Origin of the sequence: Aeromicrobium sp. UBA7512, assembly GCF_002476985.1 — a bacterium.
GTDB lineage: Bacteria > Actinomycetota > Actinomycetes > Propionibacteriales > Nocardioidaceae > Aeromicrobium > Aeromicrobium phoceense.
Genome location: NZ_DLNK01000002.1, coordinates 65272 through 180614, shown reverse-complemented (window position 1 = coordinate 180614; position 115343 = coordinate 65272). Strand labels below are relative to the sequence as shown.

Sequence of the window (115343 nt, the reverse complement as noted above, 5' to 3'; positions counted from 1 at the left end):
TCCAGGTCATCCGCACCGCCTTGAAGGACGCAGGTCTGCTCGCATGAGCCATATGCACACCGAACTTCCCACCCCGCCCCCTCTCGAGCCCGGCGCGATGCGGGTCGTCCCGCTCGGCGGCCTCGGCGAGATCGGTCGCAACATGACCGTCTTCGAGTTCGACGGCAAGCTGCTGATCGTCGACTGCGGCGTGCTCTTCCCCGAGGAGCACCACCCCGGCGTCGACCTGATCCTGCCGGACTTCGGACCGATCCGCGATCGCCTCGACGACATCGTCGGCCTGGTCCTGACGCACGGCCACGAGGACCACATCGGTGGCGTGCCGTACCTGCTGCGCGAGCGTGGCAACATCCCCGTGATCGGCTCGAAGCTGACGCTGGCCCTGCTGGCGCCGAAGCTCAAGGAGCACCGCCTGAAGGACGTGCCGACGTACACCGTCTCGGAGAACGACGTCCAGTCGTTCGGCCCGTTCGAGTGCGAGTTCGTCGCGGTCAACCACTCGATCCCCGACGCCCTGGCGGTCGCGATCAAGACCGCGGCCGGCGTCGCCCTTCACACCGGCGACTTCAAGATGGACCAGCTGCCGCTCGACGGCCGCATCACCGACCTGCGCGCCTTCGCACGGCTCGGCGAGGCCGGCGTCGACCTGTTCCTGACCGACTCCACCAACTCCGAGGTGCCCGGCTTCACCACGGCCGAGAAGCAGATCACGCCGGCGATCGACGCCGTCTTCGCGCGCAGCAAGAAGCGCATCATCGTCGCGTCGTTCGCCTCCCACATCCACCGCGTCCAGCAGGTCCTCGACGCCGCCGTGAAGCACAACCGCAAGGTGGCCTACGTCGGCCGCTCGATGGTGCGCAACATGCAGATCGCCCGCGAGCTGGGCTACCTCAACGTGCCCGACGGCGTGGTCGTCGACAAGATCGACGCCGCCCCGCCCGAGCAGATGGTGCTCATGTCCACCGGCTCGCAGGGTGAGCCGATGGCCGCCCTGTCGCGCATCGCGAACCGGACGCACCCCCAGGTGCACCTCGAGCCCGGCGACACCGTCCTGCTCGCGTCGTCGCTGATCCCGGGCAACGAGAACGCGATCTACCGCGTGATCGACGGGCTCACCAAGATCGGCGCCAACGTCGTGCACAAGGGCAACGCCCTCGTCCACGTCTCGGGCCACGCCTCGGCCGGCGAGCTGCTCTACTGCTACAACATCGTGCAGCCGTCCAACGTGATGCCGGTGCACGGCGAGATCCGCCACCTGCACGCGAACGCGGTGCTCGCGCAGCAGACCGGCGTGCCCAACACGATCATCGCCGAGGACGGCTACGCCGTGGACCTCGTCGACGGTCACGCCAGGATCGCCGGGGCGTACGACGTGGGCTACGTCTACGTCGACGGCTCCTCGATCGGCGACGTCACCGACTCCGACCTCAAGGACCGGCGCACGCTGGCCGCCGAGGGCTTCATCTCGGTCATCGCCGTGATCGACTCCACCACCGGCAAGATCGTCACGGGTCCCGAGATCCACGCCCGCGGCCTGGCCGAGGACGACTCGGTCTTCGACGCGATCCAGCCGAAGGTGGTCGCCGCCCTCGAGGAGGCGCTCGCCGACGGCGCGCGCGACACCGCAGCGCTCCAGCAGGTCATGCGCCGGGTCCTGGGCTCGTTCGCGGGCCGTCGCCTGCGCCGCCGCCCGCTCATCATCCCCATCGTCCTGGAGGCGTGAGAGCCGCCTGCGGCAGCCGTTACGCAACCTCGCCAGCGGCGTAACCCGGGTGAAACAGTCCCTCTCCACGCTGGGGGTGTGAGCACTCGGATCATCGTCTGCGGGCACGGGACGACGTCGCACCTCGGCCGTTCGGCCCTCGCGTCGCTCGTCAACGCGGTCCGCCGCCATGCCCCGGGCTGCGAGGTGATCGACGCCTTCGTCGACGTGCAGCAGCCATTGCTCGCCGACGTGGTGGCCGAGACCTCCGGTCCTCGCGTCATCGTGCCGCTGCTGCTCAACCACGACTGCGCCACCGCGCAGCTGATGAACGAGGTGGCCGCGGACGATCCCCTCGTGCGCATCGCCCCGGCGATGGGCCCGGACTGGGTGCTGGCCGAGATCGGTGTGCGCCGCCTGATCGAGGCGGGTGCCAAGCCGTCGGACACGATCGTGATGGTGGCGCCCCAGGCCGACGGGTCGAAGGCGCTCGCCGACGTCTCGAAGGCCGCCCGGCTGCTCAGCGCGGTGTGGGGAGGACCGGTGCACGTGGGCGTCGTCGACGGCGTCGGCACCCCGGTGGAGGACGCGCTCGACGTGGCCCGGGCCCACAGCCACCGGGTCGTCGTCTCGATGTACGCGCTGGCGTCGGGGGAGGGCGCGTCGGCGATCGGACGGCTCGGCGCCGACGTCGTCACCGCCCCGCTGCTGGGCGCCGGAGCGCCGGATCCCCGTCTCGTCTCGCTGGCCCTGGAGCGCGCGCGGGTGCTGGAGGCACCCGGTCAGGTCGGCTCGGCCATCTGAGGACCGGGCCTGCGCCCGCGGCGTGGGTCCGTGAGAAGTCTCAGGTTCTGGTTTAGCCTTGCGATCATGGCGACCCGAACGTCTTCCCCGCCGCGCAAGCGGCCGTCCGGCAGCCAGGCCCGCAAGAAGCCCGCGGCGCGCAAGGCAGCACCTGCGCGCAAGCCGGCCCCCCGCACGGGTCCTGGTCCACTCAGTGCTGCCCTGCACGGCATCATGCGCGCGTCCACCGCCTTCTGGCTGGGACTCGCCGGTGTCGTGGGCGCGATCGCCCGCAGCATCGGCCACGGTGCGAAGGAGCTCGACGCCGAGCAGCGTCGCGACGGGGTCGGCCTCGCACTGGTCGCGCTCGCCCTGGTCACGGCCGCCGCGGTCTGGTGGGACGTCACCGGCGGCCTCGGTGCCGGCGTGCGCCGTGTCACCACGGGCTCGGTGGGCGTGCTGGCCTGGGCCGTCCCGATCCTGCTGGCCGTCGTCGCCTGGCGCACCCTGCGCCACCCCGACCGCAACGGTCCGGCCGGTCGCCAGGCGATCGGCTGGGGAGCCATCGTCGGCGGCGTCCTCGGCCTCGTGCACCTCGCGCACGGCACCCCGCGCCCCAGCGACCCCGACATGTCCGAGGCCGGGGGAGCGGTCGGCTTCCTCTTCTCGGCGATCCTCGTCGACCTGCTCAAGACCGGGTGGGTCGTCGCCCCGATCCTGGTGCTCGTCGTCGTCTTCGGCGTCCTCGTCGTCACGGCGACCCCGCTGTACGCCGTCCCCGATCGCGTGCGCTCCGTCCTGAACCGTGCCCTCGGCCGTGACAAGCAGCCCGAGGCCGAGGCCACTCCCGAGCCGGTCAAGAAGCGCCACCCGCGCACGATGCCGCTGGTCGACGAGCCGTTCGAGAACCCGCTCGTGGACGGCCCCGACGACGACCGGCAGGTGCCCGTCACCGTCCCGCCGCCCGTCCCGGTGCTCTCCGAGCCCGAGCCGCAGCCCGATCCGCGTCCGCTCGAGCCGCTGCCCGTCCGCGCCGAGCAGCTCGCGCTGTCGGGCGACATCGTCTACACGCTCCCCGAGCCGAGCGCCCTGAAGGAGGGCACCCCGCCCAAGGCGCGCTCCGCCGCGTCGGACGAGGTCGTCGGCCGCCTCACCGAGGTGCTCGAGCAGTTCCAGATCGACGCCACCGTCACCGGGTACACGCGTGGCCCGACGGTCACCCGCTACGAGGTCGAGCTCGGCCCGGCGGTGAAGGTGGAGAAGGTCACGGCGCTGAGCAAGAACATCGCCTACGCCGTGGCCTCCAACGAGGTGCGGATCCTGTCGCCGATCCCGGGCAAGAGCGCGATCGGCGTCGAGATCCCGAACGTCGACAAGGAGATGGTCTCCCTCGGCGACGTCCTGCGGTCGAACAAGGCCCGCAGCGACCACCACCCGATGGTGATCGGCCTGGGCAAGGACGTCGAGGGCGGCTACGTCGTCGCGAACCTCGCGAAGATGCCCCACCTGCTCGTCGCCGGCGCCACCGGCTCGGGCAAGTCGAGCTTCGTGAACTCGATGATCTCCTCGATCCTCATGCGGTCCACGCCCGACGAGGTGCGCATGATCCTGGTCGACCCCAAGCGGGTCGAGCTGAACGCCTACGAGGGCATCCCGCACCTCATCACGCCGATCATCACCAACCCGAAGAAGGCCGCCGAGGCGCTGGCCTGGGTCGTGCGCGAGATGGACCTGCGCTACGACGACCTCGCCAACTTCGGCTACCGCCACATCGACGACTTCAACAAGGCCGTCGTCTCGGGCAAGGTGCAGGCGCCTCCCGGCAGCGAGCGGGTTCTCACGCCGTACCCGTACCTGCTGGTCGTCGTCGACGAGCTCGCCGACCTCATGATGGTTGCCCCGCGCGACGTCGAGGACTCGATCGTGCGCATCACGCAGCTGGCCCGCGCGGCGGGCATCCACCTGGTGCTCGCTACCCAGCGACCGAGCGTCGACGTCGTGACGGGCCTGATCAAGGCCAACGTGCCGAGCCGCCTGGCGTTCGCCACCAGCTCGCTGGCCGACAGCCGCGTCATCCTCGACCAGCCAGGCGCCGAGAAGCTCGTGGGCCAGGGCGACGGGCTGTTCCTGCCCATGGGCGCGAACAAGACGATGCGCATGCAGGGCGCCTGGATCACCGAGGCCGAGATCGAGACGATCGTCACCCACTGCAAGGAGCAGCTGCAGCCGTCGTACCGCGACGACGTCACCGCTCCCCAGCAGGCCAAGCGCGAGCTGGACGACGACATCGGCGACGACATGGACCTCGTGCTCCAGGCCGTCGAGCTCGTCGTGAACACGCAGTTCGGCTCGACCTCGATGCTGCAGCGCAAGCTGCGGGTCGGCTTCGCCAAGGCGGGCCGGCTCATGGACATCCTGGAGAGCCGCGGCGTGGTCGGTCCGAGCGAGGGCTCCAAGGCCCGCGACGTCCTCGTCAAGCCGGACGACCTCGCCGACGTGTTGGCCAGCATCCAGGTCGGCTGAGCCACTAGGCTCGCCGGAACACCCAACTCATGTCACCGAACGTGTTCGCCCTCGGGGTGAACGCGAACGCGAAAGGAATCGCATGACCTACAACGCTCCGCCGCCGCCCTCGGGACCGGTCGGGGGGACGCCGCCGCCGAACAACCTCGTGTGGGCCATCCTCACGACGATCTTCTGCTGCCTGCCGCTCGGCGTCGTCTCGATCGTGTACGCGGCCCAGGTCAACGGCAAGTTCGCCGCTGGTGACCTCGCCGGTGCGCAGGAGTCCTCGCGGAAGGCGAAGCAGTGGGCCATCTGGTCCGTCATCGCCTTCTTCGTGGCTCTCGTCATTTACTTGATCGTGATCTTCCTCGTGGTCGCCAACGGCGACACCACGTCGACGTCGAGCCTCTGATCTCGATCGACAGCCACCAGCGCCCCGCGCCCGCCGGATCCGTCCGGCGGCGCGGGGCTCTGACGTTCGCGGGGGTGACCGTCGCCGGGCTGGCCGCCACGGCCGTGCTCGCGGCCGTCTCGCCCGAGGAGCCCGGGCACTACCCGACGTGTCCATTCCTGGCCGTCTCGGGCCTCTACTGTCCCGGCTGCGGCAGCCTGCGCGCCGTCCACGCGCTCACCCGCGGGGACCTGACCACGGCGTGGGACCGCAACCCGCTGGCCGTGCTGCTGCTCCCGGCGGTGCTGGTCGCCTGGGTTGCGTGGGGCCTGCGCCTGCTGGGCCGCCGTGCGTGGCACCCCAGCCGCATCCCGGCCGCCTGGATCTGGGCGCTGCTGGGCGTCGTGCTGGCCTACTGGGTGGCGCGGAACGTGCCCGGCTGGACCTGGCTCTCACCTGCCTGAGCCATACTGAGCCCCATGGACTCGTCTCGCCCGGCCGACAAGCCGAGCAACCTGAACGTCCCGAACGTCCTCACGGTCATCCGCATCCTGGGTGTCCCGGTCTTCGGCTGGCTGCTGCTCCACGACGGGGGCGAGTCCATCGGCTACCGGATCGCCGCGTGGGCCGCGTTCGTCGTGCTCATGGCCACCGACAAGATCGACGGCGACATCGCCCGCAAGCACAACCTGATCACCGACTTCGGCAAGATGGCCGACCCGATCGCCGACAAGGCGCTGACAGGGATGGCGTTCATCGGACTGGCGATCATCTTCACCGACCAGCCGTGGGGCACGGTCTTCTGGATCGCGGTCGTCCTCATGCTCGTGCGCGAGTGGGGCATCACGGTGATGCGCGTGGTCATGGTCCGTCGCGGGTTCGTCATGCCGGCCGGACGCGGCGGCAAGCTCAAGACCGTCCTGCAGTCCGTGGCGATCGCGGGCTACTGCCTGCCGTTCGAGATCTGGGACGGCCCGGTTCCCACCGTGATGCTCGCGCTGACCCACGTCGTGATGGCCGCCGCGCTGGTCCTCGCCCTCGTGACAGGCGTGCAGTACGTCCTCGACGCCCGCCGGCTGGCGGCGCAGACTCCCGCAGGCGGCGCCTCGCGGTGAGCGAGCGGGTCGACGTCGCGGCACTCGTGGCCGACCTGCGCTCGGCAGGGCACACGGTGGCCACCGCCGAGTCGCTCACGGGCGGCCTGGTGTGCGCCACGCTCGTCGACGTCCCGGGTGCCTCGTGGGTCGTCCGCGGTGGCGTCGTGGCCTACCAGCCCGACGTGAAGTCCGGCCTGCTCGGCGTGGCTCCCGACCTGATCGCCGAGCACGGCACCGTGAACGCGCCGGTCGCGGAGCAGCTGGCCGCCGGTGCCCGTGCTCGCCTCGACGCCACGTGGGGTCTCGGCACCACCGGGGTCGCCGGGCCCGGCCCCGCCGAGGACCGGCCCGCGGGCACGGTCTTCGTCGCCGTCGCGGGCCCCGACGGCGTCACGTCGCGGCGACTCGACCTCTCCGGCGATCGTGACGATGTCCGACGTTCGGCGGTCCACGCCGTCCTGGCGGACCTGCACTATAGGCTGGGGAAGAACAACGGCTCCACGAACGTTGATGCAGGCAAGGGAAGGTGATGGCGATGTCCGCGATGCGTGAACTCATCGGTGACGTGCTCCGGGCACGTCGTCTCGCCGAGGGCCTGACCCTGCGCGACGTCTCCGAGCGGGCCCGCATCAGCCTCGGCTACATCTCCGAGGTCGAGCGCGGCCAGAAGGAGGCCAGCTCCGAGCTGCTCGCCGCCCTGGCGCAGGCGCTCGAGGTCCCGCTGAGCAAGGTGCTGCTCGACGTCAGCTCGCTCCTCGAGCTCGAGGAGGCCGCCGACCTGGCCACGGTCTCGTCCATCGCACGCGACGAGGCCCGGGCCTCCGCGGCGTGAGGCACAGCGAGTTCTGGCAGCGCATGGAGGCTGCCCTGGGGGCGTCCTATGCCGCCTCGTGGGCCCGCCAGCAGGCCATCACCGCGCTCGACGGCCGCACCCCGGTCGAGGCGCTCGACGCCGGCGTCGATCCCCAGCGGGTCTGGCGCGCCGTGCACGCCACGCTCGAACTGCCGGCCCGCGAACGTTGAGTTAGCGTCGTGGGATGAGCAATCTTCCCGACCTGACAGGCAAGCGTGTCGCGATCATTGCGACCGACCACTTCGAGGAATCCGAACTCACGACGCCGCGTGACGAGCTGGAGGCGGCCGGGGCGGACGTGCGGGTCTTCGCGCCCCACGAGGGCTCGCTGCAGGCGATGCAGGGGGACACCGAGCAGACGATCTCCGTGCGCGTGGACGGCACCCTCGACAGCTTCGACCAGCAGTGGCCCGACGCGATCGTGCTGCCCGGCGGCACGGTCAACGCCGACCACCTGCGCACCGACGCGAAGGCCCAGGGCATCGTCTCCTCGGCCCTGGAGTCCGGGCTCCCGGTGGCGGCGATCTGCCACGCGCCGTGGCTGCTCGTGTCCGCCGGACTCGTCGAGGGCCGGCGGCTCACCAGCTTCCCGAGCCTCTCGGTCGACGTCAGCAACGCCGGCGGCGACTGGGTGGACGAGACGGTGGTGGTCGACCGGAACCTGATCACGAGCCGCAAGCCCGACGACCTGCCCGCCTTCGTCGACGCGATCGGCAAGGCCCTGACCGCGTAAGGACCCCGCCCGTCCCGAGATGTGCTCCGCATCCCACCTTCGAGCCCTGTTCGAACGTGGAATGTGGAGCACATCTCGTTGGGGCGGGTCCGTGGGCGCTGTTCGGCGTGTCGCGCTTCCGTCGAACAGGTGTTCGGCCTAGGCTCGTTCCACAGGCCGACGGTCAGGTCGGGCGTTCATCCACAGGCGAGTCGACGAGGCTCATTCATGTCAGTGGGTCCGCCTACCGTCGAAGATGGCCCGCCACCCCGACCAGAGCGGTCGACGACACGAAGGACGCAGCATGGCTTCCAAGAGCAGCACCACCCCCTCGAACAGGGACATCGCCAAGGAGCGAGCCAACAAGGACAAGGCGATCGAGAACGCCCTGGCCCAGATCGACCGCTCGTACGGCAAGGGGGCCGTGATGCGCCTGGGCGACCAGGCCCGCGCCCCGATCGAGGTCATCCCCACCGGCGCCGTCTCGCTCGACGTCGCGCTGGGCATCGGCGGACTGCCGCGCGGCCGCGTGGTCGAGATCTACGGGCCGGAGTCCTCGGGCAAGACCACGGTCGCCCTGCACGCGGTGGCCAACGCCCAGAAGGCCGGCGGAGTGGCGGCGTTCATCGACGCCGAGCACGCGCTGGACCCCGAGTACGCCCGCAAGCTGGGTGTCGACACCGACGCGCTGCTGGTGTCCCAGCCCGACTCCGGTGAGCAGGCCCTCGAGATCGCCGACATGCTGATCCGCTCCGGCGCGCTCGACATCATCGTGATCGACTCGGTCGCCGCCCTCGTGCCCCGCGCCGAGATCGACGGCGAGATGGGCGACAGCCACGTCGGCCTGCAGGCTCGCCTGATGAGCCAGGCGCTGCGCAAGATGACCGGCGCCATCAACGGCTCGGGCACCACCGCGATCTTCATCAACCAGCTGCGCGAGAAGATCGGCGTGATGTTCGGCAGCCCCGAGACCACCACGGGCGGCAAGGCGCTGAAGTTCTACGCCTCCGTGCGCCTCGACGTGCGCCGGATCGAGACGCTCAAGGACGGCACCGACATGGTCGGCAACCGCACCCGCGTCAAGGTCGTCAAGAACAAGGTCGCGCCGCCGTTCAAGCAGGCCGAGTTCGACATCATGTACGGCCAGGGGATCAGCCGCGAGGGCAGCCTGATCGACCTCGGCGTCGACGCGGGCTTCGTCCGCAAGGCCGGCGCCTGGTACACCTACGAGGGCGACCAGCTCGGCCAGGGCAAGGAGAACGCCCGCAACTTCCTGCGCGACAACCCCGACCTCGCCGACGAGATCGAGAAGCGCATCAAGGAGCACCTCGGTGTCGGGGCGAAGGTCGACGAGCCGGCCGCGGATCCCGCGGCCGTGGTCGACGATCTGGCGGGCGACCTCTCGGCCGCTGACTTCTGATGATCGACCCCACGGATCCGGACACGGATCCGCGGGCGGTCATCGTCGCGGGCCGGACGATCGCGATGGATCGTCTGGCCGCGCGCGACCGCAGCCGCGGTGAGTTGCTCGACGCGCTCGCGCGTCGCAGGTTCCCCGAGGACGTGGCCATCGTCGTGGTCGACCAGCTCGAGTCCGAGGGGCTGGTCGACGACGAGCGGTTCGCCCGCACGTGGGTCGAGCAGCGCAGTCGCGCCAAGGGGCTGGCCCGCTCCGTCCTGCGGATGGAGCTGCAGCGCAAGGGCGTGGCCTCCGAGGTCATCGACCTGGTCCTGGACGACGTCGACCCCGATGCCGAGCGCCGGGCCGCGCACCTGCTGGTCCAGCGCAAGCTGCGATCCGTGCAGGGGCTCGACCAGTCCGTCCAGGTCCGTCGTCTCACCGCGATGCTCGCCCGCAAGGGCTACGCGCCGCAGGTGGCCTTCGACGTGGTCCGCGCCGAGCTCGACGCCGATCACGTGGCGATCGAGTCCACGTAGTTCGGCCGCGCCCTAGTCTGTCAGCGTGTTCGCGTTCCGCCCCCTGGTCGAGGCCGACCTGGGGGCGGTCGTGTCATGGCGCAACGAGCCGCACGTCCTGACCTGGTTCCCCGAGGCGCTTGTCGACGTCGAGCACGCGCGTCGACGCCTCGTCCCTCGGCCGACCGGTGAGGACCCGGTGCGCAGGTGGATCGCCGAGCTCGGGGGAGTGCCGGTCGGCTACCTGCAGAGCTTCGTCGTCGCGTCCGACGACGACCTCACGGTGCGCTGCCAGGACCCCGAGGCGGTCGCATTCGACTACCTGGTCGGAGATCCGGACCTCGTCGACCGAGGACTGGGGACCGAGATGATCCGGAGCTTCTGTCGCGACGTGCTGGTGCCCGAGTATCCCGACGCACCGCGCTTCCTCGCCGCTCCCGACGCTCGCAACCACCGCTCGATCCGGGTGCTGGCCAAGTGCGGCTTCGTGGCCGGGCTGTGGATCCAACCCGAGGGCGCGCCGTGGGCCGACGTCGTGTGCACGGCCCAGCGTCGTCTCTTCGAGTCTACTGTCGAGTAACATGATCGCCATGCCCTCGACCTACGCGGTGTACCGCCAGCTCTCGGCCCTCCCGAAGGGTCGCGCCGTGTTCGGCGCCTTCTTCACCCGCGCCGCGCCATACTTCGCCAGTGCCCACCTGCGCGTCGTCGAGATGGCGCCCCACCACGGCGAGGTCGTCGTGCCCCTGCGGCGCTCCACGAAGAACCACATCGGCACGGTCCACGCGATCGCGGCGTGCAACGGCCTCGAGGCGGCGATGGGGCTGCTCGCCGAGGCGACCTGCCCGCCGGACCACCGGTGGCTGCCGAAGGGCATGGAGGTCCGGTACCTCGCCAAGTCCGACTCGGATCTCGTCTGCACCGCCGACAGCGACCCGGCCGACTGGTCGGGCGGTCCGGAGGTGCCCATCTCCGTCCGGGCCACGCGCGCCGACGGCACGGTCACGGTCGAGGGCACGATTCACCTGTGGGTGACGCCCCGGAAGTGATCCAGGGCTCGAGGCTCGCCGAGGCGTGCGTGAACCGCCCCGCCCGCACCGTGGCCTCGACCTGCACGGATCGCAGGTGGGCTGCGACGGCGGCCGAGTCGCCGCGGGCCTCGAGCGGGTCGCGGTCCAGCAGGACGAGGTCGGCCCGCTGACCCACGGCCAGCGTGTCGGCACCGTCCACGCTGGCGGCGAGCGCCTCGGCGGCAGTGATGGCCTCGGCCGGGTTCCACGGGGAGCGCTCGTCCGCCGAGCGGTGCACGGCCGCGGCCATGGCGATCCACGGGTCGAGGGGAGCGACGGGCGCGTCGGAGCCGAAGACGAGGTCGACGCCCGCGTCGAGCAGGCCCCGCCACGGGAAGCAGCGATCCGCGCGATCGGCCCAGAGTCGTTCGGTGACGTCACGGTCGTCGAGCAGGTGGGCGGGCTGGACGCTCGCGCGGACGCCGAGCTCGGCCAGCTGCTCGATGTCGTGCCGGGTCAGCAGCTGGGCGTGCTCGATGCTGCCGCCGACCCCGGTCGCGCGGAACGCCGCCAGCGCCTCGTGGGCGGCGGCGTCACCGATCGCGTGCACCGCGGCGCGGAAGCCGGCCGACCGGGCGCGAGTGAGCAGCTCGATGAGGTCGGCCCGGTCGTGGTTCTGGACACCGCGGTCGGACCCGCCCCCGTAGGGCTCGTGGCAGTACGCCGTGCGGGTGTTCAGGGAGCCGTCGGAGATGATCTTCAGCGGCCCGACGGTGACGGGTCCGTCCGGCGTCACGGACGACCCGGTGCGCAGGCCCACAGCGATCATGTCGTCGAGGTACTCGGGATAGACCGCCGAGCGCACCCAGAGAGCGTCGAGGCCCTGCGACAGCCGCTCGCGCCACGTGGACAGCGGCTCAGCCCACTCGAAGTCCACGACGCCCACGACGCCGCGCGACGCCGCGGCCGCCATCGCGTCGGCGACGGACTGGCCGCCGTCCTGGGCGGCATTGCGCTGCACGACGTCGGCCATCAGCGCGAACCACGGCGCCTCCGTGAGCGGCCCGTCGGTGAGCGGTGCGCCGAGTGCCGTGAGCGCGGCCGAGTTCAGCCAGCCCGTGTGGGCGTCGCCGCTCGTGACGACGACGGGCCGGTCGCCCGTGACGGCGTCGAGCTCGGCGACGGTCGGCTCCCGCGTCCAGTCGGCCAGCCGGAACCCGAAGGCGAAGAGCCAGTCGCCGTCGGGCACCGAGGGCAGGTGCCTGCGGATGATCTTCACCGCCTCGGAGGGGTCCTCGGCCGAGGAGACGTCGAGGCGTGTCCGGGTCTGCGCCCACTGGGTGAAGTGGACGTGCTGGTCCCACAGCCCGGGGATCGCCCAGCGCCCGCCGGCCTCCACGACCCGGTCGCCGGGCTCGGGGCTCAGCCCGGTTCCCACGGCCACGATCGTGCCTTCGGCGATCCGCAGGGAGACGGGTTCGCCGGGCGCCGCCGAGCGCACCGGGACGAGGCGCACGTCGCGCAGAAACACAGGTGTCACGGCAGCATTCTGACCCGGGGCCCCGGTGAGGTGAGCCCCGGGTCAGCGCGAAGCCAGCACGGCGCTGTCCTCGGCCGCGTGGGCGTCCACGGTGCGCGACTCGGTGAGACGTCGCTGGGCAAACCGACCGAGCTGCTCGAGGCCCAGGTTGAGCACGATGTAGATGGCGCCGAGCACCAGCGCGACCTGGAGGTGGTTGTCGAACTCACGCCAGATCTGGCGGCCGGCGTACGTGAGACCGGGGGCGACGATGATGTAGCCGAGCGACGTGTCCTTCAGTGCCACGATGCACTGGCTGATGATCGCCGGCGTCATGATCTTGATCGCCTGGGGCAGCTGGACGATGCGCATCACGGCGTTCTTGCGCATGCCCAGGGCGTACGCGGCCTCGACCTGGCCCTTCGGCACGGCATTGATGCCGGCTCGGACCGTCTCGGCGAGGACCGAGCCGTTGTAGAGGATCAGGCCGATCACGAGCGGTGCGAGCAGCTCGATCTGGAACCGGTAGAGCGCCCACAGATAGGTGATGAGGATGACCAGTGGGACCGCGCGGAAGAACTCCACCACGACCCAGCACGGCACCCGGACCCACGCATGGTCCGACAGCTTGCCGATGCCGAACAGTACGCCGAACAGGAGGGCGCCGGCGATCGCCATCACGGCTGCCAGGAGCGTGTAGTAGAGGCCCTCGAGGATGAACTCCACGTAGGCCGGGGTGACGAAGACCTCCCACAGATCGGCCGCGAACTGGCCCGTGGACGCGAAGCGCCACAGGACGAAGCCGAGGAAGGCCGCGACCACGACGACCGTCACCACCGAGAGGATCCGGTTGCGTCGACGGGCGCGGGGTCCGGGAACGTCGAACAGCAGGGTGCTCATCGGGCGACCACCTTCCAGCGTCGCTCGGCCCAGGAGGCGAGCAGGGAGATCGCCGCGACGATGCTGATGTACATCGCCGCGATCGTGAGGAACGCCGCGGTCCGCGAGCTCGGGTAGTCGCGCAGGAGACCCTGGAGGCGGAACGCGACGTCCGCCAGGCCGAGTGCGGCGACGAGCGAGGTGTTCTTGACCAGCGCGATGAAGACGCTGGCCATCGGCGGGACGACCAGGCGGAACGCCTGGGGGAGGATCACCTGGGTCATCGTCAGCGTGAAGGGCATGCCCACCGCTCGCGCGGCCTCGGCCTGGCCCATCGGGACGCCGTTGATGCCCGATCGCAGCGCCTCACAGACGAACGCGGCGGTGTAGATCCCGGCCGCCAGCGAGACGTTCCAGAAGAAGCCGAAGTCGATCCCCATCGCCGGCAGGCCGTAGTAGGTGATGAACAGCAGCAGGAGCAGGGGAGTGTTGCGGAACAGCGTGACGTACGCGGTTCCGACGACGCGCATCGCCGGGACCGGGCTGACCCGGGCCACGGCGATGATCGTGCCGAGGACGAGGGCGATGAGACCGCTGGCCACGAAGACCCGCAGCGTGACCCAGAAGCCCTTGAGGAGCAGCTCCCAGCTGTCCTGCAAGAACGAGAAGTCCACGTCTCACCACCCTCGTCGTCGGTCGGTCACGTCAGGCGCACTCGTCCAGCGCCGGCGGGTCACCCGCGTCGGCACCGCCCTTGCCCAGGGTCGCGTCGAACGCATCGGCCCACGTGCCGTCCTCGAAGGCGGACGTCAGGCTCTCGTTGATGAACTCGCACAGCTCGGGGCTGTCCTTGCTGTAGCCGATGCCGTAGCGCTCCTCGGAGAACGGCTCGCCGACGACCTTCAGCTTGTCGGGGTTCTCCGCGGCGTAGCCCAGCAGGATCGCGGCGTCGGTGGTGACGGCGTCGACCGAGCCGTTCTCGAGCTGCGTGACGCACTCGGAGTAGGTGTCGAAGCCGGCCGGCGTGGCGCCGTACTCCTCCTCGACCGTCTTGATCGACGTGGAGCCGGTGACCGAGCAGACCTTCTTGCCCTTCAGGTCGTCCGGGCCGTTGATCGAGTCGTCGTCCTTGGCGACCAGCAGGCTCTGGCCGGTGACGTAGTACGGGCCGGCCTGGCCCACGACCTTGCGGCGGTCGTCGGTGATCGAGTACGAGGCGATGACGAAGTCGACCGTGCCGTTCTGCAGGAACGGCTCGCGGTTGGCCGAGACGGACTCGACCCACTCGATGTCGTCGGCGTCGATGCCGAGCTTCGCCGCGAGGATCTTGCCGATCTCGGGGTCGAAGCCGCTCGGCGTGTCCGCGGTGGCCGTCTTGAATCCCACACCGGGCTGGTCGTACTTGACGCCGATCTTGACGGTGCCGGACTCCTGGAGCTCGGCCATGCGGGTGCCGGCCTCGAACTCCTGGTCCTCGACCTCGACGTCCGGGCCCGAGCCCTCGTCATCGCTGTTGCCGGCGTCGCCGCAGGCGCTCAGTGCCAACAGGCCGGCGGCCAGGACGGCCGCGAACCGTGTCCTTCGTGCTTTCATGTTTCGTCCTCCCCCTTCGGGATCATGCGTGGTGAAATCAGTGCTTGAGGATCTTGCCGAGGAAGTCCTTGGCGCGATCGCTCTGCGGGTTGGTGAAGAACTCGTCGGGAGTGTTCTCCTCGACGATGCGCCCGTCGGCCATGAAGACGACGCGGTCGGCGGCGGTGCGCGCGAACCCCATCTCGTGGGTGACCACGACCATCGTCATCCCGCCCCTGGCGAGGTCGACCATCGTGTCGAGCACCTCCTTGATCATCTCGGGATCGAGTGCGGAGGTGGGCTCGTCGAACAGCATGACCTTGGGATCCATCGCCAGCGCCCGGGCGATCGCGACGCGCTGCTGCTGGCCGCCCGACAGCTGGGCCGGCAGCTTGCCGGCCTGCGAGCCGACCCCGACGCGGTCGAGGAGCTCACGGGCGCGCTGCTCGGCCTCGGCCTTGGGCTTGCGCAGCACCTTGATCGGGCCCAGCGTGACGTTCTCGAGCACGGTCTTGTGGCTGAACAGGTTGAACGACTGGAACACCATGCCGACCTCGGCACGCAGCCGGGCGAGCGCCTTGCCCTCCTCGGGCAGCGGGACGCCGTCGATCGAGATGTCGCCCTCGTTGATCGGCTCGAGACGGTTGATGGCGCGGCACAGGGTCGACTTGCCCGAGCCTGACGGTCCGATCACCACGACGACCTCGCCCGGGGCGACGTCGAAGTCGATGTCCTGCAGCACGTGCAGGTCGCCGAACCACTTCTGGACGCCGGTCATGTGGACCATCGGCTCCGTGCTGACTCCCATGTCGCCTTACCCAACCGCAGCGCCACCGCGCGCGCAAGCGTTGAACTCGCGCCATGGGTCACCGCAACCGGATCGCAACCGACGTCGCCTCCGGGCGGTGAGGGCGCAGCGCCGATTTTCTCTGGAATCCGCTCTGAAATGAAGTTTGGCCGTCCCCCCGTAGCAACGGGCCAACAAAACTCTTCTAACATCAGCCCCAACGGGCGTACGAGACGTACGTCACGTTCGATCCCTGTCGTGAGGACTTCCCTTGAGATCCGTACACCTTCGCCGCACCCTCAGCGCGGCAGCCCTCGTCGCGCTGGGCCTCGGTGCCCTCGCGGCGCCGGCCGTCGCCGCCGACCCACTCGTTCCCGAAACGCGCGAGCAGGCTCGCATCCTTGGTGACGGCAGCGCCAGCGCCGACGTCACCGCCGAGGACGAGAGCAACGGCTCCATCGCTCCCGGCGGCGTGCCGTTCGTCCCGATGGACTTCTCCCGGGCCCCGCTCGCTTCCGGTGAGGAGGAGTCCACCGAGAACGTCGAGAAGGTCGCCTCCGTCCCGCTGCAGGAGGGCCAGGCGACGATGTCGAACCTGGCGTTCAAGGGCGACTACGTCTACCAGGGCAGCTACAACGGCTTCGTGGCGTACGACATCAGCGATCCCGAGTCCCCGCAGGTCGTGTCGAACACCATCTGCCCCGGCTACCAGGGCGACCTCTCGATCGCCGGCGACCTGCTGTTCTTCTCGGTCGACCAGCCGCGCAACGGCTCGGAGTGCGGCGCGGCCGCCGTCGCGTCCTCGAACGCCGCCGCGTGGGAGGGCATCCGCATCTTCGACATCAGCAACCCGGCCTCGCCGCAGTACGTGGGCAACGTGAAGACCCGCTGCGGCTCGCACACGCACACGCTCGTCCCCAAGCCGGGCGACGACGGCAGCGTGTACCTGTACAACGCCGCGTACGACGTCTCGACCACGGCCTACTACTGCAAGCCTCCTCACCAGCAGCTCGAGATCATCGAGGTCGACCTCGACGATCCGGCCGGCGCGCACATCGCCAAGGAGGTCTCGCTGTGGGATGCGGAGAACCCCGCATTCACCGCGGCCGACCGCGTCGATGGCGGCGCCAACACCTCGGTCACCAACGGCTGCCACGACCTGACCGCCTACCCGGCGAAGGATCTGCTGGCCGCGGCGTGCATGGGTGACGGCGTCATGGTCGACATCTCTGACCCGCTGAACCCCGCGGTCACCGAGCGCGTCCGTGACGAGAACTACGCCTTCTGGCACACGGCCCAGTTCAGCGACAACGCGAGCAAGGTCGTCTTCCAGGACGAGCTCGGCGGCGGCTCCTCGGCCACCTGCGTGCCCGGCACCCCGCAGTACCGCGGCGCCAACGCGATCTACACCCGCGAGGGTGACGAGCTGACGCTGCGCAGCTACTTCAAGATCCCGCGCCGTCAGTCGATTCGCGAGAACTGCGTGGGCCACGAGGGCAACCTCGTCCAGCTCCCGGACCGTGACGTCATGATCCAGGGCTGGTACCAGGGCGGCGCCTCGCTGATCGACTTCACCGAGGCCACCAAGCCCAAGGAGATCGGCTACTTCGATCGTGGCCAGCTCGGCGAGAGCGGCCCGATCTCCCTCAGCGGCTACTGGGCCGTCTACAGCCACAACGGCTACCTGTACGGCTCGGAGATCGGTCGCGGCTTCGACGTGCTGAAGCTCAAGGGCGACGAGTTCGCCGACGCCGTCCGTCACCGCCAGGACGTCCGCAACCCCGCGACGCAGGAGCCCATCACCTGGGACTGGAAGACCGCCCCGGTCGTCCCGTCGTTCGGTGACCTCCCGGCCGCGACGGTCACGCCGGAGAGCGCTCGCGCCGGCACCGACCGGGACTTCACGGTCTCGGTTCCCGCCGGCACGTTCGACGAGGGCGAGTACGTGGACGTGTGGAGCACGGGCGCCGTCGCGAAGGTCGTGGCCTCGGGTCGCGCCGAGGCTGACGGCTCCATCGCGCTGACGGTGTCGGTCAAGGCCTCCGAGCCCGCCGGTGCGAAGCGGTTCGTCGTCCGCGGCGACGCCGAGCTCGACGATGCGCTGTACGCCGCGTCGGTGGAACTGACCGCCGTCAGCACCACGACGGCCCTGTCGGTCAGCCCGTCCTCGCAGGTGTTCGGTTCGACCCCCGCCACCCTGACCGCCACGGTCACGGGTGAGGGCGCCGAGGGCACGGTGACGTTCACCCGCGGTGGCACGGTCATCGCCAAGGGCGTCAAGGTGTCCGGGGGCAAGGCCAGCGTCAAGCTGCCCCGTGACCTCCCGGTCGCCACGCACGCGCTGCGTGCGGCGTTCGTGCCGGCGTCCACCGGCACCGAGGCGTCGACGTCCCCGGTCGTCACCTTCCGCGTGGTGAAGGCCACGGCGAAGGTCAAGGCGGCCTCGGTCACGAAGGTCAAGGCGCTCAAGGGCGGCAAGCTCACCGTGAAGGTCACCGCCACCGGCACCACGCCGACCGGCAAGATCACCGTCACCGTGGGTGGCAAGAAGGCCGGCGCCATGCTGAAGAACGGCAAGGCGACCGTCAGCCTGCCGCGGCTGAAGGCCGGGACCTACCGGGCCAACGTCGCCTACGGCGGCAGTGCCTCGGTGGCCTCCGAGAGCATCAAGGTGACGGTCAAGGTCACCAGGTGACCTTGGTCCGTCGAGCCGTGGCCACGGTGGGCGTCGTCCTGACGCTCACCGTGGCCGCGGCGTGCTCGGGGGAGGAGAAGAAGGACGGCCCGGTCGTCAACGTGCCCGGCAAGGTGGGGGAGTCGAGCAAGACCGTCGACCCGGACGACCTCACGACGCCGCAGGACGAGTACAACGAGGTCGACCGCGAGTTCGTCGAGATGATGGTGCCGCACCACCAGCAGGCCGTGGAGATGTCGGCCCTGGCGGCCAAGCACGCGAAGGATCCCGCGGTCGCCGGCTTCGCGCAGCGGATCGGCGACACCCAGGAGGGCGAGATCGAGGTCCTCCAGGGCTGGCTCGAGACCCGAGACCTGCCGAAGGCGTCACTGACGGCGACGGGCGATCACGCCACCCACATGGAGGGCATGCTCACGCCCGAGCAGATGGACGAGCTGGCCGCCGCCCGCGGCGCCGCGTTCGACCGGCTCTTCGTCCGCCGCATGATCGCCCACCACGAGGGCGCGCTCGCGATGGCGGACCAGGCGCTGAGCGACGGCATCGACACGACGAACCGGGGCTTCGCCGCGGACGTCGCCGCGTCGCAGTCCGCCGAGATCACCCGGCTCCAGCAGATCCAGCAGACGCTCTGAGCCGGCCGGCCGCACGAGCGGCCGGCCCGGTCGGGCGCCGCGGCCCACGTACCATGGGACGGTCATGACGAAGACCTATGAAGTCCGTACGTACGGCTGCCAGATGAACGTGCACGACAGCGAGCGGCTGTCGGGCCTGCTCGAGACCGCCGGCTACGCCGCGGCGCCGTCGGGGGAGACCCCGGACCTCGTGGTCTTCAACACCTGCGCGGTGCGCGAGAACGCCGACAACAAGCTGTACGGCAACCTCGGCCACGTCGCGAGCCTCAAGGCGAAGAAGCCGGGCATGCAGGTGGCCGTGGGCGGCTGCCTGGCGCAGAAGGACAAGGACACCATCACCACGCGGGCGCCGTGGGTCGACGTCGTCTTCGGCACCCACAACATCGGCTCGCTGCCGGTGCTGCTGGAGCGCGCCCGCATCGCCGAGGAGTCCCAGGTCGAGATCCTCGAGTCGCTCGAGGTCTTCCCGTCGACCCTGCCCACGAAGCGTGACTCCGTGTTCGCCGCGTGGGTCTCGATCAGCGTCGGCTGCAACAACACGTGCACGTTCTGCATCGTCCCGGCCCTGCGCGGCAAGGAGCGCGACCGCCGCCCGGGCGACATCCTCGCCGAGATCGAGGCGCTCGTCGCCGAGGGCGTCGTCGAGGTCACGCTGCTGGGCCAGAACGTCAACAGCTACGGCGTCGAGTTCGGCGACCGCGAGGCCTTCTCCAAGCTGCTGCGCGCCTGCGGCCAGATCGAGGGACTGGAGCGGGTGCGCTTCACCTCGCCGCACCCGGCCGCGTTCTCCGACGACGTCATCGCCGCCATGGCCGAGACGCCCAACGTCATGCCGCAGCTGCACATGCCGCTGCAGTCGGGCTCCGACCGCATCCTCAAGGCGATGCGCCGCTCGTACCGCAAGGAGCGCTTCCTGGGCATCCTCGACCGCGTCCGCGCGGCGATGCCCGAGGCCTCCATCACCACCGACATCATCGTGGGCTTCCCGGGCGAGACCGAGGAGGACTTCCTCGAGACGATGGACGTCGTCCGCAAGGCGCGGTTCTCCAGCGCGTTCACGTTCCAGTACTCGCAGCGTCCGGGGACGCCCGCGGCCGACCTGCCCGACCAGCTGCCGAAGGCGGTCGTCCAGGAGCGCTACGAGCGCCTCGCCGCGCTGGTGTCGGAGGTCGCCTGGTCGGAGAACCAGCGCCTCGAGGGACGCGTCGTCGAGCTGCTGGTGTCCGACCAGTCCCAGGCGGGCGGTCGCAAGGACGCCGAGACCCACCGCATGAGCGGTCGCGCCCGAGACAACCGGCTCGTGCACTTCGCCCCGGGCGGCCACGCCGTGCGCCCCGGCGACCTGGTCGTGACCACGGTGACGAAGGCGTCGCCGCACCACCTCGTCGCCGACGGCGAGCCGATCGAGGTCCGCCGGACCCGCGCGGGCGACGCCTGGGAGGCACGGCAGGGCCGCACCTCCGTCTCGCCCGGCTCGGTGGGTCTGGGGATGCCGTCGGTCGGGGTGCCCGCGCCGCTGCCGCCGGCCCCCGCCTGCGCTCCCGCCTGAGGCGCGGGGCCCGGTGTTCGGGTCGCGCGAAATCTTGAGGTAATCTGAATCCGCTGATGAGGCCAATGTCGTCCTCGCCCAGTTTCCTTCCGCATGGCATCGACGACAGGTTCTCTCCATGGATCGTCCTCTCTTCTCGGCCGCGCCCCCGGCGCAAGGCCTCTACGACCCCGCCAACGAGCACGACAACTGCGGCGTCGCCTTCGTGGCCACCCTCACCGGCGTCCCCAGCCACGAGATGGTCCAGCACGGTCTGACCGCGCTGCGCAACCTCGACCACCGTGGTGCCGTCGGCGGCGAGCCGAACACCGGTGACGGCGCCGGCATCCTCATGCAGGTCCCCGACCGGTTCCTGCGCGGTGTCGCCCCCGTCGAGCTCCCCGAGCTCGGCCGCTACGCCGCCGGCATGGCGTTCCTGCCGCGCGACCGGGTCACCGCGGCCAAGGCCGACGTCGAGGCCATCGCCGCGGAGGAGGGCCTCGAGGTCCTGGGCTGGCGCGACGTCCCGGTCGAGCCCTCGATCCTGGGTTCGATGGCCTACGCCGCGATGCCCGCGTTCCAGCTCTTCTTCGTCACCACCCCCGACCGCTCGGCCGCGGGCATCGAGCTCGACCGCCTGACCTTCGCGGTCAACAAGCGCGCGCACCACGAGGTGGGCGTCTACTTCCCGTCGCTGTCCTCGCGCACTCTCGTCTACAAGGGCATGCTCACGACCGAGCAGCTCGACGTGTTCTTCCCCGACCTGCTCGACGAGCGCATGGAGTCGGCGCTGGCGATCGTCCACAGCCGCTTCTCGACCAACACGTTCCCGAGCTGGCCGCTGGCCCACCCGTTCCGCTACCTGGCGCACAACGGCGAGATCAACACCGCCCGCGGCAACCGCAACTGGATGCGGGCGCGCGAGGCGCTCCTCGAGAGCGACCTCATCCCCGGCGACCTGACGCGCCTGTTCCCGATCTGCAGCCCTGACGGCTCCGACACGGCCTCGCTCGACGAGGTGCTGGAGCTGCTGCACCTGGGCGGCCGCTCGCTGCCGCACGCGGTGATGATGATGATCCCCGAGGCGTGGGAGAACAACGCCGAGATGGATCCCGCGCGCCGCGCGTTCTACGAGTTCCACTCCACCGTCATGGAGGCCTGGGACGGCCCCGCGGCCGTCTGCTTCACCGACGGCACCCAGATCGGCGCGGTGCTGGACCGCAACGGCCTGCGCCCCGGCCGCTACGTCATCACCGAGGACGGCCTCGTCGTGCTCGCCTCCGAGGCGGGCGTGCTGGACATCGACCCCAAGACGATCACCCGCAAGGGCCGTGTCGAGCCGGGCAAGATGTTCCTGCTCGACCTCGCCGAGCACCGCGTCGTCGAGGACCACGAGATCAAGGGCTCGCTCGCGAGCGAGCAGCCCTACGAGGAGTGGCTGTACTCGGGCCTCGTCCGCTTCGAGGACCTGCCCGACCTCGAGCACATCGTGCACACGCACGCCTCCGTCGCCCGCCGCCAGCAGGTGTTCGGCTACACCGAGGAGGAGGTGCGCAAGCTCGTCGCGCCGATCGCGCGCACGGGCGCCGAGACGATCGGCTCGATGGGCACCGACACGCCGATCGCGGCGCTGTCCGAGCGTCCTCGCCTGCTGTTCGACTACTTCAGCCAGCTGTTCGCGCAGGTGACCAACCCGCCGCTGGACGCGATCCGCGAGGAGGTCGTCACCTCGCTCGCCGGCACGATCGGCCCGGAGAAGAACCTGCTCGACCCGAGCCCGGCCTCGTGCCGCATGCTCCAGCTGCCGTTCCCCGTGATCGACAGCGACGAGCTGGCCAAGATCCGCCACATGAACCGCGACGGCGACATGCCCGGCTTCAGCGTGCACGTCGTCCGCGGCCTCTACGACGTCCTGGGCGGGGGAGAGGCGCTCGCGAAGCGTCTCGACGAGATCTGCGCCGAGGTGTCGGAGGCGATCGTCGAGCGTGGCGCGCGCATCATCGTGCTGTCGGACCGTCACTCCAACGTCGACCTGGCCCCGATCCCGTCGCTCCTGCTGACGGGCGCGGTGCACCACCACATGGTGCGCGAGCGGCTGCGCACGCAAGCCGGCCTGCTGATCGAGGCCGGCGACGTCCGCGAGGTCCACCACGTGGCCCTGCTCATCGGCTTCGGCGCCACCGCGGTCAACCCCTACCTCGCGCTGGAGACGGCGGAGGACCTCGCCCGTGAGGGCGTCTACGTCGAGGGCGTCGACCCCACCAAGGCGGCGCGCAACGTGGCCTACGGGCTCGGCAAGGGCGTCCTCAAGGTGATGAGCAAGATCGGCGTCTCGACCGTCTCGTCCTACACCGGCGCGCAGATCTTCGAGTGCGTCGGCCTGGCGAGCGACGTCATCGACCGGTACTTCACCGGCACGTCGAGCAAGCTCGGCGGCGTCGGCCTCGACGTCATCGCCGAGGAGGTGCACGCGCGCCACCTCAAGGCCTACCCCACCAAGGGCATCGCCGGGACGCGCCGCCAGCTCGAGATCGGCGGCGAGTACCAGTGGCGCCGTCAGGGTCCCGAGCACCTCTTCGACCCGGACACCGTCTTCCGCCTCCAGCACTCCACGCGCACGGGCCGGTACGACATCTTCAAGCAGTACACCGAGAAGATCGACGACCAGGCGAGCCGTCTGATGACGCTCCGCGGCCTGATGAAGTTCAAGGCCGAGCGCCAGCCCATCTCGATCGACGAGGTCGAGCCGATCTCCGAGATCGTGAAGCGGTTCTCCACCGGCGCGATGTCCTACGGCTCGATCAGCCAGGAGGCGCACGAGACCCTCGCCATCGCGATGAACCGCCTCGGCGGCAAGTCCAACACCGGTGAGGGCGGCGAGGACCCCGAGCGTCTCTACGACCCCGAGCGCCGCTCGGCGATCAAGCAGGTCGCGTCGGGCCGCTTCGGCGTCACGAGCGAGTACCTCACGAACGCCGACGACATCCAGATCAAGATGGCCCAGGGCGCCAAGCCGGGCGAGGGCGGTCAGCTGCCCGGCCCGAAGGTGTACCCGTGGGTGGCCAAGACGCGTCACTCGACGCCGGGCGTGGGCCTCATCAGCCCGCCGCCGCACCATGACATCTACTCGATCGAGGATCTCAAGCAGCTGATCCACGACCTGAAGAACGCCAACCCGTCGGCCCGCGTCCACGTGAAGCTGGTCTCCGAGGTCGGCGTCGGCACGGTCGCGGCCGGTGTCTCGAAGGCCAAGGCCGACGTGGTGCTGATCTCGGGTCACGACGGTGGCACCGGCGCGTCGCCGCTGACGAGCCTCAAGCACGCCGGCGGACCGTGGGAGCTCGGCCTGGCCGAGACCCAGCAGACGCTGCTGCTCAACGGGCTGCGCGACCGCATCGTCGTGCAGGTCGACGGCCAGCTCAAGACCGGGCGCGACGTGGTCATCGCGGCGCTGCTCGGCGGCGAGGAGTTCGGCTTCGCGACCGCGCCCCTGGTCGTCTCGGGCTGCATCATGATGCGCGTCTGCCACCTCGACACCTGCCCCGTGGGCGTCGCCACGCAGAACCGCTCGCTGCGCGAGAAGTACTCCGGCAAGGCCGAGTACGTCGTGAACTTCTTCGAGTTCATCGCGCAGGAGGTCCGCGAGATCCTCGCCGAGCTCGGGTTCCGCAGCATCGACGAGGCCGTCGGCCATGCCGAGGTCCTCGACGTGCGCGAGGCGATCGACCACTGGAAGGCCAGCTCGCTGGACCTGTCGCCGGTGCTGTACGTGCCCGAGCTGCCCGAGGGCGCCTCGCTGCGGCGCACCACCTCGCAGGACCACGGGCTCGAGCGGGCGCTCGACAACGAGCTCATCGCGCTGGCCGGGGACGCGCTGGAGAAGGGCGAGCCCGTCCGGGCCCAGCTCGAGATCCGCAACGTCAACCGCACCGTCGGCACGATGCTCGGCCACGAGGTCACGAAGCGCTACCGCGGCGCGGGCCTGCCCGACGACACGATCGACATCACGTTCCTCGGGTCGGCGGGTCAGTCGTTCGGCGCGTTCGTGCCGCGCGGCATCACGCTGCGCCTCGAGGGTGACGGCAACGACTACGTCGGCAAGGGCCTGTCGGGCGGCCGCATCGTGGTCCGCCCGCCCCGTGAGTCCCAGTTCGCCGCCGAGGCCCAGATCCTCGCCGGCAACGTGATCGGCTTCGGCGCCACCGGCGGCGAGATCTTCCTGCGCGGCAAGGTGGGCGAGCGCTTCTGCGTCCGCAACTCCGGTGCCACGGCGGTCGTCGAGGGCGTGGGCGACCATGCGCTCGAGTACATGACCGGTGGCCGCGTCGTGATCCTCGGCCCCACGGGACGCAACGTCGCCGCGGGCATGAGCGGCGGGTCGGCCTACGTGCTCGACCTCGACCCCGACGTGGTCAACCCCGAGATGGTCGAGCTGCGCCCTGTGCCGGAGGCCACCGGCGTCGAGGTGGAGGCCATCGTGCGCCGCCACTTCGAGGAGACGGGCTCGGTCGTGGCCGAGCAGCTGCTCCGCGACTGGACGGCCAGCCTGGCCCGCATCACCGAGATCATGCCGGTCAACTACCGGCGGGTCCTGGAAGCAAAGGCCTCGGCGGAGTCCGAAGGACTCTCCGAGGACGAGACGACTGCACGCATGATGGAGGTGGCAGCCCGTGGCTGATCCCCGAGGTTTCATGACCACGCCCCGCCAGGTGGCCGAGCGCCGCCCGGTCGAGGAGCGGGTGAACGACTGGAACGAGGTGTACCCCGGCGGTGCGGGCCGAGCCCTGCTGCCGATCATCTCGGAGCAGGCCGGACGCTGCATGGACTGCGGCATCCCGTTCTGCCACCAGGGCTGCCCGCTGGGCAACCTGATCCCCGAGTGGAACGACCTGGTCTGGCGCGACGACTGGGAGGACGCGATCGATCGCCTGCACGCGACGAACAACTTCCCCGAGTTCACCGGGCGCCTGTGCCCGGCGCCGTGCGAGACCGCCTGCGTGGTGGGGATCAACCGCGATCCCGTCACGATCAAGAACGTCGAGGTCTCGATCATCGACAAGGCCTGGGACATGCACAACGTCAAGCCCGAGACGCCCGAGTGGCTGACCGGCAAGACGGTGGCGGTCGTGGGCTCCGGTCCCGCGGGCCTGGCGGTCGCGCAGCAGCTGACGCGCGCCGGCCACACCGTGGCGGTCTACGAGCGCGACGACAAGGCCGGCGGTCTGCTGCGCTACGGCATCCCCGAGTTCAAGATGGAGAAGTCGCACGTCGACCGCCGCATCAACCAGATGCAGCGCGAGGGCACGGTCTTCCGCACCGGCGTCGCGGTGGGCGAGGCGATCACGGGACAGCAGCTGCGTGAGCGCTACGACGCCGTCGTGCTCGCGATCGGCTCCACCGTCCGTCGCGACCTGCCCGCGCCCGGCCGCGAGTTCGCCGGCATCCACCAGGCGATGGACTACCTGCCGCAGGCCAACCGCGTCGCGGTGGGCGAGACGGTGGAGGACCAGATTCTCGCCACCGGCAAGGACGTCGTCATCATCGGCGGCGGCGACACCGGCGCCGACTGCCTCGGCACCGCGATCCGCCAGGGCGCGCGCTCGGTCACCAGCCTGGAGATCATGCCGCGTCCCAGCGAGGAGCGCGCCGACGCCCACCCGTGGCCGACGTACCCGATGATCTACCGGGTCGCGTCCGCCCACGAGGAGGGTGGCGAGCGGGTCTACGCCGTCTCCACCAAGGAGTTCGAGGGCGACGAGGACGGCAACGTCAGCGGCCTGCGGATCACCGAGGTCGAGCTCGTCGACGGCCGCTTCCAGGAGGTGCCGGGCAGCGAGAAGGTGCTTCCGGCCCAGCTCGTGCTGTTCGCCATGGGCTTCACCGGTCCCGAGACCGGCGGCGTCGTCGAGCAGCTCGGCGTCGACCTGGACGAGCGCGGCAACATCAAGCGCGACCTGGACTACATGTCCAGCGTCGAGGGCGTCTTCGTGGCCGGCGACGCCGGTCGCGGACAGTCGCTGATCGTGTGGGCCATCGCGGAAGGGCGCGGCGCGGCCGCCGGCGTGGATGCCTGGCTCACCGGCTCGACCACGCTCCCGACGCCGATTCCGCCCACGGCCCGACCGCTCATGGTGTGATCCCGACCGAACCGCGGGTCAGGTGACTCGCGGTTCGGTTCGGGACAGGACTAGGGTGGTCGATGTGCGTAGAGCCAAGATCGTCTGCACCCTGGGACCCGCGACCGACACTGCTGAACGCATCCTCGAGCTGGCGATAGCCGGCATGGACGTGGCTCGGCTCAACATGAGCCACGGAGAGCAGAGCGAACAGCTCCGCCGGCTCGAACGCGTCCGCCAGGCGGCCGACGCCACCGGCAAGGCGATCGCCGTGCTGGCCGACCTCCAGGGCCCCAAGATCCGCCTCGGGCGCTTCTCCGACGGACCTCACGAGCTGAACTTCGGCGACCGCTTCACGATCACCACGCGCGACGTCGAGGGCGTCCGTGACGAGTGCTCGACGACGTACTCAGGCCTGCCCGGCGACGTCCAGGCCGGCGACGAGATCCTCATCGACGACGGCAAGGTTCGCCTGCGTGCCACCGAGGTCACCGAGACCGACGTCGTCACCACGGTCGAGGTTCCCGGTGAGGTCAGCAACAACAAGGGCATCAACCTGCCCGGCGTGAACGTCAGCGTGCCCGCGATGAGCGAGAAGGACATCGACGACCTGCGCTGGGCGCTGCGTGCGGGCGTGGACTTCATCGCGCTGTCGTTCGTACGCAGCGCCGAGGACGCCGACGACGTGCGCGCGATCATGGACGAGGAGGGCATCCACCGCCCGATCATCGCCAAGATCGAGAAGCCGCAGGCGGTGGCGAACCTCGACGAGATCGTCGATGCGTTCGACGGCTTCATGGTCGCCCGCGGCGACCTCGGCGTCGAGCTGCCGCTCGAGGACGTGCCGATCGTGCAGAAGCTCATCATCGAGAAGGCACGCCGCAACGCCAAGCCGGTCATCGTGGCCACCCAGATGCTCGAGTCGATGATCTCGGCACCGCGGCCCACCCGCGCCGAGGCCAGCGACGTCGCCAACGCGGTGCTCGACGGCGCCGACGCGGTGATGCTCTCGGGCGAGACCAGCGTGGGGCGCTTCCCGATCCAGACCGTGCGCATCATGGCGCGGATCATCGCGTCCACCGAGGACCACGGCCTGCCGCGCATGGCCGCCTTCACGTGGGAGCCCAAGACCACGACCGGCATCATCTGCCGGGCCGCCTCGCAGGTCGCGGCGTCGGTCGAGGCCGACCTGATGATCGCCTTCACCACCACGGGCGACTCCGCCCGCCGCATGGCGCGCTACCGCTCGTCGATCCCGGTCCTGGCCTTCACGCCGCACACGCTCGTGAGGAGCCAGCTGGCGCTCACGTGGGGCGTCGAGACGTTCCTGACGCCCGAGATCAGCCACACGGACCAGATCGCACTGCAGGTCGACCGCGAGCTGCTGGGCCAGCAGCGCTGCGAGCAGGGCCGCCGCGTCGTCATCGTGGCCGGTGCCCCTCCGGGAATCCCCGGCTCCACCAACGCGCTGCGCGTGCACAAAATGGGCGACGCGATCAACCGGGTCGTCGCGGCCTATGACCCCGACGAGGCCCCGCCCACCATCGGCTGACGGGACGGATCCTTCGGCCTTCGGCATGCCCGGAGGGACGGAACTTTCTACCTTCGGGTCGTCACAGCGACATCTTGGTACCAAGTTCCGTCGTCACCGGCCGCTAGCACGCCGCAGCTGGTCGATGACGAGATCCCGTTGGTGCCGGATGGCGAACGACGAGAACACGAGCACGCGCCGGCCGTCGATCACCAGCTCGTTGGTGCGGTGCAGATCGTCGCTCCACTGCTCCACCGCCAGATGTGGGATGCCGTGAATCTCCACGGCGAGGCGGAACTCCTCCCACCACACGTCCAGGTAGTACCTGCGGTGCCGTCCTTCGGTCCTGGTCTGACGGCTGGGCCGCGGGAGTCCCGCGAGGATGCGGATCGCCTCGAAGTCGCGTTCCGGCAGTGACTGGATGCCGCCGGCGGCGTCGAGGATCGACTGGACGATGACCGCCCGATGACGGCACGGGCCCCTTCGGCTCAGCGCGTCGCGCATGCGACGGACGTTGGTCAACCGCTGCTGGAATGCGGCGATGACCAGCATCCGCGCCGCCTGCTTCGTGGCGGCCCAGCTCGCCGCGTCGATGACACTGCGCTCGAGGCTCGTCGTGCGAGGAAGGCGGTGGTCGGGAACGTCCTCCCGGCCCAGCATGGTGCTCCAGTGCACCACCGCATCGGCGGACGGCCGCTTGGCTCCCGCGGGCAGGACCACATGGACCTCGGTCGGCTCGAAGCCCCGGAGTCCGAGGCGGGTGGCGGCGGTCAGCCCTGCGAGCGCCGAGCTCGTGGGACAGGCAGCCAGCACCGCCCGCTCGCGTTGTTCCGCCGTGAGCGGGCCGCTGTGGGTGACGACCACGCCGCGGATCGGACGTTGCCATCGTCCGGTCGCGATTCGGTGGCGGACGGCGGACCGTCCGTGGAGTGCGATGGCCTGTGCTGTCGTGAGGACGTCTTCCATGCCGACGACCGTGGCGTGCAGAGGTCGTCCGGGGGAGTGCTGCGGCCTAGCCTGTGGACGGCCGAGTCGGGCGAGGTCGCCCTGTGGACACGCATCTTGGTACCAAGATGTCGTTGGAGCGACCCGAAGGTCGAAGGATCCGTCACTACAGGGTGCGGAAAGCAGAAAGATCAGTCTCAGGGTGCCGAGAGCGGGACTCGAACCCGCACGCCCTTTCGGACAATGGTTTTTGAGACCATCGCGTCTACCATTCCGCCATCTCGGCGCACCGTCGTGCCCGATAACCTTACGGGGTGACCGACCCAGAACGCTCGACCGCCCCCGCGCCTCGTGTGGTGATCGCCGAGGACGAAGCCCTCATCCGGATGGACCTCGCCGAGATGCTCGTCGAGCAGGGCTACGAGGTCGTCGGTGAGGCCGCCGACGGGCAGGTCGCCGTCGATCTCGCCCGCGAGCACCGTCCCGACCTGGTGATGATGGACGTCCAGATGCCCGGCGTCGACGGCATCACCGCCGCGTCGCAGATCGCGGCCGAGCGCATCGCGCCGGTCGTCATGCTCACCGCGTTCAGCCAGCGCGAGCTGGTCGACCGGGCTCGCGAGGCCGGAGCGATGGCGTATCTCGTGAAGCCGTTCACCGCGTCCGACCTGGTCCCGGCGATCGAGATGGCCCGCAGCCGCTACGCGGAGCTGCGCGCCCTCGAGGCCGAGGTCGGCGACCTCAACGAGCAGCTCGCCACGCGCAAGGTGGTCGAACGGGCCAAGTCCGTGCTCCAGGAGAGCCTCGGACTGACCGAGCCGGAGGCGTTCCGCTGGATCCAGAAGACGGCCATGGACGTGAGGCTCTCGATGCGGCAGGTGGCCGAGGCCGTCATCGAGAACGGGCCGTCGTTGCAGGGCTGAGCATCCTCGCGAGGCAACGGTTACAAGTTGACTACGAAACCTCTCAATCACGCAGCATGCGAGATTTGGAAACTTCTGAGGACTAGGTTGTGGGTCACATCGTGCCGGGCGAACCGTCCCGCGCTCGGATTAACTCACACGGAGGATTGATGAAGCGCTCCACCACGACGCTCCGTCTGGCCGCTCTGGCCAGTGCCAGCGCACTCGTCCTCGCTGCCTGTGGCGGCGGCGACGACAGCTCTGACGACAAAGACAAGTCCGTAGCGAAGGGTGACGGCGAGTTCGTCGTCGGTTCGCTGCTCCCGCAGACCGGCAGCCTGGCCTTCCTCGGCCCGCCGGAGTTCGCGGGTGTGGACCTCGCCGTCCAGGAGATCAACGAGGCCGGTGGCGTCCTGGGCAAGGACGCGCGCCACGTCAAGGGCGACTCGGGCGACACCGACTCGGGCATCGCTCCGACCGAGACCGACAAGCTGATCAAGGCCAAGTCCGACGTCATCGTCGGTGCCGCCTCGTCGGGCGTCTCGATGACGGTCATCGACAAGATCCTCGCCGCCGGCGTGGTGCAGTACTCGCCCGCCAACACGTCGACCGACTTCGACAACGGCAAGTACGGCGAGCCCGACCTCTACTTCCGCACGGCTCCGTCCGACGTCCTGCAGGGTGCCGTCATGGCCAACCTGCTGGTCGAGGACGGTCGCCAGAACGTCGCGATCCTCGCGCGTCAGGACTCCTACGGTGAGACCCTGGCCGAGCAGGTCAAGAAGGGCCTCGAGGCCGCCGGCTCCAAGGTCGCCGTCACGTCGTTCTACGGCGAGAAGGCTCCTTCGTACGACTCGCAGGTCGACGACGTCGCCGCGGCCAAGCCCGACGCCGTCGTGCTGATCGCGTTCGACGAGACGAAGAAGATCGTCCCGCAGCTGGTCAGCAAGGGTGTCGGCCCGCAGGATGTCGCCACGTACTTCGTCGACGGCAACGTCGCGGACTACTCGGACCAGTCCTTCGCTCCGGAGCTCAAGGGCGTCAAGGGCACGGTCCCCGGCGCCGAGGCGGCGGACGACTTCAAGAAGCGCCTGCTGGGCGTCGACCCGAAGCTGAAGGACTACTCCTACTCGGCGGAGTCCTACGACGCCGTGATCACGTCGGCCCTCGCGGCCGTCGCGGCCGGCACCGAGTCGGGCGAGGCCATCGCCTCCGAGCTCGTCGAGATCACCAAGGGTGGCGAGAAGTGCACGACGTACAAGGACTGCGTCGCGCTGCTCGAGGATGACAAGGACATCGACTACGACGGTGTCTCCGGTCCCATCGAGTTCGGTGAGACGGGCAGCCCGACGTCCGCCTCGATCGGCATCTACGAGTACGACGCCAAGGGCGGCTACAAGGCCGTCAACTACATCGCGGGCGACATCTGAGTCGACTGACTCACTCTCCGCACACAGGAGGGCCCGGGGCGAACGCCCCGGGCCCTTCGCCTTTCCCGAACCGGGGGAGAGGTTCACACACGAGAGCGCCGCCTCCCCGAGGGGAGGCGGCGCTCTCGTCGTGCGTGAGGCGTGCGGTGTCAGCCCGCCTGGCGCCCCAGGGTGCCGAGGTAGAGCTCGATCACCTTCGGGTCGTTCGCCAACTCGCGGCCGGTGCCGCTGTAGGCCGTGGTGCCCTGGTCCAGGACGTAGCCGCGGTCGCAGATCTGCAGGCAGCGACGAGCGTTCTGCTCGACCATGATGATCGAGACGCCGGCCTGGTTGATCTTGCGGGTCTGCACGAAGACCTCGTCCTGCATGACGGGGGACAGGCCCGCGGAGGGCTCGTCCAGCAGCAGCACGGAGGGCTCCATCATGAGCGCGCGGCCCATGGCCACCATCTGGCGCTCGCCACCGGACAGCGAGCCGGCCCGCTGCTTGGCGCGCTGGCCGAGCGTGGGGAACAGGTCGGTGACGAAGGCGAACCGGTCCTTGAACTTCGAGGGGGCCTGGTAGCAGCCCATCTCGAGGTTCTCCTCGATCGTGAGGCTCGGGAACACGTTGTTCGTCTGCGGGACGAACCCGATGCCCTGGCTGACCAGGACGTCGGCGCGCTTGTTCGTGATCTCCTCGCCGCCGAGCAGCACGGTGCCGGAGTGGATCTTCACGAGTCCGAACAGGGCCTTGAGCAAGGTGGACTTGCCGGCGCCGTTCGGCCCGATGATGCCGACCAGCTCGCCGGGCTGGCAGTACAGGTCGGCACCGTTGAGGATGTTCACGCCCGGCAGGTAGCCGGCGATGAGGTTGTCCGCGCGCACGACGGCGCCGTCGGCGCCCTCGATGTGCTTGCGGCGCTCGGCCTCCGGCGTCTGGGGAGTGGGGATCGCGTCGCTCATTTGTCGGACTCCTCGGCTTCGATCTCGGCCTCGACCTGCTGTGCGAGCTGATCCTCGTCCAGCTCGGTGAGGTCCTCGTCGTGGTGGGCGCCCAGGTACGCGTCGATGACGCGCTGGTCGGCCATCACGGCCTCCGGCGTGCCCTCGGCGACGATCTGCCCCTGGGCCATGACGATGACCCAGTCGGAGATGTCGCGGACCATGTCCATGTCGTGCTCGACGAACAGGACCGTGCGGCCCTCGTCGCGCAGCGACTTCACGTGCCCCAGCAGGGACTGCTTGAGCGCCGGGTTCACGCCGGCCATCGGCTCGTCGAGCATGATCAGCTCGGGGTCGACCATGAGCGCGCGCGCCATCTCGAGCAGCTTGCGCTGGCCGCCGGACAGGGAGCCGGCGAAGTCCTCACGCTTGGCATCGAGCTTGAAGCGAGCGAGGAGGTCGTCCGCGCGAGCGGTGATCTCGTCCTCCTGGCCGCGCCACAGCGTCTTGAGGATCGACGGGAAGAACTTCTCGCCGCGCTGGCCGGTAGCGCCGAGGCGCATGTTCTCGATGACCGTGAGCTTCGAGAGCACCTTGGTCAGCTGGAACGTGCGCACCATGCCCAGGCGCGCCACCTTGTAGGCGGGAACCTTGGCCAACGAGTTGTCGTTGAACGCCCACGAGCCGCTGTCGGGGATGTCGAACCCGGTGAGCAGGTTGAACAGCGTGGTCTTGCCGGCGCCGTTCGGGCCGATCAGTGCGGTGATGACACCACGCTGGATCTCGACGTGCTGGACGTCGACGGCCTTGAGTCCGCCGAACGTGCGGGTGATGTCGTCGCCCACCACGATCGGGTCGGGCTTGCGCACGCCCGGATCGTTGGGCAGGGCGGCGAGTGCCTCGCGGGCACCTGTGATGTCAACGGTCATCGAGCGCGATCTCCCTTCGGTCGCCGAAGATCCCCTGGGGTCGGAAGATCATCAGCAGCATGAGGCCGAGGCCCATGAGGATGTAGCGGATCAGGCTGGCCTGCGTGTCGGTCATGACCGAGGCCGGGATCAGCGGGTCGACGCCACTGGTGGCCTGGCTGAAGAACTCGCCGAGGCCACTGATGAGGAACCAGAAGATCATCGAGCCGACGACGGGGCCGAGCACACGGGCCGCGCCACCGATGAGCAGTGCCGTGTAGGCGAAGAACGTCAGGTTGGTGCTGTAGTCCGACGGGACGACCGAGGCCTGCTTGAGCGCGTAGAAGATGCCGCCCAGGCCGCCGATCATGCCGCCGAGCATGAGCGCCTGCATCTTGTAGAGGAAGACGTTCTTGCCCAGCGAGCGCACGGCGTCCTCGTCCTCGCGGATCGAGCGGAGCACGCGGCCCCACGGGCTGCGCATGAGCGCCCAGGTGAGGAGGCAGCACAGCGCGACGACGGCCCAGCCGACCGTCATGGCCCACAGGTCGTTGGGACCCCAGGACGCGAAGCCCACGTCGATGCCGCCCGAGTAGGGGTTGAGGCTGTTCCACGTGTCGGTGAAGCCGTTGAGGCCGTTCGAGCCGCCGAAGACGGCCTTGGTCTCGACGGCACCGAACACGAGGCGCAGGATCTCCGCCGCCGCGATGGTGACGATCGCCAGGTAGTCGGCCCGGAGCCTCAGCGTGGGTACACCGAGCACCAGGGCCAGCAGGAGCGACGCGAACAGGCCGGCCGCGATGCCCACGAACAGCGGCAGGTCGAGCCGGACCATCGTGACCGCGAGGCCGTAGGCGCCGACCGCCATGAAGCCGGCCTGGCCGAAGTTCAGCAGGCCGGTGTAGCCGAAGTGGATGTTGAGGCCGATCGCGGCGAGCGCGAACACGATCGCCTGCGGGCCGAAGGCGTTGGAGAACGCCGCATCGATGATGTTGCCGAGGTCCATGTCAGCCGATCCTCTCCGCGCGGCCCAGGATGCCCTGAGGCCTGATGAGCAGGATGAGGATGAGCACGATCAGCGCGCCCACCTCCTTGATGGAGCTGGGAACGCCCAGCAGCGGTCCGACCTCGGTGATGATGCCGATGATCAGCGAGCCGAGGACCGCGCCCCAGACGGTGCCGAGGCCACCGAGGACGGTGGCGGCGAACACCATGAGCAGCAACTGGTAGCCCATCATGAAGTTGACCTGGCTGTTGAGGCCCAGCAGGACGCCCGAGAGCGCCGAGAGCGCCGCGCCCATGATCCAGACCGACGAGATCACGCCGTCGACGCGCATGCCGGACGAGGCCGAGAGGGCCGGGTTGTCCGAGACGGCGCGCATGGCCTTGCCCAGGCGGGTGCGGGTCATGATCGTGGCGACGATGCCGATGGCCACGATCGCGATGCCCATGATCGCGATCTCCTTGTTCGACAGGTCGAACAGGCCGTAGTCACGCGCCCGCTGCGACGTGTAGTCGGTGTAGGAGCGCGTCGCCGCGCCGAAGAAGAACTGGTACAGGTTGCGCAGCAGCAGTCCGAGGCCGATCGAGACGATCATCATCGCGATGATGCCGGTGCCCCGGCTGCGCAGTGGTCGCCACAGCACCCGGTCCTGGCCCCAGCCGAAGATGCCGCCGATCACGATGGTCAGCAGGCCCGCGACGATCACCGGCAACCCGAGCGTGGAGTTGAGGAAGTAGGCCGTGATCGCGCCGAAGGTGATCAGCTCGCCGTGCGAGAAGTTCGTCAGGCCGGTCGTGCCGAAGATCAGCGACAGCCCCATCGCGGCGAGCGCGATGATCAGGCCGTACTTGATGCCCGAGATGAGGCTGTCGACGAGGCGCTCGGTGAACGGCGTGGCCTCGACGACCTTGCCGTTCAGCGGGAACGCGACGTTCTGGCCCGAGGCGAGGTTCACGGTGACGTCGAGCGACTTCTTGCCGGTCAGCTTCACGCCGGCGGGAAGCGTGGACTCGTCGATGGAGACCTCGTACTTTCCCTTGCCGGGGATCGCCACAGCGGCGACGCCCATCTCGTTGGTGACGGCGCTGCCGATCTCGGTGCCGGAGTCGTCGGAGACGGTGACGGTGACGTCGGGCACGGGCGGCGGGTTGTCGCCGGCCTTGCCCTCCTTCTGGTCGAGCAGCCGCACGCGGATGGCCGGACCTGTCACGGGGGCATCGGAGGCCGGCGCCGAGGCGCTGGGTCCGGGGGTGGGGGACGTGGTCTCAGCCATCGCCGGGTTCGCGAGAAACACGAGCCCGGCGAAGATCACCGAGAGCAGCGCCGCTGTTCGCAGTCGCACACATTCTCCTGTCGATGGCTGCACGCCGGGGTCAGGCGCGCCAGAAGTCGATCCTGAAGAGCATAGCCATCCCAGCGATTCCGCGCGTCGCTCTCGCGGGTCCCTTAGGTAACAGTTCGGTTTCGATTGGCGAGCGGTCACCAGCCATTCCCAGGCGACGACTCGGGGCGTAGGCTGTCGCCCGTCCCCGTCCGTCCCCCGCCCGGAGGTTCCACGTCGATGGCATTGCGCCAGCCGGTCGAGATCCGAGATGTCGAGGTCGACGACGCAGCGTCCCTCATCGATCTGTGGTCCGCGTGTGCCGAGGCCGTCAGCGACGAGGGGTCCGAGGCGTTCACGCAGCAGGGCCTGTGGAGGTGTCCCTCCGAGGCCGAGGCCCGTGAGGCGATCGAGTTCAACGCCCGCGAGCACCGCCGGCGCTTCCTGGTCGCGCTCGTCGGTGGCGAGGTCGTGGCGGCCGCGGCCGCCGACCTCGCCACGCTCAACCCCATCACGATGTCGCGGGTGATGATCGTGTCCGACCTGCAGGTCCGGCCCAGTCACCGGCGCCGGTCGATCGCCTCCGCCCTGCTGGCGGTCGTCGCCGCCCACGCCGAGGAGGAGGAGTGCGAACTCGTGCTGGCGTCCTCCGCCGCCCACGCGCGCGAGCCCAACCGCTACCTCACGAAGCTGGGCTTCAACCAGATCGCGGTCCTGCGCGCGATCCCCGTCGGCAAGCTCAACGCCCGGCTCGCGGCCAAGGCCTCCGGCTCTCGTGAGACCGGCCGGCTGCTGGCGGTCCGGCGCTCGCTGCGCCGCCGCGCGGCCGTCCGCGGCTGACCTGTCGGAGGGGCCGACTAGGGTCGTCTCGTGGACCGACTCCTGCTGATCGACGGACATTCGGTGGCCTACCGCGCCTTCTTCGCCCTGCCCGTCGAGAACTTCTCGACGACGACCGGCCAGAGCACCAACGCGGTCTTCGGCTTCACCTCGATGCTGATCAACGTCCTGCGTGACGAGCAGCCGACGCACGTGTGCGTCGCGTTCGACCTCTCGCGCCAGTCGTTCCGCACCGAGGAGTACGCCGAGTACAAGGCCAACCGCTCGAAGTCGCCCGAGGAGTTCCGCGGCCAGGTCGAGCTGGTGAAGGAGGTCCTCGACGCGATGGACATCCGTCACGTCGACAAGGCCGGCTACGAGGCCGACGACATCATCGCCACCCTCGCCACGCGTGCCGAGGCGGCGGGCATGGAGGTGCTCGTCTGCTCGGGCGACCGCGACGCCCTGCAGCTCGTCACCGAGCAGGTCACGCTGCTCTACCCGCGCAAGGGCGTCTCGGACCTGGCGCGGATGACGCCCACGTCCGTGCAGGAGAAGTACGGGGTGCTGCCCGAGTTCTACCCCGACATCGCCGCCCTCGTCGGCGAGACCAGCGACAACCTGCCGGGGGTTCCCGGTGTGGGCCCGAAGACCGCTGCCAAGTGGATCAACTCCTACGGCACGCTCGAAGCGCTGATCGGCCGCGTCGACGAGGTGCCGGGCAAGGCCGGGCAGTCACTGCGCGACCACCTCGACTCGGTGATCCGCAACCGCCGCCTCAACGCCCTCGTCCGCGACCTCGACCTCCCGCTCGGTCCGACCGATCTCCACCTGGACACCGCGTTCGACCGCGAGAAGGTCCACACGGTCTTCGACTCGCTCGAGTTCACCGCGTTGCGCGAGCGGCTCTTCACCACGTTCCCCGGCACCACCGACGAGGTCGAGCCCGAGGCGGGCTTCGCCATCTCCGGCCGTGCCCTGGCGCCCGGCGAGGTCGGCGCGTGGCTCGAGCAGCACGCCACGGTCGACGTCGGCCTGCACGTCCAGGGATCGTGGGGACGCGGCGGCGGCGACGTGATCGCCCTGGCCGTGGCCTCGCCCGACGAGGCCGCCTGGATCGACGTCGAGCAGCTGTCGCCCGAGGACGACACCGCCCTCGCCGACTGGCTGGCCGATCCCGAGCGCGGGAAGGTGCTGCACGACGCCAAGGGCCCGATGCTCGCCCTGGCCGAGCGGGGATGGCACCTGCGCGGGCTGCGCGCCGACACGGCACTCTCGGCCTACCTCGTGCGACCCGACCAGCGCTCGTACGACCTGGGCGACCTCTCGGTGCGCTACCTCAAGCGCGAGCTGCGCGACGACACCGCCGACAGCGGCCAGCTGTCGCTGGACACCGACGACGACGCCGAGATCGCGATGCTGCGCGCCCGAGCCGCGCTCGACCTGTCCGCCGCCCTCGCCCAGGAGGTCGAGCAGGCCGGGGGCACCCGGCTGCTGGCCGAGGTCGAGCTGCCGCTCGTGTCCACGCTCGCCCGGATGGAGCAGGCCGGGATCGCCGTCGACGACGACGCGCTCCTCGAGCTGGAGTCCGAGTTCGCCTCGCGGGCCCAGCAGGCGGCCGACGCCGCCTACGAGTCCATCGGCGGCAAGGAGATCAACCTCGGCTCGCCCAAGCAGCTGCAGGTCGTGCTCTTCGAGGACCTCGGCATGCCGAAGACCAAGCGCACCAAGACGGGCTACACGACCGACGCCGACTCGCTGCAGCAGCTCTACACCAAGACCGGGCACCCGTTCCTCGAGCACCTGCTCGCGCACCGCGACGTCACGAAGCTGCGCCAGACGGTGGAGACGCTGCGCCGCTCGATCTCCGACGACGGGCGGATCCACACCACCTACGCCCAGACCATCGCGGCCACCGGGCGGCTCAGCTCCAACGACCCGAACCTGCAGAACATCCCGATCCGCACCGCGTCGGGTCGCCGGATCCGCGAGGCGTTCGTGGTGGGGAAGGGGTACGAGACCCTCCTCACCGCCGACTACAGCCAGATCGAGATGCGGATCATGGCCGACCTCTCGGAGGATGCCGACCTGATCGAGGCGTTCAACTCCGGTGAGGACTTCCACACCGTGATGGCCGCGAAGGTCTTCGAGCGCGATCCCGACGACATCGGCACCGAGCTGCGCGCGCGGATCAAGGCGATGAACTACGGCCTGGCCTACGGTCTCTCGGCCTACGGCCTGAGCCAGCAGCTCTCGATCTCCACCGCTGAGGCCCAGGGCCTCATGGACGACTACTTCCAGCGGTTCGGCGGCGTGCGCGACTACCTGCGCAGCCTGGTGGACGAGGCCCGCCAGACCGGCTTCACCGAGACGATCATGGGACGCCGGCGCTACCTGCCCGACCTGCAGAGCGACAACCGTCAGCGGCGCGAGATGGCCGAGCGGATGGCGCTCAACGCCCCGATCCAGGGCTCGGCGGCCGACATCATCAAGGTCGCGATGCTCAAGGTGGAGCGGGCGATCGACGAGGCGGGCCTCGAGTCGCGGATGCTGCTCCAGGTGCACGACGAGCTCGTGCTCGAGACCACGTCGGCCGAGCTCGACGAGCTCACCGCACTCGTCCGCCGCGAGATGGCCGCGGCGGCCGACCTGTCAGTGCCGCTCGACGTCTCCGTCGGCGTCGGCCGCACCTGGCACGAAGCCGGTCACTGAGTCGTCGGGGAGAGCTGGGTCGTCGGCGACCGCCGGCTCGGCGGCGTCATGGCCCCGCTCGGGTCGCAGCAGGGGCCAGGCCAGCAGCAGGGCCGCGACCACGGCGCCGACGCACGCCATGGTGACGACGAGTCCGACGATGCCGATCGACCAGAACCACGCCACGGAGAACACCGTCGCCGACGCCACCCACAGCAGCACGGCCACGCCGGTCGAGCGGCGCGCCAGGGCATCGAACACGAGCAGGTAGACGATCGCCAGGAAGGTCCCGGAGAGGGCGAACAGCCACAGGTCGTCGGCGACCTCGCCGTACTGGTCGCCTCCCACCAGGATCAGCGCCAGCTGGGGCAGCACGGCGCTCCCTGCGACCACGAGCAGGCCGAGCACGGCCACGAGGGACGCGGCCCGCAGCCGGGTGCGGTGCGACGAGTCGCGCGCGAGGCTCGGGAAGAACACCACGCTCACGAACTGCGGCAGGAACAGCGTGGACTTCGTCAGGATGAGCCCGGAGGCGTACAGACCGCTGTCGTGCGCCTCGAAGCCGCCGCGGGCGATCAGCGCATCGACGTTGCTGAAGGCGAAGTAGGCCAGCAGGGTGGACGCCGAGGCCACGGTCTCGAAGACCAGCGGGCGACGGCTGTGCACGTCGCCCGTGCCGCTCGTCTTGAGCAGACCGGCGCCCAGCAGGACGGGCAGCCACGCGCCGATCGCCAGGCCCATCATGGCGCTCGTCGCCGAGGGCTCGATCAGCACGCCGGCGACACCGCCGAACAGCCGGCCCAGGCCGTTGCCGACGTAGAGGGCCGCCAGCTTGCCCCACCGTCCCGTGCCCTGCGCGACGCCGAGCTGGGCGCCGGCGAGCGTGAGCGGCACGAGCATCGCGCCGCACCAGATGACGGCCCACACCGAGTCGAAGGAGAAGGCGGGGGTGAGCACCGGGCTGGACAGTGCCACGGCGAGCCCGACCGCGAGCGACACCGCCAGGGCCACGCGGGACGCGGTGAGGACGATCTGCGCGGTGTGGTCCGGATGCACCGAGATGCGGCGGGCGATCGATGCCTGCAGTGCCAGCGCCACGACGTTGGCGATGAGGATGAGACTGAGCAGGGCCGTGAGAGCGCCGAACTCGGCGGGCACCAGCAGCCGCGCGGCGGCCAGGTTGAAGCCGTAGGTGGCGACGTTCATCACCATCATGGCGACGGCGACGATCGAGCCGCTCGAGACGGTGGCGCGGGTGGATCGGTTCACGAGGCCTCCCCGTTGGCAGCGTCGGCGAAGCGCAGCACCTGCGGCATCATCCAGGCCCACACGTGCGGCGCCGACTCGTTGGTGAAGTGAAGACCGTCCTCGTAGAGGGGGTCGTTCCCCAGCAGCGGCTGGTACCCGTTCGGGCACAGGGCGGCGTAGGAGTCGATCACCGGGACGTCGTTCTCGGCGGCCCACGCGGTGGCGATCGCGTTGACGCGCTCGACCCGCTCGATGTCGTTCAGCTGCTGCATCTCGACCTTGTCGAACGCCGGGATGTCGTGGCAGGCGAGGGTCGACAACGCGAGAGTGCCCGCGTCGCCGCCCTTGCGGTCGACCTCGTCGAGGGCCTCACGGATGAGGCGCTCGTGCTCGGGGGAGCCGAACTTCGCGACCTCGTCTCCCTTCACGAGGTCGGACAGGAAGGTCTGCGGCACGAAGAACAGGAGCACGTCGGGCTGCTGGGCGGAGACGAGGCCGGGCCATTCGTCGCGCCACTCCAGGCAGTTGCGGGTGGGCTCGGTGGTCTCCCCGCCGACCCGCTTCTGGAGCGTGAACGGATCGCACCCGAGGTGGGTGGACTGGCTCAGCGACAGCTGACGGAACTCGTGCGTGGCCACGTTGCGGTAGATGCTGTACGGGATGGAGTTGCCGAGCAGCATCGCCGAGCGACGCTCGGCGGCGGTGTACGGATCGGGCGTGAGCTCCAGGGGCTTCTGACCCGGCTTCAGCGCGTAGCCCGACAGCTCGCCCCGCGGCGGTTCGGAGTGGGCGACGACGAAGGCGCTCGCGACGACGAGCGGCGCGGCCACGACGGCGACCGCACGGGAGAAGCCGCGGGCCGAGCCGAAGAACGGCCGGCGCCCGCGGACGGGACCCTCGATGAACCGGTAGGTGAGCCAGGCCAGCAGCACCGAGAGACCGACGCGGACGGCGTCGAGGGCGAGTCCGTCGAGGCCCGTGACGCCCTCGTGGACGAACACGATGATCGGCCAGTGCCACAGGTAGAGGGGATAGGAGATCAGGCCGATCCAGCGGGGGACCGGGCTGCCGAAGACCTTGGTGAAGGTGCCGCTCGTGCCGCTGGCCGCCGCGAGGATCGCCACGAGCGAGGCCAGGCAGACGACCACGAGTCCGCCGCGGAAGACGATGCCGGACTCGGAGTCGAGGCCCACCATGGCCGCGACGACCACCGCGAGGCCGGCCCACGCGGTGAGGTCGGTCAGGACGGGGGAGCGGCGCTGACGGAACGCGGCGTGACCCAGGAACAGCGCCGCGCACACGCCGATCAGCAGCTCGAACGCTCGCGTCAGGGTGCTGTAGTAGAGGGTCGTGATCTCGGTGCCGCTGGCATAGCCGCTCGCCATGGCGGCGGCCGAGGCGAGGGCCAGGACGGCGAAGACCAGGGCCTGGCCGCGTCGCTTCCGCACCACGACGCCGACGGCGATCAGCAGCAGCGGGAAGACGATGTAGAACTGCTCCTCGATCGATAGCGACCACGTGTGCCGGACCGGCGAGGGGATCGAGAGCTGGTCGAAGTACTGCTCGTCGCCCAGCATGAAGCGCCAGTTCGAGACGTAGAACAGCGACGAGACGATGTCCCACGCGACGGCGGTGCGACGGCCGGGGACCGTCCAGAGCCAGGCCGCCACGGACACGGCGAGCAGCACCGTGACCAGCGAGGGCAGCAGGCGCCGCATGCGGGCGCCCCAGAAGCGCACGACGCTGATCCGGCCCCACCGCTCGCGCTCGAAGACGAGCAGGTTGGTGATCAGGAAGCCCGAGAGGACGAAGAACAGGTCGACGCCGAGCCAGCCGCCGGGCAGGGCGCGCTCGTCGAGGTGGAAGACGAGCACACCGGCGATGGCGACGGCGCGCAGGCCGTCGAGCGCGGGCCGATAGGGCAGCCGCGCGCGCGTCGAGGGGACAGGAGCGGACATGAGAGAGGAGGCAGCGGGCGGCGCCCGCGGGACTCAGCGGCCGTCTTCGAGGAGCCGGCGGCGGGCGCCGCCGTCCGCGAGGTCGTCACGGTCGGCGCGATCGTCACGGTCGGCGCGATCGTCGTAGCGGTCGTGGTCCGAGGCGGACTCGTAGCTGCCGCTGTACTCCGAGCGGCTGCCGCGGGCGCGCTCGACCTGGTGGCTGAAGCCGAACAGCGCCGCACCGACGCCGGCGATGCCGACCGCGGCGACGATGGAGGCGATCGCCCGGTAGAGGTACTGCGTGTTGATCGGGCCGCAGACCCCTTCCTGGAACTTGTCCGAGGGCGGCTGCAGCGCGGATCCGCACTCGAAGATCGCGCCGGAGCTGGTCTGGATGTCGGTGATGGGCGTCAGCAGCAGGTAGATCCCGTAGGCCAGGAAGGGGATCGCCGCGAGGATCGCGACCTTCGTACCGAGGTTCGGCACGGGGCGAGAACGCACATCAGGGTCGTCGAGCATGTGACGCATACTACTATGACCAGCGCCGTGCGTACGCGCGGGTAACCAAGAGTTAGGGCAGTGTCTGTGCGCCGTGGGATCGTCCTCGCTGGAGGTCTGGGGACCCGTCTGCGAGCCGCGGTCGGCGACCTGCCCAAGCCGCTCGTCGAGGTCGGGGGCCAGCCCCTCGTCGCCCACCAGATCCGCCGGCTCGTCGGGGCGGGCGTGCCCGACGTCGTCGTCGCCGTGGGCTTCGGCGCCCAGCAGGTGCAGGACGCCCTGGGCACGGGCGAGCGCTGGGGCGCCCGGCTGACGTACAGCCGCGAGGACCAGCCGCTCGGCACCGGCGGCGCGCTCGCCCTGGCCGCGCGCACGGTGGGGGCCGACGACACGGTGGTCGTCGTCAACGGCGACCTGCTCTCGCGGCACGACCTCGCCGCGCAGATCGTCGCGTTCGAGGGCGCGGGCGCGGCCGGCTCGATCCACGTCCGCGAGGTGCCCGACGCCCGCGCCTACGGAGTCGTCTCGCTCGACGACACCGGAACGCGCGTCACGGGCTTCCACGAGAAGCCGCTCGAGGCCGGCCCGGGCCTCGTCAACGCGGGCACCTACGTGATGCGTGGCGACGTCCTGCTGGGACTGCCCTCCACCGTGCCGCTGTCGCTCGAGGTCGACGTCTTCCCCGCGCTGGTCGCGAGCGCCGACGTCCGCGCCCATCGCGAGGACGCGGCCTTCCTCGACGTCGGCACGCCCGAGGCGCTCGAGCAGGCACGGCAGGCGTGGCGGTGACGGCTCGCACCACGAGCAGGATCTCGTCCCTGGACGGCCTGCGGGGAATCGCCATGGTGATCTTTCTTCTCTTCCACGTCGGCGTGCCCGGGCTCGGCGGCGCCTGGACGGGACTGAGCCTGTTCTTCGTCATGTCCGCCTACCTGATCACCCTGCTGCTCCTGCGCGAGCGTGATCGGTTCGGCCGGATGGACGTGGTGGCGTTCTACCGCCGGCGCGCCCGGCGCCTCCTCCCGGCGCTCTTCGTCCTGCTGGCCGTGGTCGGCACGTGGGGGCTGCTGTTCGCCGACGACCTCGCGCGCCGCGGCCTGCGCGGCGACATGCTCGCCAGCCTCGGGTTCGTGATGAACTGGCGCCTGGTGGGGGAGGCCGACCAGTACTTCTCCACCTTCGGCCAGCCGTCCGTGCTCCGGCACCTGTGGACCCTGTCCGTGGAGGAGCAGTTCTACCTCTGCCTGCCGCTGCTGCTCGTGGTGCTCTTCCTGCTGCCGCCGCGGCTCGCGATCCCGCTGCTGGCCGCGGGAGCCGTCGCCTCGGCGTGGTGGACCGCCCAGATCGGGCTCGGCGACGCCTCGGCGGTGGCGCACTCCTACTACGGGACGGACACGCGCGCCCAGTCGCTGCTCGGGGGGATGATCGCCGCGTTCGTCCATCACGCGTGGCGCAGCGGACCTCCGTCGGCGCTGCGTCGTGCCGGTCCCGCCCTGGCCTGGGTCGGCGTGGTGGCCTGCGGCGCGTTCGTGGTCCTCGTCGAGCCGATGGACCCGTTCATGTTCGGGCAGGGAGGCCTGCTGCTGCAGGCGTTCGTCGTCGGACTGCTGTTGCTGCTGCTGGCGCACGGGATCGCGGGATCCGCGGGCCGCTTCCTGGGCTGGGCGCCGTTCGCCTACCTCGGGGTGCGGAGCTACGGGATCTACCTCTACCACTGGCCGATCACGCTGTGGCTCGACCAGGCGTTCCCGGGAACCCCTCTCTGGGTCGCCGTTCCCGTCGTCCTGGGGCTGAGCGTGCTCATCGCCGCGGCCAGCTACCGGTGGCTCGAGGAGCCGGTCATCCGCGGCGGGCTGCGCGCACTCGTCCCCGCGCGCCGGCGACCGCGACTCGTCGCCGTGGCCGCACCGGTCCTCGTGGTGGCGCTCGCGGTCCAGGTGGGCAACGTGGGTGCCTCAGCCTCGGAGATGGACGGGCGCGCCGTCGACGTGCCCGCGCTCAGCGACGACGACCCCGCGTACAAGCCGAAGGACCGCCCCACACGGGTCGCGCTGTACGGCGACTCCGTGGCCCAGAACCTCGTCACGTACTTTCCGACGGCGAACCATCCGGACCTGCTGGTGGGGAGCGTCGCGGTGCCCGGCTGCGACCTCGTCGACCTCACCCCGGCGTGGAACCGCGAGCTGGGCGGCGCTCCCACTGCCGAGTGCCGTGACAGCCGGACGAACCTCGGCGAGCGCCTCCGCGACCTGGACGCCGACACGGTCGTCCTCGTCACCGGGAGCCTGCTGTCGATCCCGCACCACGTGGAGGGTGACGACGGTCCGGTGTGGTGGCTGCAGGACGCGCCCTACCGTGCGGCCGTCGAGTCCGCGCTGGACGGCCTGCTCGCCCAGGCGGACGAGTCCGGGGTCTCCACGCAGATCGCGACCATCCCGTGTCGCATCGACGGTCGGGAGGGGCACGCCGAGGCGCTGCGCGCCTACCTCGAGGCCCATCCCGAGGTCGCGGAGGCGACGTCGGACCCCACCGTGGTGAACACCTGGATCCGCGAGTGGGCGCAGTCGCGCGACGTGGCCGTTCTCGACCTCTACGATGCCCTCGGGTGCTCGGAGGGGTTCCGCCCGGTGATCAAGGGCGTCACGCTCTACGCGGACCAGCTGCACTTCTCCGATGCGGGCGCCGCCATGGTCTGGACCTGGCTCGCGCCGCGCGTCCGTGCCCAAGCGGCCGGGAGCCCGGCCCGATGAAGATCGCGGAGATGCTCCGGACGAGCCAAGGAGCTCGAAGCGCCCCGCTCGACGGCGTGCGCGGGCTCGCGGTGGTCGTGCTGCTGGCCTACCACTTCGGCGTGGAGGCGCTGCAGGGTGCGTGGATCGGGATCAGCCTGTTCTTCGTCTTCTCCGGATACGTCATCACCACCATCCTGCTCAAGGAGCAGGCGCGGTTCGGCCGCGTGAGCTATCTGGAGTTCTTCCGCCGGCGGGCCCGCCGGCTGCTGCCCGCGCTCGCGCTGCTCATCGCGGTGGTGGGGACGTGGGCCCTCGTGGCGGCCGACCACGCGACCCGCCGCGAGATGAAGGGCGACATCCTGGCGACCCTCGGGTTCGTCCAGAACTGGCGGCTGGTCTCGCAGGCGGACCAGTACTTCGCCGAGCTCGGCGATCCCTCGTTCTTCCGGCACGTCTGGACCCTCTCGGTGGAGGAGCAGTTCTACCTCGTGGCGCCGTTCGCGGCCGTGCTCCTGGTCCGTCACGTGGCGTCACGGTCGACCCGGGTCGTGATCGTCCTCGCCCTGGCCCTGCTGTCCGCGTGGTGGATGGCGCAGGTCGGGCTCGCCACGTCGGAGGCCGTCGCACACTCCTACTACGGCACCGACACCCGTGTGCAGGCGCTGCTGGCGGGCATGGCGGTCGCCTTCGCGGTGGGACCCGACCGCCACGGGCGTCGCCCGCGGCCCATGACCTCGTGGACGGCCGGCTTCTGGGCCTGGGCGGCCACGCTGACGTCGATCGTCGGCTTCTTCGTGGTGCCGCCGCTGGCCCCGGTGATGTTCGAGAAGGGCGGGATGCTCGTGCTGTCCCTCCTCACCGCCGTCGGGCTGGCTGGCGCGGTGCAGTCGGGATCCGGACTCTTCCGACGCGTCTTCAGCTGGGGACCTCTCGTGTACCTCGGCATCCTCACCTACGGCCTCTACCTGTGGCACTGGCCGGTCGCGCTGTGGATCGACCGCTACGCGCCCGACCTGTCGGGGCCGGCCGAGCTCCTCCTCGGCTCCGCGGCCACGTTCGCGATCGCGGCGGCCAGCTTCCACCTCATCGAGCTGCCCGTCATGCTGGGCGGCCTCTCCCAGCTCACCGGCACCGTCGGACGGGGCCGGGTCCTGGCCGTGGCCACGACCTGCGCCGTGGTGGTCCTCGCGTTCGCGGTCGGCCGCGTGCCCACCGTCGAGCAGGACATCGCCGCGGGCCGTGTCCCGCAGCTGGTGGAGGGCAGCGACCCCTACGTGCCCGGCGACGAGCAGATCCGCGTCGGGATCTACGGCGACTCCGTTCCCCACTACCTGTCGAAGCGCTTCCCCCAGTCGACCTACGGCGACATCGAGCTGGTGAATCTCGCGGTGGAGGGATGCAGCCTGCTGCCCCTGACCACCTACTGGTCGCCCGGCTACCGCGAGCCCGTCAAGGCCTCGTGCCGCCAGAGTCGTGAGCAGATGGTGTCGGTCCTGGAGCGCGAGCGGGTGGACGTGCTCGTGCTCATGGTGGGCACCGACCTGGGCACGCTCCACGAACGCGAGGACGGCTCCCTCGTGCAGCCGGGCAGCGACGAGCTGCGGACGCTGGTGGACGAGCAGCTCGACGACCTGCGTGCCGCCGCTGACGCGGCCGGGGTCTCGCAGGTGCAGCTCGTGACCCTGCCGTGCCGCGAGGTCTCGGTCGACCGGTTGCCGTCGCCGCCGTTCGACCGCGAGTGGATGGCCGACCACCCCGAGGTCGCCGGGCACCTGGCCGATCCCGTGGCCGCCAACGGCTGGTTCGAGGAGTGGGCGGCGCGCTCGGACGCGCCGGTCCTGGACCTCTACGGCGCCCTTCAGTGCAGTGAAGGGTTCCAGCGACGCGTCAACGGCGTCACGCTCTTCGAGGACGCACTGCACTTCTCCGACGAGGCCACCCCGATGGTCTGGACCTGGCTGGCGCCGGCGATCCGTGAACGTTGGCAGACCCGGCCGTGAACCCCCTTCTTTCCCTATAGGCTGATCGCCGCACGAAAGGCACCCATGGACACCTCCGCATTCTTCGACCGAGCTCCCACCCTCTTCCCCGGCGATCCCCAGGACACCGATCCGATCGACCCGTACTGGGACCAGGTCAAGGGCGACGTCACGGGCTTCACCTCCTCCAACGAGCTGGCGATGCTCAACCTGGCCGCCGCGATCATGCCGGCGGACGAGGCGTACCTCGAGGTCGGCACCTTCAAGGGCCGCTCGATGTGCGGCACGGTGCGCGACAACGCCGACAAGGTCTTCTACGCCATGGAGAACTTCCTCGAGTTCGGGATGGCCGGCCAGGAGGCCCGCACCGAGCTGATGGACAACCTGGCGAAGTACGGCGCCGGTGCCGACGTCCGCCTGCTCGAGGGCGACTGCTTCAAGCTGATGGCCGTCCCCGGCATCATCGACCGCCCGGTCGGCGTCTACTTCTACGACGGCGAGCACACGCTGCTGGCGCACTACCTCGCGCTGGCCGTGGTCGAGCCGCTGCTGGCCGACGAGGCGCTCGTCCTGATCGACGACGCCACGTGGCCCGTCGTGCAGCGCGCCCACCGGCTCTTCCTCGACCGTCACCCCGGTTGGACGATCGACGCCACGTGGGACGCCAAGTCCGACGACGACCCGCGGTGGGCCAACGGCCTGCACGCGCTCACGTTCCGACGCACGGCACCGACGGTGCTGAAGGGCCGCGACGAGTGGCTGCGCCGCTACCAGGTGCACGTCCAGAACCGGCTCAACCGGATCGCCTGGAAGGCCGCCACGAAGTTCCCCGGCGTCATGAAGCTCGGCGCCCGCATCATCATGGGTCGCTCGCGCGCGATCGAGCAGAAGCAGGACTGAGGTCGTCAGGGGCGGCGGTCGGGCGTACGCGCGCCGGCCGCCGCCTCAGGCGTGCTGCAGGCGCCGCGAGCGCACGAGCGCCGCACCCACGATGGTGGTCGCACCCACGGCGCTGACCCCGACGATCTCGTACGGGGTGTCGTGGAACCACAGCACCACGAGCGCGCACTGCGCCGCCACCACGCACCAGGTGAACCGGCCCAGCCACGGGCTGTCGAGGCCCATCTCCGCGAACAGCGACACCTGCACCAGCGCCCACAGCACGCCGAGGGCGACGCACGCGACGGCGAGGGACCCGAACTCGGCGTACTCCGCGCCACCGGCCAGCTCGACCCAGAACTCCGGGGCCGCGGCGATGACCGCGATGCCGACGAGCCCGAGCAGCAGGATCAGCCCGAGCGACCGGCGGAACGAGCGCGCGGCGCGTGGGCCCTGCATGCGCGGGACGAGCAGGAGCGCGACGAACTGCGTGCCCCAGCCCATCGCGCGGCCGAACGTGGCGGCGAGGGCGTAGCCGCCGGAGTCGTGGTCGCCGAGGTACGCCCGGGCGAGTGTCACGTCGATGTTCGTCAGCGCGATGAAGGCACCCAACGACATGGTGGCGCGGATGAGCTCGCCGCCGAGCCGGCGGTCGTCGGCGAGCGTGAGGTCGTCGCGGCACAGCCAGGCGCCGAGCACGGCGACGGCGACCGCGACGAGGAGCAGCAGCGCGAAGACCTGGGCCACGCTGAGGCCCAGCGCCGCACCACCGGCGCCGGCGGCCAGGCGGCCGGCCGCCGTGGCCACGTAGATCACGGACAGCGCGACGAGCCGGTCGCGCCCGAGCAGGATTCCCTGGAAGGCTCCCGTGAGCGTCATCGGCACGAGCGTCAGGCCGAGCCAGACCGCGGACCAGGCCGTGTCGAGCCGGAAGGCGCTGGACAGCAGGGGAGCGGCGACGATCGTGGCCGCGGCGAGGGCGACGCCGACGCCGAGCGCGGTGCGCACCCCGCGCGAGTCGTGGGTGGCGCCCGCGACATGGCGCGCGACGATGACCTGCAGCGCCCCGGCCGGGACCGACAGGACGATGCCGTAGGCCGAGAGCGCGGAGAAGCCGCCGAAGTCCGACGGGCCGAGGGCGCGCGAGAGGACGAGGACGAAGACGTAGCTGAGGAGATTGGCCAGCGCCATCGTGATGCCGAGGGCCGCTCCGGAGCCCGAACGCGTGCGTGAAGGGGATGACGGGCGGGGCATGGCGCCCTCAGGCTACCGGCTTCGTGACTCTCCGGTAACAGGATGTGTGATGCGGGCTATATTGGACGACGCTGTGCCCGCGGCCGCTGCGGCCGAACCCTGAGGGAGTCCCTGTGCGTCTGTTCACCCACTACCGATTCGTGGTGGGCTCGGCGATCCTCGCGCTGGCTCTCGTCATCGGCCTCAACGGCTGGGGCACCTTCTACACCGACATCAAGCCCGAGGTCTACGTCCGCCCCTGGCAGATGCTCGGCCAGTACCTCTCGTCGTGGACCTCCTCGCCCTACCTCGGCTCGCCGAACTTCAACGTCGGGCTGGCCCCGGTGCTGCTCGTCCTGTCCGGGCTGCGGGGGATCGGCCTGTCGCCGGAGATGACCTTCAAGGTCTTCCACTTCGTGCTGTGGCTGGTGGCCGCGTGGGGCGCGGCGCGCCTGACGCGCACGATCGCGCCGCAGATCGGCCGCTGGGGCGGACTCCTGGCCGCCGTGCTCCTGCTGGCCAATCCCTACACGATCAGCGCCGGCGCCACCCTGGCCGTCGCGCTGCCGCTGGCCCTGCTGCCGTGGCAGCTGCTGTGCCTCGTCCACGGCCTGCGGCGCCCGGCCAGCTGGGCGTGGCCGGCCCTGTTCGGCCTGACGTTCTTCGCGATGAGCGGCATGAACGTGGCGGTCGTGCCGCTGTTCCAGCTGCTGGCCGTCATCCCCGTCGTCCTGGCCATCCGCGCCAGCGACGGCCTCCGGTGGCTCGACGCGCTGATCGTGCTGGCGAGGTCGGCCCTGTTCGTCGTCCTGCTCTCCCTCTACTGGCTGGTCCCGGCGTTCGCCGCCCTCACGACCGGTGCGCAGATCGTCGAGGGCTCGGAGTCCCTCACCGGCATCGCCAAGGTCTCGTCGCTGACCGAGGTGCTGCGCGGCCTCGGCCTCTGGCCGCTCTACGGCTCCAGCTCCACCGGGCCGTGGGTCCCCGAGCACGCCGTCTACGTCGTCAGCCCGCTGATCATGCTGCTCACCGCGGCGTGGCCGGCGCTGGGCCTGACCGCCCTGGCGTGGGCGCGCACTCGCGCCCGGGTGTTCGTGTCGGTCGCCGTCTTCGGCGCCGCGATCGTCATGATCGGTGTCTTCCCGACCGAGGACGGGCCGGCGTCGCCGTTCGGCCGCCTCCTGGGCGAGATTCTCCAGGTCCCGGCGCTGTCGGCGTTCCGCACGACCAACAAGATCGGCGCGGTGCTGGCCGTTGCGATGACGATCGGCATCGTCATCACGGTGATGCACCTCGGGCCGCGCGTGTGGCGCTGGCACCCGGCGCGCACGGTGGTCGTGGTGGTGGCCGCGAGCATCTTCGCGGCGTGGTCCCTGCCGGCGCTGGCTGGTCGCCTCTACATCTCGCCGATCGACATCCCCGACTACTGGAGCGAGGCCGCCGCCTCGGTGGACGAGAGCAGCCAGCCGGGCTCCGTCCTCGTCCTGCCCGGTCAGGTCCGGCCCTTCTACCGGTGGACCGAGGAGCGTCCCGACGATGTCGTGAACGCGCTGTTCGACCGTCGCGCGGTGGTGCCCGAGACCACGCCGAACGCGTCCCCGCCCGGCGTGAACTTCCTCTCCGCCCTCGACGGGTCGGCGCAGTCCGGCACGTCCACCGGGGCCGCCGTGTCCACGATGGCGCGCTACCTCGGCGCCGGACAGGTGCTGCTGCGCAACGACGTCGTGTGGGAGAACACCGGCGGCGCGCGCCCCGCGGAGATGAACCGGCTCGTCGCGAACGACCCGGGCCTGTTCGGGCGCCAGAACTTCGGCGTCCCCGGCCAGAACACCCTCTCGCCCGCGATGGAGGACCCCTTCTTCCACGGCGAGAACCTGCTGCCGCCCGTCCAGGTCTACGACGTCGGCGGCGCCCGCGAGTCCCTGCGCGCCGTGCCGCTGGACGGACAGGTCATCGTGGCCGGCGACGGCTTCGCGTTCCCCGCGCTGGCCGAGGCGAGACTGCTCGACTCGTCGCCGCTCGTGCGGTACGCCCAGGACCTCTCCACCGACGAGTTCTCCAGCGCCCTCGACACCGCCGGTCGGATGGTCCTCACCGACACGAACGCGCGGCGCAGCGTCATCTCCAACCGGCTGACGGTGGGCCAGGGTCCGCTGCTGCGCGAGGACCAGGATCCCGGTGCCACCCGCACCCTCGGCACCGACACGGACGACCAGACCGTGCGCGTGGACTCGGTCGTGAAGGTGACCACCTCACGGTCGGGCGGCACGTTCTTCGACCTTCCCTACGGCACCGGCGACTTCGCGGTCGACGGTGATCTCACCACGGGCTGGCGCTTCGGCGACTTCGGCACCGCCGCCGGCCAGCGCCTCGTGGCCACGCTGGACGAGCCCGTCGAGCTGGACGAGGTGCCGATCGCGCAGCTGCCGATCGGCGACGTCCAGATCGACGAGGTCACCGTGTCGGCGGGGGGCCGCAGCGACACGATCACCCTGCCCGAGACCGGGCTGGCCACGGCGCGACTCGGGGGAGTGGAGGCGGACGAGGTCACCGTCACGGTCGAGTCCACCCGCGGCGAGGGCTTCAACTTCGTGGGCATCGCCGAGATCGGGTTGGGTGGCAAGCAGGCCCACGTGGCCGGTCGCACCCCGCTGACCCTGTCGAACACCTACGACGAGCTCGACTCCTCCGATCGCCTCCGCTTCTCGCGAACGCCCCTCGACGTGCTGCTGACGCGCGTCCAGAACACGCCGTCCACGAACGACGACTCCGAGCGCGCCCTGAACCGGGTGGTGACCCTGCCCGACCGGCGCGCCTTCGAGACCAGTGCCGAGGTCCGCGTCAGCGGACCGGTCGAGGTGATGTACGACCGGGTCGAGGGTCGCGGCAAGGACGTCGAGGCGGAGTCCAGCGGCTTCTACTTCGACAACCCGGCCAACCGCGCGTCGCGGGCCGCCGACGGCGACGCCGACACGGGCTGGGTGCCCGGCGGCACCACTCGCGGATCCTGGTGGGAGATCCGGGGCGACGCGCGCCGGATCGACCAGGTGCGCCTCGTGCAGGAGGCCGCCTCGATCAACGACGAGCAGACCCGGCACCACGCCACCCGCGTGACGGTCAGCGTCGACGGAGTCGACGTGGCACAGTCCGAGATCGGCCTCGGCGAGACCACGATCGACCTCGACCGGCCGGTCCGTGGCTCCGCGGTGCGGGTGACCATCGACGGGATCACGGGCGACCCGAGGGGCGTGCCCGCCACCTTCACCACGATCGACACCGGACTCGAGCTGCCCGAGGCCGACGGCGGCGAGCACTGCCTGCCGGTCGCCGTCCTCGACGGCGAGGGCCTGCTGATGAAGCCCCAGACCAGCCTGCTCGCGCGCAGCGACCAGCAGGGCACCCGCTGGGTCGGCTGCGAGCCCACCCGGCTGGAGGCCGGCGAGCACACCATCGACGGCAACCCCGCGTTCGTCCTCGACTCGCTCGAGCTGAGCGACACGCGGGAGTCGCTGGAGCGGTTCGGGTCGCCGATCATCTCCGAGATCACCCGCGAGGGCGATGCGCGCATGACGCTCGACGTCGAGGTCGCCGACGGTCCCTACGCGGTCGTCACCGGTCAGAGCCACAACCCGAACTGGGGTGCCACCGCCGACGGCAAGGACCTCGGCGCCCCGGTGGTCCTCGACGGCTTCTCGTCCGGCTGGATCGTCGAGGACGGTGCCGCCGCCACGATCGACATCCGCTACAAGCCCCAGCTGTGGTCGAACGTCGCGCTCGGTGCCAGCGGTCTCGGCCTGCTCGCGGCGCTCGCTCTCGTCGTCACGGCGCTGGTGCGCCGCCGCCTGTTCGCCCTTCCCGACGGGGTCGCCGGGCCCACGGGCCTGAGGCCGCGCTGGGCCACGGCGCCCGTCCTCACCGTGGTGGGCGTGGCCGGCGCCGGCCTGCTGCTGGGCTGGGGCGGACTCGCCGGAGGCCTCGTCGCGGCCGCGCTCCTGTGGCTGCGGCCGGTCGACCCGCGCCGTCTCGTGTACGCCGGATCGGCGCTGACGTTCCTGTCGGTCGTGGCGCTGCTGGTCGTCCAGGCCCGCCGCGACGGCATCGGCGAGCTGTCGGCCGACGTGATCTCGGCGAGCCTCGTCCCGCACCACGTGGCCGCCGCCGGGCTCGTGCTCGCGATCGCCGGCAGCCTCGTCCTGCTCGCGCGGAGGTCGGACGATGACTGAGCCGCTGGTGTCGGTGATCGTCCCGACGCGCAACAACCGCCGCACCATCGAGCGGTGCCTGGCCTCGGTGCGGGCCCAGGACCACCCGCACGTCGAGCTGATCGTGGTGGACAACCACAGCTCCGACGGCACCGACGAGATCGCGCAGGGTCTGGCCGACGTCGTCATCACGGCCGGTCCCGAGCGCAGCGCCCAGCGCAACCGCGGGATCCGCGCGGCCGAGGGCGTCTGGATCCTGTGGCTCGACAGCGACATGTACCTGCCTCCCGACGCCGTGAGCGCCGCCGTGCGCACGGCGGCACGCACCGACGCCACCGGCGTGGCGCTGCCCGAGCGGACGATCGGCGACGGCTTCTGGACGGCGTGCCGTGCCCTCGAGCGCGAGTGCTACCTCGACGCCCCGTGGCTGCACAACCCGCGACTGCTGCGGCGCGCCGACATGCTCGCCGACGGCTTCCACGAGTCCATGTCCGGACCGGAGGACGCCGACCTGCGCTTCCGGATCCGCGACGCGGGCGGCACCGTGGCGCTGGCCGCGGTCGTCGTCGACCACGACGAGGGTCGTCTGACCTTGCGCGACATCTGGCAGAAGCGCTACTACTACGGGCTGAGCCTGCCGACGCTCGTCGACCGGCACGACAGCGCGATGGCGGACCAGGGCAGCGGGGTGCTGCGGGCCTACGCGCAGAACTGGCGCCTTCTGGTGCGACGGCCCGTCCACGCCCTCGGCATGGCGGGCATGCGGGTCATGGAGGCGGCCGGGTATTTGTGGGGCGCCCGTGCGGGTCGCCGCCGGGCCGAGGTGTGAGGATCGTGGGGTGACGCGCGAACTGCTCTGGGTCTCCCTGCCCGACCAGCGGCCGCGTCGCGAGCTCTACTACATGTCACTCATGGGGGACACGCACGTCACCGCGCTCGCCCGCGACGAGCCCGTCGGCGACCTCACGTGGGTGCCCAGCACCTACCGCCGCCCGATCAAGCGGTTCATCGAGGCCGGTGCGCTCGCGTGGGTGAACGAGCTCCGCGACCAGGACCCGGCCGACTTCGACTGGGTCGCCTCGCTGGAGCTGTGCTCGCTGGTGACCGGCCAGGCCGCGAAGTGGCGCACGAAGGGCACGGGCCGGCGTCCGTTGCAGGCCGTCGTCACGTGGGAGAACCTCGCGCGCCAGCCGCTCTACCGCGTCCCGCCCTACCGCCAGGCGCTGGAGTCGTGCCGTCGGGCCGAGCTGTTGCTGTGCATGGTCGACGCGGCGCGCGACCACCTGCTGGAGAACCGCTTCGACGACGCAGTGATCCGCGTCGTGAAGCCGGGCGTCGACACGTCGATCTTCACGCCGGCCGCCGAGGGCGTCGAGCACCCGCGGGTCGTCTTCGTCAGCCCGCTCGCGGAGAACAAGGGCATCGACCGCATCCTCGCGGCGATGGAGCTGGTGCGCCGGCAGATCCCCGAGGCCGAGCTCGTCGTGGCGGGCCGAGGTCCCCTCGAGCCGCTCGTCCGCGCGGCGGCCGACGACCCCCGCAGCGGGGTCACCTTGGTCGGAGGTCTGGACGCGAACGGCGTCGGCGACCTGCTGCGCAGCGCGGCGGTGTTCATCACCGCCCCACGCCCGACGTGGAAGTGGGAGGAGCAGTTCGGCCTGGCCTACGTCGAGGCGCAGGCCTGCGGCCTGCCCGTCGTCACCACGCGGTGCGGCAGCAACCACGAGGCGATCGCGCCGGGCAACGACCTGCTCGACGTCGAGGGTCCCGACCAGGTCGAGGCCCTGGCGGCCGCGCTGGTGGGCTGGCTCTCCGACCCCGCGCGGCGTCAGCGCCAGGGTGAGGCGAACCGCGTGTGGGTCGCCGAGCACCACGACCTGCGCACGCAGTGCCGGCGGATGGGCGAGGCCTTCGCCGAGATGGAACTCCTGCACGGGGCGCGTTGATGAGGCGCTTCACGACCCCTGCGTTCGTGGGGGCCGCCACCGGCCTCGTGGCCGCCGCCCTGATCCTCGGCCCGGCGCTGCTGCCGGGGCTGCAGCTCAACTACGACATGGTGTTCGTGCCGGAGCTGGGCTTCGGCGAGCGGACCCTGGGTGTCGACGGGTCCGTTCCGCGGGCCGTGCCGAACGACCTCGTCGTCGCGGCACTGTCCACCTTCCTGCCCGGCTGGCTGGTCCAGAAGCTGCTCCTCGTGACCGTGTTCGTCGCGGCCGGTGCCGGTGCGGGTGCGCTGCTGCCCGGGCGCAGCGCCGCCGTCGCGGGAGCCCTCGTGGCGTGCTGGAACCCGTGGGTCGCCGAGCGGCTCGCGATCGGGCACTGGGGCTACCTGCTCGGGTACGCGTCCCTGTTCTGGGTCGTGCGCACGGCCGGGAGGCTGCGCCGCGGCGAGTCGCCCACCGGCGCCCTCGGGGTCGTGATGGCCCTGGCCGGCCTCTCCGGGTCGACCGGTGCGGTGCTGGCCGTCGTCACCGCCACCGCCGTGCTGCTGGCGGGATCGCGGTGGCCCCGGGCGTGGCGGGCCTGGGGCTGGGCGATGGCGGTCTCGGTGCTGGTCGCCGCCTCGTGGTGGTTCCCGTTCCTGCGGTCGCAGGCGTCGTCCTCGGCCGACTCGGCGGGCGTCGAGGCCTTCGCGGCCCGCGGCGACACCCCGTGGGGCATGGTCGGCTCGATCCTCACGGGCGGCGGCATCTGGAACCAGGCCTCCTGGTTCGCCGAGCGCCAGAGTCTCCTGCTGTCCGGCGTCGCCCTGCTGGGCGTGCTGGTCGCGGTCGCCGTCGCCTGGTCCGACCCTCGGGTTCGGTCGCGGCCCGAGTACCTCGGCGCCGCCGTGGCCGGACTGGTCGGCCTCGTCGCGGCGATCGTCGCGGGCCTCCCGGGCGGACGTGAGCTCGTGTCGTTCGTCGTCCTGCAGCTGCCGGGCGGCGGACTGGTGCGCGACGGCCAGAAGTTCGCCGCGCTGTGGATGGTGGCGGTCTCCCTCGCGGTCGGACTCAGCGCCGCTCGCCTCGGCGCGGCCGCCACGCGACGCGGGGTGAGCCGCTGGGTCGCCGGCGGACTGGCCGCCGCCACGGGCCTGGTCGCCGTGGTCACGCTGCCGGGCCTGGCGTGGGCCGGGGGCGGACGCTGGGGCTCGGTCGACCTGCCCGTCGACTTCACGTTCGTGGCCGAGCGCCTGGAGCAGGCCGAGCCCGGAGCCGTCGCCGTGCTGCCGTGGACCCAGTACCGACGGTACGACTGGAACGACGACCGGGTCGTGCTAGACCCGTGGCCCCGCCTGCTCGAGCGGGACGTCCGGGTGAACGACGCGCTGCCGCTGCGCGACGGCGTGGTGGCGGGGGAGGACCCCCGGGCCGCGGAGGTGACACGAGCCCTCGCGGCGCCCGAGGGCGACGTTCTCGCCGCGCTGCGGGCGGCCGGCGTGCGTCACGTGCTGCTGCAGACCGACCAGCCCGGGCCCACGCTGAACGCCCTCCAGCTGGGTGGGGCCGAGCTGCGCATCCGCACCGACGCGCTGCAGTGGTGGGACCTCGGGGACGAGGGACTGGCCCCCGTGCCGGGTGCCGAGCCGATCGACCACCTCGGTCTCGTGCTCGGCGCCCTGGGCCTCGCGCTGGCCGCCGCCGGAGTGGTCGCACGAGCCGTGAAGCGCCGCGATCCGGCGGCCTGAGGACCTTGTCCCACCGGTGTGTCATCCACGGGACAAGCGCCCTGAGGGCTGCTAGGCTACCGATAAGTATTTCCTCGACTACGGAAAACAGGGGCACATGAGCGAGAACGCAGTCTGGACCATCGGCGGCAGCGCTGCCGGGATCATTCTCGGAATCCTTGCGGTCTTGGGCATCGTCGCGAGCCAGACCGCTGTCAAGCAGGATCAGACGCACTCGTCCGTCATCGCGTACGACGAGTCCTGATCGATCCGGGGTGATCCACCCCACCACCGACGAACCCCGCGCGACGCCCGACGTCGCCCAACGGGTCAGAATCGCCGCCAGCACTTTGCTGGTGGCGATTCTTCCGTGGGTCGTCGCGCCCGGGCGCACCCAGCCCGACACCAAGCTCGACCTCACGGTCGCCCCGTGGGACTACCTAGCGCGGTCCCTGTCCGCCTGGAACTCCCACGCCGGCCTCGGTGAGCTGCAGAACCAGGCCTACGGCTACCTCTTCCCGCTGGGTCCGGTCATGGGCCTCGCCGACGCGATCGGCCTCCCCGGCTGGGCCGCCCAGCGACTCTGGTGGAGCCTGCTGCTCGTCGTGGCCTTCACCGGCACCTACCTCCTCGCGCGTCGCCTCCTAGGCCTGCGCCCGGACGTCGCCCTCGTCGCCGCAGCGCTCTACGCCCTGGCGCCGCGCGTCGTCACTGTCCTGTCCGAGATCTCGGTCGAGGCCTGGCCCGGCGCCGTCGCGCCGTGGCTCGTCCTGTCGGCCTGGACCATGGTGCGCCCGTCCACCGACCGCAGGGTGCTCGTCCGCGCAGCCGCCGGCACGGGGCTGCTGACCTTCGCGCTCGGCGGCGTCAACGCCACGGCCTCGGCGGTCGTGCTCCTCCTGCCCCTGATGGTGATCGTCACCGCCCCTCGCGCGGCGCGCCGCGGGCGCGCGCTCGTGGCGTGGTCGGTCGCCGTGCTGGTCGGTGCCGCGTGGTGGGTCGTGCCGCTGCTCGTGCTGGGCCGCTACGGGTACCCGTTCCTGGACTTCATCGAGACCGCCCGGATCACCACGGCGGTCACGTCGGTGCCCAACGTCCTGCGGGGCGCCGACCACTGGATCGCGTACATCCTCGACGCCGAGTCGCACCCGGTGTGGCAGTCCGGCTGGGTGCAGGCCCAGGACCTCGTCGCCATCGTGAGCGGGATGCTGGTCGCCGGCGCCGGCGTGGCGGGCCTCGTGGTCCTCTCGCGCGACGGCGAGCGGCGCGACGTCACCCGCTTCCTCATCGGGTCGGCCCTCCTCGGCACGCTGCTCATGGCGATCGGCCATGCCGGCGTCGTGGGCTCCCCGGTGGCCGAGGGCGTCCGGGCCTTCCTCGACGGGCCCGCGGCGGCCCTGCGCAACGTCCACAAGGCCGACCCGCTCGTGCGGCTCCCGCTCACGCTCGGGGTCGCGGTACTGGTGTCGCACAGTCTGGTTCGGTCCCGCCAGCTCCCGAGGGCAGCGGTCGTGGTCGTGCTGGCGGCGGCGCTGCTGTCCCCGACCGCGCTGTGGGCCGGGCGGGGTGGCGACGCCAACAGCTACGAGGAGATCCCTGCCACGTGGCGTCAGGCCGCCGAGGAGATCGACGCCCTGCACGAGCAGGACGGTGGTTCCACCCTGGTGCTGCCGGCCGCCCGCACCGCCGAGTTCACGTGGGGCAAGACGTCGGACGAGCCGCTCGTCGCGCTCGCCGAGTCGCCCGTCGTGGTCCGCCCCGCGGCGCCACTGGGCCACCCGGGAGCGACGCGCCTGCTCGACCGGATCGACGCCGTGGCCGCCACGGGCGTGGCCCAGCCCGGGCTGGCCGACCTCCTCGCGCGGATGGGAGTGGCACGGGTCGTCGTCCGCGACGGGGTGCTGCCCCTCGTGCAGGCACAGCCCGCCGACATGGTGGAGCAGACGCTCGAGCGGTCGCCGGGCTTCGCCGAGCACGAGCGGTTCGGCGACCTCGCGGTGTGGACCGTCGGGTCGGAGGCGGCACCGGTCGTCGAGTCGATGGCGGCCGACGCGCAGGTCGTGGTCTCCGGCGGGCCCGAGGCGCTCGACGACCTCACGTCGCTGGGGCTGCCGTCGCGGACGTGGACGACGATCTCTCCTGCCGCGCCCGACGCGGACGTCGTGACCGACTCGTTGCGCTGGCGTCAGTTCAACAGCGGTCGTCCGGCCCAGCTCGCGTTCGGCCCCACGCTCGATGCCGCGGACGACTCACCCGAGCCGATCGGTGCGCGCGACCTCCCGCCCGCGGGCGATCGCTCCGCGCAGCCTGTGCGCGAGTGGGTCGGCCTCACGTCGGTCGAGGCGTCCAGCTCGGGCGCCGATCCGTTTGCGTCGGCGTGGGCGGGGACCGACGCGGGCCCCGCCGCCGCACTCGACGGCGACCCCTCCACGGCCTGGCTCACCGACGAGGAGACCGACGGCCGGCTCTCCCTCGTGCCGGCCGAGCCGTCTCGACTGGGTCGCGTCACCGTGGTCCCGGCCCCGACGACACCGTCGGTGGACAGCGTCACGCTACGTGCCCGGCGCGCCGACGGGACCACGCGCGTCATGACCGTCGACCTCGCTGCCGGCCGCGGCTCGGCCGACTTCGGCACCGAGGTGTTCGAGCGGCTCGACCTCGTGCTGCCGACAGCAGCGCGGCCGGTCGTGCGGGGGATCGCCGAGATCAGCAGCAGCGTCCAGGACTGGGGCTCGCGGATCAGGCTGCCCGGCGAGGTCGACCCCCGGCGCACGAGCCTCGTGCTGAGCCCGCTCGCCGAGGATGCCGCGACCCCGCGGTGGGCCTTCGAGTCCACGTCGTCGTCTCGCGTCCCGGTCGAGGTCACGGCGCGGTCGCGGCCGGGTCCCGACTTGGAGGCGCTGCTCGACGCGCCCGCGCGCTTCACCTCCGAGGACCGGGTCGGCGACGACGCGACGAGTCGCCCCGGAGCGGCCTTCGACGGCGACCCGTCGACCGCGTGGCGGGTGCCGGCCGGCCGGGACGCGGCCACCGTCGACGTCGTCCTCCCGGACAGCACGACGATCGGCCGGGTCTCCAGCGGGGGCACCGGCCTCGCCGGGATCCGGGCGTCGGTGGGTGGGCGCGTCACGATGCTGCCCCGCACCGGCGGCGTCGTCGAGGGTGAGGGCGACCGCGTCACCCTGACGTTCGTGCGCACGGCCGGCGAGGGCGAGTGGACCGTTCCCGAGGTCGACCTCGACGCCATCGACTCGCCCGGGCCCGTCCGCGTCCCCTGCTCCACCGTGTCCGTCGGCACGTCCACCGTGGCAGTCGGTGGAGCGGTGGATCGGCAGCTCCTGGTGAACGGCGACCCCGTGACCCTCGAGCCGTGCGGCGGCTCGGAGGCGGTCGTCGCGCCGGGCACGGTCGACGTCCGTACCGGTCTCCCGGCCGCGCTCCAGGTCGAGCGGGTCGTCCTCGGGTCCACCGAGTTCGGCTCCGGCGCCGGACGCTCCGTGCTGGCGCGCGAGGAGTCGCCCGGTCGCATCGTCGCCTCGGTCAGTGGGGGAGGGGACGCCGTCCTGGCGCTCGTGCAGGGCGCCAACGAGGGCTGGCGCGCGACGACCCCCTCGGGTCGCGAGCTCGAGCCCGTCACGATCGACGGCTGGCGGCAGGGCTTCCGGCTGCCCGAGTCCCTCTCCGGCGAGGTCGTGATCGACTTCGCCCCGTCGGCCGCGCACCGCTGGGGCCTCGCGGCCGGTCCGGTCGCCCTCCTGCTGCTCCTCGGCGCGCTCGTCGCGACGCGGCGCACCCGTCTCCCGTGGGACCGGTGGGCGGCGCCTGCGATCGCGATCGACCGCAGGATCGGGTGGGGCGTGACCGGTGCGGTGGGCTTCCTGTGCGGAGGCCTCGCCGGTCTCGTGCTCGCGGGGCTGGCGTGGGTGCTGCCGCGCCGGCTCGTCGTGCCCGTCTCCATCGCGGCGATGGCGGTCGGCGCGGTGGCCATGGCGGCGCTCGGCGTGGTCGACCGCACCTCGGCCGGCACGGTGCTGGGTCAGCTGGCGGGCCTGTTCACGCTCTCGCTGCTGGCGCGGGCGCTGTTCGACGGCGCGCCGCAGCCAGGATCGGGCGCTCCACCAGCCACCACGACAGGGACGCGAGCGCCACGCTGAACCCGGCCACCGCGTACAGCGTCCACCAGAAGCCGGTGGCGAAGAGCTCGGCGCCCGTGACCTCGAACAGCACCTGCAGCACGACGACGTGCCAGAGGAAGACGCCGTAGGAGATGTCGCCGAGCCAGCGCGTGACGCCCCAGCGCGCCACCGTGTCCGCCGGCGTCCCGGGCGCGGGCTCCTGCACGCACGCCGCCAGCAGGAGCAGGGCGAACAGGGCGTAGAGGGCCTCCTTCGCCACGGCCTGGCCGGGGGTCGGGAGGGTGAGGTCACGCGGGCCGGCGAGCGGTGACGAGGCCACGACGAAGACCACCACGGCGAGCAGCACGAGCGTGGGGCGCGAGCGCCAGACGGCCAGCAGGGCCGGCCGGGTGGCGAGGGGCCCGACACCCCGGCGCTGACCTTCCGCGAGCAGTGCCACCGCGGCTCCCGCGCCGAACCAGGCGAGGTGCCCCACGACGCTGGTGGCCAGCACCCCGGCGCCGCCGTCGGAACCCGCTCGGCTCCACGCGGCGGCCACGGCCTGGGCGAGGAGTCCGCCGCCGGCGACCACGGCGGTGACGGCGACGAGCGCGCCGACGCCGCGGGAGCCCCCGCGCCGCCACAGCCCCCGCGTCAGCAGGCCCCCGAGGACGGGGACGAGGACGTAGAAGGTGACCTCGGTCGTGAGGCTCCAGCTCTGCGTGAACGACTGGTAGTAGTCGCCGGTGTAGCCCTGCAGGACGAGGACGTGCGCGGCGACCTTCGCCGGACCCCCCGCCCCTCCGGTGATCCAGACGGCCGCGGCCAGGACGCCCGCGAGCGCGAGCCAGTACGCCGGCAGGATGCGCGCGGCGCGGCGGACGGCGTAGCGCGCCGTCGCGCCGGCCTCGCGCGCCGTGCCGTCCAGTCCGCGGGCGATCGCGGGCCGCAGGAGCAGGAACGCGGAGATCGCGAAGAACACCGCCACGCCGGCGTCGCCCCGGGCCACGAGCCCTCCGACGAGGTCGATCGAGGACGCCCCGGTCCAGAACCCGACGTGCGAGACGAGCACCAGGGCCGCGGCGACGGCACGCAGGCCGTCGACGAGACGCAGGTGGCCCATGTGCCCTCCGGGAGCGAGTCGGATCAGGTAGGTTGACGTGGCACTGCGCCCGGCAGGGCGATGCGTCACCTCTGGAGGCTAGTACGGATGACACAGCAGTCCCACCCCGTGTCGACCGATCCCGGCGCCGCCGACGTGCGCCGTCCGGTGCTCCGGGCGCGGGCCCCGCTGCGGATCTCGTTCGCCGGTGGTGGCACCGACGTGGCGCCGTTCCCCGAGCGTGAGGGCGGCGCCGTGCTGTCGGCCACGATCTCGGCGTACTCCTACTGCACGCTGCGGCCGCGGGCCGACGGCCAGGTCACGATCAAGTCGCTCGACTACGGCTACTCCGTCGGGTTCAACGTCGACGACGACCTCGAGCTCGACGGCCAGCTCGACCTGCCGAAGGCCACCATCGCGCGCCTGCGCCAGTACCCCGGCGCCGTCTCGGCCACCGGCTTCGACCTCTTCATCCACACCAACGCCCCGCCCGGCTCGGGCCTGGGCTCCTCGAGTGCCGTGATGGTCGCCGTGATCGGCGTCGTCGCCCAGCACCTCGGCCTCGACCTGACCGAGTACGAGGTCGCCGAGCTGGCGTACCGGCTCGAGCGCGAGGACCTGCAGATCCCCGGTGGCGCCCAGGACCAGTACGCGGCCGCGTTCGGCGGGTTCAACTACATCGAGTTCACCGACCAGGTCGTCGTCAACCCGCTGCGCATCCGCGACTCGACGATCCACGAGCTCGAGCACAACATGCTGCTGGCCTACACCGGCAACACGCGCGTCAGCGACCACATCATCGACGACCAGGTGTCGCGCTACGAGCGTGGCGAGGAGACCGCACTGGAGGGCCTGCGCGCCCAGAAGGAGCTCGCCGCCGAGATGAAGCTGGCGCTCGTCCGCGGCGAGGTCGACACGCTGGGGCGCCTGCTCGGCCGCGCCTGGGACGAGAAGCGCAAGATGTCCGACCGCATCGCGACGCCCCTCATCGACCAGGCCATCACCAAGGCCCTCGAGCTGGGCGCCCTGGGCGGCAAGGTCACCGGTGCCGGCGGCGGAGGCCACCTGGTCTTCATCTGCGAGTTCGAGCGTCGCCACGTCGTGGCCGAGGAGCTCACGCGGATGGGTCTGGGCGTCTCGGAGTTCACGTTCTCGAGGGAAGGTCTGGTCACGTGGAGGGGACAGAGTTGACGGTCCGGCACCAGTTGCACAGCGCGTCCGAGGACGCGATCACCCAGGTCGTGGCGCAGCGCCAGACGCTGGGCATCGAGGCGTGGGCCAGTCTGGCCCGCGCCCTCGAGGAGCCGGCCCTGGTCGAACAGGTCGACGCCGCCGGCCGCGCCGTGGTCGAGACGCTGCGATCCGGCGGCACGGTCCTGGTGGCCGGCAACGGCGGCAGCGCCGCGATCGCCAGCCACGTCGCCGCGGAGTTCGTGGGCAAGTGCATCCTCGACCGCGCGCCGCTCCCGGCGGTCTGCCTCGCGGACTCGCTCACCTCGATCACCGCGGTCGGCAACGACTACGGCTTCGACGACGTGTTCGTCCGCGGCGTGCAGTCGCTCGGTCGTCCCGGTGACCTGCTCATCGCGATGTCCACCAGCGGGCGCAGCGCCAGCATCCTGCGCGCGCTCGACGCCGCCCGCGAGCGGGGCCTGGCCACCGTCGCGCTCACCGGCGAGTCGGGCGGCGACCTGCCGGGCCGCGCCGACCACGTGCTGCACGTGCCGTCGGACTTCACGCCCCGCATCCAGGAGGTCCACATGCTGTGGGCCCACGCCTGGTGCGAGGCGGTCGACGTGCTGTCGCAGCCGACGTCCTGACCATGTGGTCGGCCGAGGCGCTGCTCGGGCGTGACACCAGCGAGATCCCGCCGCCCGAGCGCGACGTCCCGTGGGACCTCGTGCTGCTCGACCGCGACGGTACGCTCAACGTGCACCGCCCGGGCTACATCGCGTCCCCGGCCGAGCTGAGGCTGCGGCCCGGCGCCGCCCACGCCGTCGGCCAGCTCACCCGCGCCGGCCTGCGCACCGTCCTGGTCACGAACCAGCGCGGGATCGCCACCGGACTGCTGACCGAGTCGCAGTTGATCGAGGTCCACACCGCCCTGGTGTCGCGGCTCGCCCGGGCCGGGGGCCGGCTCGACGCGATCGAGGTCTGCCCCCACCAGACCGGCACCTGTTCGTGCCGCAAGCCGCTTCCGGGGATGCTGCTGCGTGCCCTCGCGCGAGCGCCGTGGGCGCGACCCGAGCGGGTCGTGATGGTGGGGGACCAGCCCAGTGACGAGGCCGCCGCGCACGCCGCCGGAGTCGCGTGGCTCGACGCCGGACCCTCCGGCGTCGGGAGCGCTCGCATCGCCGACGTACTCATCAGTAGGGATCCGCACCGGAGCGGTTCCGTGGTGCTACGCTCTCGCGAGAGGTAACTCACAAATACTGTTTTGCATGACCTATTCGGAGGCACTTGTGCGGAAGTTTTCTCGTGGCGCGGTGGCGTTCCTGACGCTCGGAGCGTTCCTTCTGACGCTGGGCGTCGCGATGAAGGTGTACGCGTACGACCGGCTCGCGGTGGTCCCCCTGGACCAGAACACGCAGCAGGTCCTCGGCGACGACAACGCGAACTTCTTCGACGCCGACAACGTGGCCCCCGGCTCGGGTGCGATCACCACCATCGCGACCGTCATCGGCGACCCTGACCTGGCCGAGGAGGCCGCCGACGAGAACGACGGCGCCAACGTCGGCGTGTTCACCAAGGGTCAGAGCACCGACAACAACGACCAGGCCCCGCCGATCGACTTCCTCGAGCAGACGTTCGCGATCGATCGCTTCACCGGCGAGGCCGTGCCGTGGTCCGGCAACTCCCAGAACGGTGAGCCCATCGACTACGAGGGCCAGATCATCAAGTTCCCGTTCAACACGCAGAAGAAGAGCTACGAGTACTGGGACGCGACCATCAAGGCGCCCATGACGATGGAGTACGAGGGCACCGAGAAGGTCGAGGGCACCGACGGCTCGATCGACACCTACCGCTTCACCGGCTCGGTCCCCGAGACCGAGTTCGGCATCCGTGAGGTCCCGCGCGGCATCTTCGGTCTCGAGGACACCAACTCGGTCGAGGCGACGCGCACCTACCAGAACGACCGCACGATCTGGGTCGAGCCCGAGACCGGCGTCATGGTCAAGGTCCAGGAAGCCCAGAAGCAGTGGCTCAAGCTCGACGAGCCCGGTGCCGAAGACGTCGTCGCCATGGACACGGTGAGCGCGTCCACGCCCGAGACGGTCCAGGCCACGATCGACGACTACGGCTCGAAGGTCGGCGTCCTGAAGGCCGTCCGCACCTGGCTCCCGCTGGCCATCGGTGGCCTCGGCGTGCTGTTCATCGTCGTGGGCATCGCGTTCGCGGTTCGGTTCCGCAACCAGCGCAACTCGGACGTCGACAGCGACGACGACGCGTACGCCACCGCCTGACGCATCGCAGCGCAGAAAGACGGGCCGCCGTCCCCCTCGGGGGGCGGCGGCCCGTCTCGTCGTGTGGGGGCGTGGGAGGGGCTCAGGGACGGGCGACGCGCTCGACCAGGTCGGTCAGCTCGTGACCCGTGCGGTCCCAGTCGAAGCGCAGCGCGAACTCGCGGGCCGCGGCGCCCAGCTTGGCGCGCTCGTCCGGGTCGACCAGCAGGCGACGCAGCCCGGCGATGAACTCCTCGTCGGTGTCCACGAGCAGGCCGGTGTGGCCGTCCTGGACCGACTCCTGCGTGCCACCGGCGTAGCGGAAGGCCACGGTGGGGACGGCGTGGTAGCCCGCCTCGAGGATCGTCAGGCCCCAGCCCTCCTTGATGGAGGGCATCGCGAGCGCGGCCGCACCCGCCAGGAGCGCGTGCTTCTCGTCGTCGCTCACGTGGCCGTGGAAGACGACCCGGTCGCTGACCCCCGCCTGCCGCGCGTGCTCGACGAGGGAGTCCATCCAGTCGCCGCCGCCGATGACGTCCAGCGCGATGTCGGGGTACTCGCCGGCCAGGGCGGCCACGGAGTCGATCGCCAGCTCCACACGCTTGTGCGGGACGAGGCGGCCCAGGCACGCGAGGCGCGTGCCCCGCTCGGGCTCGGGCTCCTCCTGCAGCACGTGGTCCGGTGCCTCGTTGCCGCTGTAGACCACCGAGACGCGGGCGGGGTCCACGCCGACGGCGGCGAGCTCGCGGCGGGACGCCTCCGACACCGTGACGTACTGCTGGCGGCGGTAGACGAACGGCGCCACGTGGGACTCCAGGAACCAGCCGACCGAGGAGATGGGGCGGGGGAAGAAGGTGAACCACTGCTCGCGGTGGACGTGGTGGACCACGGCCAGCAGCGGCTTGGTGAAGACGAGAGGAGTCCAGAAGGGCACGCCGTTCTGGACGTCGATGACGATGTCGTAGTCGCGCCGGAGGCGCCACACGTGCCACAGGCCCCGGGGGTACACCGTGAACCGCCCGCCGGCGCGCACGATGCGGAAGCCGTGGCGCTCGGTCCGGGGCGTGCCGCCGGGGAAGGAGGACGCGAACAGCACCACGTCGTGTCCGCGCTCGGCCATGGTGGCCGCCGTCCGCTCGGCGAACACCTCCGCGCCTCCGGCCTCGGGATGCTCCAGGTCACGCCAACTGAGGATGGCGATGCGCAATCCGCTGATAGCGTGCTCTCCTGTCCGTGCGATGGGTGAGGTGGCCGATGTCCTGTGAGGTGTGTTCGACACCGACGACGTCCGTGACCCTGCGGGACGGTCGCTCAGTGCTGCAGACCTGTCCGAAATGCTCTCACATCGAACGCGATCCGAAGGCCGCTCCGGCGCATCCGCGAGACGTCGCGTACGGCGGGGACCCCGGTCTCGACCGGGTGCGCCTCGCGCTGACGTCGCGCACGCTGCGCCGCGCGGCCCCGTTGGATCCCGGCGCGCGCGTGTTCGAGATCGGCTTCGGCGGTGGCGCGATGCTGCGGAACTACCTCGACGAGGGCCATCCGGTCGCCGGCTGCGACCCCGACCAGCTCCATGTCGACGTCGATCCGCGGGTGCGAGCGCAGGCGGAGCTGTACGCCTGCGGGATCGAGGAGGTCCCGGCGTCGGCCGAGGCGGCCGATCTCGTCTACGGCGTCCACGTCGTGGAGCACGTGCAGGACGTCGGTGCCCTGGCCGCGGCCGCGCTCCGGCTGCTGCGCCCCGGCGGACGCGTGCTGTTCCTGACCCCCGCGGCCGACAGCGCCTCCCTGCGCGCGTTCTCCGATGCCTGGTGGCTGCTGGAGGATCCCACCCACGTGCGGTTCTTCTCGGCGGCCTCCATCACGCGGCTGCTCGTGGACGCGGGCTTCCGCGACGTCCGCGTCACCCGCTCGCTCACCGACAACCTCACGATGGAGGGCGCCAGCCTCGTCCGCCGGCTCCGTCCGAGCGACCGCCCGGCCGGGGTGCTGGCCTCGCGGGCCACGCGCTGGTTCGCGATGGCCCTGGCTCCCGCTGCGCTGCTGCTGCGGCTGGTGCACCCGCGCTGGCGGCCCACGCTGGTCGTCACGGCCACCCGGGCGGCCCGATGACTCCCGACGGCCTGCGCCGCTCGGTCCGGCTGTTCCGCGCCTTCCTCGTGGAGCAGACCGAGCCCGACCACTTCTACGGCACGCTCGCACGCGACTCGGCCGACCTCGTCGAGCAGCAGATGTCGCTGCGCGGCAAGCTCGTCGTCGACGTCGGGGCGGGGCCGATGGAGTTCGCCCAGGAGTTCCGCCGTCGCGGGGCCCGCTACGTGGCGGTCGACCTCGATCCCGACGTCCCGGCACTGGCCGACGGGGGAGTGGCGGCGGACGCCGCGGCCCTCCCGTTCGCCTCCGGCTCGGCCGATCTGGTGTTCAGCTCGAACCTGCTGGAGCACGTGCGCTCACCGCAGGTCGTGGCCGACGAGCTGCTGCGGATCGCCCGGCCCGACGGGCTGGTCTTCCTCTCCTACACGAACTGGTGGTCGCCGTGGGGCGGTCACGAGACGTCGCCGTGGCACTGGCTCGGCGGCCGCCGCGCGATCGCCCGGTACACCCGCAAGCACGGCCATCCGCCGAAGAACCGTGTCGGCGAGACGCTGTTCAAGGTGTCGGTGGCGTGGGGGATGCGGTGGGCCCACCGGACCCCCGGCGTCCGGGTGGTCTCGGCGCGACCGCGCTACCTGCCGCGCTGGGCCGCGTTCATCGTGCGCGTCCCGGTCGTGCGCGAGGTCCTGTCGTGGAACCTGTTGCTACTGGTCAGACGAGAAGATCGCGAGAGCCCTCGTCAGGACTGAATCCCGGGGTACCCTGTGAACTGAGTCCTACTCGCCAGTAGAAACCTGGCGGGCTCCGACGAAGGGATGCACGGATGCGCGCGTTGGTTGCTGGCGGCGCCGGTTTCGTCGGGTCGCACCTCGTGGAGCGCCTCGTCGACGCAGGGCACGAGGTCGTCGTGGTCGACGACTTCAGCACGGGTCGGCGCGAGAACCTCGCCGCCGTGTCGCACCAGGTCACGATCGTCGACGCCGACATCTCCGACGCTGCCGCCGTCGACGCGATCGAGGGCCCGTTCGACCAGGTCTACAACCTCGCCTCCCCGGCCTCGCCGGTCGACTACCACCGGCTGCCTATCCACACGCTGATGACGGGGTCGATGGGCGTGAAGAACACGCTCGACCTCGCTCACGCGCACGGTGCGCGCTACCTGCTGGCCTCCACCTCCGAGGTGTACGGCGACCCGCAGGTGCACCCCCAGCCCGAGACGTACCTGGGCCACGTCAACCCGGTCGGCCCGCGCTCGGTCTACGACGAGGCGAAGCGCTTCGGTGAGGCCATGACCGCGGCCTACCGGCGCGAGTTCGGCGTCGACACCAAGATCGTCCGCATCTTCAACACCTTCGGTCCGCGCATGCGCGTCGAGGACGGTCGCGCCATCCCGAACTTCGTCCACCAGGCCCTCACCGGACGCGAGATCACGGTGGCCGGCGACGGTCACCAGACCCGCTCGATCTGCTACGTCGACGACCTGGTCGGCGGGCTCGTCGCGATGATGGAGTCCACCGCGACCGGGCCGGTCAACCTCGGCAACCCCGAGGAGATCTCGATGATCGACCTCGCCACGTGGATCTGTGACCTGGCCGAGTCCGGCTCGCAGATCGTGCACGTGCCCCGGCCGGTCGACGACCCCCAGATCCGTCGTCCCGACATCACGCTGGCGGGCGAGCTCCTGGGCTGGGCGCCGTCCACCACGGCCGAGATCGGCCTGAAGGCCACGATCGAGGACTTCCGCAACCGTCGTTAGGGTGGCGCCATGCACGCTGCGGACCGCCTGATCTCCTTCGTCGACGCCTCGCCGACGCCCTTCCACGCCTGCGAGACCGCGGCCGTGCGGCTGCGCGAGGCCGGCTTCACCCAGGTGGACCCTCGCGACGCGTGGCCCACGGGCGCCGGGAGCCACTTCATCGTCACCGGCGGAACGCTCGTGGCGTGGTCCACCGGTGCCGAGGCGCCGGCCCATGCCGGCTTCCGCATCGTCGGGGCCCACACCGACAGTCCCAACCTGCGCCTGAAGCAGCACCACGACGGCTGGCGCGAGGGTCAGGCCACCGTCGCGCTCGAGCCCTACGGCGGCCCACTGCTGGAGTCGTGGCTCGACCTCGACCTCGGCATCGCCGGCCGGGTCGCGCTGCGCGACGGCAGCACGCGCACGATCCGGGTCGACGAGCCGCTGCTGCGGGTGCCGCGGCTGGCGATCCACCTCGACCGCGACGGCTCCAAGGTGGACCGTCAGCGCCACCTCGACGCGCTCGCGGGGCTGACCCGCCGGCCGTTCCTCGAGGTCGTGGGGGAGCGGGCCGGCTTCGCCGCGAGTGACGTCACCGGGTTCGACCTCATGACCTTCGACCTCCGTCCGGCGGGCCGCACGGGTCCCGACCGCGAGCTGGTCGCCGCGCCGCGCCTGGACAACCAGGCCACGTGCGCCGCGGCCCTCGACGCCCTGCTCGGTGCCACGGAGGCGGCCGATCCCTCCGCTCGCCTCGTCATGGTGCTCTTCGACCACGAGGAGGTCGGCAGCACGTCCGAGCGCGGCGCCGACTCGCCGCTGCTGTCCTCGGTGCTCGAGCGCATCGTGCTGGCCGCCGGCGGCACCCGTGACGACGTCTTCCGCTCGTTCGCGGCCTCGGTCTGCGTCTCCGGCGACATGGCGCACGCCACCCACCCGAACCAGGCGGACAAGCACGAGCCGCTGCACCGGATCGAGCTCGGCGGCGGCCCGGTGCTGAAGGTCAACCAGAACCTCCGGTACGCCACCGACGGGGTCGGCGCGGGCATCTTCGCCGCCGCGTGCGAGGCCGCCGGCGTGCCGCTGCAGCGCTACGTGCACCGGGCCGACCTGCCGTGCGGCTCCACGATCGGGCCCATCAGCGCCGCCCGGACGGGTATCCTGACGATCGACGTCGGAGCCCCCCAGCTCGCGATGCACTCCGCGCGCGAGGTGATGGCGGCGGCCGACGTCGAGTCGTACGGACGGGCCCTTCGCGCGTTCCTGACCTCGGATTGAATCGGAGCGATCGCATGACCCGGGCCCTTCGCCCCCTGCTGTGTGGCCTGAGTGGTCTTCTGGTGCTGGCGGGGCTCGCTGTGGCGGCCCCGGCTCAGGCGGCTCCCGTTGCGTCGCTCACGGCGTCGCGCTCCACGGTGATGCCCGACGAGAACTTCTCCGTGGTGGTGAGGACTGGCACGCGCGTCAAGCGTCCGGTCGTGCTCAAGCACCGCCAGGGGAGAACGTGGCGGTCGGTCCGTACCACCACCGACGCCCGCGGAACCGCCCGCATCACCGTGGCGACGGCGCGTCGCATCGAGCTCCGCGCCACCGTCCCGAAGCTCACGGTGCGCGGGAAGAAGTACAAGGCACTCTCGACGAAGCGCGTCGTCGTGCGCACGGCGGCTCCGGCCGCGACGGTGTCCGTGGTGACCTCGTCGGAGCGGGTCGCCGTGACCGGCCGGGCGACACCGGCCCGAAAGGGTCGCAAGCTCAGCCTCCAGCGTCTCGACGGCGGGACCTGGCGGACGATCATCGCGGGCCGTGCGGGCAACGCAGCCGGTCGTGTGGACTTCGGAGCCGTGGGGACCCAGCGGGACCTCGGCGGACGGTCGTTCCGCGTGGTCGCCGGCGCGTGGAAGGGTGCGCCGCGGGTGACCGGCGCCGCGAAGGTCGTCCCCTCGCTGCCGGCCCCGCCGCGCGACCCCCAGCCTGAGGAGCCGCTCGACGAGCCCGATCCGGAGCCCACCGCCGAGCCGACGGTCGAGCCCCCGCCCGAGCCGGCGCCCGCGGTGACGCAGCTGTCGGTGACGATCCGCGGCGTGGGCGACCTCGATCCCTGCACCGAGGTCATCACGACCAAGACCGACTACGTCAACGGCACGATGACGTTCCGCGACCGCGACGGAGGCGCGCCCCGGTCGGTCGCGGCCCGCCTGCGGGTGCGAGGCAACTCCACGGCGTCCATCGCTCGGAAGCGCCCCTACAAGGTCAAGCTCGACGCCTCGGCGTCGCTGCTCGGCATGCCCGCGAGCAAGGACTGGGTCCTGCTGGCCAACCACTTCGACCGGTCGATGCTGCGCAACGACCTCGCGATGAGGGCGGCCCGGATGCTCGGGGTCCCGTGGGCGCCGCGGCTGGAGTCGGTCGACCTGCGGATCAACGGCCGGCTCTGCGGGGTCTACCAGTTCGGCGAGGGCATCGAGGCCCAGGACGGCCGCGTCGAGCTCGAGGACGGTGACACGCTGCTCGAGGCCGACACGAACGACGACACGGATCCGCAGTTCCGTACCGAACGGGGCCTGCGCGTCTTCCTCAAGGCCGGTGAGACGAAGCACGTGAACCGCGTCGAGGACGCGTTCCAGGAGGTCGAGGACCTGCTGTACGACGAGAGCTTCCCGGACAACGGCTACCGCGACCGGATCGACGTCGACTCCTTCGTGACCATGTACCTCGTCAACGAGCTCACGAAGAACCTGGACGCGGGCTTCCGCAACAGCGTCTACCTGGTGATGCGCGCCGACGGCACCCTCGCCATGGGCCCGCCGTGGGACTACGACGTCTCGCAGGGCCTGGTCGACCTCGGGTACGCCGGTGACCTGCACCGGCCCACGGGGTGGTGGATCGGGCGCCTGTTCCACCCGCTCTTCCCCGATGACGCCTGGCGCCAGGCGCTGCTGCCGTCGCAGCTGTGGAAGGAGCCGGGCGGCCACTACTACAACCGCCTGCTCACCGATCCGTGGTTCGTCGAGCAGGTCCGCGACCGCTGGCGCGAGGCCTCGCCGGCACTGGCGACGCTGGCGGGGCACGTCGACGCCGAGTCGGTGCGCCTGCTGGACAGCGCCGCCGCGAACTTCACGCCGCGCGAGGACGGCGGAGCGGGCCAGCTGGTGTGGGCGGCGCCCGAGGAGATCGGCTCGTGGACCCCGATGCTGCAGTTCGCGAGCGAGCCCGACTCCGGCGTCGCGCCCGGTGAGGGCTGGCTCAGGGAGACGGCACGGCTGCGCGACTGGATCGCCGGCCGGACCGCCTGGATCGACGAGCAGTTCGCCTCGTCCGACGGCTGAGCCGCCGGTTTTACGTGGGCCCCCGCCGTGTCGTAGACTGACAGTTGCGCTGGTTCCGGCATGCCCGGAATCGGGGCGAACATCCTGTCCACACCCAATTCCATCCATTCGGAGCCCAACTACATGACTTCCGGCCTCGCAACTCCTTCTGCGGCCCCGCAGGTTGCGGTCAACGACATCGGCAGCGAAGAGGACTTCCTCGCCGCGATCGACAAGACCATCAAGTACTTCAATGACGGCGACATCGTCGACGGCACCATCGTCAAGGTGGACCGCGACGAGGTCCTGCTCGACATCGGCTACAAGACCGAGGGCGTCATCCCCTCGCGTGAGCTGTCGATCAAGCACGACGTCGACCCGAACGAGGTCGTCCAGGTGGGCGACTCGGTCGAGGCCCTCGTCCTCCAGAAGGAGGACAAGGAAGGCCGTCTGATCCTGAGCAAGAAGCGTGCTCAGTACGAGCGCGCCTGGGGCGACATCGAGAAGATCAAGGACGAGGACGGCGTCGTCGAGGGCACCGTCATCGAGGTCGTCAAGGGCGGCCTGATCATGGACATCGGCCTGCGTGGCTTCCTGCCCGCGTCGCTCGTCGAGATGCGTCGCGTCCGCGACCTGGACCCCTACATCGGCCAGAAGCTCGAGGCGAAGATCATCGAGCTCGACAAGAACCGCAACAACGTGGTCCTGTCGCGCCGTGCGTGGCTCGAGCAGACCCAGTCGGCCGTGCGCCAGAACTTCCTCAACGAGCTCAAGAAGGGCCAGGTCCGCAAGGGCGTCATCAGCTCGATCGTCAACTTCGGCGCCTTCGTCGATCTCGGCGGCGTCGACGGCCTGGTGCACGTCTCGGAGCTGTCCTGGAAGCACATCGACCACCCGAACGAGGTCGTTCAGGTCGGCGACGAGGTCACCGTCGAGGTGCTCGAGGTCGACCTGGAGCGCGAGCGCGTGTCGCTGTCGCTCAAGGCGACCCAGGAGGATCCGTGGCAGCACTTCGCCCGGACCCACCAGATCGGCCAGATCGTCCCGGGCAAGGTCACCAAGCTCGTCCCCTTCGGCGCGTTCGTGCGCGTCGAGGAGGGCATCGAGGGCCTGGTGCACATCTCCGAGCTCGCCGAGCGTCACGTCGAGATCCCCGAGCAGGTCGTCCAGATCGGCGACCAGGTCATGGTCAAGATCATCGACATCGACCTCGAGCGTCGCCGGATCTCGCTGTCGCTGAAGCAGGCCAACGAGACCGAGGTCGCGGCCGAGGCCGACAGCTTCGATCCCACCCTGTACGGCATGGCGTCGTCCTACGACGAGCAGGGCAACTACATCTACCCCGACGGGTTCGATCCCGAGACGGGCGAATGGCAGGAGGGCTTCGAAGAGGCCCGCGCCACGTGGGAGCGTCAGTACGCCGAGGCGCACGACCGCTGGGAGGCCCACAAGAAGCAGGTCGCCGAGGCCGAGAAGGCCAACCTCGAGGCCGGCGAGGTGGGCGAGTACACGTCCGCTCCCGCCGAGGAGGAGCAGACCGGCGGCTCGCTGGCTTCCGACGAGGCCCTGCAGGCCCTGCGTGAGAAGCTGACCGGCGGCGAGTGATCTCCCGCTGAGCACGACGAAGGCCCCCGGCCTGATGGTCGGGGGCCTTCGCCGTTCCCGGGGTGACGCGGACAGTCAGGAGTCATACGAGGCGCCGAACGTGTCGCGGGAGTGGCTGCGAGGGCCGGGGCGGACGCCGAGTCCGTCGTGGGTGATGGTCGTCCACAGCCCCGCCGTCATCAGCACGGCGGTCGTGGCCAGCAGGAGAAGCAGAATCATCATGTCTCCAATCCTGCTATCAGTGGTATCCTGCCACCAGTGGCAGGAATGCCAGTTCCCGTCGATATCCCGCCAGGAGGCGCCATGACCAAGGTCGCGGTGATCGTGCCCGAGCAGGCCGAGCCGTTCGGCATGGGCGTGCTGGCCGAGGTCTGGGCCGAGCCGCACCACCCCGACGACGACAACCCCGTCTTCGACTTCGTCGCGTGCACCCCGGTGCCGGGCATCGTGTCGGGCGCCTCCGGGTTCGACTTCGTCGTGCGCCACGACCTGTCCGCCGCGGCCAACGCCGACCTCGTGGCCGTGGCAGCCAAGCGCGACTACCTCGTGGAGGATCCCCGGATCAGCGAGGCCCTGCGCGCCGCCCACGCGCGCGGAGCCACGATCATGGCCTCCTGCACGGCCGCGTTCAGTCTCGGCTTCGCCGGGCTGCTCGAGGGGCGTCGCTGCACGACGCACTGGCGCTACGGCCCCGAGCTGGCCGAGCGCTTTCCCGAGGCCGACCTGGACATCGACGTGCTCTACGTGGAGGACCGCGGCATCGTCACCGGAGCGGGCTCGGCTGGCGGCATCGACGCGAACCTGCACCTGATGCGCCAGTGGTACGGCGCCCGTGTCGCCGCCACGGCCGCGCGCCGCATCGTCGTGCCGCCGCACCGCGACGGCGGCCAGGCGCAGTTCGTGCGCGCGCCGATGCCTGCCATCGAGGCCGAGACGCTGGCACCCGTGCTGGACTGGGCGCAGCAGCACCTCGCCGAGCCGCTCACCGTCGCGTCCCTGGCCCAGCGCGCCCACCTCTCCGAGCGCACCTTCGCCCGCCGGTTCCGCGACGAGACGGGAACCACACCGTGGCAGTGGCTGCTCGGTCGCCGGGTGGCGATGGCGGAGGAGCTGCTCGAGACCTCCGAGCTCTCGATCGAGCAGATCGCCCACCGCGTCGGCTTCGGCAACGCCGCGACCCTGCGCCACCACTTCGGCGCCGTGCGGGGCACCAGCCCGCAGGCCTACCGCCGGTCGTTCACGTGCGTCGAGTCGGCCTGAGGGGGCTCACAGCTCGGTGCGCCTGACCTTGCCCGTCGCCGTGCGGGGGAGGGCGTCGACCCGCTCGTAGGACTTCGGGCGCTTCGGCGGCGCCAGCCGCTCCTGCGCCGTGGTCCGGAGGTCACCCTCGGTGGCGTCGCCCACGTAGGCCGCGACGACCCGCTGCCCCCAGCGCTCGTCCGGACGGCCGAACACCGCGATCTCGACCACGCCGGGCACCTCCACGAGGGCGGCCTCGACCTCGGCGGGATAGACGTTGACGCCGCCACTGATGATGAGGTCGGTGCGACGCGAGTCGAGGTGGACGAAGCCGTCCTCGTCGACGCGGCCGAGATCGCCCACGGTGAACGCCGGGCCGTGCTCGGTCCGGCGCCAGGCCTGCTCCGTGCGGGTGGGGTCGTTCCAGTACTCGAAGCGCCCCCACGCCGGGACGGCGCACCACAGCTCGCCCTCGTCGTCCACGGTGATGACGCGCCCGGGTCGCGCGCGGCCCACGGTGCCGGGGTGCTGCTCCCACTCCGTGGCCGGGCACGCGGTGAACTGCCCCTCGGTGGAGCCGTAGAACTCCCACACCACGTCGGTGCCGAACAGGACGTGGGCCCCGCGGCGGATCGGGTCGGGACACGGCGCTCCTGCGTGCGCGACGAGGCGGAACGAGGAGACGTCGGTGGTGGCCCCCGACTCGAGGTGCGCGAGCAGCCGCTGCAGGTGGGCCGGCACGCAGAACATCGTGGTGGGGCGCACCGCCTCGACCGCCTCGCAGAACGCCTCAGGCGTGAACACCGGCAGGACCACGACCGAGCCACCGGCCAGTGCGGTGCCGAGCGCGAAGCGCAGGGGAGCGGAGTGGTAGAGCGGCGAGACCACGAGGTTGACGTCCGAGGCGGCGAAGCCCCAGAGGTCCCGCTCCTCCAGGACGGCGGCCTCGGCGTCCGCCGCGTCCCAGAACCCCGACCACACGCCCTTGGGGCGCCCGGTCGTGCCGGAGGTGAAGTGCATCGGCCGGCAGCGGGGGAACGTGTCGAGCTCGTCCGGTTCGTCCGCGAGCAGCTCGGTGAACCGCACGAGCGAGTCCAGCACGAGAGCGGGGGAGACGTCGGCCAGGATCGGCTCGCGCTCGTGGGGCGTCAGGCGCGGGTCCAGGGGCACCGGGATGCGTCCCGAGGCGACACAGCCCCACACGGCGGCCAGCAGCTCGACGCTGTTCGGCAGGCTGACGACCACGCGGTCGCCCTCGGCCACGCCGGCGTGCCGGACGCCCGCGGCGAAGCGTCCGGCAAGGCGCCGCAGCCGGTCGACGGGGACGGCCACGGGCTCGGCCGGGTGTGACATCGCTCATTCCTCTCGCGGCGGTTCGGCGGACTCGCTGGGATCCGCGTGCTCAGTATGGTTGACTGGCGAACGGCCGTTCCCCCGACTCCGTATTGGTATCGATGACCCAGACCCCCAAGCCCGGACACCGGCGCAAGCCCGTCGTCCGCGACCCTTGGTACGTCCGTGCCCGTCGGCACGGAGCCATCGCGACCGGTGTGGCCTCCGTCGGCGTGGCCGCGGTCGCCGCCCTCAGCACCTCCTCGGTCACCCTGGCCGACGCCGCCCCCACCGCTGACGCATCGCTCGCGGCCCAGGGCGACATCGTCACCGAGTCCCTCGGTGGCACGGCCCCGGCTCGCGCCTCGCGCAGCAGCGCCGAGCGCCCGCCCCTGCCGTCCGCGGCCGAGGCCGACGCCCTGGTCAAGGGCTCCCTGTACGCACAGAAGACCGTCCCGGTCCGTGCCGACGCCTCCGACGACTCGCCGGTGCTGGCCACGGTGGCCAAGGGCAAGACTCTCCAGGTCACGGGCGAGACCCGCGGCGGCTGGACCCAGGTCATGCACAACGACCTCCCACGCTGGGTCGCCAGCGAGCTCGTCGCCGAGGAGGAGCCCAAGCTCGGGCCCACCGAGGGCGCGATCTCCACGGCCGCCTGCCTGCGGGGCTCCGGCGTCGAGTCGGGCCTGCAGCCCGACACGGTGCGCGTCTACCGCGCCGTGTGCGCCCGCTTCCCCGAAGTCACCAGCTACGGCGGTCTGGCCGGCCGTGGTGAGCACGCCACCGGGCACTCGCTCGACATCATGATCGGGGGGGAGTACGGCTGGGATCTCGCCGCCTTCCTGCAAGCGAATCGGACCCAGCTCGGAGTCGACTACCTGATATACAAGCAGCGGATCTGGAGCGTGGATCGCGGCGGCGAGGGATGGCGCGGCATGAGCGACCGCGGTGGCGTTACGGCCAACCACTACGACCACGTCCACGTCACCACCGTCGGCAGCGCCGGCACCCTCTGAGCCTGCGCTGATGGCACCTCGGGTCGGGCTCACCGGCGGCATCGCCTCGGGCAAGAGCACCGTCAGCGGTCGCCTGGCCGAGCTCGGTGCCGTCATCATCGACTACGACCGGCTGGCCCGTGAGGCGGTCGAGCCCGGCAGCCCCGCGCTCGACCTGATCGCGCAGCGGTTCGGCGCCGACGTCATCGCCGCCGACGGCACGCTCGACCGGCCGCGCCTGGGCTCGCTCGTGTTCGCCGATCCGGCGGCGCTGAAGGACCTCGAGGCGATCACGCACCCCGCGATCCGCGACCTGGCCGCGCTGCGCGAGCAGCAGGCGGGCGACGCGATCGTCGTGCACGACAACCCGCTGCTCGTCGAGATGGGCGCGGCGGCGTCCTGCGACGTGGTGATCGTCGTCGACGCACCCGAGGACGTGCAGATCGCCCGCATGGTCGCCGACCGGGGCATGACCGAGGACGACGCCCGGGCCCGCATCGCGGCCCAGGCCTCCCGCGAGGAGCGCCGGGCGGCCGCCGACGTCGTCATCGAGAACACCGGCACCCGGGAACAGCTGAGCGCCCGGATCGACGAGGTCTGGAAGGACCTGGTCGAGCCGGGCGCTCGCTGGGCCTGACGCCGCTGCATAGCGTCGGGCCGGGGATGGCCGCTAGGCGGCCAGTTCGGGATCGGCGATCTCTCGCAGTCGCGCGATCGCCTGTCGCTCCACCTGACGCACGCGCTCGGCGGAGATGCCGTGGCGCTTGCCGATGTCGGCGAGCTTCTGCTGACGACCGTCGAGCAGGCCGTAGCGAGCCTTGACGATGTCGGCCTCGCGGGCGTCGAGGCGATCGACGAGCGCGAGCAGCTGGTCACGGGCGTCGTGGTCGAGCATCGCCAGGTCGGGGCCGGGCGTGCTGTCACGAGCGATCAGGTCGCCCAGGCTCGTGTCGCCGTCCTCGTCCACGGGGGAGTCGAGGCTGACGTGGTCACGGCCCCAGGCGAGCAGGTCGATGACGCGCTCGACGTCCATGCCGAGCTCGGCCGCGATCTCGGCGGGCTCGGGGTCGTGCCCCAGCTGACGTTCGAGGTTGCGACGCGCGCCGGAGACCTGGTTGAGCTCCTCGACGACGTGCACGGGGAGGCGCACGACACGAGCCTGCTGGGCCACGCCGCGCGTGATCGCCTGGCGGACCCACCACGTGGCGTAGGTCGAGAACTTGAAGCCCTTCGCGTAGTCGAACTTCTCGACCGCGCGGATGAGGCCGGTGTTGCCCTCCTGGATGAGGTCGAGCATCGGCATCTGGGCGCGCCCGTACTTGCGGGCGATCGACACGACGAGACGCAGGTTCGCCTGGACGAACTCCTGCACGGCGCGGTCGCCCTCCTCGGCGATGAACTCCAGCTCCTCGCGGGTGGCGCGCTTCGGGGCGCCGCCCTTCGCACGTCCGATCCGGCCGGTCTCGAGCAAGTGGCGGGCGTACAGCCCGGCCTCGATCGTGCGGCTCAGCTCGACCTCGCGCTCGGCGTCGAGCAGCGGGGTGCGCGCGATCTCGGACAGGTACATGCCGACGCTGTCCTTGCCCTCGAATTCACGGTCTTCCACGGTGATCCTCCTGACGGTGGCTTCACCCGGTACAACGACCGCGAGAGCGCTGGGATTCCGTTCTCAGGAGTTTCTTGGAATGCCGCGGGTGACCTGCGTCGCAGTGTCGATGATCCACGCCAGCTCCCACGCCCGCTGGCGCCACGCGGCGTACCGCCCGCTGACCCCGCCGTGGCCCGCGGCCATCTCGGTGCGCAGCAGCACCGACCGCTCGGCCCCGGTGACCTCGCGCAGACGCGCGACCCACTTGGCGGGCTCGACGTAGAGCACGCGGGTGTCGTTGAGCGAGGTGCCCGCGAGGATCGACGGGTACGCCACGTCGGCGACGTTCTCGTAGGGCGCGTACCGCTTCATGTAGGCGTAGACGTCGGGGTCGTGGAGTGGATCGCCCCACTCGTCCCACTCGATCACCGTGAGGGGCAGGGAGGGGTCGAGGATCGTGGTGAGCGGGTCGACGAACGGCACGTCGGCGAAGATGCCGGCGAAGGCGTCGGGAGCCAGGTTCGCCACCGCGCCCATCAGCAGGCCACCCGCGCTGCCGCCCTCGGCCACGAGCCGGTCGGCCGACGTCCAGCCCTCGTCGGCCAGGTGGCGGGCGCACGCGACGAAGTCGGTGAAGGTGTTCATCTTGGCCAGCTGCTTGCCCTGGTCGTACCAGGCGCGCCCGAGCTCGCCGCCGCCGCGGACGTGCGCCACGGCGTACACGAACCCGCGGTCGAGCAGGCTGAGCCGCGAGATCGAGAAGTCGGGGTCGAGGCTGATCTCGTAGGAGCCGTAGCCGTAGATCACGCCGGGGGCGGAGCCGTCGCGCGGCGTGCCCTTGCGGCAGACGATCGAGAGCGGCACCAGCGCGCCGTCGTCGGCCCGGACCCAGGCGCGGTGCTGCTCGTAGTCCTGAGGGTCGAAGTCGCCCAGCACGGGAGCCCGGCGGCGCAGGATCCGCTCGCCCGTGGCGGGGTCGAGGTCCCAGATGGTCGCGGGCTCGACGTAGGAGGTGTAGCCGATGCGCAGGTAGCGCGGGTCCCACTCGGCGTTGCCGGCGAGGCCGCACGTGAAGAGCTCGGCCTCGAAGTCGAGCTCCTGCGCCTCGCCGATCCCGTCGTCGCCGATCGGCATGAGGGCCAGCCGGGTGGTGGCGTCGCGGCGGTACGACAGCACGAGGTGACGCGCGAAGGCGTCGGCGGCCTCGAGCCGGACGTCGTCCGAGCCCGGCACGAGCACGGTGGTGGCGGTGGGGTCCTCGAGCGGCGCCAGCACGAGCTCGAAGTTGATCGCCCCGTCGTTGTGCAGGATCGCCAGCTGGTCGCGGCCGCCGACCACGAGGTGCTCGACGGAGTAGTCGACGCCCTCGCGGCGCGGCCACACGACGTCGAACTCGTCCGTGGGGTCGGAGGCGTCGAGCAGGCGCACCTCGGTGGTGACCTTCGAGCCCACCGCGATCACGAGGAAGCGCTCGGAGCTGGTGCGGCCGAGCCCGACGAAGTAGCGCTCGTCGGGCTCCTCGAAGACGAGCACGTCGTCCTCGGTGGAGCCGAGCTCGTGGCGCCACACCCGGTGCGGACGCCAGGCGTCGTCGACGGTGACGTAGAAGAGGTGGCGACCGTCGGCCGACCACGTGGCGCCCGGTGCGGCGCCCTCGATGTGGTCCTGGAGGACCTCGCCGGTGGAGAGGCGACGCACGCGGATCGCGTACCGCTCGTCGCCCTGGGTGTCGACGGACCACGCCAGCAGGTCGCCGTCGTCGGAGACGCTGAAGGCACCGAGGGAGAAGAACTCGTGGCCCTCGGCCTCGTCGTTGGAGTCGAGCAGGACCTCCTCGCCGGGCAGGGTGGCGCCGGGCTCGACCACCGGCGGGTCCCAGTCCTCGGGTCCGGCGATCGGGACGCGGCAGCGGATCGCGTACTGGCGGCCCTCGACGGTGCGTGAGTAGTACCACCAGCGGTCGTGCCGGACGGGCACCGACATGTCGGTCTCGAGCGTGCGGTCCTTGATCTCGGTGAAGATCTGCTCGCGCAGCTCGGCCAGGTGCGCCGTGGTGTCCTCGGCCCAGGCGTTCTCGGCCTCGAGGTAGGCGATCGTCTCGGGATCGTCCTTGTCGCGCAGCCACTCGTAGGCATCGACGACGGTGTCGTCGTGGTGCTTTCGCTCGCTGGGGCGGCGGGGGGCTCGGGGGACGGCGGGCCGCGGGTCGGTCATTCCTCGACCGTACCGGCCGGGTGCGACACGGGCTCTCGATGGCCGGGCGCGAGGTCGGGGTCGTCCGCGCGCAGGGTCCGGACGGGGCCGATCGGGGTGTGGCGCGTCTCGAACCGCACGGTGACGAGCCCCATTCCGCGGCCCCACACCCAGCCGTCCCCGTGCTCGGCGTGGTGCACGTCCATTCCCGGGGACCACTCGCGCGGTCGCTGCGGCTCGGGCGTCTCGTCCACCGCCTCCTCGAGGACGCCGTCCGCGTCCGGCTCGGCCTCCTGTGCGAACAGGTCGTCCTGCACCCAGTCGGCGAGTCCGCTGATGCCCACGCCGAGCAGGCGCAGGCCGCCGCCGACGTCGGTGGCGTCCAGCAGCCGGCGTGCCATGGCCACGATCGTCCGGGTCTGGTCGGTGGGCGCCGGGAGGCTGGTGGAGCGCGTGTGGGTGCTGAAGTCGTGATATCTCACCTTGAGGGTGACCGTGCGCCCCGAGAGGCCGGCGCGGCGGAGGCGCTCGGCGGTGCGGCGGGCCATCGCGTCGCAGATCAGCCCCAGCTCGGTCCGGTCGACGATGTCGGTCTCGAAGGTGTCCTCGGAGCTGACGGACTTGTTCTCGCGGTGCGAGCTGACCGCGCGGTCGTCGATGCCGCGGGACAGCCGGTGCAGCGAGGCTCCGGCGGAGGCCCCGAGCAGGTCGACGAGCTCGGCCTCGGTGTGACGCCACACGTCGCCGACCCGCGTGATCCCCACGTGGTGCAGCCGGGCCGCGGTGGCCGGCCCGACCCCGGCGATCACGGTGATCGGCATGGGCTCCAGGAGGTCCTTCTCGGTGCCCGGCGCGACGATGAAGGAGCCGTCGGGCTTCTCGATCTCGCTGGCGATCTTCGCCATGAGCTTCGACGGCGCGACGCCCACCGAGGCGGTGAGCCCCTCGGTGAGCCGGGTGACGTCGGCGCGCAGCTCGGCGACGAGCTCGGGCACGGCGTCTGGGTCGAACGCCTCGCCCGCCGCCAGGTCGACGAACGCCTCGTCGAGGGAGAGCGGCTCGACGGCGGGGGACAGGCGTCGCAGGCGCTCCATGACGATCGACGAGGCCGCGCGGTACGCGTCGAACCGGCCGGAGAGGAAGGCCGCGTGCGGGCACCGCGACCGGGCCTCGGCCATGCTCATCGCGGAGCGGACGCCGAAGCGCCGCGCCTCGTACGACGCGGTCGAGACCACGCCCCGCTGGCCGATCCCGCCGACGATCACCGGCTTGCCGCGCAGCGACGGCTTGTCCCGCTGCTCGACCGAGGCGAAGAACGCGTCCAGGTCCAGGTGCAGGATCGAGGCCGTCGGACGCATGTGCCCATTCTCCCCGGTGGCGCCCGGCGGCGACGGCTTTCGCGGGGTGACACGGAGGCGTAACAGGCAGGACACGCGTCGTCCCTAGCCTGACGCCATCATGAGGTTCCCCTCCGAGTCCCGCGCGCTCGCGCGCGCGATCGCCGACCCGCCGTCGGTCCCGGACGTGCGCCCCCAGTCCGACCTCGTGGGGCTCGACCGGCGCGCCGTGCGCCCCGAGGACCTGCTGGCCAACTCCGTGGCCGTGATCGCTCCGGCGGCGAGTGCCCTCAGCGTCCCGTTCGTCCTGATGCGGGTCGTGGGTCCCGGCGCGTGGCTGAGCGCGGTCCTGGGCTTCGGCCTGGCGCTGCTGCTGGCGGCGGTGTTCTCCCAGTTCGCGACCCGGATCGCTGCGGCCGGCTCGATGTACACGTGGGTGACGCGCTCACTGGGGCCGTTCGCCGGGCTGCTCGTCGGCACCTCGATGCTGCTCGGCTACGGGATCCTCGTGGCCTTCGGGATCTCGCAGGCGATCCGCCGGTCGAGCGAGGCCGTCACGACGGGCTCCCCGGACGGTGTGGCGGTGGACGCATGGTCGCAGTGGTGGATCGGGATCGCCGCGATCGCGGTGTGCCTGCTCGTGTCGGTGCGCGGCGTGCGCGTCGCGACCCGCCTCGCGCTCGTGGTCGAGTCCGCGCTCGTGGTGGGGCTGCTCCTGCTCGTCGCCCTCACGATCACGCGTGAGGGCCTGCCGTCCGCGTCCGTGCTCTCCCTCGAAGGAGCCGACCCCGGGCGGATCGTGCTCGGCGCGACGGTGGTCATGGGGATCACGGTGGGCTTCGAGTCCGCGGCCGCCCTCGCCGGGGAGGCCGAGCGACCGTTCTGGAGCGTCCCACGGGCGATGACGGGCGCCGTCCTCGTCGCGGCCGTCCTCTACGCGCTCGGGTTCCTGGCGGCGAACGCGCCGCTCGTGGCGGGCGACCACCGGCGTGGCCCGGCCCAGCGCTGGTTCCCCGACTCGGTCGACGTCCACGTGGCCGACGCGATCCTCAGCAGCCTGCTGGCGCTCTCGTTCCTCGCGCTCGCGCTGTGTGCCTGGAACGCGCTCGCCCGGGTGATCTTCTCCCTGGCGCGCGAGGGCGCGCTGCCCGCGTCACTCGGTCGGGCTCATGCCCGCTGGGGCTCTCCCGTCGCGGCGCTGGCCGTGGTCACGCCGTTCGCGATCGCCCCGGCCACCGTGACCCTGCTGCTGGGGCGCGAGGTCGGCGAGCTCTCGATGACGCTGCTCCGGTCGGCGGTGCTGGTCCTGATCGTGGCGTACGCCCTCGTCGCGCTGGCGCTGCCGGTCTTCCTCGTGCGGATCGACGAGGTCACGCCGGGCCCTGTCGCGGTCGCGGCGCTGGCGGTCGTCCTGACGATCACGCTCGCGACGCTCGACACGGTCGAGGACGTCCGGCAGGGGGACCGGGGCGGCCTGGTGCTCACGGCCGCCACCCTCGCCGGCGGCGTGCTGTGGTTCGTGTGGCTGCGCTCGCACCGGCGCCGCGCGCTGCGGAGGATGGGCATCCACGACGAGACGATCACGACGGACCTGCTGGGCCCATGAGCAGCGACTCGCCCTCGAAGGCGCCGCCCACGCCCTTTCGCGGGCGGGAGCCCGGAGCCGTGGACAACGCCTTCGCCATCCTCGAGCAGGTGGCCCGCTCGGGGGCCGGGGTGTCCGCGCGGGAGATCGCCGAGACCCTCGGCATGCCGCGCGCCACCGCGTACCGGATCCTCAAGCACCTCGTGCAGCAGGAGTACCTCGTGCGCAGTCCCGACCTCTCCGGCTTCGCCATGGGACAGCGGGTGCGCAATCTCGCCGGGGCGGTGGCTCCGCTCGACCCGACCGACGAGTCCTAGGAGGACGGGGCCTCACGGCCAGCCGAGCAGGACCCGCGCCCTGACGCTCGAGAGTGGGAGGAATCCCGACTCGCCGGGCCGGGCCCGCATCGCGCGGGAGTCGAACGACCGGCGCCGGTTGTCGCCCAGTACCCAGACGTGGCCGGGCGGCACCGTGACGTCGTACGTGCCGTTCGCGACGTCGGCCGGCGGCTCGGCCAGGTACGGCTCGTCGAGCACCCGACCGTTGCGCATCAGGGTGCCGCCGGGGGCGCAGCACGTGACGCGGTCGCCCGGGAGGCCGATCACGCGCTTGACCATCGCCTCGGCGCCCGACGTGTCGCCCGGAGCGGCTCCGAGTCGCTGACGCTCGGCGTCGCTCCAGCTCCGCGGCATGTCGAACACGACGACGTCGCCGCGGTCCAGCCGGCTCGTGCCGAGGGTGGTCGTGAGCAGGGTGCTGCCGGCGTCGTGCGCCGGTGCCATCGAGGGCGAGGTGACCGTGGCGTGGCCGACGAGGCCTGTCGCGAGGGACAGGGTGACCAGACCCGCCGAGGCCGCTCCGGCCCACCACCCGAGGTGGCGGGGCCGGCGCAGACTCACGGCCGGGTGCACGTGGCGGGTCCGTCCGTCTCGCACCACTGCGCGAGCAGGTTCCGCATGTACTTGATCTCGGTGGTCTGCTCGCTGATGACGTGGGTCGCGGTGCTGCGGACGAACGCGTTCGACTGCTCGGGCAGGTAGTCCTGCGACATCGTGACGGCACCCTCGTGGTGCTCGATCATCGCTCGCAGGAACGCGACCTGTGCCTCGGGGGAGTCGAGCTCGGTGATCTCGTCGACGCGCGCCTGCGGGAGCATGCCCGGCATCACGTCGGTGTCGTGGTCGTGCGCGTCCGACGTGGAACCCGTCGTGTCCTGCCAGGCGCGGAGCCACGCCTTCATGGTCGTGATCTCGTTCTTCTGGTCCTGGATGATGAACCGCGCCGACGAGCCGATCCGGTCGTCGAGGTCCTCGTGCCGGCGCACGTTCTCCGCCAGCTCGATCGCCTGGCGGTGGTGCATGATCATGTCGCGCGTGAACACCACGTCGGCCGCGCTCGGCGGCTCGGCCTTCTGCAGGCGGGGGAACGTCTTGACGGTGCCCCAGGGGCGCTCGACGGTCTCGCGCCGCTCGGCGGTGTCGGCTGCCTTCGTGCCGCCCAGCGCAACCTGCTGGGTCTCGGTGCCGCAGGCGGCGAGGGTCGTGGCCGCCAGCGTGAGGGCGGCGGTTCGCAGGAGTACCTGGATGCGCATGGGGAGCTCCGTCGTCGGGGGAGTCGAGGGGGGAAGGGGTGGACCGGGGCGCCGCCCGTGGGGTGACGCCCCGGTCCGTCGGATCAGCTCGTGGTCACTTCTTGACCGTGAGCTTCACCCAGGTGCTGCCCGCCTTCACGGTGGAGCTGCCCGAGTAGGACACCCTCACCGCGTAGCCCTTGGGCTTCTTCGGTGCCGTGAACGTCAGGTTGGCCTTGCCCTTCACCAGGGTCAGGGTCCTCACCTTGCCGTCCACCGTGATCGACACCCTGCCGGTGGCGGGCTTGCCACCGGCGGTCACCGTGACGGCGACCTTGTTCGTCCGGCCGGGCTTGACCGTCGTGGCCGCGAGGCGCACCGACAGCTTCGGCGTCGACTTCACGACGGGCCGCGGCGTCGGGGCCGTGGTGGGCCTCGTCGTCGGGGCCGTCGTCGGGGCCGTGGTGGGCTCCGTCGTCGGCTCGGGCGTCGGCTCCGTCGTGGGCGGGGTGCCCCAGACGAGCGCATCGGACTCCGCGACGTTCGTGGGGAAGCCGGCGGCGGACGCGCTCACCTTGACCGTGATCGACGCGTTCATGTCGGCCTCGGTCAGGGTGTAGTCCTGACCGGTCGACACGGCCTCGCCGTTGCGGAACCAGGTGTGCGCGTACGTCAGCCGCTGCGCGGCGCTGCGCCACGTACCCGTGCTGGACGTCAGGACCTTGCCGACCGCCGGCACGACCGCGGCGGCGCCGTCGGCCTTGTCGCTGATCTTCGGCTTGACCGTGTTCTCCGGGGTGCACGGCTTGGTCACCGCGTTGACCGAGGAGAACGGACCGTTGATGCACTTGCGCGAATCGGTGATGGTCGGCTTCTGCGCGAAGAAGTCACGCGGCACCAGCTGGAACTTCTGCCAGTGGATCGGCATCGGCGACTGGTCCTCGTCCTTGTCCGTGTGGTGGAACCCGACGTTGACCCACGCGACCGGGTCGGTCAGCTCGTGGGTGTCACCCGCCACGTAGTCGAGGATGCCCTTGCCCGGGCAGCCCGCGTTGAGGTTGTCCGACGCGTACTCCTCGCAGGAACGGTAGTTCGTGAACGTCACCGAGGGTGCCCAGTCAGGGATGAGCGCGTTCGACGTGTTGTTGTTCACGATCTCGTAGGAGCGGGCGTGGCCGTCCTTGTTCTTGCTGTTCGGGTTGAGGACGCGCCACCAGCTGAGCTCGTCGTGGTCGTCGTTCTCGATCGACGTGAACGCCGAGCTCTTGACCGTTCCGGTGCCCTCGACGATCGGGGCCCGCGTCCCGGCACCGGGACTGGCGAAGTCCCACTGCTCGACGGTCTGCTTCTCGCCCTTGTCGATGCCGAAGTCGACCTTGAACATCGCGTTGTGCCAGTGCGATCCGGCGTACGACTGGATCTCCTTCGTCGTGGTCTCGCCGCCGGTCGTGGTGGTCACCGACGACTTGCCCGAGAGCGGCCAGCCGGTCTTCGGGTTGTTGCCGAAGAACGCGTTGCCGCTGTCGGACGCCCAGCCGGGGGCGATGTCGCCCGTCGCGCCGAGGCCGACGTCGATCTGGCCGTGGTCGTCGAACGTCACCCGCTGCTGGTACTCGTACCAGCTGATCTTCGAGATGGACGAGACCGCGAGCGCCGTGCCCTGGTCGGCGTACAGCGTGCCGCCGCCGATCTGGGTCTCCTGGGCGTGCGTGACGAGGCCCATCGGGTCCTCCTGCACGCAGATGCCCGGGACGGTCCGCTCGACGAGCCGGCCGCTGTACGTGAACGACTGGTCCACGTCGAGCGCCTCGCCGCTGCAGACCTCGGGGCCCTGGGTCATCAGGTACTGCTTGCCGAACCCGTAGGAGGTGATGTCGTTGTACTGGACGTGACCGGTGTCGTACGGCACGTTCAGCTGGGCGATGTTGAGCTGGTCCAGGACCCGCTTGTACCCGGCGTACTCGTACTCGCCGGTCGCGGGCTTGAACTCGATCTGCTCGAGGATGAGGCCCTTGATCGGGTGGATGCGCGCACACATCCGCCAGGCGGAGCCGTTCTCGAGCTCCTTCGTGATCGCGCTGTCCGCGCAGGCCAGGGGCGAGTCCTCGGCGGCGGCTGCCGACGGGGGCAGGGCCGACACGAGCCCCGCGGTGAGGAATGCGGTGGCGCCGGCGGCGACGATCCGCGTCAGTGTCTTCATTCGCATCGGACTTCTCTTCCTGCTCACTGGGTGCGGACGATCTTCTGGGTGGACAGGTTCACGACGAAGTCGAAGGTGTTGAGGTACACCCCGGACGCGGTCGAGACCATGAGCTGGGCGCAGCGGTCCTTGCCGCACTCCTGGCCCTTGGACGTGGTCTTGTTGAAGACCCAGGCGCCGGCGACGTAGTCGACCTGGTCGGGATCGATGAGCGGGACGCCCATGTTCTCCTCGAACTCGGTCGTGAAGCCCAGATCGGCGTCGGACTCGATGGCCAGCTTCATCGCCAGGTCCGCCTCGGTGGCGGAGGTCGGCGGCTGGGCCGTGCCGGACTTCTTCGTCTCGATGACCTTGCCGGCCTCCAGGTCGACGACCTGGTCGTACGTCACGTCGTGCGTGTAGTCGTAGAGCGCGACCACGGCGGTGCGGCCGGTGTGGCCCTCGCTGAGGTCGGGCAGGTCGGCGTAGAGGAACTCCGGCCCGTCCTTGCCGCGGACGTCGGTGGCGTCCGAGGGGACGCTCGAGTCGGTGGAGGCCACGTGGATCGCGTAGCCGGTCTCCTCGGCGGAGAGCCCGGCGCGGTCCTCGCCGAGCTTCGGCTTCTTGGTGGGCAGGTCTCCGTCGCCGACGACGTTGAACTTCGTGCTGTTGCCGGAGTCGGTGCCGCTGACGTCCTGCTGGGCCATGACGTAGGTCGTGGCGGCGGCAGTCAGTCCGAGTGCGAGGGCAGCGACGGCGACTTTGCGTGTCCTCCAGGGCACGCGCTGTGACGCATTCACATGGTCTCCTTGTGGGGCTGGAAGTGATCGACACCGGAAGGCACCGGGTCGTCGGGACCGGGTCGGGGAGCCGGTCCCTCGGTCCGCCGACGACGGGACGGCGGACCGAGGACTGGGGGGAGCCGCGCGGGCTGGGGGATCAGCGCACGGTGGCCTTCTTCTTGAGGGAGGCGCCGGAGGTCGAGGCGTCGCCGGCGTAGACCACGCGGACCGTGGCCCTGCCCTTGCGCAGGCCGGTGACCGTGATCGTGCGGGTGCCCCTGCTGAGCGTCGCCCGCTTGACCTTGGTCCGGCCGCCGACCTTGACCGTCACGGTGACCCGGCCCGTCCGCGCTCCGGCGGAGGAGACGATGGCCTTGACCTTCAGGCGGCCCTTGCGAGGCGACGAGGTGCCGACGCGGATCCGCGACGTGGCCCTGGCGACGACGCGCACGGGGCTCGTGGCCGTCGCGGAGCCTCCGGCGTTGGTGGCCGTCACGGCGGCGGCGATCCTCCGGCCGGCATCGGCGGCGGTCAGTCGGTAGCTCCGGGCGGTGGCGCCGGGGATGGCCCGGCCGTCACGCGTCCAGCGGATCGCGAGGGAGGCCGACGTGCTCCACGAGCCCGTGCCCGCCGTGACCGAGCTGCCGACCCGGGCGGTCCCGGCGACGGTGGGCCGGACGCGGTTCTCGGGCGCCGTCAGCACCGGCGCGGGGGCGGTGACGGGACCGAACTCCGCCGACTCCGCGACCGCCTGCGTCCAGCCGGACCGGCTGGCGGTGGCGCGGACCCGCAGGCTCGACCCGATGTCCTCGGCCTTCGTCCGGTAGGTGGCCCCGGTGCCGACGACGGTGGCGCCACGCAGCCACTGCAGCGTCACGGTGGCGTCCGACGGCGTCCACGAGCCCGTCGTCGCGGTCAGGGTGGAGTCGACGACGGTGGATCCCGTGATGACCGGCTTCGCCGCGTTCGCGATCGGCTGGACCGGTGCGGTGCCACCGGTCACGGGCGCCGTCGCGGTGCTCGTGGCCTTCTCGGTGGCGCCCTGGACCATGGCGATGACCTCGACCGAGATGGTGCGGCCGGCATCGTCGTTGCGCAGGCGGTAGGTGGACGCCGTGGCGCCCTCGATCGGCGTGCCGTTGCGCAGCCACTGGTGGCTGAAGGTGACGTTCTGGGTGGGGTACCAGGTGCCGCGCGCGGCCGTCAGGACCGAGTCGACGGCCGGGGTGCCGCTGATCGTCGGCCGGACGAGGTTCTCGCTGATCTGGGTGAGGTACGCGTTCGCGACGAACGTCTGGGCGTCGGCCAGGCTGATGGGGGTCGCCTGCGGCTTGTCTGGCTGGTTGTCCCACCACTCGCTGACCGCTTCGTTCTGGTTCTCGAACCAGAGCGTGTACGACCCGGCCTCGAGGCCCCGGAACTCGTAGGCGCCGGCGGCGGAGTTCGCGACGGTGGCGCCGACGAACTCTCCGGTGGACCGGTAGAGCGACACGTCGATGCCCGGTGCGATGACGTGGCCCGTCTCCAGGACGGTGCCCCGGATCACGCCGGTGCCGTCCTGCGCCACCGCCGTCGCCGGGAGCGCCAGCGCGGACGAGGCGACGGCTGCCGCGGTGAGGTGGGACAGGACTCGTGTGACTGACATGCGGGGAAGTTCCTTCGGCTGGGGACGATTCGGCCCTCAATCTGTCCCCGACGCGTTTCGGGAGGCGGTCGTCGCGCGAACCGGCGCGTTACGAGAGGTCTCCGGATGTGAAGGTGTCGCGATGGTGAATGAGACACCGAATGGGAATCCCTCGCCGTTCCAGCGCAGGTGGACATCCCGGAACGGGCCGTCGCCACGGGGAACGGAGGCGCTCCGCAGGGCCCGCGGTGACGGCCGTGTAAACATCGCGTCACGGAGTGGGGCCACGAGTTCGCGGGCCCGTACGATGACGATCGTGTCAGCCCCCGGAGCCCCGATCGCGCGCCTCGTCCGCGCCGCGTCGGTGAGCCTGTGGGCGATCGTCATGGCAGTCGCCGCCCACGTGGCGGGCGGTGGTGGGGTCCCGCCGGCCGTCGCCGTCGTCCCGGTCGTGGTGGCCGGGGGAGCGCTGGCGTGGTGGGCCGCCGCGCGGCGGATCGGCTTCGCCTCGGCGCTTGGCCTGCTCGCGGTGCCGCAGGTTGCCGTCCACGTCCTGACTGGCTACGTGCACGGTCACCAGGTCGTGCCCGGTCCTTCGATGGCCGTCGCGCACGTGGTCGGCCTCGTCCTGGTCGCTGCCGGCATCGCCGCTGCCGAGCGCCTCTGGTGGGCCTGGTGGCAGCGCGTCACCTTCGTCCTTCGCCTCGGGCGCCCGCGTGCGGTTCCGGCGCGCGTGCCCCTCCCGTGCCCGACGACCGGACCCGTGTCCGGCGTCCGCCTCCTCGAGCACGTCGTGGTGCGGCGCGGTCCGCCCGCCTCCTGGGTCGTCATCGCCCCGGTCGCCCGCCCCTGCGGGTGACCTCGTGCCGCCTGTCCGCGGGCGGCTCCCCGAACTCAGGAGAAGAACCATGTCCCTTGCACGTCATGCTGCCCGCGCAGCAGCACTCACCCTCACCTCGTCGGCCCTCGTCGTCACGGCGGCCGCAGTGGCCTCGGGCCACGTCAGCGTGACCCCGTCCTCGACGGCGGCGGGCTCGTACAGTGTCATGACCTTCTCGGTCGGTCACGGCTGCGATGCGTCGCCCACGACGCGGCTGACGATCCAGCTGCCCGAGGAGATCATCGCCGTCACGCCCACGGTGAACCCGAACTGGACGATCGAGAAGAAGATCGAGAAGCTCGACTCCGCGGTCGACAACGGAGACGGCGGCGAGTACACCGAACGCGTGGCCGAGGTCGTGTACACGGCGAAGAGCCCGCTGGAGGACGGCCTGCGTGACACCGTCGCACTGCAGTTGCCGCTGCCGGAGGAAGAGGGCACCAAGCTCGTCTTCCCCGTGATCCAGACGTGTGAGAAGGGTGAGACCGCCTGGACCCAGACGTACGACGAGGACCAGGACGAGCCCGAGTACGCGGCGCCCTTCATCGAGACCACGGCCTCCGAGGGCGACGGTCACGGCAACGGCGCCACGGGCGACGACGAGGCGGCGGATCACGAGGAGGCCGGGACCGGTTCGAACACCCTCGGCTGGGTGGGCGTCGTGCTCGGCGCCCTCGGCCTCGCAGCGGGCGGTCTCGCGCTCGGCCGCACCCGGAGCCGCGGGTGACCTACGCCCCGGTGGCCCGGAGGGCACGGCTCGCCGCCGTGCTCTCCGGGCTGCTCCTGCTCCTGGTGTGGCCCGTCGCGGCCTTCGGCCACGCGTCGCCCATCGGGAGCAACCCCGCGGACGGTCAGGTGCTCACGCAGTCCCCGGCCGAGCTGACCGTCACGTTGACCGAGCCGGTCAGCCTCGCCGGCTCCGGCAACGCCGTGCTCGACGCCGCGGGGGAACCCGAGGCCGCCGAGTTCACCGTGCGCGACACCGTGCTGCGGATCCGGCCCGTGAAGCCCTTGCCCGACGGTACCCACGTCGTGACGTGGCGCGTCGTGTCGGCCGACTCCCATCCCGTGACCGGGGGATTCACCTTCGCCGTCGGCGCAGCCACCCCCGGTGCCATCGGGGTCCCGGTCACGCAGACCGAGCGCGAGCTCGTCGTCGCGCGAGCCGTCGTGGAGGCGCTCCGTTACGCCGGCGCCCTCGGAGTCGCCGGGCTGGTCGTCTTCTCCCTCTTCATCGCCCCCGGAGCGGCTCGTCGCGAGCCGGCCGTCGAGCGGCGCACCCGGCGCACGACGGCCGGCCTCGGTGCGCTCGCGGTGGTCGCCGCGGTCCTGCTCATGCCGCTCACCGCCGTCTGGGAGTCCGGTGGGCCACTGTCGTCGGTGATGACCGCCGAGGCCTGGCGCGACGGTGCCGCGTCCTCCGCCGGGATCGCCGCGCTCGTGTTGGCTGCCGGCGTCGCCGCGGCGCTGCTGGGCCGCGTGCGCGAGCCCGTCCTGGCCGCGGTGGGCGCCGCCCTGGTTGTCGCCTCGCTCCTCCCGGTCGGACACACCCGCAGCTACGGCCCGTGGTGGCTCGTCCTCACGGCCGACCTCGTCCACGTGAGCGCCGCCGCCCTGTGGTGGGGTGGTCTGCTGGGCCTGGGCCTCGTTCTCGCCGCCGGGCCCGCACTGCGGGTGCAGGACCGCGCCACCGCGGTCACCCGCTTCTCGGCCGCCGCCGGGGTCTCGCTCGTCGCGCTCACGGTCGCCGGAGTCGTCCTCTTCTGGCGGATCTCCGGGTCGTTCGCGGCGCTGTGGGAGACCGGCTACGGCCGAGCGGTGCTCGTGAAGGTGCTGCTGCTCGTGCCGGTCGTCGCGGTGGCCGCCTGGAACCGGCAGGTTCTGGTCGGCCGGCTCGCCGGACGCGATGCCGCGTCCGCCGCGGAGGTGCTCCGCCGCACCGTCTCCTTCGAGGCTGCCGTCGTCGCCGCGGTGCTCGTGGCCACCGGCGCGCTGGTCGGCCAGACGCCACCGGCCAGGTCCGACACCGTGGCTCAGGACGCGCCCACCGTGCAGCGCCTCGAGCTCGAGCTGGGGGAGTCCCACACGGTCGACGTGGTCGTGACTCCGGTGCGTCGGGGCACCAACGCGATCCAGGTGACGCTCACCGACGCGGCCGGCGACGTCGTCGACCTCGAGGAGGCGCCGCGCCTGCAGATCGCCCTCGAGGACGCCGAGGTCGGGCCGATCAACCGGCCGCTGACCCGGACGAGGGCGGGCCACTGGGAGGCCAGTGCCGACCTGCCGCTGCCGGGCGCGTGGCGCCTGTCGGTGTCCGCGCGACTGACCCGCTTCGACGAACCCGTGGTGTCCGGAGAGGTGGAGATCCCATGAGCCCGCGCAACGCGGCGGCACGAGCCCTCGTGCTGCTGGTCGCCCTGATCGCGGTGACGGCCGGCACGGTTGCGCCGGCCCTCGCGGACGTGGCGATCGACGAGGTGCTGCCCCAGGGCGACGGGACGTCCGTCCTCGTCGTCACGGTCCGGGGCGGGTGCGACGCATCGACCACCGGTCTGGTGCTCGAGCTTCCCGAGGACATGGCCGCGATCGACGCGACGGGGCCCGACGGCTGGGACCGCGTCCTCGACGGGCGTCGCGCGGAGTTCACCGGGCCGGGCCTCCCGCCCGCCCAGGCGACCGAGTTCCTGGTCACGTCCCGCATCGGGGCCGCGCCGGGGGAATCCGTCGCCGTGGCCGCCGAGCAGCGGTGCGAGGGCGTGGCCGACACGGTGCCCTCCGAGCCGACGTTCGAGGTGACGCCCGAGGTGGTCGACCCGCGGATGACGGTCCGGGTGCCGCCCGAGGTGTCCCCGGGAGCCGACAGCGCGCAGGTCGCCCTGGTGGTCGGGGTGTTCGTGCTCGCCGCGGCCTACGGGGCCGTGGTGGTGCGCCGCCGGGCGAGCCGGCGGTAGCCACGAAGGCCGTCGTCCACAGGACCGGCAGGTCGCCGTCGTCCGTCCACAGGGACGCGGCGAGGGGTTCAGCCGGACCCGCCTCCGGCACGAGGGTCGTCCCATGCCTGACGACGTGTTCCGTGCCCACACCCATGAAGACCTCCTCAACGCGCTGCCGACGTTCTTCGGCTTCGTCCCCCGCGAGTGCGTGATCGGGCTCGCGGTCTCCGGCGCCAACTGCCGGTTCGGGTTCAGCCTCCGGCACGACCTGCCCGAGGCCGGGTCCGAGGACGAGCTCGCGGCCGACCTCGCGGGCCACCTCCTGCGCAACGGCGACGAGGGCTTCTTCCTCTTCGCGCTGTCCGACGACGCGGACCGGGCCCGCGTCATGGCCCTCGCCCTGCGCGATGCGCTCCCGCCGCGCCGGGACTGGCTCACCATCTGGGCGGACGGCGAGCGCTATTGGGCTGATCTGCCCGGGCACCCGCAGGACGGTCTGCCCTACACGCTCGACGACCACCACGAGTCGATCGTGCACGCCGTGGCGCAGGGCCGGGTGATCGCGCGCGACCGATCCGACCTGGCGGTCGAGGTGGCGCCCGCCCGGGGTCAGCGCCAGCGGTGGCTCGAGGCGGCCCACGAGGAGGTGCTCGAGCGCTTCATGGCGCGGGCGCTCACGATGGATCCGGACACCTTCCTGTTGCGCGAGAAGCAGACCGTCACCCGGCTCACCGAGCGCTTCCTCGCCGAGGAGCGGCTCACCGACGGCGACCTGGTGGAGCTGGCCGTCCGGGTCTCGGGTCGACAGGTGCGCGACTCGGCCTGGCTGCGCATCACCCGGCAGAACGCCATGCCGATGTACGCGCTGTGGGCCGCGGTCTCACGGGTCGCCGCCGCCGACTTCGCGCCGGCCTCCTTGTGCCTGGCCGGCTTCGCCGCGTGGCAGATGGGCGACGGGGTCCGGGCCCGGTTCGCGCTCGAGCGGGCCCTCGCGCTGGAGCCGCACTATCGCATGGGGGTGCTGCTGCACGGAGCGCTCGAGGCGGGCCTGCATCCTGACCGGTGGTCGGCAGCCGATGCGAGCGCCTGATCGGCCCTAGGCTGACTGCATGGGACAAGACGTCGAAGCCCGGGAGTTCACCGGCGAGGACCGTGCGAGGTACCGCGCCAAGGTGCGCCGGAATCTCGACGTGCTGGCGGCGATGCTGGGGGAGCAGGACTTCTCCGTGCCCGACCCGCACGTGGGCATCGAGATCGAGTTCAACCTCGTCGACGAGACCGGTGACCCGGCGCTGCGCAACGCCGAGACGCTCGACGCCATCGCTGCCGAGGACTTCCAGACCGAGCTGGGCCAGTTCAACGTCGAGATCAACGTGCCCCCGTCGCCCGTGGCGGGGCGGGGCCTGGCCGACATGGCCGACAGCATGCGCGACGACCTGAACGCCGCCCAGGAGAAGGCCCAGACCGTCGGCACCGGACTGATGATGATCGGCATCCTTCCCACGCTCGACACGCAGCACCTCACCCGCGAGGCGATCTCGTCCAATCCGCGGTACCACCTGTTGTCCGACCAGATCCTCACGGCGCGCGGCGAGGACATCCACCTGGTCATCAACGGGGTCGAGCGACTCCGCACGACGATCGACACGATCATCGCCGAGGCCGCCTGCACGAGCACCCAGCTGCACCTGCAGGTCGAGCCCGACGACTTCGCACCCACGTGGAACGCCGCGCAGGCGATCGCCGGGGTCCAGATCGCCGTGGGCGCCAACTCGCCGTTCTTCCTGGGTCGCCGACTGTGGCAGGAGACCCGCATCGCGCTGTTCGAGCAGGCCACCGACACGCGCACCGACGAGCTCAAGGCGCAGGGCGTGCGCCCCCGCGTCTGGTTCGGCGAGCGGTGGATCACGTCGGTCTTCGACCTCTTCGAGGAGAACTCGCGCTACTTCCCGGCGCTGCTGCCGATCGTCGACGACGAGGACCCTGTGGCCGAGATCGAGGCCGGCCGGATCCCCACGCTGCCCGAGCTGCGGCTGCACAACGGCACGATCTGGCGCTGGAACCGCCCGATCTACGACGTCGTCGACGGCAAGCCTCACCTGCGCGTGGAGAATCGGCTGCTGCCCTCGGTGCCCACGGTGAAGGACACCGTCGCGAATGCCGCCCTCTTCTACGGGCTGGTGACGGCGCTGACCGAGCAGGACCGCCCGGTGTGGAGCCAGCTGTCGTTCCGGGCGGCCGAGGAAGGCTTCCACGAGGCGGCCTCCGCCGGGATCGATGCCGAGGCCTACTGGCCCGGCATCGGCACGGTGCCCGTCCGCGAGCTGGTGCTGCGCCACCTGCTTCCGCTGGCCCACGTCGGGCTCGAGCGACGCGGCGTCGACGGCGCGGTGATCGACGAGTTCCTGCAGATCATCGAGCGCCGTTGCGTCACCGGACAGAACGGGTCCTCGTGGATGACGGCCCAGTTCGACCGCCTCCACACGCGCGGCTCCGACGTCTTCGACTCCATGCGCGCCCTCACCCGGCGCTACGCGGAGCACATGCACAGCGGCGAACCGGTGCATTCCTGGCCCGTGGGGTGAACCGGTACTTGGATGTTTCGGGCACCGTGGCAGACTTGACCCAGAGGTTGACCGCAGGCCTCATTGTCATGCCCGAAACGACGTTGTGAGGTTGATGTTCCGGTGACTCGAGCCGCCCAGACCGCGAAGGCAGCGCCCGCGAAGAAGGCGCCCGCGAAGAAGGCCGTCGCCAAGAAGGCCCCGGCGAAGAAGGCCCCGGCCAAGAAGGCGGCTGCGAACGGCGCCAAGGAGGTCGTGCTGGGGGACCAGGTCGATCTGGCCGACGTGCTCGAGACCAAGCCGGCCGTCGACGCCGACGGCAAGAAGGTCCTTCCCGACATCGCCGACGAGGTCTTCGAGAAGGACCTGGCCACCGATCCGACGCTGAAGGAGGACGAGGAGGCCAGCGCCAGCTTCACCATCTCCTCGGCCGACGACACCGACGAGCCCGCGGTCCAGGTCACCGTCGCCGGCGCCACCGCCGACCCGGTCAAGGACTACCTCAAGCAGATCGGCAAGGTCGCGCTGCTGACCGCCGCCGAGGAGGTCGAGCTCGCGAAGCGGATCGAGGCCGGCCTCTTCGCCGAGGAGAAGCTCGCGAAGTCCAAGCGCGTCACGGAGAAGACGCGCGAGGAGCTCGACTGGATCATCGTCGACGGTCGCCGCGCCAAGAACCACCTGCTCGAGGCCAACCTGCGACTCGTCGTCTCGCTGGCCAAGCGCTACACCGGTCGCGGCATGCTCTTCCTGGACCTGATCCAGGAGGGCAACCTCGGCCTCATCCGCGCCGTCGAGAAGTTCGACTACACCAAGGGCTTCAAGTTCTCGACCTACGCCACGTGGTGGATCCGCCAGGCGATCACCCGGGCGATGGCCGACCAGGCCCGCACGATCCGCATCCCCGTCCACATGGTCGAGGTCATCAACAAGCTGGCCCGCGTCCAGCGCCAGATGCTCCAGGACCTGGGCCGCGAGCCCACCCCCGAGGAGCTGGCGGTCGAGCTGGACATGACGCCCGAGAAGGTCGTCGAGGTCCAGAAGTACGGCCGTGAGCCGATCAGCCTCCACACGCCGCTGGGCGAGGACGGCGACAGCGAGTTCGGCGACCTCATCGAGGACTCCGAGGCCATCGTCCCGGCCGACGCCGTGTCGTTCACCCTCCTGCAGGAGCAGTTGCACGCCGTCCTGGACACGCTCAGCGAGCGTGAGTCCGGCGTTGTGTCGATGCGCTTCGGCCTCACCGACGGCCAGCCCAAGACGCTCGACGAGATCGGCAAGGTCTACGGCGTCACGCGCGAGCGCATCCGCCAGATCGAGTCCAAGACGATGAGCAAGCTGCGTCACCCGTCGCGCTCGCAGGTCCTGCGCGACTACCTCGACTGAGTCACCTCTTCACGCAGAACGGCCCGCGACCTCACGGTCGCGGGCCGTTCTGTGTACGTGGGGAGCGACGTGATCTCGATACGACGTCTCGCTGCGCTCGCCGTCACTCGATCACCGGGCTCGCTGGTCGAGTAGCTCGCGAGCGCAGCGAGCGGCGTATCGAGACCGGTCAGGGCAGGCGGCGGCGCACGGCACGAGCGAGGCGCCGGGCGGGCGAGACCGGGCCGGCGTCCGAGCGGACCACCGGCGGGTAGCCGGGGTCGGTGGCGACGGCGGCCACGGAGGCGTCGAAGCGCTCGGTGCCACCGTCCGGACCGAAGCCGTGACGCAGTCCGTGCCGCTCGAGGAACGCGGCGTAGGTGTCCCACCGCTCGCGGTGCCCGTCCACCAGCGCCGGCCAGTCGGCCCGCGCGAAGAGCTCGGGCACCGAGATCCCCGCCGGGTCGTGCTGGTCGAGCCGCACGAACGGGATCCGGTGGTACCGGGCCAGCTCGAGGGTGCGCGAGTCGTGGGCGAGGAGGACCGCCGGCGTACCGGAGATCAGCGACACGATCGTGCCGTGGATGCGCGTGCCGTACGTGAAGCGCTGGCCGCGCAGGAACTCCTGCCACGCCGGGATGTTGAGGGGGAACACGGTGCGACCGGGCGCGAACACCGGGTGCTCGGGCGACAGGGGCAGCCGGGCGTCGTCGCCGGAGAGGGGAGTGCCCCGCAGCAGCAGTCGCAGCGTGTGGATGTCCTGGCCGATGTAGGTGAGCCGTCGGTGCCGGCGCAGGCCCTGCTGCAGGATCGGGCCCATCTCGCGCACGTAGGGGGAGATGGTGATCGCGATGGGGTCGTCGTCGCCGACCGACCCCGGCAGGCGCAACGGCAGCTCGGGACCGTGGAGAAACATCGAGGGACAGCCGATGACGTCGACCTCGGCGTCGTCGAAGCCCAGGTCGAGCAGGTACTCCTTCGTGAAGTCGCCCCGGACGCCGATCGAGGGTCCGCGCTCCAGCACGGCCCGCACGAACCGACGCGTGGCGGCCTCCACGGCCTCACGCTCGTCGCGCGGCGCGTTCCCGTCGAGGTCGGCCTGCGCCCCGACGCCCAGGACGGTGAAGCGGGTGGTCAGCTGCTCGATCGCCGCGGCCTGACGGTTCAGCGCCTTGAGGTTCGAGGCGCGGAAGTGGTTCGCGAGGGGGAAGACGACGTGGTCGAACTCGCGGTTCACCCGCGCGGGATCGGCGAACCAAGGGCCGGTGGGCGCTGCAGTGACGTCGTCGCCGGGATGGGTGAGCAGCCGCTCGGAGGCGAAGCTGAAGGCCAGGTTCCCGACGTTGTTGCCGATCAGGTTGCGCTCGAGGACGCTGGTGGCGTCGGCCGGGTCCAGCGCCGCGTGGTGGACCTTCAGGAGAATGCGCGCCACCCGCCGGACTATACCGCCGGCGCCCCCGCCGCCGCGGTCCCACGACCCCGCGTGACCATGGGTTAGTCTGTTCCGACCGCTTGTTTTCGTCTCGGGGGAGTTCCACCGTGTCCGTCAGTCATCGACTTCGACTCGCGAGTGTCGCCACCCTCGGTGCGCTCGTGCTGCCGCTCGTCGCCGCGTCCACCACGTTCGGTGCCGACGAGACCGAGGGCGCCGCAGCGGCTCCGGCCGCCGTCGAGCCGCAGGCGGACCCCACCCAGGCACCGACCGCCGAGGTCCAGAAGGCCGCGCCGCAGGCCGTCGCACCGGCCGCCGCCGCCGTCCGCAAGCGCCCCTACGGCGCCGCCTACCCGGTCGAGGTCGAGGGCAACTTTGCGCGTCCGTACTTCGACAAGGGCGGCCGCAACCGCGACTACACCCTGCTGAACGATCTCGAGCGCCTCATCCGCGGCTCCTACAAGACTCCGGCGGGCAAGCTCAAGTCCAAGGCGCAGCGCCGCGCCACCTCGGTCTACGCCGCGAACTCGCGCATGGAGGACTCGGTCCGCGTCGGCCGTGAGCTGGTCCGTGCGGCCAAGGCCGGCGTCAACGTGCGGTTCATCCACCCGAACGCCCACCAGTCGGGTGCGTCGAAGAAGCTGCGCAGCCAGCTCAACCGGACCAAGTACGGCAAGTTCAAGATCTGTTCCAACGGCAAGTCCATGGCCTGCCTCTCGCGCGTCAACGGCGCGATCATGCACTCCAAGATCGTCATGGTCAGCGACACGTACACCCGCAGTGGCCGTCGCGCCAAGGGCGTCGTGTGGACCGGCTCGTCGAACTTCGGCGGCCGCAGTGCCGAGCGCACCTACAACAACGGCAGCACCGTCTACAACGACAAGAAGCTGTGGTACGGGATGCGCGGCGTGTGGAAGGACATGTGGGCCGAGCGCCGGGTCGGCAGCGACTACGGCCGCTACATCGCCAAGCGCAGCTCGCGCTACGGCTACCGCACGGCCACCCGCGACGGCTACTCCAGCGCCGCCGCCAAGAAGGGCCTGCTGTACTCGAACCTGTCGAACTACACGATCCACGTGACGCCGCTGCGCGCGACGCCCACCAACGGTCGTGACCCGATCCTCAACATGCTCAACCGGATCGTCCCGGACGAGCAGTGCCGCATCCGCCTGATGGAGAACCGCTTCAAGTACCGCCGCATCGCGCTGGCGTACAAGCTCGCGGCCCTCAACAACGCCGGCTGCCGTGTCTCGGTCGTCGCCTTCAAGGACGACTGGAAGAAGAACTACCTCGAGCACTGCCGCCAGCTGCTGCGCGTCTGCAAGCCCGTGCTCGACGTCCTCAAGACGTCGCGCACCGAGGTCGACGCGGCCTACGCCCAGGTGCACGACAAGACGATCCTGGTCGACGCCAAGCTGAAGCGGAACCGGATGAACCCCGAGGAGCGCCTCCCCAGCGGCGGCATCTGGCCCAAGTCGGGCGCCCGCGTGAAGGTCGTCCTGGCCGGCTCGGCGAACCTCACGGGCTCGAACCTGGTGGCCAGTGACGAGATCACGACCATCACGACCGATCCCGACGTGTACGACTCCTACGTCGAGCACTGGCGCTCGGTCACCCAGACGAAGGCCTACGGCATCTTCAAGTACTGAGGACGACGAAACGGCGCCGAACCCCTCGGGGTTCGGCGCCGTTTCTCTGTCGGCTGGAGGGCGGACCCTCAGACGCTCAGGCTGTCGCTCTCGTCGCGGTAGGCGATGGCGATCTCGCGCAGGCGCGTCTCGTGCTGGCGGGCGTGGTGACCGCAGAAGACCAGGTCGGTGCCCGAGGGCAGTTCGACGCGGACCAGGGCCTGCGCGCCGCAACGATCGCAGCGGTCGGTAGCGGTGAGGGCGGGGAACTCGGCAGTGGCCGTCACGGTGTCCTCATTTCGTCGGTTGTCGTCGAACATCACCATGAATACTCCCTCACGACGCCAAACGCGCGTCGGACGCGCCGACGCCGCGTGTCACGTGCGATCCGGTGGGACCGGCTCGATACCGTGGGGGCCGGGGGATCGATGAGGAGGAACCGGACATTTCGACCTACGACGCACGCAATCTGCTCGTCCTCGAGGGACTGGAAGCAGTACGCAAGCGACCGGGCATGTACATCGGCTCCACCGACACGCGTGGACTCATGCACTGCCTCTGGGAGATCATCGACAACTCGGTCGACGAGGCGCTGACGGGGCACGGCTCCCACATCGCCGTCGTCCTGTACCCCGACGGCTCGGTCGAGGTCCGCGACGACGGGCGCGGCGTCCCGGTCGACATCGAGCCCAAGACCGGCCTGACCGGCGTCGAGGTCGTCTACACGAAGCTCCACGCGGGCGGGAAGTTCGGCGGCGGCTCCTACAACGCCACCGGCGGCCTGCACGGAGTCGGCGCGTCGGTCGTGAACGCGCTCTCCGCGCGCCTGGACGTCGAGGTCGACAAGGGCGGCGCCACGTGGGCGATGTCCTTCCGTCGCGGTGTCCCCGGCGTCTTCGCCGGCGACGGCGCCGACGCGGACTTCACCCCCGACAACACCCTGCGCAAGATCGGCAAGGTCGCGAAGTCCCGCACGGGCACCCGCGTCCGCTACTGGGCGGACCCGCAGATCTTCATCAAGGGCGCGAAGTTCGCCTACGACGAGCTGGTGGGCCGCGCCCGCCAGACCTCGTTCCTCGTGCCCGGCCTGCGCATCGCGATCCGCGACGAGCGCGAGGCCGAGGTGCGCGAGGAGGACTTCTTCCACGAGGGCGGCATCTCGGAGTTCTGCGAGTTCCTCGCGGCGGACACCGCCGTCAACGAGGTCCTGCGCGTCCAGGGCGAGGACACGTTCGTCGAAACCGTGCCGGTGCTCGACACGAAGGGCCACATGACGCCGCAGGACGTCGAGCGCACGCTCGGCGTCGACGTCGCGCTGCGGTGGGGGACCGACTACGACACGACCGTGAAGTCGTTCGTCAACATCATCGCCACGCCCAAGGGCGGCACGCACGTCTCCGGCTTCGAGCGCGGTGTCACCAAGACCTTCAACGAGGTCCTGCGCAACTCGCGGATGCTCAAGAACGGCGATCCCGACGTCATCAAGGACGACGTCCTCGAGGGTCTGACCGCCGTGGTCACGGTGAACCTGGCCGAGCCGCAGTTCGAGGGCCAGACGAAGGAGGTCCTCGGCACGCCGGCCGTCACGCGCATCGTGAACAAGATCGTCGCGCGCGAGCTGAAGGCCTTCCTGACCTCCACCAAGGCGGCGCAGAAGGCCCAGGCGCGCCTCGTGATGGAGAAGGTCGTCGGGGCGTCCCGCACGCGACTGGCGGCTCGCCAGCACCGTGACACGCAGCGGCGCAAGAACGCGCTCGAGTCGAGCGCGCTGCCCGCGAAGCTGGCCGACTGCCGCAGCAACGACGTCGACCGCTCCGAGCTGTTCATCGTGGAGGGCGACTCCGCGCTCGGCACCGCCAAGTCGGCGCGCGACGCCGAGTTCCAGGCGCTGCTGCCGATCCGCGGCAAGATCCTCAACGTCCAGAAGGCCAGCATCGGCGACATGCTGAAGAATGCCGAGTGCTCGTCGATCATCCAGGTCGTGGGCGCCGGCTCGGGCCGCACGTTCGACCTCGACACGGCGCGCTACGGCCGGATCATCTTCATGGCCGACGCCGACTCCGACGGCGCGCACATCCGCTGCCTGCTGGCGACGCTGTTCTTCCGCTACATGCGGCCGATGGTGGAGGCGGGCCGGGTCTACACCGCCGTGCCGCCGCTGCACCGGATCGAGCTGGTCTCGCCCAAGAAGGGCCAGGACAAGTACATCTACACGTACTCCGACCCCGAGCTCCAGCGCACGCTGGCGCAGCTGAAGAAGCGCAACGTCCGCTGGAAGGACGCGCCCCAGCGCTACAAGGGCCTGGGCGAGATGGACGCCGACCAGCTGGCCGAGACCACGATGGACCCGCGGCACCGCACCCTGCGCCGCCTCACCGTCGACGACGCCGAGGCGTCGGCCGAGGTCTTCGAGCTGCTCATGGGCAACGAGGTCCCGCCGCGCAAGGAGTTCATCATCCAGGGCGCCTACGAGATCGACACCGAGCTCATCGACGCCTGAGGTGGCCGTGGAGGGCGGAGCGTGATCTCGATACGCGTCTCGCTCCGCTCGCCCGCTACTCGATCACCGAGCCGGTGATCGGAGTGCCGGCGAGCGAGGCGAGACGTGGGGGCACCTCCCGCTTGCGGGGGAGTATCGAGATCAGTCGACCTGGGTCATGAGGCCCGAGTCGACGTCGTAGATGAAGCCGGCGACCTCGACCGAGTCGGGGACGAGCGGGTGGCTGCGGACGCGGTTGACGTCGGCGCGCACGGTGGACTCCTGGTCCTCGATCACGCCGATGGTCATCCAGGAGGCGTCCGTGCCGCTCATGTCGCCGATCTTCGCCTTGACGTCAGCCTCGGTCGAGGACGCCATGGCGCAGCGGGTGTGCTCGACGACCAGGACGCGGTCGACCTTGAGCATGGACACACCGAGCACGATCGCCACGAGCACCTGGTCGGTCACGCGGCCGCCGGGGTTGCGCAGGATCTTGGCGTCGCCGGGCTTGAGGCCGATCATCGCGAGGGGCTCGATGCGCGAGTCCATGCAGGTGACCATCAGGACACCCGCCTGCGCGATGCCGTCGAAACCTCCCTCGTGCGTCTGGGCGTACGTCCGGTTGGCCTCGAGGAGATCGTCGAATGCGGTCGTCATGAGGAAAAAGTAGCGCGCCGCCGCAGGAGTAGCAGAGCGAGGGCGGCGGCGATGAACGCGGCCACCGCGGCGCCGGTGAAGACGGCCTGCAATTGCGCGATCCCGGCGTCGCGCATCGCTCCGTTGTAGGCGCGGCAGGCGGTGGTGGCCCCGTTGCAGAGCTCCTCGATCGGCGGGATGTCCGCGACCGCCGACCGGAAGGCGCGCAGGCCCAGGGAGGTCAGCGCCGAGATGCCGATGAGCATGCCCACCATGCGCGCGACGACCAGCAGGGCGCTGGCGAGGCCGTGCACCTCGGCGGCCGTGTGCTCGAGCAGAGCGGCGTTGACGGGGGCGATGGCCAGACCGAAGCCCAGGCCGCAGGCGGCCAGCACGACGGTGGCGCCGAAGGTCTCCAGGGACTTCGCGTCCCACGACGCCATGACGAGGAAGCAGGCTCCCGAGAGGGTGAGCGCCGCGGCCGTGAGCGGTCCGGCCGGCACGCGGCGCAGCAGCCAGCCACCGGCCACCGCGCCGACCGGCAGGGCGACGAGGAAGCGCAGCAGCACGAGGGCCGCCTCCAGCTGGTCGTCGGGCGCAATCGTCAGGCGGGCGAAGAACGGGATGTCCACGAGGGCGGCGATCAGCGCCGAGCCGATGAAGAACGAGACGGCTATCGAGCCCCACGCGGGGGCGGACGAGAGTGATCCGCGGGGGATCAGCGGATGGGCGGCGTGCCGCCCGCGCCACACGAACAGCGCCAGCGCGATCGCGGCGACGGGCAGCAGGACGACCGCGTCGTCGGCCAGCACCGCCCGCTCGGGCTCCGCACTGGCGAACGTGAGGATCACGGCGCCCAGCGCCACCGTGAGCGCGGCCGCGCCCCACAGATCCGTCTGACGGGCCACCTGGCTCCACTCGCGCCAAGCGAGCAGCGGCCGGGCCGCCGTCACCTGGCGGACGACGAACGCCGCGCCGAGGCCGTACGCGACGAGCGCCAGCGGCGTGAGCCATCGCGACTCGCCCACGACCGGGAGGAACGCCAGGCCGCTGGTGACGCCGGTCGTCAGGGACTCCGGCTCGAGCATCACCAGCAGCAGGCAGCCGCCCGTGAGCAGCGCCAGCACGAGTCCGGGCACGTCCCACCCGCGGTCGGCGCGCGGGGGCCGGTGGCGCAGCAGGGCGGCCGCGATCACCAACCCGACGGCGGCGTTGACCCAGAAGATGTCGTGCCACGTGCCGAAGGCCAGGATCGCGGCACCCCACAGAGGGCCCACGACGCTGCCGAGCTCCTGCACGGCGCCGACGATCCCCAGGGGCAGGCCGCGGCGCTCAGCCGGCCACGTGTCGGCGATGAGCGCCAGCGTCGGCGGGATCAGCCCGCCGCCGCCGATGCCCTGGATGAACCGGCCCAGCACGATCGAGGTCAGGTCGTACCCCGCCGCCGTGATGACCGAGCCGATGGCGAAGACGACGAGGCAGCCGATCAGCACGGGGACCCGGCCGCGCAGGTCGGAGACCCGGCCGATCAGCGGCAGCACCGCCACGTAGCCCAGCAGGAATCCCGAGATGATGGGCGCCGCGCGCTGGAGGTCGGCGACGGTCAGCCCGGCCGCGGTCATCATGTCGGGCAGGGCCAGCACGACGACGTAGGTGTCGGCCGCGGCGAAGCCGATCGCCACCGCGGCGAGCGCGAGCAACCCGCGCGACGCGAGCTCCCTCATCGGCACGGGATCAGGGCGCCTCGATGCCGGCGGGCTCGTCGCGCGGTGAGAGCCGCAGCGTGTAGGTCACGTCCTCGCCGCCGTAGAACGGGCCGGAGATCTTCGCGTCGTGGAGCTCGTCGTCGTCGGTGAGGCGGTAGACGACGTCGAAGTCCTCGGTGGCGTCGGCCGTGGGGATGAGCTGCGCGATGCGGTCGCCCGGGAGCTCGCCGCTGATCTCGGTGAGCACGAGGTCGCCGTCGCGCGACTTGCCCTCGACCTCGGGCTCGGTGGTGGCCTTCAGCAGGGCGCCGAGGCCCGAGTCGGCGTCCGTGCCCACGAGCGCCGCCGGATCGGGGGCGCCGAGCGTGGCCGGGTCGAGCGGGGCCCACACGGGCGAGAAGCCGGTCTTGGCGTAGGTCGTGCCGTCGACGGAGATGACCTCGGCGGCCAGCGTCGCGCCGCCCGCGACGACCTTGACGTCGCCCTCGAAGGCGGGGGAGTGGTCGCCGACACCTTCGGCGGAGAGGAGCCCGCGCGTGCCGCTGGGCAGCTCCTTGGTGCTCAGGGAGATGTCGAACGACTCGGCCTCGGTGAGGGCCTCGGAGGCGGCGTCGAGCCTCTGGGCGGCGTCGCCGGAGTCGGAGTCGTCACCGGTGCAGGCGGTCAGCAGCAGGGCGCCGCTCAGCACGGTCGCGGTCATCAGTCGAGAAAACACGCTGGTCAGTCTGGCACGTTTCGCGCGCCCGGCAGCGTGGCTGCGGCCGATGAGACTCCTGTGATCGGCTGGCCGACCGGAGTGCCCGACGCGTCGCGCCGCTCGACGACCTCGGGGAGGTCGACCGGCGAGCCGCTCGCGGCGGACGCGACGGGCATGCCGTCGCCGACCCACGCGAACACCAGGGCGTCCTCGCCGCTGAGCAGCCGCTGGCAGCGCACGCCGCCGGTACCGCGCCCCTTGCCGGGGTAGACGGCGAAGGGCGAGACCTTGACCGAGCCGGCCTGGGTCCCCGGAAGGGCGGAGGAGCTGCCGGCGACGGTGACCACGTGGGCCGACTCGACGTCGGAGACGGCGCCGAACGCGACGACGTGGGCGCCCGCGCCGAGCTTCACGCCCGCGACGCCACCGCCGCTGCGGCCCTGGGGACGCACGAGCGACGCGGGGAAGTGCAGCAGCTGCGCCTCGGACGTGACGAACGCGAGCTCCTCCTCGCCGGTGACCAGCGGGACGGCGCCCACGACCCGGTCGCCGTCGTCGAGCCGGATGAGCTCCCACGAGTCGCGGTTGGACAGGTGCTCGGGCTTGACCCGCTTGACGATCCCGTCGCGGGTGCCCAGGGCAAGGCCGGGGACGTCCTCGGCGAAGGTCATCAGGGTCAGCGCGTCGCCGTCGAGGCTCAGCAGCTCGCCCAGCGGGACACCGCCCTGGAGGCGCGGGGAGTCGGCGGTGGGCGGCAGCGCCGGGAGGTCGATGACGTCGAGGCGGTGGACGGTGCCGGCCGACGTGACCACGCCGACCTGGCCCCGCGCCGTGGCGCGAACGGCCGCCACGACGGTGTCGTGCTTGGCTCGGCGGCCGTGGTCGCCGAGCGGCTCGGCGTCGGACGTGCGCGCGACGAGACCGGTGGAGGACAGCAGCACCCAGCACGGGTCGTCGGGCACCTCGAGCGAGCCGCCCGCCGCGGCCGGAGCGGGGACGCCGGCGGACTCGAGCAGGACGGTGCGTCGCGGGGTGCCGAACTGCTGGGCCATCTGGGCCAGCTCGTCTCCGACCAGGCCCCGCAGCACGCTCTCGTCGGCGAGGATCGCGTCGAGCGCCTCGATCTGGCGGCGCAGCTCGTCGGCCTCCCGCTCCAGCTCCAGGCGCGAGAACTTCGTGAGGCGACCCAGCTGCAGGTCGAGGATGTAGTCGGCCTGGAGCTCGGACAGGTCGAAGACCGAGATCAGTCGTCCACGGGCCTCGCCGCGGTTCTCCGACGAGCGGATGAGCTGGATGACCTCGTCGATGTCGAGGATCGCGATGAGCAGGCCGTCGACGAGGTGCAGCCGGTCGGCCGCCTTGCCACGGCGGTAGGTGGTGCGCCGGCGGACGACGTCGATGCGGTGGTCGAGGTAGACCGTGAGCATCTCGCGCAGGCCGAGGGTGCGCGGCTGGCCGTCGACCAGGGCGACCGCGTTGATGCCGAAGGAGGACTCCAGCGGGGTCTGGCGGTACAGCTGCTCCAGCAACGCCTCGGGGACGATGCCGTTCTTGATCTCGATGACCAGGCGCAGGCCGTTCTTGCGGTCGGTGAGGTTCTTCAGGTCGGAGATGCCCTGGATCTTCTTGGCCTGGACGAGCTTCTTGATCGACTCGATGACCTTCTCGGGGCCCACGTTGTAGGGCAGCTCCGTGACGACGATGCCCTTCTTGCGCGCGGTGACGCTCTCGACGCGCGTCGTGGCGCGCATCTTGAACGAGCCGTTGCCCGTGGCGTAGGCGTCGCGGATGCCGTCGAGGCCCACGATCTTGCCGCCGGTGGGCAGGTCGGGGCCGGGCACGAAGCGCATGAGCGCGTCGAGGTCGGCGTCGGGGTGCGCGATGAGGTGGCGCAGCGCCTGCACGACCTCGATGAGGTTGTGCGGCGCGATGTTCGTGGCCATGCCCACGGCGATGCCGGACGCGCCGTTGACCAGCAGGTGCGGGATCGCGGCCGGGAGCACGGTGGGCTCCTGGAGCCGGCCGTCGTAGTTCGGCTTGAAGTCGACCGTGTCCTCGTCGAGCGACTCGGTCATCGCCTCGGCGGACCGGTCCATCCGGATCTCGGTGTACCGCATCGCGGCCGGCGGGTCGTCGGGCGAGCCGAAGTTGCCGTGACCGTCGAGCAGGGGCAGGCGCAGCGACCAGGGCTGGACGAGGCGCACGAGCGCGTCGTAGATGGCGCTGTCGCCGTGCGGGTGCAGCTTGCCCATGACCTCGCCCACGGGGCGGGCGCTCTTGACGTGGGGCCGGTCGGGCCGCAGGCCCATGTCGTCCATCGTGTAGAGGATGCGCCGCTGGACGGGCTTCATCCCGTCGCGCGCGTCGGGCAGGGCCCGCGCATAGATCACCGAGTAGGCGTACTCGAGGAAGCTCGAGCGCATCTCGTCGCCGACGTCGGTGTCGAGGATGTGCTCCTCGAAGTCCACGGTCTCGATGCCTGATCCACTCACGCGGGCCATTCTCCCGCGCCGCGTCGCCGGGGGTGCGCCCGACCCGCCGCTCGCGGGGTAGGTTTGTGCCCGTGAGTGGCAGCGAACCGGTCGAGATGGCGAGCCTGATGCCCCACCCGGTCCCCGCATGGGAGGCCGATGTCCTGCTGAAGGACGGGCGCGTCGCGCAGATCCGCCCCATCGTCCCCGAGGACGCCCCGCGGTTCGTGGAGTTCTACGACCGCGTCTCCGCCGAGTCCAAGTACTTCCGCTTCTTCGCGCCCTACCCGCGGCTCTCCGACCGCGACGTGGCGCGCTTCACCACCGTCGACCACGACCGGCGCGTGGCCTTCGTGGTCACGCAGCAGGACGACATCATCGCCGTCGGCCGCTATGACGCCGTCTCCGACGAGGAGGCCGAGGTCGCGTTCCTCGTCGAGGACGCCCACCAGGGCCGCGGCATCGGCCAGCTGCTGCTGGAGCACCTCGCCCAGGCAGGACGCGAGCGCGGCTTCACCGAGTTCATCGCCGAGGTCCTGCCCGAGAACGTCCGGATGCTCCAGGTCTTCCGGGAGATGGGCTACACGATCAGCGGCACGCTCGAGGACGGTGTGCAGCGGCTGACGTTCGAGATCAACCCCACCGACTCCGCGCTGGGCGTCATGCGCTCGCGCGAGCAGCGGGCCGAGGCCGCCTCGATCGCCCGGATCTTCGGGGCCCGCAGCGTGGCCGTGGTCGGCGCCAGCCGCCGCCAGGGCTCGATCGGCCAGGCGATGGTGCGCAACCTCGTGCTCGGCGACTACGGCGGCACCGTCTACGCCGTGAACTCCCAGGCCGAGGCCGTGTCGGGCCTGACGGCCTATCCGACCGTGCGCGACATCCCCGGCGAGGTCGAGATCGCGATCGTCGCCGTCCCGGCCGAGCACGTGAACGACGTCGTCCTGGACTGCGCCGCCAAGGGCGTCCACGGCCTCGTGGTGATCTCCGCCGGCTTCGCCGAGGAGGGCCCCGAGGGCCGCGCGCGCCAGCAGGAGCTGCTGCACTCGTGCCGCATCCACGGCCTGCGCCTGATCGGCCCCAACTGCCTGGGCATCATCAACACGGCGTCCGACGTGCAGCTCAACGCCTCGCTGTCGGCCACCATGCCCCCGCCCGGGCGCGCCGGCTTCTTCTGCCAGTCCGGTGCGCTCGGCTCGGCCATCCTCGAGACCGTCGCCGCGCGCGGGCTGGGGCTGTCCACCTTCGTCTCGGCCGGCAACCGCGCCGACGTCTCGGGCAACGACCTCCTGCAGTACTGGCAGCAGGACGACAGCACCGACGTGGTCCTGCTGTACCTCGAGTCCATCGGCAACCCGCGCAAGTTCTCGCGCCTCGCCCGCCGCGTCTCGGAGGTCAAGCCGATCGTCGCGGTGAAGTCGGGCCGGTCCACCCAGGGCGTGCCCGTCGGCCACACCGTGCGTCGCAGCTCGGCGCCGCAGCAGGCCGTCGACGCGATGTTCCGCCAGGCCGGCGTCATCCAGGTGGAGAACCTCGACGAGATGTTCGACGTCGCCCAGCTACTGGCCCACCAGCCGCTGCCGCGCGGCAACCGGATCGCGGTGGTCGGCAACTCCGACGCCGTCGGCCTGATCGTCACCGACGCCGCCAAGTCGCAGGGCCTGCAGGTCGCCCCGCCGATCGCGCTGGGCGCCACCGCCGGCGCCGAGGAGTTCGAGGTCGCCATCGAGGCCGCGCTCGCACGTCCCGACGTCGACGCCCTCGTCGTGGTCTACACGCCTCCGATCACCACCGACAGCGATGCCGTCGCCCAGGTGCTCGCCGCCATCGGCGAGCAGTCCGACAAGCCGATCGTCTCCACGTTCCTGGCCAGCAAGGGCATCCCGGTGCTGCTGCGGGTGCCCGACCTCGAGGGCGGCTCGGCCGGCCGCGGCTCGGTGCCGTCCTACGCCGCGCCCGAGGCGGCGGTCAAGGCGCTCGCCCGGGCCGTCAACTACGCCGAGTGGGCAGCGCGCGACCACGGTGAGTACCACGTGGCCGCCGAACACCGCTCGGGCGACGCGAAGGCCCTCATCCGCGACGTGCTGACGATCGCCCCGCGCGGCGCCGTGCTGTCCACCGAGCAGGTCCACTACCTGCTGTCCTGCTACGGCATCGACCTGTGGACCTGGACGAACGTGCACAGCAAGGAGGAGGCCGTCGCGGCCGGCGAGAAGCTCGGTTGGGACGTCGTCCTCAAGGCCGGCAGCGAGCACCTGCGCGCCCGTCCCGACCTCGCCCACGTCTGGCGCGGCATCCACGACGCGCAGGACATGGCCGAGGCGTGGGACGAGATGACCACGTGGAGCGGCATCCGGGCCGACACCACCTTCTTCGTGCAGCGGTCAGCACCCGCCGGGGTCCAGGTCGCCTTCCGCGCCACCGAGGACCGGCTCTTCGGCCCGCTCGTCTCCTTCGGCATCGCCGGCGCGCCGAGCGAGCTGCTCGAGGACCGCAGCTACGGCATCCCGCCCCTCACCGACGTCGACGCGCGCACCATGGTCAGCGGCATCCGCGCCGCGCCCCTGCTCTTCGGGCACCACGGCAGCGAGCCGGTCGACGTGGCGGCCCTCGAGGACATCGTGCTGCGTCTCGCTGCGCTGAAGGACGACCTGCCCGAGGTCGTCTCGCTCGACCTGGAGCCGGTGCTCGTCAATCCCGACGGGTACACCGCCCTGAGTGCGCGCGCCAAGGTGATCCCCTCGTCCGACAGCCGGGGCGACTGGTTCGTCCGGCGGCTGAGCCAGCCTGATGCAGCGGCGGATACGCTGGGTCGGTGACGCAGACCAGGGACCGGACGAAGGACCTCTACGAGTCGATCTCGCGCAGCGGGTACTACCCCGAGATCGTCGCGGGAGCGCTCGAGGACGCACTGGCGACCGAGCCCGTGGAGTCGTTCGTCGTGCACCACGAGCCCACGTTCGACCGCGAGGAGATCCGCCGGCACATGTCGGTCCTCGTCCTCACGCCCACGCGCCTGCTCCTGACGCACACCGACGAGCACCCCGGCGACACGCTGCTGCCGAAGCCCTACACGTCCACGTCCGTCGAGGCGGTGCCGCTGTCGCGCGTCTCCGGCGTCGTCGTCACGCGGATGGTGTCGGCCCAGACGCAGCAGCTCGAGGAGGCCCTCCTCACGATCGGCTGGGGCGCCGTCGCCCGTGTCGAGCTCGAGCCCGCCCGCTGTGACGATCCCGAGTGCGAGGCCGACCACGGCTACACCGGATCGATCAGCGGGGACGACTTCTCGCTGCGGCTCAGCGCCGCGGCCGAGGGTGGCGCCGCGGTCGTGGGCCTGCTGGAGTTCGCTCGCGCGCTGACCGCGGCCACCACCGTCACCGAGGCTCGATGACCGCGCCGCACGCCGGCATCCACGAGGTGATGACCTCGGTGGGCGGCGCCCTCGGCGTGCCGGGCTTCACCGACGTCCTCGGGCTGCCGGAGTCCCGGCGCTACGTCGTGATGCTCGTCGACGGTCTCGGACTCGACCTGCTGCGCGAGCACGCCGACCTGGCGCCGTTCCTGTCGTCGTGCCTCAACGTGGAGAACGTGCTGGCGGGAATCCCCTCGACCACCTCGGTGAGCCTGACCTCGCTGGGCACGGGCCTGCTTCCCGGACAGCACGGCATGGCCGGCTACACGTGCCGCATCCCGGGCACGTCCCGCTTCCTCAACACGCTCAAGTGGGACGACCGCATCGTCCCCGAGCAGTGGCAGCCGCACCCCACGGTCCTGAGCCGGCTGGCCGACGAGGGGATCGCGGTCACCGTGGTCAACGACGACAGGTTCGAGCTGAGCGGCCTCACGCGCGTGAGCCAGCGCGGCGTGCCTTTCGTGGGCGTCCGCCACGCGTGGGACCGTCTCGCGGCCGTCGTGGAGGCGGTCGAGCGTGACGACCGCGCCCTGGTGTACGCCTACGAGTCCGCCGTCGACCACACGGGCCACGGCTCGGGCGTCGACTCCGACGAGTGGCGCAAGGCGCTCGTCGAGGTCGACCGCGACGTCGCCGACCTGCGCGCGGCCCTACCGCCCGACGTGGTCCTGCTCGTCACCGCCGACCACGGCATGGTGGACGTGCCGATGGAGGGACGATTCGACCTCGTCGACCACCCGAAGCTGCGCGACGACGTGGTGCTGGTCGCCGGCGAGGCCCGGTTCCGTCACGTGCACACGCGCTCGGGTGCCGAGGCGAAGGTCGCCGCCCGCTGGCGTTCCGCGCTCGGCGACCGGGTGGAGGTCCGGCTGCGCGACGAGGCGCAGGAGTGGTTCGGTCCGATCGACCCGGCCGTCCGCGGACGCTTCGGCGACGTGGTCGTGGCGGCGCTCGACGACTTCGCCGTCTTCGCCTCCGACGCCTTCTCCGTGGAGCTGCTGCTGCGCGGCTTCCACGGCTCGATCACCCCCCGGGAGCGGCGCATCCCGGTCCTCGTGGCGGGCTGACCCGTGGCGGAACTGGTCTTCTACTCGGGCACGATGGACTCGGGCAAGAGCACGCTGGCGCTCCAGCTCGACCACAACCACCGCGCCCGCGGCCGGGTGGGCCGCATCTACTCCTCGCACGACCGCGCGGGCGCCGCCACGCTCTCGAGCCGGCTCGGCCTCTCGACCCCGGCGATCGAGGTGGCCGAGGACCTCGACTTCTGGGCCGACGTCGTCGGAGAGCTGACCGGGGGAGCCCGGATCGACTACCTCGTGTGCGACGAGGCGCAGTTCTACACCAGCGCGCAGGTCGACCAGCTGGCCAAGGTGGCCGACGAGCTGGCGATCGACGTGTTCTGCTTCGGCATCCTCACCGACTTCCGCACCCACCTGTTCAGCGGGTCGCAGCGGCTCGTGGAGATCGCCGACCGGGTGCTGACGCTGCAGGTGGAGGCGCTGTGCTGGTGCGGCGCCCGTGCCACCCACAACGCCCGCACCGAGGACGGCGAGATGGTCACCGAGGGCGAGGTGATCGTCGTGGGCGACGTCGAGGACCCGGACCGGCCGACGCCCCAGGTCGGCTATGAGGTGCTGTGCCGCCGGCACCACCGCAAGCGGATGACCGCCGCGCGGGCGAAGGCCGGGGCGCTGTCGCCCGACGTCCTGCCGTTCGACTGATCTCGATACACCGCCTCGCTCCGCTCGTCGGCACTCGATCACCGGAGTCGCACCCCGGTGGACCG

At 71.2% G+C, this 115343-nt stretch carries 95 protein-coding genes and 1 tRNA gene (1 of these 96 running past the window's edge); 63 read left to right on the top strand and 33 right to left on the bottom strand.

Annotation, left to right across the window (positions count from 1 at the left end):
• The 15 genes from dapA to B2363_RS01590 all read left to right on the top strand — a co-directional run.
• Nucleotides 1-47 carry the 3' portion of a 4-hydroxy-tetrahydrodipicolinate synthase gene (gene dapA / locus B2363_RS01660; RefSeq protein WP_286927990.1) on the top strand. 865 nt of this gene lie to the left of the window's left edge, so 47 of the gene's 912 nt are visible here — the last part of the coding sequence; its start codon lies off the left edge, out of view; the stop codon is at nt 45-47.
• On the top strand, nt 44-1723 hold the full coding sequence (locus B2363_RS01655; RefSeq protein ID WP_286927989.1) for a ribonuclease J: 1680 nt from the start codon (nt 44-46) through the stop codon (nt 1721-1723). Before dapA ends, B2363_RS01655 begins: the two co-directional genes overlap by 4 nt.
• A gap of 78 nt (nt 1724-1801) precedes the next feature.
• The gene (locus tag B2363_RS01650) at nt 1802-2506 is read left to right on the top strand and encodes a sirohydrochlorin chelatase (protein WP_286927987.1); all 705 of its coding nucleotides are present in this window, start codon (nt 1802-1804) and stop codon (nt 2504-2506) included.
• A gap of 66 nt (nt 2507-2572) precedes the next feature.
• Nucleotides 2573-5008 carry an FtsK/SpoIIIE family DNA translocase gene (locus B2363_RS01645; RefSeq protein ID WP_286927984.1) on the top strand — a complete coding sequence of 812 codons (2436 nt, stop codon included), beginning with the start codon at nt 2573-2575 and terminating at the stop codon, nt 5006-5008.
• An 82-nt stretch (nt 5009-5090) separates the two neighbouring features.
• On the top strand, nt 5091-5402 hold the full coding sequence (locus B2363_RS01640) for a CD225/dispanin family protein (RefSeq protein WP_286927983.1): 312 nt from the start codon (nt 5091-5093) through the stop codon (nt 5400-5402).
• Between the two features lie 74 nt (nt 5403-5476).
• The gene (locus tag B2363_RS01635) at nt 5477-5845 is read left to right on the top strand and encodes a DUF2752 domain-containing protein (protein ID WP_286927981.1); all 369 of its coding nucleotides are present in this window, start codon (nt 5477-5479) and stop codon (nt 5843-5845) included.
• Between the two features lie 15 nt (nt 5846-5860).
• A complete protein-coding gene (pgsA, locus tag B2363_RS01630) occupies nt 5861-6496 on the top strand; it encodes a CDP-diacylglycerol--glycerol-3-phosphate 3-phosphatidyltransferase (RefSeq protein ID WP_181755484.1) in 636 nt (211 codons plus the stop codon).
• Complete coding sequence (locus B2363_RS01625; RefSeq protein ID WP_286927978.1) at nt 6493-7008, top strand: CinA family protein; 516 nt, start codon at nt 6493-6495, stop codon at nt 7006-7008. The genes pgsA and B2363_RS01625 overlap by 4 nt, the downstream gene beginning before the upstream one ends.
• Nucleotides 7009-7022: 14 nt before the next feature.
• A complete protein-coding gene (locus B2363_RS01620) occupies nt 7023-7310 on the top strand; it encodes a helix-turn-helix domain-containing protein (protein WP_414632734.1) in 288 nt (95 codons plus the stop codon).
• On the top strand, nt 7307-7501 hold the full coding sequence (locus B2363_RS01615; RefSeq protein WP_286927975.1) for a DUF3046 domain-containing protein: 195 nt from the start codon (nt 7307-7309) through the stop codon (nt 7499-7501). Before B2363_RS01620 ends, B2363_RS01615 begins: the two co-directional genes overlap by 4 nt.
• Before the next feature lie 14 nt (nt 7502-7515).
• The gene (locus B2363_RS01610; protein WP_286927972.1) at nt 7516-8064 is read left to right on the top strand and encodes a type 1 glutamine amidotransferase domain-containing protein; all 549 of its coding nucleotides are present in this window, start codon (nt 7516-7518) and stop codon (nt 8062-8064) included.
• 283 nt (nt 8065-8347) lie between these two features.
• Nucleotides 8348-9463, top strand: coding sequence for a recombinase RecA (gene recA, locus B2363_RS01605; RefSeq protein ID WP_181755489.1), 1116 nt, complete (start codon nt 8348-8350; stop codon nt 9461-9463).
• Complete coding sequence (locus tag B2363_RS01600; protein WP_286927970.1) at nt 9463-9981, top strand: regulatory protein RecX; 519 nt, start codon at nt 9463-9465, stop codon at nt 9979-9981. Before recA ends, B2363_RS01600 begins: the two co-directional genes overlap by 1 nt.
• 25 nt (nt 9982-10006) lie before the next feature.
• The gene (locus B2363_RS01595; protein WP_286927969.1) at nt 10007-10540 is read left to right on the top strand and encodes a GNAT family N-acetyltransferase; all 534 of its coding nucleotides are present in this window, start codon (nt 10007-10009) and stop codon (nt 10538-10540) included.
• A 10-nt stretch (nt 10541-10550) separates the two neighbouring features.
• Nucleotides 10551-11009: a hotdog fold domain-containing protein gene (locus tag B2363_RS01590; RefSeq protein WP_286927968.1), complete on the top strand. Its 459-nt coding sequence runs from the start codon at nt 10551-10553 to the stop codon at nt 11007-11009.
• On the opposite strand, the gene B2363_RS01585 is transcribed toward B2363_RS01590, so the two are convergent.
• The 5 genes from B2363_RS01585 to B2363_RS01565 are packed head-to-tail and all read right to left on the bottom strand — an operon-like array spanning nt 10963 to nt 15727.
• Nucleotides 10963-12510: an amidohydrolase gene (locus tag B2363_RS01585; RefSeq protein ID WP_286927966.1), complete on the bottom strand. Its 1548-nt coding sequence runs from the start codon at nt 12508-12510 to the stop codon at nt 10963-10965. The genes B2363_RS01590 and B2363_RS01585 overlap by 47 nt on opposite strands.
• Before the next feature lie 42 nt (nt 12511-12552).
• Entirely contained in the window at nt 12553-13389 is an 837-nt protein-coding gene (locus tag B2363_RS01580; protein ID WP_181755494.1) for an amino acid ABC transporter permease, read from the bottom strand.
• The gene (locus B2363_RS01575) at nt 13386-14042 is read right to left on the bottom strand and encodes an amino acid ABC transporter permease (RefSeq protein ID WP_286927964.1); all 657 of its coding nucleotides are present in this window, start codon (nt 14040-14042) and stop codon (nt 13386-13388) included. The genes B2363_RS01580 and B2363_RS01575 overlap by 4 nt, the downstream gene beginning before the upstream one ends.
• Before the next feature lie 31 nt (nt 14043-14073).
• Entirely contained in the window at nt 14074-14961 is an 888-nt protein-coding gene (locus B2363_RS01570; RefSeq protein WP_181755495.1) for a glutamate ABC transporter substrate-binding protein, read from the bottom strand.
• Between the two features lie 37 nt (nt 14962-14998).
• Nucleotides 14999-15727 (bottom strand): amino acid ABC transporter ATP-binding protein, encoded by a 729-nt coding sequence (locus B2363_RS01565; RefSeq protein ID WP_181756231.1) that lies wholly within the window; start codon nt 15725-15727, stop codon nt 14999-15001.
• Nucleotides 15728-15998: 271 nt separating this feature from the next.
• Between B2363_RS01565 and B2363_RS01560 the strand changes: the two genes are divergently transcribed.
• The 6 genes from B2363_RS01560 to pyk all read left to right on the top strand — a co-directional run bounded on the left by B2363_RS01560 (nt 15999) and on the right by pyk (nt 28250).
• Nucleotides 15999-18422, top strand: coding sequence for an Ig-like domain repeat protein (locus B2363_RS01560; protein WP_286927963.1), 2424 nt, complete (start codon nt 15999-16001; stop codon nt 18420-18422).
• The gene (locus B2363_RS01555) at nt 18419-19054 is read left to right on the top strand and encodes a DUF305 domain-containing protein (protein WP_286927961.1); all 636 of its coding nucleotides are present in this window, start codon (nt 18419-18421) and stop codon (nt 19052-19054) included. Before B2363_RS01560 ends, B2363_RS01555 begins: the two co-directional genes overlap by 4 nt.
• Before the next feature lie 64 nt (nt 19055-19118).
• Nucleotides 19119-20603, top strand: coding sequence for a tRNA (N6-isopentenyl adenosine(37)-C2)-methylthiotransferase MiaB (miaB, locus tag B2363_RS01550; RefSeq protein ID WP_286927960.1), 1485 nt, complete (start codon nt 19119-19121; stop codon nt 20601-20603).
• A gap of 118 nt (nt 20604-20721) precedes the next feature.
• Nucleotides 20722-25260: a glutamate synthase large subunit gene (gene gltB / locus B2363_RS01545; RefSeq protein ID WP_286927958.1), complete on the top strand. Its 4539-nt coding sequence runs from the start codon at nt 20722-20724 to the stop codon at nt 25258-25260.
• Nucleotides 25253-26719, top strand: a complete 1467-nt coding sequence (locus B2363_RS01540; protein ID WP_286927957.1) for a glutamate synthase subunit beta — start codon at nt 25253-25255, stop codon at nt 26717-26719. Before gltB ends, B2363_RS01540 begins: the two co-directional genes overlap by 8 nt.
• A gap of 64 nt (nt 26720-26783) precedes the next feature.
• Nucleotides 26784-28250, top strand: coding sequence for a pyruvate kinase (gene pyk, locus B2363_RS01535; RefSeq protein ID WP_181755501.1), 1467 nt, complete (start codon nt 26784-26786; stop codon nt 28248-28250).
• 93 nt (nt 28251-28343) lie between these two features.
• On the opposite strand, the gene B2363_RS01530 is transcribed toward pyk, so the two are convergent.
• On the bottom strand, nt 28344-29093 hold the full coding sequence (locus B2363_RS01530; protein WP_181755502.1) for a hypothetical protein: 750 nt from the start codon (nt 29091-29093) through the stop codon (nt 28344-28346).
• A 284-nt stretch (nt 29094-29377) separates the two neighbouring features.
• Nucleotides 29378-29460: transfer RNA gene (locus B2363_RS01525), tRNA-Leu, on the bottom strand.
• Between the two features lie 28 nt (nt 29461-29488).
• On the opposite strand from B2363_RS01525, the gene B2363_RS01520 reads away from it, so the two are divergent.
• Nucleotides 29489-30097: an ANTAR domain-containing response regulator gene (locus B2363_RS01520; protein ID WP_286927954.1), complete on the top strand. Its 609-nt coding sequence runs from the start codon at nt 29489-29491 to the stop codon at nt 30095-30097.
• A 149-nt stretch (nt 30098-30246) separates the two neighbouring features.
• Nucleotides 30247-31506, top strand: coding sequence for an ABC transporter substrate-binding protein (locus tag B2363_RS01515; RefSeq protein ID WP_286927953.1), 1260 nt, complete (start codon nt 30247-30249; stop codon nt 31504-31506).
• A 149-nt stretch (nt 31507-31655) separates the two neighbouring features.
• Here B2363_RS01515 and B2363_RS01510 read toward each other — a convergent pair whose 3' ends face one another.
• Genes B2363_RS01510 through B2363_RS01495 form a run of 4 tightly spaced genes read right to left on the bottom strand, consistent with a single transcriptional unit; the run spans nt 31656 to nt 35682 of the window.
• Nucleotides 31656-32450 carry an ABC transporter ATP-binding protein gene (locus tag B2363_RS01510; RefSeq protein ID WP_078698385.1) on the bottom strand — a complete coding sequence of 265 codons (795 nt, stop codon included), beginning with the start codon at nt 32448-32450 and terminating at the stop codon, nt 31656-31658.
• Nucleotides 32447-33358, bottom strand: a complete 912-nt coding sequence (locus B2363_RS01505) for an ABC transporter ATP-binding protein (RefSeq protein ID WP_181755504.1) — start codon at nt 33356-33358, stop codon at nt 32447-32449. Before B2363_RS01505 ends, B2363_RS01510 begins: the two co-directional genes overlap by 4 nt.
• Nucleotides 33348-34343, bottom strand: coding sequence for a branched-chain amino acid ABC transporter permease (locus B2363_RS01500; protein ID WP_181755505.1), 996 nt, complete (start codon nt 34341-34343; stop codon nt 33348-33350). Before B2363_RS01500 ends, B2363_RS01505 begins: the two co-directional genes overlap by 11 nt.
• Before the next feature lies 1 nt (nt 34344).
• Entirely contained in the window at nt 34345-35682 is a 1338-nt protein-coding gene (locus tag B2363_RS01495) for a branched-chain amino acid ABC transporter permease (RefSeq protein ID WP_181755506.1), read from the bottom strand.
• 219 nt (nt 35683-35901) lie between these two features.
• Here B2363_RS01495 and B2363_RS01490 point away from each other — a divergent pair, with 219 nt between their 5' ends.
• Nucleotides 35902-36501 carry a GNAT family N-acetyltransferase gene (locus B2363_RS01490; protein WP_181755507.1) on the top strand — a complete coding sequence of 200 codons (600 nt, stop codon included), beginning with the start codon at nt 35902-35904 and terminating at the stop codon, nt 36499-36501.
• Nucleotides 36502-36531: 30 nt separating this feature from the next.
• Nucleotides 36532-39192 (top strand): DNA polymerase I, encoded by a 2661-nt coding sequence (polA, locus tag B2363_RS01485; protein ID WP_286927948.1) that lies wholly within the window; start codon nt 36532-36534, stop codon nt 39190-39192.
• On the opposite strand, the gene B2363_RS01480 is transcribed toward polA, so the two are convergent.
• Genes B2363_RS01480 through B2363_RS01470 form a run of 3 tightly spaced genes read right to left on the bottom strand, consistent with a single transcriptional unit; the run spans nt 39133 to nt 42878 of the window.
• Complete coding sequence (locus B2363_RS01480; protein ID WP_181755509.1) at nt 39133-40440, bottom strand: lipopolysaccharide biosynthesis protein; 1308 nt, start codon at nt 40438-40440, stop codon at nt 39133-39135. The two genes, polA and B2363_RS01480, sit on opposite strands and share 60 nt — an antisense overlap.
• A complete protein-coding gene (locus B2363_RS01475; RefSeq protein WP_286927946.1) occupies nt 40437-42377 on the bottom strand; it encodes an acyltransferase family protein in 1941 nt (646 codons plus the stop codon). The genes B2363_RS01480 and B2363_RS01475 overlap by 4 nt, the downstream gene beginning before the upstream one ends.
• A 33-nt stretch (nt 42378-42410) precedes the next feature.
• Nucleotides 42411-42878, bottom strand: coding sequence for a hypothetical protein (locus B2363_RS01470; RefSeq protein ID WP_181755511.1), 468 nt, complete (start codon nt 42876-42878; stop codon nt 42411-42413).
• 60 nt (nt 42879-42938) lie between these two features.
• On the opposite strand from B2363_RS01470, the gene B2363_RS01465 reads away from it, so the two are divergent.
• The 4 genes from B2363_RS01465 to B2363_RS01450 are packed head-to-tail and all read left to right on the top strand — an operon-like array spanning nt 42939 to nt 48468.
• Entirely contained in the window at nt 42939-43646 is a 708-nt protein-coding gene (locus B2363_RS01465) for a nucleotidyltransferase family protein (protein ID WP_286927943.1), read from the top strand.
• Entirely contained in the window at nt 43643-45607 is a 1965-nt protein-coding gene (locus B2363_RS01460) for an acyltransferase family protein (RefSeq protein ID WP_286927939.1), read from the top strand. The genes B2363_RS01465 and B2363_RS01460 overlap by 4 nt, the downstream gene beginning before the upstream one ends.
• Nucleotides 45604-47589: an acyltransferase family protein gene (locus B2363_RS01455; RefSeq protein ID WP_286927937.1), complete on the top strand. Its 1986-nt coding sequence runs from the start codon at nt 45604-45606 to the stop codon at nt 47587-47589. The genes B2363_RS01460 and B2363_RS01455 overlap by 4 nt, the downstream gene beginning before the upstream one ends.
• 45 nt (nt 47590-47634) lie before the next feature.
• Nucleotides 47635-48468, top strand: coding sequence for a class I SAM-dependent methyltransferase (locus B2363_RS01450; RefSeq protein WP_181755515.1), 834 nt, complete (start codon nt 47635-47637; stop codon nt 48466-48468).
• A 45-nt stretch (nt 48469-48513) separates the two neighbouring features.
• On the opposite strand, the gene B2363_RS01445 is transcribed toward B2363_RS01450, so the two are convergent.
• On the bottom strand, nt 48514-49701 hold the full coding sequence (locus B2363_RS01445; RefSeq protein WP_286927936.1) for a lipopolysaccharide biosynthesis protein: 1188 nt from the start codon (nt 49699-49701) through the stop codon (nt 48514-48516).
• A 113-nt stretch (nt 49702-49814) separates the two neighbouring features.
• Between B2363_RS01445 and B2363_RS01440 the strand changes: the two genes are divergently transcribed.
• The 6 genes from B2363_RS01440 (at nt 49815) to B2363_RS01415 (ending at nt 61685) form a co-directional block, all read left to right on the top strand.
• The gene (locus B2363_RS01440) at nt 49815-53903 is read left to right on the top strand and encodes an alpha-(1->3)-arabinofuranosyltransferase domain-containing protein (RefSeq protein ID WP_286927934.1); all 4089 of its coding nucleotides are present in this window, start codon (nt 49815-49817) and stop codon (nt 53901-53903) included.
• The gene (locus B2363_RS01435) at nt 53896-54711 is read left to right on the top strand and encodes a glycosyltransferase family 2 protein (protein WP_286927933.1); all 816 of its coding nucleotides are present in this window, start codon (nt 53896-53898) and stop codon (nt 54709-54711) included. The genes B2363_RS01440 and B2363_RS01435 overlap by 8 nt, the downstream gene beginning before the upstream one ends.
• 10 nt (nt 54712-54721) lie before the next feature.
• Nucleotides 54722-55828, top strand: a complete 1107-nt coding sequence (locus tag B2363_RS01430; protein ID WP_286927931.1) for a glycosyltransferase family 4 protein — start codon at nt 54722-54724, stop codon at nt 55826-55828.
• A complete protein-coding gene (locus B2363_RS01425) occupies nt 55828-57552 on the top strand; it encodes a hypothetical protein (protein WP_286927930.1) in 1725 nt (574 codons plus the stop codon). The genes B2363_RS01430 and B2363_RS01425 overlap by 1 nt, the downstream gene beginning before the upstream one ends.
• Nucleotides 57553-57649: 97 nt before the next feature.
• Nucleotides 57650-57796 carry a hypothetical protein gene (locus B2363_RS01420; protein ID WP_153302813.1) on the top strand — a complete coding sequence of 49 codons (147 nt, stop codon included), beginning with the start codon at nt 57650-57652 and terminating at the stop codon, nt 57794-57796.
• Nucleotides 57797-57887: 91 nt separating this feature from the next.
• Nucleotides 57888-61685 (top strand): alpha-(1->3)-arabinofuranosyltransferase domain-containing protein, encoded by a 3798-nt coding sequence (locus B2363_RS01415; protein ID WP_286927928.1) that lies wholly within the window; start codon nt 57888-57890, stop codon nt 61683-61685.
• Here B2363_RS01415 and B2363_RS01410 read toward each other — a convergent pair.
• Nucleotides 61585-62838: an acyltransferase family protein gene (locus tag B2363_RS01410; protein ID WP_286927927.1), complete on the bottom strand. Its 1254-nt coding sequence runs from the start codon at nt 62836-62838 to the stop codon at nt 61585-61587. The two genes, B2363_RS01415 and B2363_RS01410, sit on opposite strands and share 101 nt — an antisense overlap.
• 18 nt (nt 62839-62856) lie before the next feature.
• On the opposite strand from B2363_RS01410, the gene B2363_RS01405 reads away from it, so the two are divergent.
• The 4 genes from B2363_RS01405 to B2363_RS01390 are packed head-to-tail and all read left to right on the top strand — an operon-like array spanning nt 62857 to nt 66212.
• Entirely contained in the window at nt 62857-63939 is a 1083-nt protein-coding gene (locus tag B2363_RS01405; RefSeq protein ID WP_194956255.1) for a GHMP kinase, read from the top strand.
• Nucleotides 63936-64568: a D-sedoheptulose-7-phosphate isomerase gene (locus B2363_RS01400; RefSeq protein ID WP_194956487.1), complete on the top strand. Its 633-nt coding sequence runs from the start codon at nt 63936-63938 to the stop codon at nt 64566-64568. The genes B2363_RS01405 and B2363_RS01400 overlap by 4 nt, the downstream gene beginning before the upstream one ends.
• A 2-nt stretch (nt 64569-64570) precedes the next feature.
• Complete coding sequence (locus B2363_RS01395) at nt 64571-65170, top strand: D-glycero-alpha-D-manno-heptose-1,7-bisphosphate 7-phosphatase (RefSeq protein ID WP_286927923.1); 600 nt, start codon at nt 64571-64573, stop codon at nt 65168-65170.
• Nucleotides 65171-65189: 19 nt separating this feature from the next.
• Nucleotides 65190-66212, top strand: a complete 1023-nt coding sequence (locus tag B2363_RS01390; protein ID WP_181755524.1) for a DUF3068 domain-containing protein — start codon at nt 65190-65192, stop codon at nt 66210-66212.
• 82 nt (nt 66213-66294) lie between these two features.
• Here the strand turns inward: B2363_RS01390 and B2363_RS01385 are convergent, their stop codons facing one another.
• Nucleotides 66295-67398, bottom strand: a complete 1104-nt coding sequence (locus B2363_RS01385; RefSeq protein WP_286927921.1) for a glycosyltransferase family 4 protein — start codon at nt 67396-67398, stop codon at nt 66295-66297.
• A gap of 212 nt (nt 67399-67610) precedes the next feature.
• On the opposite strand from B2363_RS01385, the gene B2363_RS01380 reads away from it, so the two are divergent.
• From B2363_RS01380 to rpsA, 6 genes are all read left to right on the top strand, one after another.
• On the top strand, nt 67611-68303 hold the full coding sequence (locus B2363_RS01380) for a class I SAM-dependent methyltransferase (protein ID WP_286927919.1): 693 nt from the start codon (nt 67611-67613) through the stop codon (nt 68301-68303).
• Nucleotides 68300-69034, top strand: coding sequence for a class I SAM-dependent methyltransferase (locus B2363_RS01375; RefSeq protein WP_286927918.1), 735 nt, complete (start codon nt 68300-68302; stop codon nt 69032-69034). The genes B2363_RS01380 and B2363_RS01375 overlap by 4 nt, the downstream gene beginning before the upstream one ends.
• A gap of 74 nt (nt 69035-69108) precedes the next feature.
• Nucleotides 69109-70041: an NAD-dependent epimerase/dehydratase family protein gene (locus B2363_RS01370; RefSeq protein WP_181755528.1), complete on the top strand. Its 933-nt coding sequence runs from the start codon at nt 69109-69111 to the stop codon at nt 70039-70041.
• A 9-nt stretch (nt 70042-70050) separates the two neighbouring features.
• Nucleotides 70051-71301 (top strand): M18 family aminopeptidase, encoded by a 1251-nt coding sequence (locus tag B2363_RS01365; protein ID WP_286927915.1) that lies wholly within the window; start codon nt 70051-70053, stop codon nt 71299-71301.
• 14 nt (nt 71302-71315) lie between these two features.
• Nucleotides 71316-73349 carry a CotH kinase family protein gene (locus tag B2363_RS01360; protein ID WP_286927913.1) on the top strand — a complete coding sequence of 678 codons (2034 nt, stop codon included), beginning with the start codon at nt 71316-71318 and terminating at the stop codon, nt 73347-73349.
• 123 nt (nt 73350-73472) lie between these two features.
• The gene (rpsA, locus tag B2363_RS01355; RefSeq protein WP_181755531.1) at nt 73473-74933 is read left to right on the top strand and encodes a 30S ribosomal protein S1; all 1461 of its coding nucleotides are present in this window, start codon (nt 73473-73475) and stop codon (nt 74931-74933) included.
• A gap of 75 nt (nt 74934-75008) precedes the next feature.
• Here rpsA and B2363_RS01350 read toward each other — a convergent pair whose 3' ends face one another.
• On the bottom strand, nt 75009-75155 hold the full coding sequence (locus B2363_RS01350; RefSeq protein WP_286927912.1) for a hypothetical protein: 147 nt from the start codon (nt 75153-75155) through the stop codon (nt 75009-75011).
• Between the two features lie 81 nt (nt 75156-75236).
• On the opposite strand from B2363_RS01350, the gene B2363_RS01345 reads away from it, so the two are divergent.
• Nucleotides 75237-76193 carry a GlxA family transcriptional regulator gene (locus B2363_RS01345; RefSeq protein ID WP_286927910.1) on the top strand — a complete coding sequence of 319 codons (957 nt, stop codon included), beginning with the start codon at nt 75237-75239 and terminating at the stop codon, nt 76191-76193.
• A 6-nt stretch (nt 76194-76199) separates the two neighbouring features.
• Here the strand turns inward: B2363_RS01345 and B2363_RS01340 are convergent, their stop codons facing one another.
• On the bottom strand, nt 76200-77525 hold the full coding sequence (locus tag B2363_RS01340; RefSeq protein ID WP_286927909.1) for a class I adenylate-forming enzyme family protein: 1326 nt from the start codon (nt 77523-77525) through the stop codon (nt 76200-76202).
• Between the two features lie 101 nt (nt 77526-77626).
• Between B2363_RS01340 and B2363_RS01335 the strand changes: the two genes are divergently transcribed.
• Together B2363_RS01335 and coaE are read left to right on the top strand one after the other, a co-directional pair.
• A complete protein-coding gene (locus B2363_RS01335; RefSeq protein WP_286927908.1) occupies nt 77627-78520 on the top strand; it encodes an SH3 domain-containing protein in 894 nt (297 codons plus the stop codon).
• Nucleotides 78521-78530: 10 nt separating this feature from the next.
• Entirely contained in the window at nt 78531-79136 is a 606-nt protein-coding gene (gene coaE, locus B2363_RS01330) for a dephospho-CoA kinase (protein WP_286927906.1), read from the top strand.
• 33 nt (nt 79137-79169) lie between these two features.
• Here the strand turns inward: coaE and B2363_RS01325 are convergent, their stop codons facing one another.
• The 3 genes from B2363_RS01325 to B2363_RS01315 all read right to left on the bottom strand — a co-directional run bounded on the left by B2363_RS01325 (nt 79170) and on the right by B2363_RS01315 (nt 83638).
• Nucleotides 79170-80066, bottom strand: coding sequence for a sigma-70 family RNA polymerase sigma factor (locus B2363_RS01325; RefSeq protein ID WP_181756235.1), 897 nt, complete (start codon nt 80064-80066; stop codon nt 79170-79172).
• A 102-nt stretch (nt 80067-80168) separates the two neighbouring features.
• Nucleotides 80169-82301, bottom strand: a complete 2133-nt coding sequence (locus B2363_RS01320; RefSeq protein WP_286927905.1) for a S9 family peptidase — start codon at nt 82299-82301, stop codon at nt 80169-80171.
• Entirely contained in the window at nt 82298-83638 is a 1341-nt protein-coding gene (locus tag B2363_RS01315) for a DNA polymerase IV (RefSeq protein WP_286927904.1), read from the bottom strand. Before B2363_RS01315 ends, B2363_RS01320 begins: the two co-directional genes overlap by 4 nt.
• Nucleotides 83639-83738: 100 nt before the next feature.
• Between B2363_RS01315 and B2363_RS01310 the strand changes: the two genes are divergently transcribed.
• Both B2363_RS01310 and B2363_RS01305 read left to right on the top strand, forming a co-directional pair.
• Nucleotides 83739-85223, top strand: coding sequence for an APC family permease (locus B2363_RS01310; protein WP_286927903.1), 1485 nt, complete (start codon nt 83739-83741; stop codon nt 85221-85223).
• Nucleotides 85220-85519: a helix-turn-helix domain-containing protein gene (locus tag B2363_RS01305; protein WP_286927902.1), complete on the top strand. Its 300-nt coding sequence runs from the start codon at nt 85220-85222 to the stop codon at nt 85517-85519. The genes B2363_RS01310 and B2363_RS01305 overlap by 4 nt, the downstream gene beginning before the upstream one ends.
• A 12-nt stretch (nt 85520-85531) precedes the next feature.
• Here the strand turns inward: B2363_RS01305 and lepB are convergent, their stop codons facing one another.
• The 5 genes from lepB to B2363_RS01280 all read right to left on the bottom strand — a co-directional run bounded on the left by lepB (nt 85532) and on the right by B2363_RS01280 (nt 91378).
• Nucleotides 85532-86101: a signal peptidase I gene (lepB, locus tag B2363_RS01300; protein WP_286927901.1), complete on the bottom strand. Its 570-nt coding sequence runs from the start codon at nt 86099-86101 to the stop codon at nt 85532-85534.
• On the bottom strand, nt 86098-86793 hold the full coding sequence (locus tag B2363_RS01295; protein WP_286927900.1) for a DUF305 domain-containing protein: 696 nt from the start codon (nt 86791-86793) through the stop codon (nt 86098-86100). Before B2363_RS01295 ends, lepB begins: the two co-directional genes overlap by 4 nt.
• A 94-nt stretch (nt 86794-86887) precedes the next feature.
• Complete coding sequence (locus B2363_RS01290) at nt 86888-88978, bottom strand: hypothetical protein (RefSeq protein ID WP_286927899.1); 2091 nt, start codon at nt 88976-88978, stop codon at nt 86888-86890.
• Nucleotides 88979-88995: 17 nt separating this feature from the next.
• Nucleotides 88996-89751, bottom strand: a complete 756-nt coding sequence (locus B2363_RS01285) for a hypothetical protein (RefSeq protein ID WP_181755543.1) — start codon at nt 89749-89751, stop codon at nt 88996-88998.
• A gap of 139 nt (nt 89752-89890) precedes the next feature.
• Nucleotides 89891-91378, bottom strand: coding sequence for a hypothetical protein (locus tag B2363_RS01280; RefSeq protein ID WP_286927896.1), 1488 nt, complete (start codon nt 91376-91378; stop codon nt 89891-89893).
• 295 nt (nt 91379-91673) lie between these two features.
• Between B2363_RS01280 and B2363_RS01275 the strand changes: the two genes are divergently transcribed.
• The 7 genes from B2363_RS01275 to B2363_RS01245 all read left to right on the top strand — a co-directional run bounded on the left by B2363_RS01275 (nt 91674) and on the right by B2363_RS01245 (nt 99117).
• Nucleotides 91674-92216, top strand: coding sequence for a hypothetical protein (locus B2363_RS01275; RefSeq protein ID WP_181755545.1), 543 nt, complete (start codon nt 91674-91676; stop codon nt 92214-92216).
• A gap of 49 nt (nt 92217-92265) precedes the next feature.
• Nucleotides 92266-92964: a YcnI family protein gene (locus B2363_RS01270; RefSeq protein WP_181755546.1), complete on the top strand. Its 699-nt coding sequence runs from the start codon at nt 92266-92268 to the stop codon at nt 92962-92964.
• On the top strand, nt 92961-94610 hold the full coding sequence (locus B2363_RS01265) for a copper resistance CopC family protein (RefSeq protein ID WP_286927893.1): 1650 nt from the start codon (nt 92961-92963) through the stop codon (nt 94608-94610). Before B2363_RS01270 ends, B2363_RS01265 begins: the two co-directional genes overlap by 4 nt.
• Nucleotides 94607-95188 (top strand): hypothetical protein, encoded by a 582-nt coding sequence (locus tag B2363_RS01260; protein ID WP_286927891.1) that lies wholly within the window; start codon nt 94607-94609, stop codon nt 95186-95188. The genes B2363_RS01265 and B2363_RS01260 overlap by 4 nt, the downstream gene beginning before the upstream one ends.
• A 103-nt stretch (nt 95189-95291) precedes the next feature.
• Nucleotides 95292-96260 carry a DUF4192 domain-containing protein gene (locus B2363_RS01255; RefSeq protein ID WP_286927890.1) on the top strand — a complete coding sequence of 323 codons (969 nt, stop codon included), beginning with the start codon at nt 95292-95294 and terminating at the stop codon, nt 96258-96260.
• A 19-nt stretch (nt 96261-96279) separates the two neighbouring features.
• A complete protein-coding gene (locus tag B2363_RS01250; protein ID WP_286927889.1) occupies nt 96280-97755 on the top strand; it encodes a glutamate-cysteine ligase family protein in 1476 nt (491 codons plus the stop codon).
• Nucleotides 97756-97857: 102 nt separating this feature from the next.
• Complete coding sequence (locus B2363_RS01245) at nt 97858-99117, top strand: RNA polymerase sigma factor (RefSeq protein WP_181755551.1); 1260 nt, start codon at nt 97858-97860, stop codon at nt 99115-99117.
• Between the two features lie 169 nt (nt 99118-99286).
• Here B2363_RS01245 and B2363_RS01240 read toward each other — a convergent pair whose 3' ends face one another.
• Nucleotides 99287-100528, bottom strand: a complete 1242-nt coding sequence (locus B2363_RS01240) for a polysaccharide pyruvyl transferase family protein (RefSeq protein WP_286927887.1) — start codon at nt 100526-100528, stop codon at nt 99287-99289.
• Between the two features lie 107 nt (nt 100529-100635).
• On the opposite strand from B2363_RS01240, the gene B2363_RS01235 reads away from it, so the two are divergent.
• A complete protein-coding gene (locus tag B2363_RS01235; RefSeq protein ID WP_286927886.1) occupies nt 100636-102177 on the top strand; it encodes a phospholipase D-like domain-containing protein in 1542 nt (513 codons plus the stop codon).
• A gap of 68 nt (nt 102178-102245) precedes the next feature.
• Here the strand turns inward: B2363_RS01235 and B2363_RS01230 are convergent, their stop codons facing one another.
• A complete protein-coding gene (locus B2363_RS01230) occupies nt 102246-102476 on the bottom strand; it encodes a DUF7455 domain-containing protein (RefSeq protein ID WP_181756237.1) in 231 nt (76 codons plus the stop codon).
• A 104-nt stretch (nt 102477-102580) separates the two neighbouring features.
• Here B2363_RS01230 and B2363_RS01225 point away from each other — a divergent pair, with 104 nt between their 5' ends.
• Nucleotides 102581-104656: a DNA gyrase/topoisomerase IV subunit B gene (locus tag B2363_RS01225; protein WP_286928039.1), complete on the top strand. Its 2076-nt coding sequence runs from the start codon at nt 102581-102583 to the stop codon at nt 104654-104656.
• Nucleotides 104657-104797: 141 nt separating this feature from the next.
• Here the strand turns inward: B2363_RS01225 and B2363_RS01220 are convergent, their stop codons facing one another.
• From B2363_RS01220 to B2363_RS01205, 4 genes are read right to left on the bottom strand one after another with little or no spacing between them, the layout of a single operon-like run.
• The gene (locus B2363_RS01220; RefSeq protein WP_286927884.1) at nt 104798-105292 is read right to left on the bottom strand and encodes a beta-class carbonic anhydrase; all 495 of its coding nucleotides are present in this window, start codon (nt 105290-105292) and stop codon (nt 104798-104800) included.
• Complete coding sequence (locus B2363_RS01215) at nt 105289-106995, bottom strand: MFS transporter (RefSeq protein ID WP_286927882.1); 1707 nt, start codon at nt 106993-106995, stop codon at nt 105289-105291. The genes B2363_RS01220 and B2363_RS01215 overlap by 4 nt, the downstream gene beginning before the upstream one ends.
• A 10-nt stretch (nt 106996-107005) precedes the next feature.
• A complete protein-coding gene (locus tag B2363_RS01210) occupies nt 107006-107692 on the bottom strand; it encodes an LppX_LprAFG lipoprotein (RefSeq protein WP_286927880.1) in 687 nt (228 codons plus the stop codon).
• Between the two features lie 5 nt (nt 107693-107697).
• Nucleotides 107698-110175, bottom strand: a complete 2478-nt coding sequence (locus B2363_RS01205; protein ID WP_286927878.1) for a DNA gyrase/topoisomerase IV subunit A — start codon at nt 110173-110175, stop codon at nt 107698-107700.
• Between the two features lie 62 nt (nt 110176-110237).
• Between B2363_RS01205 and B2363_RS01200 the strand changes: the two genes are divergently transcribed.
• Genes B2363_RS01200 through B2363_RS01185 form a run of 4 tightly spaced genes read left to right on the top strand, consistent with a single transcriptional unit; the run spans nt 110238 to nt 115278 of the window.
• Nucleotides 110238-112961, top strand: coding sequence for a bifunctional GNAT family N-acetyltransferase/acetate--CoA ligase family protein (locus B2363_RS01200; protein ID WP_286927877.1), 2724 nt, complete (start codon nt 110238-110240; stop codon nt 112959-112961).
• Complete coding sequence (locus B2363_RS01195; RefSeq protein ID WP_286927876.1) at nt 112958-113533, top strand: DUF5998 family protein; 576 nt, start codon at nt 112958-112960, stop codon at nt 113531-113533. Before B2363_RS01200 ends, B2363_RS01195 begins: the two co-directional genes overlap by 4 nt.
• Nucleotides 113530-114621, top strand: coding sequence for an alkaline phosphatase family protein (locus B2363_RS01190; RefSeq protein WP_286927875.1), 1092 nt, complete (start codon nt 113530-113532; stop codon nt 114619-114621). Before B2363_RS01195 ends, B2363_RS01190 begins: the two co-directional genes overlap by 4 nt.
• Before the next feature lie 3 nt (nt 114622-114624).
• On the top strand, nt 114625-115278 hold the full coding sequence (locus tag B2363_RS01185; protein WP_181755562.1) for a thymidine kinase: 654 nt from the start codon (nt 114625-114627) through the stop codon (nt 115276-115278).
• Nucleotides 115279-115343 lie beyond the last annotated feature (65 nt).

Bases quoted from the DNA above. Each gene is read 5' to 3' on its own strand.
- B2363_RS01655 (WP_286927989.1), top strand. From the start codon at position 44: ATGAGCCATATGCACACCGAACTTCCCACCCCGCCCCCTCTCGAGCCC.
- B2363_RS01645 (WP_286927984.1), top strand. From the start codon at position 2,573: ATGGCGACCCGAACGTCTTCCCCGCCGCGCAAGCGGCCGTCCGGCAGC.
- B2363_RS01640 (WP_286927983.1), top strand. From the start codon at position 5,091: ATGACCTACAACGCTCCGCCGCCGCCCTCGGGACCGGTCGGGGGGACG.
- pgsA (WP_181755484.1), top strand. From the start codon at position 5,861: ATGGACTCGTCTCGCCCGGCCGACAAGCCGAGCAACCTGAACGTCCCG.
- B2363_RS01620 (WP_414632734.1), top strand. From the start codon at position 7,023: ATGCGTGAACTCATCGGTGACGTGCTCCGGGCACGTCGTCTCGCCGAG.
- B2363_RS01610 (WP_286927972.1), top strand. From the start codon at position 7,516: ATGAGCAATCTTCCCGACCTGACAGGCAAGCGTGTCGCGATCATTGCG.
- recA (WP_181755489.1), top strand. From the start codon at position 8,348: ATGGCTTCCAAGAGCAGCACCACCCCCTCGAACAGGGACATCGCCAAG.
- B2363_RS01600 (WP_286927970.1), top strand. From the start codon at position 9,463: ATGATCGACCCCACGGATCCGGACACGGATCCGCGGGCGGTCATCGTC.
- B2363_RS01590 (WP_286927968.1), top strand. From the start codon at position 10,551: ATGCCCTCGACCTACGCGGTGTACCGCCAGCTCTCGGCCCTCCCGAAG.
- B2363_RS01580 (WP_181755494.1), bottom strand. From the start codon at position 13,389: ATGAGCACCCTGCTGTTCGACGTTCCCGGACCCCGCGCCCGTCGACGC.
- B2363_RS01570 (WP_181755495.1), bottom strand. From the start codon at position 14,961: ATGAAAGCACGAAGGACACGGTTCGCGGCCGTCCTGGCCGCCGGCCTG.
- B2363_RS01565 (WP_181756231.1), bottom strand. From the start codon at position 15,727: ATGGTCCACATGACCGGCGTCCAGAAGTGGTTCGGCGACCTGCACGTG.
- miaB (WP_286927960.1), top strand. From the start codon at position 19,119: ATGACGAAGACCTATGAAGTCCGTACGTACGGCTGCCAGATGAACGTG.
- gltB (WP_286927958.1), top strand. From the start codon at position 20,722: ATGGATCGTCCTCTCTTCTCGGCCGCGCCCCCGGCGCAAGGCCTCTAC.
- B2363_RS01515 (WP_286927953.1), top strand. From the start codon at position 30,247: ATGAAGCGCTCCACCACGACGCTCCGTCTGGCCGCTCTGGCCAGTGCC.
- B2363_RS01510 (WP_078698385.1), bottom strand. From the start codon at position 32,450: ATGAGCGACGCGATCCCCACTCCCCAGACGCCGGAGGCCGAGCGCCGC.
- B2363_RS01505 (WP_181755504.1), bottom strand. From the start codon at position 33,358: ATGACCGTTGACATCACAGGTGCCCGCGAGGCACTCGCCGCCCTGCCC.
- B2363_RS01500 (WP_181755505.1), bottom strand. From the start codon at position 34,343: ATGGACCTCGGCAACATCATCGATGCGGCGTTCTCCAACGCCTTCGGC.
- B2363_RS01490 (WP_181755507.1), top strand. From the start codon at position 35,902: ATGGCATTGCGCCAGCCGGTCGAGATCCGAGATGTCGAGGTCGACGAC.
- B2363_RS01475 (WP_286927946.1), bottom strand. From the start codon at position 42,377: ATGTCCGCTCCTGTCCCCTCGACGCGCGCGCGGCTGCCCTATCGGCCC.
- B2363_RS01470 (WP_181755511.1), bottom strand. From the start codon at position 42,878: ATGCTCGACGACCCTGATGTGCGTTCTCGCCCCGTGCCGAACCTCGGT.
- B2363_RS01455 (WP_286927937.1), top strand. From the start codon at position 45,604: ATGAAGATCGCGGAGATGCTCCGGACGAGCCAAGGAGCTCGAAGCGCC.
- B2363_RS01450 (WP_181755515.1), top strand. From the start codon at position 47,635: ATGGACACCTCCGCATTCTTCGACCGAGCTCCCACCCTCTTCCCCGGC.
- B2363_RS01445 (WP_286927936.1), bottom strand. From the start codon at position 49,701: ATGCCCCGCCCGTCATCCCCTTCACGCACGCGTTCGGGCTCCGGAGCG.
- B2363_RS01435 (WP_286927933.1), top strand. From the start codon at position 53,896: ATGACTGAGCCGCTGGTGTCGGTGATCGTCCCGACGCGCAACAACCGC.
- B2363_RS01425 (WP_286927930.1), top strand. From the start codon at position 55,828: ATGAGGCGCTTCACGACCCCTGCGTTCGTGGGGGCCGCCACCGGCCTC.
- B2363_RS01420 (WP_153302813.1), top strand. From the start codon at position 57,650: ATGAGCGAGAACGCAGTCTGGACCATCGGCGGCAGCGCTGCCGGGATC.
- B2363_RS01405 (WP_194956255.1), top strand. From the start codon at position 62,857: ATGACACAGCAGTCCCACCCCGTGTCGACCGATCCCGGCGCCGCCGAC.
- B2363_RS01395 (WP_286927923.1), top strand. From the start codon at position 64,571: ATGTGGTCGGCCGAGGCGCTGCTCGGGCGTGACACCAGCGAGATCCCG.
- B2363_RS01390 (WP_181755524.1), top strand. From the start codon at position 65,190: ATGACCTATTCGGAGGCACTTGTGCGGAAGTTTTCTCGTGGCGCGGTG.
- B2363_RS01375 (WP_286927918.1), top strand. From the start codon at position 68,300: ATGACTCCCGACGGCCTGCGCCGCTCGGTCCGGCTGTTCCGCGCCTTC.
- B2363_RS01370 (WP_181755528.1), top strand. From the start codon at position 69,109: ATGCGCGCGTTGGTTGCTGGCGGCGCCGGTTTCGTCGGGTCGCACCTC.
- B2363_RS01365 (WP_286927915.1), top strand. From the start codon at position 70,051: ATGCACGCTGCGGACCGCCTGATCTCCTTCGTCGACGCCTCGCCGACG.
- B2363_RS01360 (WP_286927913.1), top strand. From the start codon at position 71,316: ATGACCCGGGCCCTTCGCCCCCTGCTGTGTGGCCTGAGTGGTCTTCTG.
- rpsA (WP_181755531.1), top strand. From the start codon at position 73,473: ATGACTTCCGGCCTCGCAACTCCTTCTGCGGCCCCGCAGGTTGCGGTC.
- B2363_RS01350 (WP_286927912.1), bottom strand. From the start codon at position 75,155: ATGATGATTCTGCTTCTCCTGCTGGCCACGACCGCCGTGCTGATGACG.
- B2363_RS01345 (WP_286927910.1), top strand. From the start codon at position 75,237: ATGACCAAGGTCGCGGTGATCGTGCCCGAGCAGGCCGAGCCGTTCGGC.
- B2363_RS01340 (WP_286927909.1), bottom strand. From the start codon at position 77,525: ATGTCACACCCGGCCGAGCCCGTGGCCGTCCCCGTCGACCGGCTGCGG.
- B2363_RS01335 (WP_286927908.1), top strand. From the start codon at position 77,627: ATGACCCAGACCCCCAAGCCCGGACACCGGCGCAAGCCCGTCGTCCGC.
- coaE (WP_286927906.1), top strand. From the start codon at position 78,531: ATGGCACCTCGGGTCGGGCTCACCGGCGGCATCGCCTCGGGCAAGAGC.
- B2363_RS01325 (WP_181756235.1), bottom strand. From the start codon at position 80,066: ATGTACCTGTCCGAGATCGCGCGCACCCCGCTGCTCGACGCCGAGCGC.
- B2363_RS01320 (WP_286927905.1), bottom strand. From the start codon at position 82,301: ATGACCGACCCGCGGCCCGCCGTCCCCCGAGCCCCCCGCCGCCCCAGC.
- B2363_RS01315 (WP_286927904.1), bottom strand. From the start codon at position 83,638: ATGCGTCCGACGGCCTCGATCCTGCACCTGGACCTGGACGCGTTCTTC.
- B2363_RS01310 (WP_286927903.1), top strand. From the start codon at position 83,739: ATGAGGTTCCCCTCCGAGTCCCGCGCGCTCGCGCGCGCGATCGCCGAC.
- B2363_RS01305 (WP_286927902.1), top strand. From the start codon at position 85,220: ATGAGCAGCGACTCGCCCTCGAAGGCGCCGCCCACGCCCTTTCGCGGG.
- B2363_RS01295 (WP_286927900.1), bottom strand. From the start codon at position 86,793: ATGCGCATCCAGGTACTCCTGCGAACCGCCGCCCTCACGCTGGCGGCC.
- B2363_RS01290 (WP_286927899.1), bottom strand. From the start codon at position 88,978: ATGCGAATGAAGACACTGACGCGGATCGTCGCCGCCGGCGCCACCGCA.
- B2363_RS01280 (WP_286927896.1), bottom strand. From the start codon at position 91,378: ATGTCAGTCACACGAGTCCTGTCCCACCTCACCGCGGCAGCCGTCGCC.
- B2363_RS01270 (WP_181755546.1), top strand. From the start codon at position 92,266: ATGTCCCTTGCACGTCATGCTGCCCGCGCAGCAGCACTCACCCTCACC.
- B2363_RS01260 (WP_286927891.1), top strand. From the start codon at position 94,607: ATGAGCCCGCGCAACGCGGCGGCACGAGCCCTCGTGCTGCTGGTCGCC.
- B2363_RS01255 (WP_286927890.1), top strand. From the start codon at position 95,292: ATGCCTGACGACGTGTTCCGTGCCCACACCCATGAAGACCTCCTCAAC.
- B2363_RS01250 (WP_286927889.1), top strand. From the start codon at position 96,280: ATGGGACAAGACGTCGAAGCCCGGGAGTTCACCGGCGAGGACCGTGCG.
- B2363_RS01230 (WP_181756237.1), bottom strand. From the start codon at position 102,476: ATGTTCGACGACAACCGACGAAATGAGGACACCGTGACGGCCACTGCC.
- B2363_RS01220 (WP_286927884.1), bottom strand. From the start codon at position 105,292: ATGACGACCGCATTCGACGATCTCCTCGAGGCCAACCGGACGTACGCC.
- B2363_RS01215 (WP_286927882.1), bottom strand. From the start codon at position 106,995: ATGAGGGAGCTCGCGTCGCGCGGGTTGCTCGCGCTCGCCGCGGTGGCG.
- B2363_RS01205 (WP_286927878.1), bottom strand. From the start codon at position 110,175: ATGGCCCGCGTGAGTGGATCAGGCATCGAGACCGTGGACTTCGAGGAG.
- B2363_RS01190 (WP_286927875.1), top strand. From the start codon at position 113,530: ATGACCGCGCCGCACGCCGGCATCCACGAGGTGATGACCTCGGTGGGC.